This is a genomic window from Streptomyces sp. NPDC086023, assembly GCF_044540325.1.
Taxonomy (GTDB): Bacteria; Actinomycetota; Actinomycetes; order Streptomycetales; family Streptomycetaceae; genus Streptomyces.
Genome location: NZ_JBITRX010000001.1, coordinates 622,095 through 721,555, shown reverse-complemented (window position 1 = coordinate 721,555; position 99,461 = coordinate 622,095). Strand labels below are relative to the sequence as shown.

At 73.1% G+C, this 99,461-nt stretch carries 97 protein-coding genes and 1 riboswitch (1 of these 98 only partly in view); of the genes, 41 read left to right on the top strand and 56 right to left on the bottom strand.

Annotated elements, in window-relative coordinates; genetic code table 11:
- Window positions 1–158: 158 nt before the first annotated feature.
- The gene (locus ACIF6F_RS03255; RefSeq protein ID WP_399940433.1) at window positions 159–275 is read right to left on the bottom strand and encodes an SGM_5486 family transporter-associated protein; all 117 of its coding nucleotides are present in this window, start codon (window positions 273–275) and stop codon (window positions 159–161) included.
- A 4-nt stretch (window positions 276–279) separates the two neighbouring features.
- A complete protein-coding gene (locus ACIF6F_RS03250) occupies window positions 280–1,611 on the bottom strand; it encodes a CynX/NimT family MFS transporter (protein WP_399940431.1) in 1,332 nt (443 codons plus the stop codon).
- A gap of 103 nt (window positions 1,612–1,714) precedes the next feature.
- Between ACIF6F_RS03250 and ACIF6F_RS03245 the strand changes: the two genes are divergently transcribed.
- On the top strand, window positions 1,715–2,404 hold the full coding sequence (locus tag ACIF6F_RS03245; protein ID WP_399940428.1) for a FadR/GntR family transcriptional regulator: 690 nt from the start codon (window positions 1,715–1,717) through the stop codon (window positions 2,402–2,404).
- Window positions 2,405–2,466: 62 nt separating this feature from the next.
- Here the strand turns inward: ACIF6F_RS03245 and ACIF6F_RS03240 are convergent, their stop codons facing one another.
- The 3 genes from ACIF6F_RS03240 to fabG all read right to left on the bottom strand — a co-directional run bounded on the left by ACIF6F_RS03240 (window position 2,467) and on the right by fabG (window position 4,561).
- The gene (locus tag ACIF6F_RS03240; protein ID WP_399940425.1) at window positions 2,467–2,925 is read right to left on the bottom strand and encodes a hypothetical protein; all 459 of its coding nucleotides are present in this window, start codon (window positions 2,923–2,925) and stop codon (window positions 2,467–2,469) included.
- Window positions 2,926–3,066: 141 nt separating this feature from the next.
- Window positions 3,067–3,837: an enoyl-ACP reductase FabI gene (gene fabI / locus ACIF6F_RS03235; RefSeq protein WP_399940422.1), complete on the bottom strand. Its 771-nt coding sequence runs from the start codon at window positions 3,835–3,837 to the stop codon at window positions 3,067–3,069.
- Between the two features lie 4 nt (window positions 3,838–3,841).
- Window positions 3,842–4,561, bottom strand: coding sequence for a 3-oxoacyl-[acyl-carrier-protein] reductase (gene fabG, locus ACIF6F_RS03230; protein ID WP_399940420.1), 720 nt, complete (start codon window positions 4,559–4,561; stop codon window positions 3,842–3,844).
- A gap of 184 nt (window positions 4,562–4,745) precedes the next feature.
- Between fabG and ACIF6F_RS03225 the strand changes: the two genes are divergently transcribed.
- The 3 genes from ACIF6F_RS03225 (at window position 4,746) to tyrS (ending at window position 8,987) form a co-directional block, all read left to right on the top strand.
- Complete coding sequence (locus ACIF6F_RS03225; RefSeq protein ID WP_399940418.1) at window positions 4,746–6,269, top strand: TldD/PmbA family protein; 1,524 nt, start codon at window positions 4,746–4,748, stop codon at window positions 6,267–6,269.
- Window positions 6,266–7,657, top strand: a complete 1,392-nt coding sequence (locus tag ACIF6F_RS03220; RefSeq protein WP_399940415.1) for a metallopeptidase TldD-related protein — start codon at window positions 6,266–6,268, stop codon at window positions 7,655–7,657. Before ACIF6F_RS03225 ends, ACIF6F_RS03220 begins: the two co-directional genes overlap by 4 nt.
- A gap of 64 nt (window positions 7,658–7,721) precedes the next feature.
- Entirely contained in the window at window positions 7,722–8,987 is a 1,266-nt protein-coding gene (gene tyrS, locus ACIF6F_RS03215; protein ID WP_399940412.1) for a tyrosine--tRNA ligase, read from the top strand.
- 87 nt (window positions 8,988–9,074) lie between these two features.
- Here tyrS and ACIF6F_RS03210 read toward each other — a convergent pair whose 3' ends face one another.
- Window positions 9,075–9,350, bottom strand: a complete 276-nt coding sequence (locus tag ACIF6F_RS03210; protein WP_399940573.1) for a GlsB/YeaQ/YmgE family stress response membrane protein — start codon at window positions 9,348–9,350, stop codon at window positions 9,075–9,077.
- A 210-nt stretch (window positions 9,351–9,560) separates the two neighbouring features.
- On the opposite strand from ACIF6F_RS03210, the gene ACIF6F_RS03205 reads away from it, so the two are divergent.
- Both ACIF6F_RS03205 and ACIF6F_RS03200 read left to right on the top strand, forming a co-directional pair.
- Window positions 9,561–9,887: a DUF3099 domain-containing protein gene (locus ACIF6F_RS03205; RefSeq protein ID WP_399940410.1), complete on the top strand. Its 327-nt coding sequence runs from the start codon at window positions 9,561–9,563 to the stop codon at window positions 9,885–9,887.
- A 141-nt stretch (window positions 9,888–10,028) separates the two neighbouring features.
- Window positions 10,029–10,271, top strand: coding sequence for a hypothetical protein (locus ACIF6F_RS03200; RefSeq protein ID WP_399940408.1), 243 nt, complete (start codon window positions 10,029–10,031; stop codon window positions 10,269–10,271).
- On the opposite strand, the gene moaA is transcribed toward ACIF6F_RS03200, so the two are convergent.
- The 3 genes from moaA to ACIF6F_RS03185 form a co-directional block, all read right to left on the bottom strand.
- Window positions 10,254–11,243, bottom strand: coding sequence for a GTP 3',8-cyclase MoaA (gene moaA, locus ACIF6F_RS03195; RefSeq protein ID WP_399940405.1), 990 nt, complete (start codon window positions 11,241–11,243; stop codon window positions 10,254–10,256). The two genes, ACIF6F_RS03200 and moaA, sit on opposite strands and share 18 nt — an antisense overlap.
- A gap of 156 nt (window positions 11,244–11,399) precedes the next feature.
- Window positions 11,400–13,037: a cation acetate symporter gene (locus tag ACIF6F_RS03190; protein WP_399940402.1), complete on the bottom strand. Its 1,638-nt coding sequence runs from the start codon at window positions 13,035–13,037 to the stop codon at window positions 11,400–11,402.
- Window positions 13,034–13,399 carry a DUF485 domain-containing protein gene (locus tag ACIF6F_RS03185; RefSeq protein ID WP_399940399.1) on the bottom strand — a complete coding sequence of 122 codons (366 nt, stop codon included), beginning with the start codon at window positions 13,397–13,399 and terminating at the stop codon, window positions 13,034–13,036. Before ACIF6F_RS03185 ends, ACIF6F_RS03190 begins: the two co-directional genes overlap by 4 nt.
- Window positions 13,400–13,636: 237 nt before the next feature.
- Between ACIF6F_RS03185 and ACIF6F_RS03180 the strand changes: the two genes are divergently transcribed.
- The gene (locus ACIF6F_RS03180) at window positions 13,637–15,172 is read left to right on the top strand and encodes a S8 family peptidase (RefSeq protein WP_399940396.1); all 1,536 of its coding nucleotides are present in this window, start codon (window positions 13,637–13,639) and stop codon (window positions 15,170–15,172) included.
- 171 nt (window positions 15,173–15,343) lie between these two features.
- Here ACIF6F_RS03180 and ACIF6F_RS03175 read toward each other — a convergent pair whose 3' ends face one another.
- From ACIF6F_RS03175 to ACIF6F_RS03165, 3 genes are read right to left on the bottom strand one after another with little or no spacing between them, the layout of a single operon-like run.
- Window positions 15,344–16,387: a zinc-dependent alcohol dehydrogenase family protein gene (locus tag ACIF6F_RS03175; protein ID WP_399940393.1), complete on the bottom strand. Its 1,044-nt coding sequence runs from the start codon at window positions 16,385–16,387 to the stop codon at window positions 15,344–15,346.
- Between the two features lie 47 nt (window positions 16,388–16,434).
- Window positions 16,435–17,148, bottom strand: a complete 714-nt coding sequence (locus ACIF6F_RS03170; RefSeq protein ID WP_399940390.1) for a lysoplasmalogenase — start codon at window positions 17,146–17,148, stop codon at window positions 16,435–16,437.
- Window positions 17,145–18,038: a sterol desaturase family protein gene (locus ACIF6F_RS03165; protein ID WP_399940387.1), complete on the bottom strand. Its 894-nt coding sequence runs from the start codon at window positions 18,036–18,038 to the stop codon at window positions 17,145–17,147. The genes ACIF6F_RS03170 and ACIF6F_RS03165 overlap by 4 nt, the downstream gene beginning before the upstream one ends.
- Before the next feature lie 122 nt (window positions 18,039–18,160).
- Here ACIF6F_RS03165 and ACIF6F_RS03160 point away from each other — a divergent pair, with 122 nt between their 5' ends.
- Complete coding sequence (locus ACIF6F_RS03160; RefSeq protein WP_399940384.1) at window positions 18,161–21,238, top strand: NACHT domain-containing protein; 3,078 nt, start codon at window positions 18,161–18,163, stop codon at window positions 21,236–21,238.
- Between the two features lie 19 nt (window positions 21,239–21,257).
- Here the strand turns inward: ACIF6F_RS03160 and ACIF6F_RS03155 are convergent, their stop codons facing one another.
- The 4 genes from ACIF6F_RS03155 to ACIF6F_RS03140 are packed head-to-tail and all read right to left on the bottom strand — an operon-like array spanning window position 21,258 to window position 25,508.
- On the bottom strand, window positions 21,258–22,511 hold the full coding sequence (locus ACIF6F_RS03155; RefSeq protein WP_399940382.1) for an amidohydrolase family protein: 1,254 nt from the start codon (window positions 22,509–22,511) through the stop codon (window positions 21,258–21,260).
- Complete coding sequence (locus ACIF6F_RS03150) at window positions 22,508–23,815, bottom strand: amidohydrolase family protein (protein WP_399940379.1); 1,308 nt, start codon at window positions 23,813–23,815, stop codon at window positions 22,508–22,510. Before ACIF6F_RS03150 ends, ACIF6F_RS03155 begins: the two co-directional genes overlap by 4 nt.
- Window positions 23,816–23,824: 9 nt before the next feature.
- On the bottom strand, window positions 23,825–24,709 hold the full coding sequence (locus ACIF6F_RS03145; protein ID WP_399940376.1) for an SDR family NAD(P)-dependent oxidoreductase: 885 nt from the start codon (window positions 24,707–24,709) through the stop codon (window positions 23,825–23,827).
- Between the two features lies 1 nt (window position 24,710).
- Window positions 24,711–25,508, bottom strand: coding sequence for an acetoacetate decarboxylase family protein (locus ACIF6F_RS03140; RefSeq protein ID WP_399940373.1), 798 nt, complete (start codon window positions 25,506–25,508; stop codon window positions 24,711–24,713).
- 139 nt (window positions 25,509–25,647) lie between these two features.
- Between ACIF6F_RS03140 and ACIF6F_RS03135 the strand changes: the two genes are divergently transcribed.
- The 5 genes from ACIF6F_RS03135 to ACIF6F_RS03115 all read left to right on the top strand — a co-directional run bounded on the left by ACIF6F_RS03135 (window position 25,648) and on the right by ACIF6F_RS03115 (window position 29,559).
- Entirely contained in the window at window positions 25,648–26,274 is a 627-nt protein-coding gene (locus ACIF6F_RS03135) for a TetR/AcrR family transcriptional regulator (protein WP_399940370.1), read from the top strand.
- A gap of 142 nt (window positions 26,275–26,416) precedes the next feature.
- Window positions 26,417–27,394 (top strand): DEDDh family exonuclease, encoded by a 978-nt coding sequence (locus ACIF6F_RS03130; RefSeq protein ID WP_399940367.1) that lies wholly within the window; start codon window positions 26,417–26,419, stop codon window positions 27,392–27,394.
- A gap of 63 nt (window positions 27,395–27,457) precedes the next feature.
- Window positions 27,458–27,691, top strand: a complete 234-nt coding sequence (locus ACIF6F_RS03125; protein WP_399940366.1) for a hypothetical protein — start codon at window positions 27,458–27,460, stop codon at window positions 27,689–27,691.
- Between the two features lie 134 nt (window positions 27,692–27,825).
- Window positions 27,826–28,731, top strand: coding sequence for an SURF1 family protein (locus ACIF6F_RS03120; RefSeq protein WP_399940363.1), 906 nt, complete (start codon window positions 27,826–27,828; stop codon window positions 28,729–28,731).
- Window positions 28,732–28,800: 69 nt separating this feature from the next.
- The gene (locus ACIF6F_RS03115; protein ID WP_399940360.1) at window positions 28,801–29,559 is read left to right on the top strand and encodes an SDR family oxidoreductase; all 759 of its coding nucleotides are present in this window, start codon (window positions 28,801–28,803) and stop codon (window positions 29,557–29,559) included.
- A gap of 29 nt (window positions 29,560–29,588) precedes the next feature.
- Here the strand turns inward: ACIF6F_RS03115 and amaP are convergent, their stop codons facing one another.
- The 9 genes from amaP to ACIF6F_RS03070 all read right to left on the bottom strand — a co-directional run bounded on the left by amaP (window position 29,589) and on the right by ACIF6F_RS03070 (window position 35,935).
- Window positions 29,589–30,149 carry an alkaline shock response membrane anchor protein AmaP gene (amaP, locus tag ACIF6F_RS03110; protein ID WP_399940357.1) on the bottom strand — a complete coding sequence of 187 codons (561 nt, stop codon included), beginning with the start codon at window positions 30,147–30,149 and terminating at the stop codon, window positions 29,589–29,591.
- Between the two features lie 4 nt (window positions 30,150–30,153).
- Window positions 30,154–30,750, bottom strand: a complete 597-nt coding sequence (locus ACIF6F_RS03105; protein ID WP_399940354.1) for a DUF6286 domain-containing protein — start codon at window positions 30,748–30,750, stop codon at window positions 30,154–30,156.
- An 8-nt stretch (window positions 30,751–30,758) separates the two neighbouring features.
- Window positions 30,759–31,136, bottom strand: a complete 378-nt coding sequence (locus ACIF6F_RS03100) for an Asp23/Gls24 family envelope stress response protein (RefSeq protein ID WP_399940351.1) — start codon at window positions 31,134–31,136, stop codon at window positions 30,759–30,761.
- A 4-nt stretch (window positions 31,137–31,140) separates the two neighbouring features.
- A complete protein-coding gene (locus ACIF6F_RS03095) occupies window positions 31,141–31,326 on the bottom strand; it encodes a hypothetical protein (RefSeq protein WP_399940348.1) in 186 nt (61 codons plus the stop codon).
- A gap of 105 nt (window positions 31,327–31,431) precedes the next feature.
- Complete coding sequence (locus ACIF6F_RS03090) at window positions 31,432–31,854, bottom strand: Asp23/Gls24 family envelope stress response protein (protein ID WP_399940345.1); 423 nt, start codon at window positions 31,852–31,854, stop codon at window positions 31,432–31,434.
- A 196-nt stretch (window positions 31,855–32,050) separates the two neighbouring features.
- On the bottom strand, window positions 32,051–32,830 hold the full coding sequence (locus ACIF6F_RS03085; protein ID WP_399940570.1) for an enoyl-CoA hydratase/isomerase family protein: 780 nt from the start codon (window positions 32,828–32,830) through the stop codon (window positions 32,051–32,053).
- A gap of 155 nt (window positions 32,831–32,985) precedes the next feature.
- Window positions 32,986–33,207, bottom strand: a complete 222-nt coding sequence (locus tag ACIF6F_RS03080) for a helix-turn-helix domain-containing protein (protein WP_018518904.1) — start codon at window positions 33,205–33,207, stop codon at window positions 32,986–32,988.
- Window positions 33,208–33,552: 345 nt separating this feature from the next.
- Window positions 33,553–35,151, bottom strand: coding sequence for an ABC-F family ATP-binding cassette domain-containing protein (locus ACIF6F_RS03075; protein WP_399940342.1), 1,599 nt, complete (start codon window positions 35,149–35,151; stop codon window positions 33,553–33,555).
- Between the two features lie 55 nt (window positions 35,152–35,206).
- A complete protein-coding gene (locus ACIF6F_RS03070) occupies window positions 35,207–35,935 on the bottom strand; it encodes a hypothetical protein (protein ID WP_399940340.1) in 729 nt (242 codons plus the stop codon).
- A 164-nt stretch (window positions 35,936–36,099) separates the two neighbouring features.
- Here ACIF6F_RS03070 and ACIF6F_RS03065 point away from each other — a divergent pair, with 164 nt between their 5' ends.
- Both ACIF6F_RS03065 and ACIF6F_RS03060 read left to right on the top strand, forming a co-directional pair.
- The gene (locus ACIF6F_RS03065; protein WP_399940337.1) at window positions 36,100–36,987 is read left to right on the top strand and encodes a neutral zinc metallopeptidase; all 888 of its coding nucleotides are present in this window, start codon (window positions 36,100–36,102) and stop codon (window positions 36,985–36,987) included.
- Between the two features lie 59 nt (window positions 36,988–37,046).
- Window positions 37,047–37,442 (top strand): VOC family protein, encoded by a 396-nt coding sequence (locus ACIF6F_RS03060; protein WP_399940335.1) that lies wholly within the window; start codon window positions 37,047–37,049, stop codon window positions 37,440–37,442.
- A 100-nt stretch (window positions 37,443–37,542) separates the two neighbouring features.
- Here the strand turns inward: ACIF6F_RS03060 and ACIF6F_RS03055 are convergent, their stop codons facing one another.
- Together ACIF6F_RS03055 and ACIF6F_RS03050 are read right to left on the bottom strand one after the other, a co-directional pair.
- Window positions 37,543–38,865 carry a hypothetical protein gene (locus tag ACIF6F_RS03055; protein WP_399940567.1) on the bottom strand — a complete coding sequence of 441 codons (1,323 nt, stop codon included), beginning with the start codon at window positions 38,863–38,865 and terminating at the stop codon, window positions 37,543–37,545.
- A gap of 179 nt (window positions 38,866–39,044) precedes the next feature.
- Complete coding sequence (locus ACIF6F_RS03050) at window positions 39,045–40,172, bottom strand: alpha/beta hydrolase (RefSeq protein ID WP_399940332.1); 1,128 nt, start codon at window positions 40,170–40,172, stop codon at window positions 39,045–39,047.
- A gap of 401 nt (window positions 40,173–40,573) precedes the next feature.
- On the opposite strand from ACIF6F_RS03050, the gene ACIF6F_RS03045 reads away from it, so the two are divergent.
- The 7 genes from ACIF6F_RS03045 (at window position 40,574) to ACIF6F_RS03015 (ending at window position 49,076) form a co-directional block, all read left to right on the top strand.
- Entirely contained in the window at window positions 40,574–41,830 is a 1,257-nt protein-coding gene (locus ACIF6F_RS03045; RefSeq protein WP_399940330.1) for an anion permease, read from the top strand.
- 19 nt (window positions 41,831–41,849) lie between these two features.
- The gene (locus ACIF6F_RS03040) at window positions 41,850–42,101 is read left to right on the top strand and encodes a hypothetical protein (protein WP_399940328.1); all 252 of its coding nucleotides are present in this window, start codon (window positions 41,850–41,852) and stop codon (window positions 42,099–42,101) included.
- Window positions 42,102–42,230: 129 nt separating this feature from the next.
- Window positions 42,231–42,376, top strand: a riboswitch (cobalamin riboswitch).
- Between the two features lie 35 nt (window positions 42,377–42,411).
- Window positions 42,412–43,380, top strand: a complete 969-nt coding sequence (locus ACIF6F_RS03035; protein WP_399940326.1) for a cobalamin biosynthesis protein — start codon at window positions 42,412–42,414, stop codon at window positions 43,378–43,380.
- The gene (locus tag ACIF6F_RS03030; RefSeq protein WP_399940323.1) at window positions 43,377–44,903 is read left to right on the top strand and encodes a cobyric acid synthase; all 1,527 of its coding nucleotides are present in this window, start codon (window positions 43,377–43,379) and stop codon (window positions 44,901–44,903) included. Before ACIF6F_RS03035 ends, ACIF6F_RS03030 begins: the two co-directional genes overlap by 4 nt.
- Window positions 44,903–47,044: a putative cobaltochelatase gene (locus ACIF6F_RS03025; RefSeq protein ID WP_399940321.1), complete on the top strand. Its 2,142-nt coding sequence runs from the start codon at window positions 44,903–44,905 to the stop codon at window positions 47,042–47,044. The genes ACIF6F_RS03030 and ACIF6F_RS03025 overlap by 1 nt, the downstream gene beginning before the upstream one ends.
- Entirely contained in the window at window positions 47,044–47,643 is a 600-nt protein-coding gene (gene cobO, locus ACIF6F_RS03020; RefSeq protein ID WP_399940319.1) for a cob(I)yrinic acid a,c-diamide adenosyltransferase, read from the top strand. Before ACIF6F_RS03025 ends, cobO begins: the two co-directional genes overlap by 1 nt.
- Entirely contained in the window at window positions 47,637–49,076 is a 1,440-nt protein-coding gene (locus ACIF6F_RS03015) for a cobyrinate a,c-diamide synthase (RefSeq protein WP_399940316.1), read from the top strand. The genes cobO and ACIF6F_RS03015 overlap by 7 nt, the downstream gene beginning before the upstream one ends.
- Before the next feature lie 149 nt (window positions 49,077–49,225).
- Here ACIF6F_RS03015 and ACIF6F_RS03010 read toward each other — a convergent pair whose 3' ends face one another.
- Window positions 49,226–49,987 carry a ZIP family metal transporter gene (locus ACIF6F_RS03010; RefSeq protein ID WP_399940313.1) on the bottom strand — a complete coding sequence of 254 codons (762 nt, stop codon included), beginning with the start codon at window positions 49,985–49,987 and terminating at the stop codon, window positions 49,226–49,228.
- Between the two features lie 139 nt (window positions 49,988–50,126).
- On the opposite strand from ACIF6F_RS03010, the gene cobC reads away from it, so the two are divergent.
- Window positions 50,127–51,578 (top strand): Rv2231c family pyridoxal phosphate-dependent protein CobC, encoded by a 1,452-nt coding sequence (gene cobC / locus ACIF6F_RS03005; RefSeq protein WP_399940310.1) that lies wholly within the window; start codon window positions 50,127–50,129, stop codon window positions 51,576–51,578.
- Window positions 51,579–51,774: 196 nt separating this feature from the next.
- On the opposite strand, the gene ACIF6F_RS03000 is transcribed toward cobC, so the two are convergent.
- The gene (locus ACIF6F_RS03000; RefSeq protein WP_399940307.1) at window positions 51,775–52,713 is read right to left on the bottom strand and encodes an SCO1860 family LAETG-anchored protein; all 939 of its coding nucleotides are present in this window, start codon (window positions 52,711–52,713) and stop codon (window positions 51,775–51,777) included.
- Window positions 52,714–53,057: 344 nt separating this feature from the next.
- Window positions 53,058–54,149: an amidohydrolase family protein gene (locus ACIF6F_RS02995; protein ID WP_399940304.1), complete on the bottom strand. Its 1,092-nt coding sequence runs from the start codon at window positions 54,147–54,149 to the stop codon at window positions 53,058–53,060.
- 63 nt (window positions 54,150–54,212) lie between these two features.
- On the opposite strand from ACIF6F_RS02995, the gene ACIF6F_RS02990 reads away from it, so the two are divergent.
- Window positions 54,213–55,307, top strand: coding sequence for a pyridoxal-phosphate-dependent aminotransferase family protein (locus tag ACIF6F_RS02990; RefSeq protein ID WP_399940302.1), 1,095 nt, complete (start codon window positions 54,213–54,215; stop codon window positions 55,305–55,307).
- Between the two features lie 46 nt (window positions 55,308–55,353).
- On the opposite strand, the gene ACIF6F_RS02985 is transcribed toward ACIF6F_RS02990, so the two are convergent.
- The 7 genes from ACIF6F_RS02985 to ACIF6F_RS02955 form a co-directional block, all read right to left on the bottom strand.
- Entirely contained in the window at window positions 55,354–56,418 is a 1,065-nt protein-coding gene (locus ACIF6F_RS02985) for an aminotransferase class V-fold PLP-dependent enzyme (RefSeq protein ID WP_399940299.1), read from the bottom strand.
- A gap of 69 nt (window positions 56,419–56,487) precedes the next feature.
- Entirely contained in the window at window positions 56,488–57,195 is a 708-nt protein-coding gene (locus tag ACIF6F_RS02980) for a DsbA family oxidoreductase (RefSeq protein WP_399940297.1), read from the bottom strand.
- Between the two features lie 77 nt (window positions 57,196–57,272).
- Entirely contained in the window at window positions 57,273–57,758 is a 486-nt protein-coding gene (locus ACIF6F_RS02975) for a GNAT family N-acetyltransferase (protein ID WP_399940294.1), read from the bottom strand.
- Between the two features lie 103 nt (window positions 57,759–57,861).
- Window positions 57,862–59,310 carry a peptidoglycan D,D-transpeptidase FtsI family protein gene (locus ACIF6F_RS02970; RefSeq protein ID WP_399940291.1) on the bottom strand — a complete coding sequence of 483 codons (1,449 nt, stop codon included), beginning with the start codon at window positions 59,308–59,310 and terminating at the stop codon, window positions 57,862–57,864.
- 100 nt (window positions 59,311–59,410) lie between these two features.
- Complete coding sequence (locus ACIF6F_RS02965; protein WP_399940564.1) at window positions 59,411–60,055, bottom strand: response regulator; 645 nt, start codon at window positions 60,053–60,055, stop codon at window positions 59,411–59,413.
- Window positions 60,056–60,135: 80 nt separating this feature from the next.
- The gene (locus ACIF6F_RS02960; RefSeq protein ID WP_399940288.1) at window positions 60,136–61,404 is read right to left on the bottom strand and encodes a sensor histidine kinase; all 1,269 of its coding nucleotides are present in this window, start codon (window positions 61,402–61,404) and stop codon (window positions 60,136–60,138) included.
- Window positions 61,401–62,444, bottom strand: a complete 1,044-nt coding sequence (locus ACIF6F_RS02955) for a hypothetical protein (RefSeq protein WP_399940286.1) — start codon at window positions 62,442–62,444, stop codon at window positions 61,401–61,403. Before ACIF6F_RS02955 ends, ACIF6F_RS02960 begins: the two co-directional genes overlap by 4 nt.
- Before the next feature lie 267 nt (window positions 62,445–62,711).
- Between ACIF6F_RS02955 and ACIF6F_RS02950 the strand changes: the two genes are divergently transcribed.
- On the top strand, window positions 62,712–63,119 hold the full coding sequence (locus ACIF6F_RS02950) for a hypothetical protein (protein WP_399940283.1): 408 nt from the start codon (window positions 62,712–62,714) through the stop codon (window positions 63,117–63,119).
- Between the two features lie 132 nt (window positions 63,120–63,251).
- Here ACIF6F_RS02950 and ACIF6F_RS02945 read toward each other — a convergent pair whose 3' ends face one another.
- A complete protein-coding gene (locus tag ACIF6F_RS02945; RefSeq protein WP_399940280.1) occupies window positions 63,252–64,022 on the bottom strand; it encodes an IclR family transcriptional regulator in 771 nt (256 codons plus the stop codon).
- Between the two features lie 139 nt (window positions 64,023–64,161).
- On the opposite strand from ACIF6F_RS02945, the gene ACIF6F_RS02940 reads away from it, so the two are divergent.
- The 4 genes from ACIF6F_RS02940 to ACIF6F_RS02925 all read left to right on the top strand — a co-directional run bounded on the left by ACIF6F_RS02940 (window position 64,162) and on the right by ACIF6F_RS02925 (window position 67,750).
- Window positions 64,162–65,697 carry an aldehyde dehydrogenase (NADP(+)) gene (locus ACIF6F_RS02940; protein WP_399940277.1) on the top strand — a complete coding sequence of 512 codons (1,536 nt, stop codon included), beginning with the start codon at window positions 64,162–64,164 and terminating at the stop codon, window positions 65,695–65,697.
- Between the two features lie 206 nt (window positions 65,698–65,903).
- Window positions 65,904–66,125 carry a hypothetical protein gene (locus ACIF6F_RS02935; protein ID WP_399940275.1) on the top strand — a complete coding sequence of 74 codons (222 nt, stop codon included), beginning with the start codon at window positions 65,904–65,906 and terminating at the stop codon, window positions 66,123–66,125.
- 115 nt (window positions 66,126–66,240) lie between these two features.
- Window positions 66,241–67,479, top strand: a complete 1,239-nt coding sequence (locus tag ACIF6F_RS02930; protein ID WP_399940272.1) for a TerD family protein — start codon at window positions 66,241–66,243, stop codon at window positions 67,477–67,479.
- A gap of 79 nt (window positions 67,480–67,558) precedes the next feature.
- Window positions 67,559–67,750 (top strand): hypothetical protein, encoded by a 192-nt coding sequence (locus tag ACIF6F_RS02925; protein WP_399940270.1) that lies wholly within the window; start codon window positions 67,559–67,561, stop codon window positions 67,748–67,750.
- Here ACIF6F_RS02925 and ACIF6F_RS02920 read toward each other — a convergent pair.
- The gene (locus ACIF6F_RS02920; protein WP_399940267.1) at window positions 67,710–69,128 is read right to left on the bottom strand and encodes an alkaline phosphatase PhoX; all 1,419 of its coding nucleotides are present in this window, start codon (window positions 69,126–69,128) and stop codon (window positions 67,710–67,712) included. The genes ACIF6F_RS02925 and ACIF6F_RS02920 overlap by 41 nt on opposite strands.
- Before the next feature lie 557 nt (window positions 69,129–69,685).
- Complete coding sequence (locus ACIF6F_RS02915) at window positions 69,686–71,230, bottom strand: hypothetical protein (protein WP_399940265.1); 1,545 nt, start codon at window positions 71,228–71,230, stop codon at window positions 69,686–69,688.
- 245 nt (window positions 71,231–71,475) lie between these two features.
- On the opposite strand from ACIF6F_RS02915, the gene ACIF6F_RS02910 reads away from it, so the two are divergent.
- Both ACIF6F_RS02910 and ACIF6F_RS02905 read left to right on the top strand, forming a co-directional pair.
- The gene (locus tag ACIF6F_RS02910; RefSeq protein ID WP_399940263.1) at window positions 71,476–73,341 is read left to right on the top strand and encodes an endonuclease/exonuclease/phosphatase family protein; all 1,866 of its coding nucleotides are present in this window, start codon (window positions 71,476–71,478) and stop codon (window positions 73,339–73,341) included.
- A gap of 303 nt (window positions 73,342–73,644) precedes the next feature.
- Window positions 73,645–73,899: a hypothetical protein gene (locus ACIF6F_RS02905; RefSeq protein ID WP_399940260.1), complete on the top strand. Its 255-nt coding sequence runs from the start codon at window positions 73,645–73,647 to the stop codon at window positions 73,897–73,899.
- Window positions 73,900–73,992: 93 nt separating this feature from the next.
- Here ACIF6F_RS02905 and dapD read toward each other — a convergent pair whose 3' ends face one another.
- Together dapD and ACIF6F_RS02895 are read right to left on the bottom strand one after the other, a co-directional pair.
- Window positions 73,993–74,970, bottom strand: coding sequence for a 2,3,4,5-tetrahydropyridine-2,6-dicarboxylate N-succinyltransferase (gene dapD, locus ACIF6F_RS02900; protein ID WP_399940257.1), 978 nt, complete (start codon window positions 74,968–74,970; stop codon window positions 73,993–73,995).
- 9 nt (window positions 74,971–74,979) lie between these two features.
- Window positions 74,980–76,209, bottom strand: a complete 1,230-nt coding sequence (locus ACIF6F_RS02895; RefSeq protein ID WP_399940254.1) for an MFS transporter — start codon at window positions 76,207–76,209, stop codon at window positions 74,980–74,982.
- Between the two features lie 152 nt (window positions 76,210–76,361).
- Between ACIF6F_RS02895 and ACIF6F_RS02890 the strand changes: the two genes are divergently transcribed.
- Window positions 76,362–77,234 (top strand): winged helix-turn-helix transcriptional regulator, encoded by an 873-nt coding sequence (locus tag ACIF6F_RS02890; protein WP_399940251.1) that lies wholly within the window; start codon window positions 76,362–76,364, stop codon window positions 77,232–77,234.
- Window positions 77,235–77,338: 104 nt separating this feature from the next.
- Here the strand turns inward: ACIF6F_RS02890 and ACIF6F_RS02885 are convergent, their stop codons facing one another.
- Window positions 77,339–77,881 carry a TetR/AcrR family transcriptional regulator gene (locus ACIF6F_RS02885; RefSeq protein ID WP_399940248.1) on the bottom strand — a complete coding sequence of 181 codons (543 nt, stop codon included), beginning with the start codon at window positions 77,879–77,881 and terminating at the stop codon, window positions 77,339–77,341.
- Between the two features lie 16 nt (window positions 77,882–77,897).
- On the bottom strand, window positions 77,898–78,218 hold the full coding sequence (locus tag ACIF6F_RS02880; RefSeq protein WP_399940246.1) for a DMT family transporter: 321 nt from the start codon (window positions 78,216–78,218) through the stop codon (window positions 77,898–77,900).
- Between the two features lie 286 nt (window positions 78,219–78,504).
- On the opposite strand from ACIF6F_RS02880, the gene ACIF6F_RS02875 reads away from it, so the two are divergent.
- Window positions 78,505–79,536: a hypothetical protein gene (locus ACIF6F_RS02875; RefSeq protein ID WP_399940243.1), complete on the top strand. Its 1,032-nt coding sequence runs from the start codon at window positions 78,505–78,507 to the stop codon at window positions 79,534–79,536.
- A gap of 198 nt (window positions 79,537–79,734) precedes the next feature.
- Here ACIF6F_RS02875 and ACIF6F_RS02870 read toward each other — a convergent pair whose 3' ends face one another.
- The 9 genes from ACIF6F_RS02870 to ACIF6F_RS02830 all read right to left on the bottom strand — a co-directional run bounded on the left by ACIF6F_RS02870 (window position 79,735) and on the right by ACIF6F_RS02830 (window position 87,290).
- Entirely contained in the window at window positions 79,735–80,121 is a 387-nt protein-coding gene (locus tag ACIF6F_RS02870; RefSeq protein ID WP_399940240.1) for a metal-sulfur cluster assembly factor, read from the bottom strand.
- Complete coding sequence (gene sufU / locus ACIF6F_RS02865; RefSeq protein WP_399940238.1) at window positions 80,118–80,582, bottom strand: Fe-S cluster assembly sulfur transfer protein SufU; 465 nt, start codon at window positions 80,580–80,582, stop codon at window positions 80,118–80,120. Before sufU ends, ACIF6F_RS02870 begins: the two co-directional genes overlap by 4 nt.
- A 37-nt stretch (window positions 80,583–80,619) precedes the next feature.
- On the bottom strand, window positions 80,620–81,876 hold the full coding sequence (locus tag ACIF6F_RS02860; RefSeq protein ID WP_399940235.1) for a cysteine desulfurase: 1,257 nt from the start codon (window positions 81,874–81,876) through the stop codon (window positions 80,620–80,622).
- The gene (sufC, locus tag ACIF6F_RS02855; RefSeq protein WP_399940232.1) at window positions 81,873–82,637 is read right to left on the bottom strand and encodes a Fe-S cluster assembly ATPase SufC; all 765 of its coding nucleotides are present in this window, start codon (window positions 82,635–82,637) and stop codon (window positions 81,873–81,875) included. Before sufC ends, ACIF6F_RS02860 begins: the two co-directional genes overlap by 4 nt.
- A 7-nt stretch (window positions 82,638–82,644) precedes the next feature.
- Window positions 82,645–82,962 carry a non-heme iron oxygenase ferredoxin subunit gene (locus ACIF6F_RS02850; RefSeq protein ID WP_399940229.1) on the bottom strand — a complete coding sequence of 106 codons (318 nt, stop codon included), beginning with the start codon at window positions 82,960–82,962 and terminating at the stop codon, window positions 82,645–82,647.
- Window positions 82,962–84,140, bottom strand: a complete 1,179-nt coding sequence (gene sufD, locus ACIF6F_RS02845; protein ID WP_399940226.1) for a Fe-S cluster assembly protein SufD — start codon at window positions 84,138–84,140, stop codon at window positions 82,962–82,964. The genes ACIF6F_RS02850 and sufD overlap by 1 nt, the downstream gene beginning before the upstream one ends.
- Window positions 84,141–84,226: 86 nt before the next feature.
- Complete coding sequence (gene sufB, locus ACIF6F_RS02840; RefSeq protein WP_399940223.1) at window positions 84,227–85,642, bottom strand: Fe-S cluster assembly protein SufB; 1,416 nt, start codon at window positions 85,640–85,642, stop codon at window positions 84,227–84,229.
- Window positions 85,639–86,430 carry a helix-turn-helix transcriptional regulator gene (locus ACIF6F_RS02835; protein WP_399940561.1) on the bottom strand — a complete coding sequence of 264 codons (792 nt, stop codon included), beginning with the start codon at window positions 86,428–86,430 and terminating at the stop codon, window positions 85,639–85,641. Before ACIF6F_RS02835 ends, sufB begins: the two co-directional genes overlap by 4 nt.
- Window positions 86,431–86,495: 65 nt before the next feature.
- Entirely contained in the window at window positions 86,496–87,290 is a 795-nt protein-coding gene (locus ACIF6F_RS02830) for a formate/nitrite transporter family protein (protein ID WP_399940220.1), read from the bottom strand.
- A gap of 116 nt (window positions 87,291–87,406) precedes the next feature.
- On the opposite strand from ACIF6F_RS02830, the gene ACIF6F_RS02825 reads away from it, so the two are divergent.
- The 4 genes from ACIF6F_RS02825 to ACIF6F_RS02810 are packed head-to-tail and all read left to right on the top strand — an operon-like array spanning window position 87,407 to window position 91,285.
- Window positions 87,407–88,339: an ABC transporter ATP-binding protein gene (locus ACIF6F_RS02825; RefSeq protein WP_399940217.1), complete on the top strand. Its 933-nt coding sequence runs from the start codon at window positions 87,407–87,409 to the stop codon at window positions 88,337–88,339.
- A complete protein-coding gene (locus ACIF6F_RS02820) occupies window positions 88,336–89,103 on the top strand; it encodes an ABC transporter permease (RefSeq protein ID WP_399940214.1) in 768 nt (255 codons plus the stop codon). Before ACIF6F_RS02825 ends, ACIF6F_RS02820 begins: the two co-directional genes overlap by 4 nt.
- Before the next feature lie 51 nt (window positions 89,104–89,154).
- On the top strand, window positions 89,155–90,288 hold the full coding sequence (locus ACIF6F_RS02815; protein WP_399940212.1) for a hypothetical protein: 1,134 nt from the start codon (window positions 89,155–89,157) through the stop codon (window positions 90,286–90,288).
- A 4-nt stretch (window positions 90,289–90,292) separates the two neighbouring features.
- Window positions 90,293–91,285: a heme A synthase gene (locus ACIF6F_RS02810; RefSeq protein ID WP_399940209.1), complete on the top strand. Its 993-nt coding sequence runs from the start codon at window positions 90,293–90,295 to the stop codon at window positions 91,283–91,285.
- Window positions 91,286–91,328: 43 nt separating this feature from the next.
- Here the strand turns inward: ACIF6F_RS02810 and ACIF6F_RS02805 are convergent, their stop codons facing one another.
- The 3 genes from ACIF6F_RS02805 to ACIF6F_RS02795 all read right to left on the bottom strand — a co-directional run bounded on the left by ACIF6F_RS02805 (window position 91,329) and on the right by ACIF6F_RS02795 (window position 93,973).
- Window positions 91,329–92,486 (bottom strand): amidohydrolase family protein, encoded by a 1,158-nt coding sequence (locus ACIF6F_RS02805; protein ID WP_399940206.1) that lies wholly within the window; start codon window positions 92,484–92,486, stop codon window positions 91,329–91,331.
- A gap of 144 nt (window positions 92,487–92,630) precedes the next feature.
- Window positions 92,631–92,945 (bottom strand): hypothetical protein, encoded by a 315-nt coding sequence (locus ACIF6F_RS02800; protein WP_399940204.1) that lies wholly within the window; start codon window positions 92,943–92,945, stop codon window positions 92,631–92,633.
- A gap of 86 nt (window positions 92,946–93,031) precedes the next feature.
- The gene (locus tag ACIF6F_RS02795) at window positions 93,032–93,973 is read right to left on the bottom strand and encodes a heme o synthase (protein ID WP_399940201.1); all 942 of its coding nucleotides are present in this window, start codon (window positions 93,971–93,973) and stop codon (window positions 93,032–93,034) included.
- 310 nt (window positions 93,974–94,283) lie between these two features.
- Here ACIF6F_RS02795 and tkt point away from each other — a divergent pair, with 310 nt between their 5' ends.
- The 4 genes in view from tkt to opcA are tightly spaced (at most 35 nt apart) and all read left to right on the top strand, a layout consistent with a single transcriptional unit that may run on beyond the window.
- On the top strand, window positions 94,284–96,368 hold the full coding sequence (gene tkt / locus ACIF6F_RS02790; protein WP_399940198.1) for a transketolase: 2,085 nt from the start codon (window positions 94,284–94,286) through the stop codon (window positions 96,366–96,368).
- Between the two features lie 35 nt (window positions 96,369–96,403).
- The gene (gene tal / locus ACIF6F_RS02785; RefSeq protein WP_399940196.1) at window positions 96,404–97,522 is read left to right on the top strand and encodes a transaldolase; all 1,119 of its coding nucleotides are present in this window, start codon (window positions 96,404–96,406) and stop codon (window positions 97,520–97,522) included.
- A 5-nt stretch (window positions 97,523–97,527) separates the two neighbouring features.
- On the top strand, window positions 97,528–99,054 hold the full coding sequence (zwf, locus tag ACIF6F_RS02780; RefSeq protein ID WP_399940193.1) for a glucose-6-phosphate dehydrogenase: 1,527 nt from the start codon (window positions 97,528–97,530) through the stop codon (window positions 99,052–99,054).
- Window positions 99,051–99,461, top strand: partial view of a glucose-6-phosphate dehydrogenase assembly protein OpcA gene (opcA, locus tag ACIF6F_RS02775; RefSeq protein WP_399940190.1) — the start only. It continues 690 nt past the right edge of the window; 411 of the gene's 1,101 nt are visible here — the first part of the coding sequence; the start codon lies at window positions 99,051–99,053; its stop codon lies off the right edge, out of view. The genes zwf and opcA overlap by 4 nt, the downstream gene beginning before the upstream one ends.

Here is a 99,461-nt window from a genome sequence, read left to right as displayed (position 1 = left end):
GGGGGCGCGGCGGCGCGGGCCGGGGGGGGGGGGGGGCGGCGGCGCCGGCGCGGCCCCCCCCGCCCCCCCCCCCCCCCCCCCCCCCCCCCCCCCCCCCCCCCCCCCCCCCCCCCCCCCACCCCAGCATTACAGCGCCCGGAGGCGAAGGAGCCCAAAAATCACGGCGCGGCGATGGTGGCGATGATCGCCACGATCACGGTGACGCCGAACATGGCGCCGAGGACGAGGGCCAGCTTCTTGCGGCCGTTCTGGGGGTTCGGTTCGAGCACGGGCATGGGGTCAGTCTCCCATGCGGCATTCGTCCTCGATCGTGCGGTCCCGGCCGGCCAGGACGCCGACGGCGATCTGGGGCACCATCAGCCCGGCCATGAGGGCGAGGGGCAGGTCCCAGCCGCCGCTGTGCTGGTAGAGCACGCCGATGACCAGGGGGCCCGGGATGGAGATCAGATAGCCGGTGCTCTGGGCGAAGGCGGACAGCTTGGCGACGCCCGCGGCGGACCGGGCGCGCAGCCCGATCATGGTGATGGCCAGGGGGAAGGCGCAGTTCGAGACGCCGAGGAGGACGGCCCAGACCCAGGCTCCGGCGGCGGGGGCGAAGTAGAGGCCCGCGTATCCGGTGAGGCCGAAGAGGCCGAGGGCGAGGGCGATGACGCCCTGGTTGCGGACGGCGCCGGCGAGTCGCGGGATGACGAAGGCCAGGGGCACGCCCATGACCATGGTGACGGCGAGGAGCACGCCTGCGGTGCCCGCGGAGACGCCGGCGTCGCGGAAGATCTGCGGGAGCCAGCCCATGGTCACGTAGGCGCCGGTGGCCTGGAGGCCGAAGTAGCCGGCGAGGGCCCAGGCGGTGCGGCTGCGGATGACGCGGGGGCCGGCCGCCTCGGGGTGCGCACCGGCGGTACGGGCGGACCCCGCGCCCCCGGGTGCCCCGCCGGCGTGGGCCGCCGCGGCGGCGCGCTCGCGGCGGGCCTCCCGGGCCACGGGCAGCCAGGGCAGCACGGCGGCGACGGCGAGGACGGCCCAGATCAGCAGCCCGGTGCGCCAACTGCCGCCCAGGGCCTGGGTCATGGGCACGGTGGCCGCGGCGGCCAGGGAGGTCCCGACGGCCAGGGCCATGGAGTACAGGCCGGTCATGGTGCCGACGCGGTCGGGGAACCAGCGCTTGACGATCACCGGCAGCAGCACGTTGGTGAGCGCGATGCCCGCGAGGGAGAGGGCGCTGGCGGCGAGGAAGCCGGCGGTGCCGCCGGCAAAGGGGCGGACGACCATGCCCGCGGCGATGGCTGCCATGCCGGCGCAGACCACGGCGCCGGGGCCGAAGCGGCGGGAGAGCCGGGGCGCGGTGACGCCGAAGACGGCGAAGCAGAGGGCCGGCATGGAGGTGAGGAGGCCGGCGACGGTGCCGCTCATGCCGAGGCCCTCGCGGGTCTCCTCCAGCAGGGCGCCGAGGCTGGTGATCGCCGGGCGCAGGTTGAGGGCGGCCAGGACGATGGCGACGACGAGGACGGGGCCGAGCCAGGAGGGGGTCTCCCGGTCGGTCGCGGGGGCCTCGGCAGGGGTGGTGCGGGCCGCCGTGGGGCGGTCGAGGGTGCGGGTCTCTTCGTCGTGCATGCCCCACTATAAATTCATGGGATGATTGGTTGTCCAGTCTGCTGTTGAGGATTCAACCTCCGGCTGTTTCTGGAAGAAGGCGTTTTCGAGGAGGATGGGGTCCATGCCGCTGACCACGCCCCGGCGCTCCGCGCTCGTCGACCAAGTGATCGCCCAGCTCAGGAACCAGATCACCTCGGGCGAGTGGCCGGTGGGCTCGCGCATCCCGACGGAACCGGAGCTGGTGGAGCTGCTGGGCGTGGCCCGCAACACCGTCCGCGAGGCCGTACGGGCCCTCGCGCACAACGGACTGCTGGACATCCGGCAGGGATCGGGCACGTACGTGATCGCGACCAGCGAGCTGGCGGGGGTGATGCACCGGCGGTTCGCGGACGCGGACCCGCGGCACATCGCGGAGCTGCGGGCGACGCTGGAGTCCTCGGCGGCCCGGCTGGCGGCGGAGCGGCGCACCGAGCGGGACGTCGCCCAGCTCGGCGCGCTGCTGGCGCGGCGGGAAGAGGCCTGGGACTCGGGCGACGCCGAGCTGTTCGTCGCCGCGGACATCAGCCTGCACATGGCGGTGGTGGCGGCCTCGCACAACGACGTGCTGATCGGTCTCTACTCCGACCTCGGCGACCTGCTGCGGGACTGGCTGCGCGACGACGTGGGCACCGAGCTGACCCCGGCCACGCACATGGACCACGCGCGGCTGGTCGAGGCGATCCGGCGCGGGGACGCGGACGCGGCGGCCTCGGAGGCCGCCGGCTACCCCTTCGAGTGGCTGCGGCACGCGCCCGGCCGCGACCGGGACTGACGGTCCGGGGACGGGCCCGGGCCAGGCCCGGAGCCATGCCCGGAGACGGGTCCGGGGACGGCCTAACCCCGCTGGTGGCTCACCCAGGCCGAGCGGATCTCCTTCCAGCACCGGCTGGTGAGCTGGACGTGGTCCGCGGGGGCCACGGCCACGGCCACGCTGTCGCTGTCCACGTCCCACCAGCGCTCGCACTCGACGTGCAGCCGGACCAGATCGGTCCGCGGGTAGCGGTTGTGGCAGTACGCGGTGACGCGCGACCCGGTGACCTCGGTGTCGCAGTCGGCGCCGAAGAGGTCCCTGCCGCGCGGGCTCCGCGGCGGGTCCGGCCGGCTCGGGGGCTCCTCGGGCAGCTCGCGCACGTCCACCGCGGCCGGCGCTCCCCCGTCCCCCGCCGCGGGGGCGGCGTCAGGGCCGGCGTACGGGCCGTCGTACGGGCGGGCGGCGGCCGTCGGCGCCAGGAAGCCGGTGAGCACCGCGGAGGTGACCAGCAGCGACGCGAAACGGCTCGGCCTCGGACGCACCCCGTACCTCCCTCCCGCAGTACGCCGGGCCCCTCCCGGCGTGATCAGTCTGCGCGAAACGCGAGGGCCGCGCCTCCCGGAGGAGGCGCGGCCCGGTGCGTACGCGGACCCTGCTGGGCCGTACGGGGGAGCCGTGCGGGATCAGGCACCCATGGCGTGGACGCCGCCGTCGACGTGCACGATCTCGCCGGTGGTCTTCGGGAACCAGTCCGACAGCAGGGCGACGATGGCCTTGCCGGCCGGCTCCGGGTCGGCCATGTCCCACTCCAGCGGGGAGCGGTCGTTCCAGACGTCGGCCAGGCCGGAGAAGCCCGGGATGGACTTGGCGGCCATCGAGCCGATCGGGCCGGCGGAGACCAGGTTGCAGCGGATCCCCTCCTTGCCCAGGTCGCGCGCCAGGTAGCGGCTGGTGGCCTCCAGCGCGGCCTTGGCCGGGCCCATCCAGTCGTACTGCGGCCAGGCGAACTGCGCGTCGAAGGTGAGGCCGACGACCGCGCCGCCCTCGGCGGGGAACAGCGGCTTGCAGGCCATGGTCAGCGACTTCAGCGAGAACGCCGAGACGTGCATGGCGGTGGCGACCGACTCGAACGGGGTGTTCAGGAAGTTGCCGCCGAGCGCGTCCTGCGGGGCGAAGCCGATGGAGTGCAGGACGCCGTCGAGGCCGCCGAGCTCGTCGCGGACGAGCTGCTCCAGGCGGCCGAGGTGCTCGTCGTTGGTGACGTCCAGCTCGATGACCTTGGCGGGCTTGGGGAGCTTCCGGGCGATGCGCTCGGTCAGCGTGGGCCGGGGGAAAGCGGTCAGGATGACCTCGGCGCCCTGCTCCTGGGCCAGCTTGGCGGCGTGGAAGGCGATGGAGGACTCCATCAGCACACCCGTGATGAGGATGCGCTTGCCGTCGAGAATTCCGCTCATGTGATCAGTGACCCATGCCCAATCCGCCGTCAACGGGAATGACGGCTCCGGTGATGTAAGAGGCTTCGTCGGAGGCCAGGAAGCTTACGGCCGCGGCGATCTCCTCGGGCTGCGCGTAGCGGCCCAGCGGGACCTGGGAGACGATCCCGGCGCGCTGCTCGTCGGTGAGCACCTTCGTCATGTCGGTGTCGACGAAGCCGGGCGCGACGACGTTGAAGGTGATGTTGCGGGAGCCCAGCTCGCGGGCGAGGGAGCGGGCGAAGCCGACGAGGCCGGCCTTGGAGGCGGCGTAGTTCGCCTGCCCGGCGGAGCCCAGCAGGCCCACGACCGAGGAGATCAGGACGACGCGGCCCTTCTTGGCGCGCAGCATGCCGCGGTTGGCGCGCTTGACGACCCGGAAGGTGCCGGTGAGGTTGGTGTCGAGGACGGAGGTGAAGTCGTCCTCGGACATGCGCATCAGGAGCTGGTCCTTGGTGATGCCGGCGTTGGCCACCAGCACCTCGACCGCTCCGTGCTTCTCCTCGATCTCCTTGTAGGCCTGCTCCACCTGCTCGGGATCGGTGATGTCGCACCGCACCGCCAGGACACCGAGACCGGTGAGCTCCTGCGGGGGCTCGCCCGAGCGGTACGTGATCGCGACCTTGTCGCCGGACTCGGCGAAGGCGCGGGCGATGGCGAGGCCGATGCCCCGGTTTCCTCCGGTGACGAGAACCGAGCGGCTCAACGGATCACCCTTTCCCTAGCTGTCTGGATACCGGAAACCTATCGGTCCGGTCGTGCGTACGAGGAATCGGGCCTCGACAGGGCATCGTGACGGGCTCTGTCGAGTCCCTACAGAAAGCGGTAGGCAAGCGGGCCGCGAAAGCGACATGATCGGGGCGACCGGTCCCGACCACAGGAGGACATCCGTGCCTCATTCCATCGACGCGTCGTTCACAGCGCTGCCGCTGCGCGCGCTCGCCGACGCGGCGCTCGCGCGCGCCCGTGCCCTGGGCGCCGAGCACGCCGACTTCCGGCTGGAGCGGATCCGCAGCGCCTCGTGGCGGCTGCGGGACGCGAAGCCGTCCGGCTCCTCGGACACCACCGACCTCGGATACGCCGTACGGGTGGTGCACGGCGGCAGCTGGGGCTTCGCCTCGGGCGTGGACCTGACCATGGACGGCGCGGCCCGGGTGGCCTCGCAGGCCGTCGCCATGGCGCAGCTGTCCGCGAAGGTGATCAAGGCGGCGGGGTCCGACGAGAGGGTGGAGCTGGCGGACGAGCCGGTGCACGCCGACCGGACCTGGGTGTCCGCGTACGACGTCGACCCCTTCTCCGTGCCGGACGAGGAGAAGTCGGCGCTGCTGGCCGACTGGAGCTCCCGGCTGCTGCGGGCGGACGGGGTGGCGCACGTGGACGCCGCGCTGCTCGCCGTGCACGAGAACAAGTTCTACGCGGACACCGCGGGCACCGTCACGACGCAGCAGCGCGTGCGGGTGCACCCCTCGATCACCGCGGTGGCGGTGGACGACAAGAGCGGCGAGTTCGACTCGATGCGGACGCTGGCGCCGCCGGCCGGCCGCGGCTGGGAGTACCTGACCGGCACCGGCTGGGACTGGGACGACGAGCTGGAGCGCATCCCGTCGCTGCTGGCGGAGAAGATGCGCGCGCCGAGCGTGGAGGCCGGCCGGTACGACCTGGTGGTCGACCCGTCGAACCTGTGGCTGACCATCCACGAGTCCATCGGGCACGCCACCGAGCTGGACCGCGCGCTGGGCTACGAGGCAGCGTACGCGGGCACCTCCTTCGCCACCTTCGACCAGCTGGGCAAGCTGGTCTACGGTTCGCCGATCATGAACGTGACGGGCGACCGGACGGCCGAGCACGGCCTGGCGACCATCGGGTACGACGACGAGGGCGTCGAGGCGCAGTCCTGGGACCTGGTGAAGGACGGCACGCTGGTCGGCTACCAGCTGGACCGGCGCATCGCGAAGCTGACCGGCCTGGGCCGGTCGAACGGCTGCGCGTACGCGGACTCCCCCGGGCACGTCCCGGTACAGCGGATGGCCAACGTCTCGCTGGCGCCGGACCCGGGCGGGCTGTCCACGGAGGACCTGATCGGCGGGGTCGAGCGGGGCATCTACGTGGTCGGCGACCGGTCCTGGTCGATCGACATGCAGCGGTACAACTTCCAGTTCACCGGCCAGCGGTTCTTCAGGATCGAGAACGGGCGGCTGGCGGGCCAGCTGCGGGACGTGGCGTACCAGGCGACGACCACCGACTTCTGGGGCTCCATGGAGGCTGTCGGCGGCCCGCAGACGTACGTGCTGGGCGGTGCCTTCAACTGCGGCAAGGCCCAGCCGGGGCAGGTCGCGGCCGTGTCGCACGGCTGCCCGTCCGCGCTGTTCCGCGGCGTCAACATCTTGAACACCACGCAGGAGGCCGGTCGATGACCCGGAGCACGAAGCCCCACGAGATCGTCGAGCGGGCCCTGGAGCTGTCCACGGCAGACGGCTGCGTGGTGATCGCCGACGAGGAGTCGACGGCCAACCTGCGCTGGGCGGGGAACGCGCTGACCACCAACGGCGTCACCCGCGGCCGTACGCTCACGGTGATCGCGACGGTGGACGGCAAGGAGGGCACCGCCTCGGGCGTGGTCTCCCGGTCCGCGGTCACGGAGGCCGACCTGGAGCCGCTGGTACGGGCGGCCGAGGCGGCCGCCCGGGGCGCGGGCGCCGCCGAGGACGCCCAGCCGCTGGTGACCGGCGTGCCGGTGTCGGCGGACTTCACGGAGGCGCCGGCCGAGACCTCGTCCGCGGTGTTCGGGGACTTCGCCCCGGCGCTGGGCGAGGCCTTCGCCCGGGCCCGGGCGGGCGGCCGTGAGCTGTACGGCTTCGCCAACCACGAGCTGGTCTCCACGTACGTGGGGACGTCGACGGGGCTGCGGCTGCGCCACGACCAGCCCAACGGCACGCTGGAGCTGAACGCCAAGTCGCCGGACCGGCAGCGGTCGGCCTGGGCCGGGCGCGCCACGCGGGACTTCAAGGACGTGGACCCGGCGGCGCTGGACGCGGAGCTGGCCGTACGGCTGGGCTGGGCGGAGCGGCGGATCGAGCTGCCGGCCGGGCGGTACGAGACGCTGCTGCCGCCGACGGCGGTGGCGGACCTGCTGATCTACCAGATGTGGTCGGCGTCGGCGCGGGACGCGGTGGAGGGCCGGACGGTGTTCTCGAAGCCGGGCGGCGGCACCCGGCTCGGCGAGCGGCTGACCGAGCTGCCGCTGACGCTGCGCAGCGACCCGTCGGAGCCGGGCCTGGAGTCGGCGCCGTTCGTGATCGCGCACAGCTCCGGGGACGACGCGTCGGTGTTCGACAACGGTCTGCCGGTGCCGGAGGTGGAGTGGGTGCGGCGCGGCGAGCTGTCCCACCTCACCACCACCCGGCACACCGCGGCGCTGACGGGCCTCCCGCAGGCGCCGGGCTTCGGGAACCTGATCCTGGACGGGGGCGGCGAGAAGTCCCTGGACGAGATGGTGGCCGCCACCGAGCGGGGTCTGCTGCTGACCTGTCTCTGGTACATCCGCGAGGTCGACCCGGCGACGCTGCTGCTGACCGGCCTGACCCGGGACGGCGTGTACCTGGTGGAGAACGGCGCGGTCGTGGGCGAGGTCAACAACTTCCGCTTCAACGAGTCGCCGGTGGACCTGCTGTCACGGGCCACGGAGGCCGGGCGGACGGAGCGGACCCTGCCGCGCGAGTGGAGCGACTGGTTCACCAGGGCCGCGATGCCCGCGCTGCGCATTCCGGACTTCAACATGAGCTCGGTCAGCAAGGGCGTGTGACGCCCATAGACTGATCCGGGCGCGATTTTGTAGTTTTCCCAGCTGATCGAGGAGTCGAGAGATCGTGACGGACATCGTCGACGAACTGAAGTGGCGCGGACTGTTCTCCCAGTCCACCGACGAGGACGCGCTGCGCAAGGCGTTCGCGGACGGCCCGGTCACGTTCTATTGCGGCTTCGACCCGACCGCGGCCTCGCTCCACGTCGGCCACCTGGTGCAGGTGCTGACCGTCCGGCGGCTCCAGCAGGCCGGTCACCGGCCGCTGGCGCTGGTCGGCGGGGCCACCGGGCAGATCGGTGACCCGCGGCCGACCGCCGAGCGCACGCTGAACGACCCGGAGACGGTCGCGAACTGGGTGAACCGGCTGCGCGGCCAGATCGAGCCGTACCTGTCCTTCGAGGGCGAGAACGCGGCGGTCATGGTGAACAACCTCGACTGGACGGCCGGGCTGTCCGCGATCGAGTTCCTGCGGGACATCGGCAAGCACTTCCGGGTCAACAAGATGCTCACCAAGGACTCGGTCGCGCGCCGGCTGGAGTCGCAGGAGGGCATCAGCTACACGGAGTTCAGCTACCAGCTGCTCCAGGGCATGGACTTCCTGGAGCTGTACCGCCGGTACGGCTGCACCCTCCAGCAGGGCGGGTCCGACCAGTGGGGCAACCTGGTGGCCGGCCTCGATCTGATCCACAAGCTGGAGCCGGAGGCGCAGGTCCACGCGCTGGCGACGCCGCTGATGGTCAAGGCGGACGGCACCAAGTTCGGCAAGACCGAGAGCGGCGCCGTCTGGCTGGACCCGGAGATGACCACGCCGTACGCGTTCTACCAGTTCTGGCTGAACGTGGACGACCGGGACATCTCGACGTACATGCGCATCCTGTCCTTCAAGAGCCGCGAGGAGCTGGAGGCGCTGGAGGCGCAGACCGCCGAGCGGCCGCAGGCGCGCGCCGCGCAGCGGGCGCTCGCCGAGGAGCTGACGGCGCTGGTGCACGGCGCGGACCAGTGCGCGGCCGTGATCGCGGCGTCGAGGGCGCTGTTCGGCCAGGGCGACCTGGCGGAGCTGGACGAGGCGACGCTGGCCGCCGCCCTGTCGGAGCTGCCGCACGCCAAGGTGGCGGAGCCCGGCCTGGTCGTCGACCTGTTCGCGGAGACCGGCCTGGTCGCGAGCAAGTCGGCCGCGCGGCGGACGGTCAAGGAGGGCGGCGCGTACGTGAACAACGCCAAGGTCGCCTCCGAGGAGGCCGCCGTCGCCAAGGGGGACCTGCTGCACGGCCGCTGGCTGGTGCTGCGCCGGGGCAAGAAGAGCCTGGCCGCGGTGGAGGTCACCGGCTGATCGGGCCGCAGGACCATCGGAGTACGACGAGGGGGCCGGCCCGGACGTGAATGTCCGGGCCGGCCCCCTCGCCGCGCCCGCGCCGGGCTAGGCGGTCCGGCGTTTGCCGCGGAGCTGCAGGTAGAGCATGTCGCCGAGTCCCACGACCGCGACGGCCCCGGCCAGCTGGAGCAGGTGGCGTGTCCAGTCGATGCCCCGGGTCTCGGCGACCCCGATCCAGCCGGCGACCGCGTTGCCGAGGACACCGCCCAGGATGCCGAACACCGTGGTCAGCCAGAGCGGCTGGTGCTGCTTGCCGGGCAGGACGGCCCTGGCAATCAGACCCAGCACGAATCCGACGATGATCGCCCACAACCAGCTCATCTCGCCCTCCTCGCGTGCGCTGATGCGCATGTGCGGCCAGTCTCGTCCCGTCCGCCGGGCGCCGCATGTCGGGCGCGCCCGGCCGGGGGACCCGGGAGGGGGCCTGCGCCGTTGGCGGTACCCCCCTCTCCTCGCTCCGGCGGGCCCGGCGTACCGTGGAGGGGTGTCCGGCCAAGGGAGTGTCCGGCGTGCGGAACGGGTGGTGGAACGATGCGGAAGCGGAACGGAGCCGAGGTCTTCCGGATCACCGGGGCCCGGCAGGGACTGGCCGAGGACGTGCGCGGCCGCCAGCGCCGTTACGTCATCTCCATGGGCATCCGGACCATTTCGGTGATCCTCACGGTGGTGCTCTGGAACGTGGAGCGGCACATCGCGGTCGTGACGCTGGTCGCGGGCGCGCTGCTCCCCTACGTGGCGGTGGTCATCGCCAACGCGGGCCGCGAACGGGCGCCTTCGCTGCCCTCCCACTTCGTCCCGGCGCCGGTGCGTCCGGCGCTGGAGGCGGGAAACCTCAAGAAAAGCTCAGATCAATCATGAAGTTCCGGTGCACCGCACCGGGTCCTGCGTGACATACTGCCTACGCGCTCCGCATCCCCCGTCGGAGCGACAGACCGACGCCGGGCAGCTCCCCCCGTGGCTGCTCGGCGTCGTCGTTTCCGGATCTTCTAGGGTTGAGGCGTGAACCTCTTCGCCGATCAGGGCCCCGACGAGAACTCCGCCCCCGTCTGCTCCGCCAAGGGCTGCCGCGCGCCCGCCGTCTGGGTGCTCGCCTGGAACAACCCGAAGCTGCACACGCCGGACCGCCGCAAGACGTGGCTGGCGTGTGAGGAGCACCGCGAACACCTCTCGCAGTTCCTGGGCGTGCGGGGGTTCCTCAAGGACGTGGTGTCCCTGGCGGAGTGGTCAGCCGCCGATCGCTGACATCGGCCGCTCGGGCTGGAGGAAGGACGGGTCGTCGAGTCCGGAGCCGGCCTTCTTCCCCCACATCGCCACCTTCCACAGGCGGGCGATCTCCTCGTCCGGGGCGCCCGAGCGCAGCGCGCCGCGCAGGTCCGACTCCTCGGTGGCGAACAGGCAGGTGCGCACCTGGCCGTCCGCAGTGAGCCGGGTCCGGTCGCAGGCCCCGCAGAAGGGCCGGGTGACGGAGGCGATGACACCCACGGTCGCCGGGCCGTCGTCGACAATCCAGCGCTCGGCGGGGGCGGAGCCGCGCTCGTCGGCGCCTTCCTCGGTGAGGGTGAAGCGGGTGCGCAGCGAGGCGAGGATGTCCCCCGCGGTGATCATGCCGTCGCGCTTCCAGCCGTGCTGGGCGTCCAGCGGCATCTGCTCGATGAAGCGCAGTTCGTAGCCCTCCGCGACGGCCCAGGCCAGCAGGTCGGGGGCCTCGTCGGCGTTGAGGCCGGGCATCAGGACGGCATTGACCTTGACCGGGGTGAGGCCGGCATCGCGGGCGGCGGCCATGCCGTCGATCACGTCGTGGTGGCGGTCGCGGCGGGTGAGGGTCTTGAAGACCTCGGGGCGCAGGGTGTCGAGCGACACGTTCACGCGGTCGAGGCCGGCGGCCTTGAGGGCCGCGGCGGTGCGCTTGAGGCCGATGCCGTTGGTGGTGAGGGACATCCTGGGGCGCGGCTCCAGGGCGGCGCACTGCTCCACGATGCCGACCAGGCCGGGGCGGAGCAGGGGCTCGCCGCCGGTGAAGCGGACCTCGGTGATGCCGAGGTGGGTGACGGCGATCCGGACCAGGCGGACGATCTCGTCGTCGCTCAGCAGGTCGGACTTGCCCAGCCACTGCAGGCCTTCTTCCGGCATGCAGTACGTGCAGCGCAGGTTGCACCGGTCGGTGAGCGAGACACGCAGGTCAGTGGCCACTCGGCCGAAGGTGTCGATGAGCACTGTGGGCCCCCTCCCGTGTCCGGAATCTGTAGAGGATCACTACATGTTCGAGCCTACGCGACGCGTGTTACAGGGAGAGGTGCCCAAAGGAACGAGACGTGGCGCGACCGCGTCGTAGAGAAGTACGACGCGGTCACGCTGGGTGTACGGGCGGTGTCAGTGGGCTCCGGTGCCGGTGAGGGAGCGGACCTCCAGCTCGGCGTACTTCTGCGGGTCGGCCGGCTCCTTGGAGAGCACGGTGCCGAGCCAGCCGAGCAGGAAGCCCAGGGGGATGGAGATGATGCCGGGGTTCTCCAGGGGGAACCAGGCGAAGTCGGCGTCCTTGAACATCGAGGTGGGCTTGCCGGAGACGACCGGCGAGAAGAGCACCAGGACGACCGACGAGATCAGGCCGCCGTAAATCGACCAGAGGGCGCCCTGGGTCGTGAAGCGCTTCCAGAAGAGGCTGTAGAGGATCGTCGGCAGGTTGGCGGAGGCGGCCACGGCGAAGGCGAGTGCGACGAGGCCGGCGACGTTGAGGTCGCGGGCGAGTGCGCCGAGGCCGATGGCGACGGCGCCGATGCCGACGGTGGCCCAACGGGCGGCCCGTACCTCTTCCTTCTCGGTGGCGTTGCCCTTGCGAATCACGTTGGCGTAGAGGTCGTGGGCGAAGGACGAGGAGGAGGCCAGGGTGAGGCCGGCGACCACGGCGAGGATGGTCGCGAAGGCCACGGCGGAGATGACGGCCAGCAGGACGGCGCCGCCGGTGGAACCGGCCCCGCCGCCGACCGCCTCGGCGAGCATGGGCGCCGCGGTGTTGCCCGCCTTGTTGGAGGCGATGATCGCGTCCCGGTCGAGCAGGGCGGCGGCGCCGAAGCCGAGGGCGATGGTCATCAGGTAGAAGGCGCCGATGATGCCGATGGCCCAGTTCACCGACTTCCGGGCGGCCTTGGCCGTGGGGACGGTGTAGAAGCGGATCAGGATGTGCGGCAGGCCGGCGGTGCCGAGGACGAGGGCGATGCCGAGGGAGATGAAGTCGAGCTTGGAGAGCGCGGTGGCGCCGTACTTCAGGCCGGGCTCCAGGAAGGCGGAGCCCTTGCCGCTGTTCTCCGCGGCCCTGCCGAGCAGCTCGGAGACGCTGAAGTCGAACTTGAGGAGCACCAGGAAGGTGATGAGCAGGGCCCCGGCGATCAGCAGGACGGCCTTGACCATCTGGACCCAGGTGGTGCCCTTCATGCCGCCGATCGTCACGTAGACGATCATGAGTACGCCGACCAGGGCGACGATCGCGACCTTCCCGCCGTCGCTGGTGATGCCCAGCAGCAGGGAGACGAGCACGCCGGCACCGGCCATCTGCGCGAGCAAATAGAAGATGGAGACGACGATGGTCGACACGCCGGCGGCGGTGCGTACGGGCCGCTGGCGCATCCGGTACGCGAGGACGTCGCCCATCGTGTAGCGGCCGGAGTTGCGCAGGGGCTCGGCGACCAGCAGCAGGGCGACGAGCCAGGCCACCAGGAAGCCGATGGAGTAGAGGAAGCCGTCGTAGCCGAAGAGCGCGATGGCTCCGGCGATGCCGAGGAACGAGGCGGCGGACATGTAGTCGCCGGAGATGGCGAGGCCGTTCTGGAAGCCGGTGAACTGCCGGCCGCCCGCGTAGAAGTCGGCGGCGTCGCGGGTCTGGCGGCCGGCCCAGACGGTGATGATCAGGGTGGCGACGACGAAGAGCCCGAAGAGCGTGATGATCAGGGGGCGGTGCTCGGTCGCCGATCCGGTCGCGAGCGGGACGGCCGGGGCGAGGAGGGGGTGGCTCATTCCGTGCCTTCCATGCGGGCCTTGATGGCCTCGGACTTGGGGTCCAGGGCGGTCGCGGCGTGCCGGGAGTACCACCAGGCGATGAGGAAGGTGGTCGCGAACTGGGCGAGGCCGAGGACCAGGGCGACGTTCACGTTGCCGTAGAGCTTGACGCCCATGAAGCCGCCCGCGTAGTTGGACAGCAGCACGTACAGCAGGTACCAGGCGATGAACGCCACGGTCAGGGGGAAGGCGAAGGACCGGTACGAGCGGCGCAGCTCGGCGAACTCCGGGCTGTCCTGGACGGCCGCGAACTCCTCGGGGGACGGGCCGGGCGGGCGGCCGTCCACGGTGCTGCGGGGCGGGGGCGCTTCGGTGCTCACGGGTTCTCCCTGCGGGGCGGGTGCGGTGGGGACGGACAAAACGACCTCCGAGGGGGGACGGAATGGCGCCCTCCCCCTGTCAACGGCACGGCTGACGGGGCAGGACGGTTCAACGCCCGATTTTTCTTTCGGAATTCATTGCTTGTGCGGGAAGATCGGCGCTAGCTTCACTCGTCATGTACCCGTCCAACGCGACCTGCGTGAGGACGGCTTTTTCACGGATGATGTGGAGAACCCATGGCTCATCTGGGATCCAGACGACGGCGCGCCCTCGCGCTGCCGGTCGGCCTGGCGCTCACGGCCTCGCTCGGTTTCCTGCCCTCGGTGTCGGCCTCCGCCGCCACCCTGGACGAGGTCACCGCGGCCGCCTCCGACACCACCGGCCCCAAGCTCTCGTACGTGGTGAACGTCGACCGCTACGGCCCCGGCACGTCGAAGCACGTGCAGCGCGCGATCGAACTGGCCGGCGGCACCGTGGTGACGGCCTATGAGCAGATCGGCGTCATCGTCGCGCACTCCCAGAACCCCGACTTCGCCCAGCAGATCCGCGCCGTCAAGGGCGTGAGCTCCGCGGGCGCCACCCGTACGGCCCCGCTGTCGGTCGTGCAGACCACGGACGAGGGCGCCACCCAGGTGCTGAGCGCGGAGGACGCCGCCAAGGCGGCCGCCGAGGCCGCCCCGGGCGAGGAGCCGCTGGAGCCCAACCAGTGGGACCTGCGGACGATCAAGGCCGACGAGGCGCACAAGATCAACGATGGCAGCCAGTCGGTCACGGTCGGCGTCATCGACACGGGTGTCGACGACACCCACCCCGATCTGGCCCCGAACTTCTCCAAGGAGCAGTCGGCCAACTGTGTCGGCGGCGTCGCGGACACCACGGACGGCGCCTGGCGCCCGTACGCGGACGGCAGCGACCACGGCACGCACGTGGCGGGCACCATCGCCGCCGCGCGCAACGGCATCGGCATCAGCGGTGTCGCGCCGGGCGTGAAGGTCGCGGGCATCAAGGTCTCCGAGCCCGCCACCAGCCTGTTCTACACCGAGGCGGTCGTCTGCGGCTTCGTCTTCGCCGCGGACCACGGCATCGAGGTCACGAACAACAGCTACTACGTCGACCCGTGGTACTTCAACTGCAAGGACGACGCGGACCAGAAGGCCCTGGTCGAGGCCATCGGCCGCGCCACGAAGTACGCCGAGCGCAAGGGCACGCTGAACGTGGCCTCCGCCGGCAACTCGAACTGGGACCTGGCGGCGGACTCGATCGAGGACACCACCAGCCCGAACGACACCACCCCGGTGCCCCGCACGATCGACCCGAGCAAGTGCCTGGACCTGCCCACGCAGCTCCCGGGCGTCGTCTCGGTCTCGGCCACGGGTGTCCAGGGCCTGCGCTCGTACTACTCGAGCTACGGCCTCGGTGTCATCGACGTCGCCGGCCCCGGCGGCGACAAGTGGCAGATCCCGGACACCCCGGACAAGAACGGCCGCGTGCTGTCGACCATCCCGGGCGGCGGCTACGGCTACAAGCAGGGCACCTCGATGGCCGGTCCGCACGTGGCCGCCGTCGCCGCGCTCATCAAGAGCAAGCGCCCCTGGCTGACGCCGGGTCAGGTGCAGGGTCTGATGAAGGCGCAGGCCGACCAGGCCGAGTGCCCGGAGAAGATCTACAACGCCGCCGGTGCGCTGATCGACGCGACCACCTGCGAGTCGTACGGCACCCAGACGGGCTACTACGGCGCGGGCATCGTCAACGCGCTGCGCGCCGTCGAGTAGCAGTCGGGCAACGGCCCCGGGAACGGGACCGGGACCGGGCTGACGGGACCACGGCTCTCTGGAGGGACGGCGCCGGCACACCGCCGGCGCCGGCAGGAGCCGGATGACGGAACACGAAGGGCCCGGGCGGGATCCGATCCCGCCCGGGCCCTTCGCCGTGTCCGGGACCGGTCAGGGCTTGATGAGGACCTTCAGGGCGCTGCGGTCGTCCATCGCGCGGTAGCCGTCCGGCACCTCGTCGAGGGAGACGGCGCGGTCGAAGACCGGGGACGGGTCGATGGTGCCGTCGAGGACGTCCTTCAGCAGCTCGGGCAGGTACGCGCGGACCGGTGCCACGCCACCGCGCAGGGTGATGTTGCGGTCGAACATCACGCCGAGGTCCAGGCCGGTGCCGCTGCCGTGCGGGACGCCGACGTAGCCGACGGCCCCGCCGTCGCGGGTGATGTTCACGGCGGTCCGCATGGACTGCTCGGTGCCGACGGCCTCGATGACGCAGTGCGCGCCCTGACCGCCCGTCAGCTCGCGCACGGCGGCCTCGGCGGCCTCGCCGCGCTCGGCGACGACGTCGGTCGCGCCGAACAGCTTGGCGATGTCGGTACGGGCGGCGTGCCGGCCCATGGCGATGATGCGGCCGGCGCCCAGTCGCCGGGCGGCGAGCACACCGCACAGCCCGACCGCGCCGTCGCCGACCACGGCGACGGTGGCGCCCTCGCGGACCCCGGCGCCCAGTGCCGCGTGGTGGCCGGTGCCCATGACGTCCGAGAGGGCGAGCAGGGCGGTGAGCAGGTGGTCGTCGGAGGCCGCGTCGGCGGGCAGCTTCACGAGCGTGCCGTCGGCGTGCGGGACGCGGACGGCCTCGCCCTGGCCGCCGTCGTAGCCGACCGAGCCCCAGAAGCCGCCGTGCACGCAGGAGGTGTGCAGGCCCTCGGTGCAGTAGTCGCAGACGCCGTCGGACCACATGAAGGGCGCGACGACCAGGTCGCCGGCGCGGAAGCCCGAGACCTCGGAGCCGGTCTCCTCGACGATGCCGAGGAACTCGTGGCCGATGCGCTGCCCGGGCCGGCGCTGTGCCTCGCCGCGGTAGGCCCACAGGTCACTGCCGCAGATGCAGGCGCGCAGGACGCGGACGACGGCGTCCTTCGGCTCGCGTACGGCGGCGTCCGGCACCTCCTCCACGCGGATGTCGTGCGGGGCGTGGATGACGGTGGCGCGCATGTTCGGCGTTCCTCGGGGTGGGTCGGGGGTGTCGGGGTGTGACCTCCCTACCGTACGCCCCGCTGCGCGGAGAGGGCTCCGGTGGCCAGCAGGTACTGGGCCGCCAGGTACGTGGCCATGATCCAGAAGTCGGGGCCGGGCGGCTGGGGCCACTCGGCGACACCGGTCGCGATCAGGGTGTCGGAGAGCAGGAAGAGTGCTCCGCCCGCGGCGGCGGTGCGGCCCAGGGCGCCGGACCGGCAGGCCATCGCGGTGAGCAGCAGGCTGTACCCGGCGACGGGGCCGCGCAGCCCGGCCGGGAGGTCGGACCAGAGCAGGGCGACGGTGGTGACGAGCGCGACGGCGTACCCGGTGCAGACGAGCGGGTGGACGCGGTCCCTGCCGGGGCCCGTGCCGAAGAGGAGGAGGTAGCAGACGTGGCCGAGGGCGAAGGAGGCCATGCCGACGAGGAAGGCGAGGTCGGCGTCGAAGAGCAGGGCCACGTCGCCGCCCCAGCCGAACGCGAGGGCCGCGACCAGCAGGCGGGGGGCGCGCCGGGTGAGTACGTACGCCACGAGCAGCGGCATCAGCAGGGGCTTGGCGACCAGGTGTCCGGGGTGCCAGCCGGCCAGCAGCGCGACCAGGTCGAGGGCGCTCGCGGCGCCGAAGGCGTACAGCAGGGCGCGGCCGACGCTCTCGCGCCGCCCGGCGAGCCGGGGCTGGGCCCAGGAGGGGATCCGGGGGCCGGCGGGGCGCGGGGCGGAGGGGGCTGGGGCGGTCATGCGGGGGACTCCGTGGGGGCGGCAGGGGCGGGGGCGGTTTCGGCGGCGGCGGTGGGGGCCGGCCGCGGCTGCCAGCCGGGGCCGGCGAGGAGGCGGCCGGCGCGCTCGCGCCAGGAGGCGGCGGCCCGTACGTCGCGGGCGATGGCGGCGTACTCGTGGGTGGCGACGCGCAGCGGGTTGTAGGTGGTGATGTTCTTGGTCAGGCCGTAGACGGGCCTGACCGTCTCGCCCGTCCAGGAGCCGAAGAGGCGGTCCCAGAGGATGAGGATCCCGCCGAAGTTCCGGTCCAGGTAGCCGCCCTGGGAGGCGTGGTGGACGCGGTGGTGGGAGGGGGTGTTGAAGAGGTACTCGACGGGGCGGGGCAGCTTCCCGATCCGCTCGGTGTGGATCCAGAACTGGTAGACGAGGTTGACCGAGTAGCAGAAGGCCAGGGCCGCCGGGTGCATGCCGAGGGCGACCAGCGGGAGGTAGAAGGGCCAGGAGGTGGCGCCGGTCCAGGGCTGCCGCAGGGCGGTGGAGAGGTTGAACTTCCGGCTGCTGTGGTGGACCACGTGGGAGGCCCACAGGAGGCGGACGACGTGGTGGCCGCGGTGCTGCCAGTAGTAGCAGAAGTCCTGCGCGAGGAGCATGAGGGGGACGGTCCACCAGAGGAACGGCACGCGCAGCGGGGTCAGTTCGTACACCGCGCCGTAGACGGCGACGACGGGGACCTTCCAGAGGAGGTCGAAGCCGAGGCTGCCCAGACCCATGGTGATGCTGGTGGCGGCGTCCTTGGCCTCGTAGCCGGCGGCCTCGTCGTCGGGACGGATCCGGTAGCTCACCACCTCGATGACCGTGAGCAGCACGAAGGCGGGTATGGACCACAGCACCACGTCGGGCAGGTTCGGCATGAGCGAAAGATAGAGCCGGCCGTACGGGGGCGCCAGGGGTTGTTACCGATCGGTATCCGGCGGGGTTACCGGGGGTTCGGTGGGTAGGTTCCGGGCGGCGACGTCAAGGGGGGCGACAGGGGATGACGGGGATCGAGACGGCCGTCCTGCGGACGGCGAGTACGGCTGCGGGCTGGTTGTACCGCTCGCGGCTGGGGCAGGTGCCGGGGGCCGGCATCGCGGACCGGGCGGTCCGGCCGGCGGCACGCTGGCAGCGGCCCGAGAAGCTGGGCGAGCCGGAGCTGCGGCGGCTGGCCGAGGGGCTGGCGGCGCGACTGGGCCCGGCGGTGGCGCGGCTGCCGGAGCACGAGCGGCTCGCGGCCCTGGACGCAGTGGCCGACGCGTTCGCCGGGCTGGGGCCGCTGGACGCCGACGCGCTGTTCGCCGCGGACCTGGACCCGGCATCGCTGGCGGCGAAAACGCCCGTACCGGCGGCCGCCGGCCTGAGCCCGGAGGCCGAGGCCGTGTGCCGGGACCTGATCCGGCTGGCGTGCGCGCACACCATGGAGTACCTGACCACGCTGCCGTCGTTCGGGGCCCGCGCTGATGTGGAACTGGTTCGCCGCACGGGCGAGTTGCAGCGCACGGTCGACCGGCTGGCGGACCACGGGGACGGGGCTGCCCACGCGTTCGAAGAGCGGTACGCGGCCTACGTCGCCGAGGCGTACGGCCGGCTCCGGCTCTTCGGGCTGACGACCGGCCGGCGGCGGGAGGAATGGCCGTTGGACCTCGCGTACATCAGCCTGGCGGTGAGCGGCGAGCAGCAGCCGGTGCTGCCCCGCGAACCGGGCACGCACCGGGCCACGGTCAAGGCCGAGCAGGCGCTGGGCGCGGCGGACCGGGTGCTGCTGCGCGGCGCGGCGGGCTCGGGGAAGAGCACGCTGATGCAGTGGCTGGCCGTCAACGCGGCAGGGCAGTGGGGCGGTCCGTGGAGTACGTGCGTGCCGTTCGTGCTGCGGCTGCGCTCCTTCACCACGGCGGATCACCTGCCGCTGCCGGAGGAGTTTCTGAAGGCGTCCGGCGTGCCGCTGTCGGCTCCGTCCGGCTGGGCCCAGGACCTGATGCTCAGTGGCAGGGCCCTGGTACTGGTGGACGGCGTCGACGAGGTGCCGCAGCGGCTGCGCGCCCGCACGGAAACCTGGCTGCGGTCGCTGGTGACGGCTTTCCCAAAGGCGCGGTACGTGGTGACCACGCGACCGTCCGCGGTGCCCGAGGACTGGCTGGCCGGCCAAGGGTTCGTGCCGCACACGCTGCTGCCGATGGAGCGGGGGGACGTGGCGGCGTTCATCTCGCACTGGCACCGCGCCGCCGGGACCGACTGCCCGGGGGAGGACCTCGGCGTGTACGAGGCCTCGCTGCTGGAGGCGGTCTCCGCCCGCCGTGACCTCTCCCGGCTGGCGACCAACCCGCTGATGTGCGCCCTGCTGTGCGCGCTGAACCGGGACCGGCGCATGCAGCTCCCGCGGGCGCGCAAGGAGCTGTACGACGCCGCGCTGGACATGCTGCTGGTCCGGCGGGACACCGAGCGGGAGATCAGCGGGGTGGAGGGGGTCTACCTCACGCGGGACGAGCAGATCCTGCTGCTCCAGCGGTTCGCGTACTGGCTGATCCGCAACGGCCAGATGGAGGCGGGCCGGGACGAGGCGATCGAGATGGTGGCGGAATGGCTGGAGGCGATGCCGCAGGTCCGCGAACAGGGCGACGCGGATCAGGTGTTCACACACCTGCTGATCCGCAGCGGGCTGCTGCGCGAACCGGTGCCGGGGGCGGTGGACTTCGTCCACCGCACCTTCCAGGACTACCTGGGTGCCAAGGCGGCGGTGGAGTCCCGGGACTTCGGCGTGCTGGTGAAGAACGCCCAGGACGACACGTGGGACGACGTGGTCCGCATGGCGGTGGGCCACGCCCGCCCGGACGAACGGGCCCGCATCCTGCGGGGGCTGCTGAAGCGGGCGGACAAGGTCAAAGGCGCACGCAACCGGCTGGTGCTGCTGGCCGCGGCCTGCCTGGAGCACGCGCCGGAGCTCGAGCCGGCCCTCCGCCGGGAGATCGAGTCCCGGACGGCGGAGCTCCTGCCGCCGCGTACACCGGAGCAGGCCGAGGAGCTGGCGAAGGCGGGGGAGCTGGTGCTGGACCTGCTGCCGGGCCCCGCGGGGCTGTCGGAGGACGAGGCCGCCGCATGCGTGCGGACGGCCGCACTCGTGGGCGGAGAGCGGGCGATGGGGGTGATCGCCAGGTTCCGGGATGACGAACGGCGTGCCGTGCGCTGGGGGCTCGCCAACAGCTGGCAGATGTTCGACCCCGGTGAGTACGCCGCCCGGGTGCTCGCCGGCGTGGCCCTGGGCAGGACCATGCTCATGGTCCGGGGGCCCGAGCAGCAGGCCGCCGTCGCCGGTCTACCGGAAGTGGAGAGCGTGCACGTCAGCGATGCGGAGGGGATTCCGGACTGGCTGACCAGCCGGCGGCTGACGGCCCTGGTCGTCTACCGGAACGGCCTGTCGGACCTCACCGCCCTTGCCGCGCACCCGGAACTTGAGTACCTGGGCCTGTACGGCTGTCCCGAGCTGTCCGACCTGACACCGCTCACCGCCCTCAGCAACCTGTCGGCCCTGCTGCTGACCGACCTGCACCCCGGCCTGGACCTCTCGCCGCTGGCCGGGATGTCCGCACTCGCGGCGCTGACGCTGGGCACGGCATCCGGGGCGGAACGGCTGTCGCAGGTGCCAGCTCCACGCTCCCTCACGGGACTCGGCCTGACCCGCCCCGGATACCGGCTCGACTCCTTCGAACCATGGCCCGAACTCGCGCGGCTGACCATCGAGGGGCCCGTCTACCTGACCGAGCTGGCCGGACTTCCACCGCTGGCCAGGCTCCGCACTCTGCTCCTCTTCCGGCAGCCGGACTTGGACGCCGGGTTGCTGCTCGGCCAGCCCCAGCTCACGGAGCTGTTCCTGGGCAACTCGTGTTCTCCCCGCGGGCTGGCGGCGCTCGGTGAACTGCCCGGCCTCGAACGCCTGGTCCTGACCGGCCCCGGCAGCCGGCACAACCTGAGTCCCCTCGCCGCTCTCGACCGGCTGACGATCGAGGTCGACGCGAACGTCCACATCGAGGGGATCGACCGGATCCCGCCGGAGCGGATCAAGCGCCTGAGCGCGTTCTGATCCGCCCCGACGGGGACCCTCACCAGACCCGGACCGAGCCCCCCGCTGCGAAGGCCGGGCTGGTGGCTTCGGGTGGGGGCGCCTTCAGGGGCTCGGCGATCTCCGCGACCGTCGGGCCGTGTTCGGCGGCCAGGGCGTCCAGCAGCGCGAGGTCGAAGCCGTAGACGCGGGCCGCGTTGCCGCCGGCCATGGCTGCGACCTCCTCCCGCGGCAGGCCCGCGTAGGCGATGCGGAGGCCTTCGCGGGAGTACGGCGTCGTGCCCTCGTCGTGCGGGTAGTCGCTGCCCCACATGATCTTGTCCAGGCCGATCCGCTCCCGCAGCGGCACCTCGTGCGGGCGCATGAAGCTCGCCCCCACGAAGCAGTTGTCCCGCCAGACCTCGCTCGGGCCCTTGCCCATCGCGTCCGCCAGGCCCGCGCCGAACTTGGACTCCGCCGTGGCGGCCCGGGTCGCGGCGGAGACGAGGCGGCCGTGGTAGTAGTCCAGCATGTCGAGCACGCCCGGGATCCACCCGGAGCCCTGCTCGGTCAGCACCAGCCTGAGGTTCGGGTGGCGCCGGAAGGCACCGCCGAAGACCAGGTGCCACAGCGCGCGGTGCGAGAACCAGGTGGTCTCCACCATGAACACCGCGCGGGCCGCGGGTTCCGGGCCGAGCGGCGGCGAGGCGGATCCGCCGTGGTGGTTGACGGGGACGTCCAGTTCGTCGCAGACCGCCCAGATCGGGTCGTAGACCTCGGAGTACAGCTCGGGGACGGCCGAGCCGGGCGGGACTCCCGGCAGCAGGATGCCGCCGGTCAGGCCGGCCTCGCGGGTGCGGCGGATCTCCGCCACGGCCGCGTCCACGTCGTTGAGGAGGATCTGGACGACGCCGGCGCGCCGGCCCGGCGCCTGCGCGCAGAAGTCGGCGAGCCAGCGGTTGTGGGCCTGCAGCCCGGCCCAGCGCTGCTCGTACTCGGCGCGGGTGGGCGGCTGCGCCATCAGGGAGGCGTTGGGGAAGAAGGGCGGGATGGTGTTGGGGAACACGACCTCCGCGACGATGCCGTCCGCCTCCAGCTCGGCGAGGCGGCGGTCGGAGTTCCAGTTGCGGTCGGCGGTGTCGGCGAGGAGGTCCTCGTACGGGTTGACGTACGTGGCCGCCCAGGCGTCGAAGTCGTCGTGGTGCTTCTTCTCCAGGTACGGCCGGTAGTCGAGGAGGTCGGCGCCGGCGTGGCAGTCCGCCGAGATGACCGTGTAGCGGTCGTGCCCGGTGCCGTCCGGGCGGGCAGCCGTCATCCGCTCACCCCCAGGACCGGGAAGTCGCCGCCGGTCAGCCAGTGGCGGCCGGTCTCGCGGGAGCGGGCCCAGGAGGCCTCGACGGCCGCCTGGTCGGGCGACTGGCCGAGGTCGGCCGGGGTGGGGCCGATGCGGCGGGCGAGGGGCGCGAGCTTCCCGGTGTCGAAGCCGAAGACCTCGGCGGCGGCGAGGCCGAGCATCCGGCGGGTCTCGGCGACGGGGATGTCGTGGAAGGTGTTGCGCAGCCACTGGCGGGTGTTGGGCCAGGTGCCCTCCGGGTGCGGGAAGTCCGAGCCCCAGAGGATGTTGTCGACGCCGATCTCGTAGCGCTGGGCGAGTTCGCGGCGCTTGGTGTTGGTGGCGCAGACGAACACCTGGCGGTCGAGGTACTCGCTCGGGGGCCGCTTCAGTTCGGCGAAGGGGGAGAGCTTCTTGCCGCCGTGGGCGCCGAGGTAGAGCCGGTCCATGAACCACAGCTGGTTGGGCAGCCACCAGCAGCCGGACTCGGCCACGCCGAACTTCAGGCCGGGGTGCCGCTCGAAGACGCCCGACCAGAGCAGGAACCACAGCGGGCGGGCGGGCCACCAGGTGACCTCGGAGACGTAGATGCCGAGGTGGTCGCCGTACTCGTGGCGGGGCGCGGCGCCGGAGTGGGTGACCACCGGCATGGCGGTCTCGGCGGCGGCGGCCCAGATCCGGTCGTAGCGGCGGTCGTGGTACGGGGCCTTGTCCACCCACATCGACGGGATCATCAGGGCGCCGAGACCGGACTCCTTGGCGCGGTGGATCTCGGCGACGACCTTGTCGGGGTCGCCGGTGACGGGCAGCAGCGCGACGCCGCAGTGGCGCTCGGGGTTCTCGGAGACGAACTCGGCCAGCCAGCGGTTGTGCGCCTGCGCGCCGGCCATGCCGAGGTCGGGGTCCTGGTCGCCGGAGAGGCCGAGGCCGACGCCGAAGGGGGCGGCGGTCTGGCTGTCGACGGCGTCCGCGTCGGGGAAGACGACCTCGCCGGCCACGCCGTCGCCGTCGAGCTCCTTCAGGCGCTGCGCGGTGTCCCAGCCGCCCCTGAGGCCCTCCTCGTTGTCCTGGAACCACTTCTCGGCGAAGGCCTCGTTGCGGATGCCGAGCCGGGTGGCCTCCTCGCGGCGGGCGTCGCGCTCGCCGAGGAAGTCGTCGAACTGCGGGTGGAAGCGGGAGTCGAGGTAGGGGCGGTACTGCTCGGTGGGCAGGCCCGCGTGGCAGTCGGAGGAGATGATCAGGTAGGGGTCTTCGTACGTGCTGTCGTGCGCGGTCTCGTCGTTCACGGGGGCCTCTCAGTCGAGGATGAAGCTCTCCAGGTACGCGGGGTTGGCGCGGTCGAGCATCGACTGCGACCGGGCGCGGATCTGCCTGTCGCTGTGTTCACTGGCCGGGAGCATCCAGAAGCGGTCGGCGCGGATGCCGTCGACGACGTGCTCGGCGACCTCCTCGACCGGGGTGAACCGGACCTCCTGGCCGGCCGCGCGCATGGCGGCCTCGTACTGGTCGAGGCTGCGGTACGGGGTCTTGCGCGGGCGCTGCTTCGCGTACCGCTCGGGGCGGTTGCGGTGCGACTCCCACAGGCCGGTACGCAGCATGTGGGGCCCGGGGAAGAGGACGGAGGCGCCGACGGCCGCGCCCTCGGCCTTGAGGTGGGCGTAGAGCGACTCGGTCATGGTCACGACGGCGGCCTTCGTGACGGCGTAGACGGAGGCGGTGGGCAGCGGGGCGATGCCGCCGTCGCCGGAGGAGGTGTTGACGACGTGCCCGGGGGCGCCGCCGGCGAGCATGCGGGGGACGAAGGCCTGGATGCCGTGGAAGACGCCCCAGACGTTGACGGAGAAGGCCCATTTCCAGTCGTTGGGCTCGTGCTCCCACATGCGGCCCTCGGCGCCGGAGCCGACGCCGGCGTTGTTGCACAGGACGTGGACGGCGCCGAAGGCCTCGTACGCGGCGTCGGCGAGCGACACGACGGAGTCGCGGTCGCTGACGTCGACCACCCTGGCGAGCACCTCGGCTCCGTCGGCCGCGAGTTCCTCCGCGGCCTTGGCGAGCGCGCCCTCCTCGACGTCTCCGAGGACGACCCGGAGGCCCTCGGCGGCGAAGCGGCGGGCCATGGCGAGTCCGATGCCGCCGGCGGCGCCGGTGACGACGGCGGTCTGGCCTGCTTCGAGGCGCATGTCACACGCTCCCTTCCGGCGGGCCGTCAAAGGCCTGCTGCGGGTCGTCGTAGCGCTGGTGGAGGTACGGCAGGAGGGCCTGGGCGCTGACCCGCTCGACCACGCGGCCCTGCTGGTCGGTGGTCTTCTCGCCGATGGTGATCTCGACGAGGCGGCGGACCGGCAGGTCGGCGACGGGGTCGTACATCGACTCGCGGAGCACCACGTCACCGGTGACGCTCTCCAGCCTGCGGACCTTCTCGTTGCGCGTGCAGTGCACGAGCACGGGGTCGGCGTCGAAGCCGGAGCCGTCGACGGCGGGCAGGAACTTGAAGTAGAAGTCGGTCTTCCGGACGGGCTCGGGGAGCGGCAGGGCGCCGCCCACGGCGCCGCGCACCTCCACGAAGGCGATGCCGTGCCGGGCCAGTGCGGCCCGTACGACGAGGCCGTCGCGCTCGACGGTGACCTCGCCCAGCTTCTTCGGCTCGCCGAACACCTCGCGCCCGCCGGTCAGCGCCCGCTCGTGGGTCATCGGCATGACCAGCGGGTACCAGCCCTCGACGCCTCCGTGCCGGGCGGCGACGGCCACCGATCCGGCGCCGAGGGGGTAGCCGGGGAGGTCGACCTTGCTGATGTTGGCCCGCACCAAGGGGCGCTCGGCGGGCTTGAGGGGCGGTGGCAGGACGGCCGCCACCACGTCGGGGTCGGTCTCCCAGACGGCCACCACGCCGGTGGACCAGATGTCGGGGAGCTGGGAACTCTTGGCGCGTGACGCGGCGATCTCGGCCTCGGTGCGCGCTCCGTACCGTACGCGTGCCATGGGTGTACCACCCCTTCGTCGTCGGTTCTGTAACACAGTTACACCGGCACCGATGAAGGGTAAAGACCGCTGCACGCGCCAAACTGACGGACCACCAGATCCGGCTGCCGTCCCGGGCCGGAGCCACCAGGGAGGCACGATGGCCAGAAGCTCGCTGACCCGCGACGAGGTCCTGGAGGCCGCCGCCGCGCTGGTCAAACAGCACGGGCCGGCCGCCCTGACGATGCGCAAGCTGGCCGCGGAACTGGGCACGGCCGTCACCTCGATCTACTGGCACGTGGGCAACCGCGAGTCGCTGCTCGACGCCCTGGTGGAACGCACGGTCCAGGACATGGGCGCCATCTCCCCCACCGGCCGCACCCCCGCCGAGCGCGTGGTCTCGGTGGCCCGGCGGCTGCGCCGCGAGCTGCGCGCGCGGCCGCACCTGATCGCGATGGTCCACGAACGCGGCCTGACGGAGCGGATGTTCCTGCCGGCCCAGCAGGCCCTGGTCCACGAGGTGCGGGCGGCGGGCCTGCACGGCACCCGCGCCGCGGACGCCGTACGGGCCATCCAGTTCCAGATCGTCGGCTTCGTCCTGGTGGAGCGCAACCGCGAGCGCTCCCCCGTCCAGTCCCCCGCCGAGACGGACCTGTGGGAACCGGGCGCCCTCCCCGGCGACCCGTCCCTCTCCCGCGCCCTCTCCCGCCCACCCGACCCCGAACGCCTCTTCCTCCTCTCGGTGCGGACCCTGGCGACGGCGCTGCTCGGCCCGCCGCCCCGATGACCCCGTTCGGCGACCGCCCGGCCGTGTGACGTGATGCCGTTCGGGCGGGGCCGGTTCACCCTCCGGTGCGCGCCGGCGGCGGGTCGCGGAACTCGGCTGACCCATGCGGGCAGCGGGGTGTCGGTGGGGGCCCGTATCCTCTGTGACCATGCTCGACGACCGTACGACCGCAGAGACGACGTGGCCGGCCGCGTACCCGCAGGGGTACGCGGTCGTCGACGTGGAGACCACCGGGCTCGCTCGCGACGACCGGATAGTGTCCGCCGCCGTCTACCGGCTCGACGCGCAGGGCAACGTGGAGGACCACTGGTACACGCTGGTCAATCCCGAGCGGGACCCGGGGCCGGTGTGGATCCACGGGCTGACCAGCGAGGTGCTGGAGGGCGCGCCGCTCTTCAGGGACATCGCCGAGGAGTTCGCCGAGCGGCTGGCCGACCGGGTGCTCGTCGCGCACAACGCCATGTTCGACTGGCAGATGATCGCCCGCGAGTACGCGCGGACCTCCGGGGCGGCTCCGGTGCGGCAGCGGCTGTGCACCATCGCCCTGTCCAAGGAGCTGCGGCTGCCGCTGCCCAACCACAAGCTGGAGTCGCTGGCCGCCCACTTCGGCGTGGTCCAGCAGCGCGCGCACCACGCGCTGGACGACGCCCGGGTGCTGGCCGAGGCGTTCCGGCCGTCGCTGCACGCGGCCGCCCGGGACGGCGTACGCCTGCCGCTGCTGGAGTGCCGGCCGCTGACGGAGTGGTCGGACACCCCGGTCACGCCCCGCGTCGGGCACCAGGCCTCCTACCGGCCCGTCAGCTGGCGGCCCTCGCGCAAGCGGCCGCCGTGCCCGCACCCGAACCCGGGGCGGTACGAAGACGGCAAACCACTCAAGCAGGGCATGCGGATCGCCTTCTCGGGTGACACCTCCGTCGACCGGGAGCTGCTGGAGGACCGGACCGCCGAGGCCGGGCTGCACGTGGCGACGAGTGTGTCGCGGCTCACCAGCCTGCTGGTGACGAACGACCCCGACTCCGCCACCTCCAAGACCCTCAAGGCCAGGTCCTTCGGCACGCCGGTCGTCGACGAAGCCGCCTACACCCAGCTGCTGCGGGACGTGGCTCCGGCAGACGGGTGACGGTCGGGCGACTCGCCGCCGCGCGGCGGGCGGCCGCGACCGGCTGGTCCCACCCTGTGGCGCATGGCACGTTGTGAGGTCTGCGGAAACGATTACGGCATGTCCTTCGAGGTGCACGCGCAGGGCGCGGTGCACGTCTTCGACTGCTTCTCCTGCGCCATCCACCGCATGGCGCCCATCTGCGAGCACTGCCGGGTCCAGATCATCGGGCAGGGCGTCGAGGTCGAGGGCCACTGGTACTGCGGCGGGCACTGCGCCCGCGCGGAGGGGAAGGTGGGCATCGTCGACCACGTGTGACGGCACCCGGCCGCCGCACGAGCACCCGATCGCGACCCCGGAGAACCGTCTCCCGCCCCACCGCCCCACCGCCCCGCGGGCGCGGGTGGGGGCCGCTCGCCGGGGTCTTCCGCGCTGCGGGTACCGTCGGTGGCGTGTACCGCTTTGTACTGACCCGGCAGTGGGTGTGCCTCACCCTCCTCGCCCTCCTCCTCGTCCCGGTGATGATCGAGCTGGGCTTCTGGCAGTTCCACCGCCACGAGAACCGGGTCGCGCAGAACGGGCTGATCGCGCGGAACCTCGCCGCGCCGCCCGTGCCGGTCACCTCCCTCACCTCCCCCGGCCACACCGTGCCGCGCGCCGACTACTGGCGCCGGGTCACCGCCACCGGCACGTACGACACCGCGCACGAGGTCGTCGTACGCCGCCGCACCTCCTCCGACGACCAGCTCGGCGTGCACGTGCTCACCCCCCTGGTCCTGACGGACGGCCGGGTGCTGCTGGTCAACCGCGGCTGGGTGCCTGCCGCCGCCGACCAGCGCGCGTACCCCGCCGTGCCGCCCGCCCCCAAGGGGCAGGTGACCGTCACCGGACGCCTCAAGGCGGACGAGACCACCGGCGCCAGCGGCATCAAGGACCTCAAGGGCCTGCCCGACCGCCAGGTGATGCTCGTCAACAGCGCCCAGCAGTCCGCGCTGCTGCACCAGCCGGTGCTCGGCGGGTACGTCGAACTCACCGACCCGGTGCCGGCCGCCGGCGGACCCGAGCCCATCGGGGAGCCGGACCACGACTCCATCGGCCCGCACATGGCCTACGCGGTGCAGTGGTGGCTGTTCACGGCGGGCGTGCCGCTGGGCTGGGTGATCCTGGTACGGCGCGAGAAGCGGGACCGCGAGCAGGCGGCCGCCGCTCGGGCCGCGGCCGGTCCGTCCGGCGCGGATCCGTCCGCGGGCGATGCGTCCGGTGCGGACCCGTCCGGTGCGGATCCGTCCGGCGTCGATCCGGCCGACCCGTCCGGGCCGGAAGCGGCGGGCGCCGGGGAGCAGCCCGCCCCGGCCTGACGCCGCCCCGACGTCCCGGGGCTCCCCGCCCCGCTCCCCTCGCGGGGGCGGACACGGCAGGATGGGGCCATGGATCTCGGACTGAAGGACCGTGTGTACGTCGTCACCGGGGCCTCGCGCGGCCTCGGCCTGGCCACCGCCCGCGAGCTGGTGGCGGAGGGCGCGAAGGTGGTCGTCACCGGGCGCGACGCCGAGGGCGTCGCGCAGGCCGCCACCGGCCTCGGCGAGGACGTGGCCGTCGGCGTCGCCGCCGACAACGCCGACCCGGCCGCCGCCGCGCGGCTGATCGCCGCAGCGCGCGAGCGGTTCGGCCGCTTCGACGGGGTGCTCGTCAGCGTGGGCGGGCCGGCCCCGGGCTTCTCCGCCGACAACACCGACGAACAGTGGACGGCGGCCTTCGAGTCCGTCTTCCTGGGCGCGGTACGGCTGGCCCGCGCGGCCGCCGCCGAGCTGGAGGAGGGCGGGGTCATCGGTTTCGTGCTGTCGTCCTCGGTGTACGAGCCGATCCCGGGACTCGCCATCTCCAACGGCCTGCGCCCCGGGCTCGCCGGGTTCGCCAAGTCCCTGGCCGCCGACCTGGGGCCGCGCGGGATCCGGGTGGTGGGCCTGCTGCCCGGGCGGATCTCCACCGACCGGATGCGGGCGCTGGACGAGCTGTCCGGCGACGCCGAGGCCAGCCGCACGCGGAACGAGGCCGGCATCCCGCTGCGCCGGTACGGCACCCCGGAGGAGTTCGGCCGCACCGCCGCCTTCCTGCTGTCCCCCGCCGCCTCGTACGTGACCGGCGTCATGCTGCCGGTGGACGGCGGCGCCCTGCGCAGCTTCTGACGGGGCGACCGGCCACCGCGCCCGCCGGGTCAGGTGACGCGTCGGGCGTGGTGGGACTCCGCGTTGAAACGGGCCTCCGTCGGCAGCTCCGGGAGGCCCGTCGCCTCGCGTGCGTGGGTGAGGGCCTGGTCGGCCAGCACGTCCAGGGCGTCCGCCGGCACGGCGTGCGGGGCGAGCAGCACCCGTACCCGCGCGGAGGGCGCGCTGCGCCGGCCGTGCAGTGTGACGTGTGACCGTGCCACGCCGTCCACCGCGCCCAGCTCCGCCGACACCACCTGTTCCAGGGCCTTCCCCCGCAGCAGGGCGAAGGCCCCGTCGCCGGTGTCGACCAGCAGCGCCGCCAGCCGGGACCGGCGCAGCTGGGACAGGAACCACCACAGGGCCAGCAGGACGCACAGCGCGAGTCCGCCCAGCACCGCCCACCACCACCAGCCCTCGGCCTGGTACCGCTCCCGCTCGGCCTGGCTCAGCACCACGTCGGCGCGGCCGGACCAGGGCCACAGCCCGCCCAGCAGCGCCGCACCGAGGGCCAGCAGGAGCAGGCCCAGCAGTCCGAGCACGATCCGGTTGACCACCCCGAGCCGCCGCATCCGCTCACCTCTTCCCCACGGGACGGGTGACCCGTACGTGCAGCCGCGGTGCGTGCGCCAGCCCGAGCTCCGCCACGCCGACGGCCAGTACGTGGTCCAGGTCCTCCCGTACGTCGTCCAGTTCGCGGAAGTGCGAGGCGGCCCGCACCGTGACCCGCTTCCGGCCCACCGCCACCCGCGCCGACTGCACCCCGGACACCTCCATGGCCCGGTCCCGCAGCACCAGCGAGGCGGCCTTGCGGGTGAGCCCGGCGCGCACGCCCGGCAGCGGCCGCATCGGCAGCAGGCGGCGCAGCCCCGGGGTGAGGGCCATGACCAGCAGCAGCGCGCCGGCCGCGACCAGCACCGCGGCGCCCACGGTCACGGTCGTGTCGTCGAGAGTGTGCCGCTCCAGGGCGTCGGCGAGGGAGTGCCGCCACTCCATGCCGGGCCGGTCGGCGCGCACGGCGGCCACGTCGTAGAGCAAGAGGGCGGAACCGCCGAGGAGCACCAGCGCGGTGAGGGCCGAGGGGATCCGGCGGGCGGACCAGAAGCGCCGGGCGCGGCCCGGGGCCGGGGCCGCCGTCTCCTCCGCCGCCCCGGGCCCGCCGAGGGTCGGCACCGGGCCGGTCACCGGAGCCCGGCCCGCGGGGACGGCTGGGTGTGGACGGAGTGCAGGTGCTCGACGTCGATGTCGACCTCGGGCACCGTCATGCCGGCGAGTTCCTCGACGCGGGCGGCGACGTGCCGGCGCACGGCGGCGCACTGGGCGCCCAGGTCGCCGGGGTACGGCAGTTCGAGGCTGATGCGCACGCGTGCGATGTCGTGGTGCACGGTGACGGTCGCGTGCGGTGCCGTGCCGACGCGCGCCGCCCTGGGCAGCGCCTCGCGCGCGGCCTGGGCGGCGATCTTGGCGACGACGCGGTCGGCGATCCGGGTGGACCCGCGCTCGGCGACCGGGACGGCGGCGGTGCGCGAGGGCCGGGGTGCGGGCGTGGCCGTGGTCACCCCGTCACCTGCGCCGGTCGTCACGCGGGCGGAAGAAGTCACCGGGTTCCAGGTCCCCGTCGAGGAACCGGCCCAGTACGAAACCGACGGCGCCGAGCGCCGCCACCAGCAGGAAGGCACCGAAGCCGCCGAAGTACCCGGCGAACCCCAGCCCCATCCCGGCCAACAGGCCGACCACGGCCATGCTCATCGCGAGAGCTCCTCTCGGCGGGTCACGTCTCGGCGGATCCCGATTCGGCGGGTCACGTCTCGGCGGACGGTGCGCGCCAGGGGCGGGCGCGCACGGTCACGCGCGCTACTGGAGCCGGGACTCCGGCTCCTCGTCTTCCTCGTCGGGCAGCTTGACGTCGGTCACGGCGATGTTGACCTCGACGACCTCCAGGCCGGTCATCCGTTCCACCGACGAGATGACGTTCTCACGGACGGCCCGGGCCACGTCTCTGATCGACACGCCGTAATCGACGACGATCTCCAGGTCGAGTGCGGTCTGCACCTCGCCGACCTCGGCCTTGACACCGCGCGAGACGGATTTCGCCGCCCCGGGGACGCGGTCCCGTACGGCGCCGAAGGTGCGGGACATCCCGCTGCCCATGGCGTGGACGCCGACCACCTCGCGGGCCGCCAGCCCGGCGATCTTCTCGACCACGCCGTCGGCGATGGTGGTGCGCCCGCGGCTGCCGGGCTCGGGGAGGCGCTTGCCCGTGTCGCTTTCGGTCATCGCGATTCCCTCCAGGGTGTTCGGGGCTCCACCCACCGTAAGCGCGGTTGCCCGGACGCGCCTCGCGAAAACCTCCGACGGCGGCACAACGCGCGAGCGCCGGCGGACCGGCCGAACCGGTCCGCCGGCGCTCGCGGCGGTCATGCGCGTGGGCGGCCCCGGACCGCCCACCGGCAGCCGGGGACCGGGTCCGGGGTCAGTCCGAGAGACCCGCCAGGTCGCGCAGGCGGCGGGCCTGCGCGGCCCGCTCGGCGGCGCGCTGGTCCTCGTACGAACGCGTGACGGCACCCCGCAGCAGGTTCTTGGTCTCGATCACCGCGTCCCGCGGGGCGGCGAGCAGCGCTGCGGCCAGGTCCTGGACCGCGGCCCCGAGCTCCTCCCCGGGGACGACCAGGTTGGCGAGGCCGATCCGCTCGGCCTCCTCCGCCTGGACGAAGCGGCCGGTGGCGCAGATCTCCAGGGCGCGGGCGTAGCCCACGAGGGAGACCAGCGGGTGCGTGCCGGTCAGGTCCGGCACGAGGCCCAGGCTCGTCTCGCGCATGGCGAACTGCACGTCATCGGCGACGACGCGCAGATCGCAGGCGAGGGCCAGCTGGAAGCCCGCGCCGACGGCATGCCCCTGTACGGCGGCGATGGTGATGATGTCGTTCCGACGCCACCAGGTGAAAGCCTCCTGGTACTCGGCGATGGTCGCGTCGAGGCGCTCGTCCGAGCCCCGGGCCAGGTCGAGGAAGGACGGCTCTCCCTCGAAGCCCTCGGGCGTGAACCCCTGCCGGTCGAGTCCGGCGGAGAAGGACTTGCCCTCACCACTCAGGACGACGACCCGCACGGTGCCCGGCAGCAGCCGTCCGGCCTCCGTCAACGCCCGCCAGAGCGCGGGAGACTGAGCGTTTCGCTTGGCCGGATTGGTCAGTGTCACCGTGGCGACCGTGTCTTCGACGGTAAGCCGTACGCCGTCCTTGTCGAGCAGAGCCATCAGCGCCTCCGGGAGAGCAGCCACACATATAAGTGACTGCACAGTAACCACCCAGCCGACCATGGGGACGGCCGGGGGTCACCGAAGGTCGTGACGGTGGGGCCCCTCCCAGCGGCAACTGGGGGAGTTGTGATCCGCGACTGGTCGCGGCCCTGTCAGGCCGTGGCAGCCTTCTTGCCGCGCGTGGCGCCACCGCGACCGCGCAGCGTGACTCCGGACTCGCTGAGCATCCGGTGGACGAAGCCGTAGGAACGGCCGGTCTCCTCGGCCAGCGCCCGGATGCTCGCACCGGAGTCGTACTTCTTCTTCAGGTCTGCCGCGAGCTTGTCGCGCGCGGCGCCGGTCACCCGGCTGCCCTTCTTCAGAGTCTCGGCCACCCGTGCCTCCTCATGGGAAGTGCGCTCTGGACTTCTCATGATCACCCCTCGTGGCCTTCCTGGCCACCCATTCGACAAGGTCCGTCGGGGGGCTTTTTCCGCGGGTGCTGCGGCCGTCACGAGCGGAATTAACCGCTCCGGATCTTTGACGGCCCTGACCTGGTGATTCTTTACCCGGCCGGGAGGCGGGGCGCGACGCCGTGCACGCAGAGGTACCAGACGGTCTCACTCAGATGATGGATCACGCATGAGCCGAATGATCCAGAACGTTCTGGATCATTCGGCAGGGAGGCGGCACGGGCCGCCGGGACCCGAGGCGCCGGGACCCGGGGCCGCCGCCGGGACTCAGGCGAGGGCGACCAGGTCCTTGTAGTCCGGACCCCACAGGTCCTCCACGCCGTCCGGCAGCAGGATGATCCGCTCCGGCTCCAGCGCGTCCACGGCGCCCTCGTCGTGCGTGACGAGGATGACGGCGCCCTTGTACGTGCGCAGCGCGCCGAGGATCTCCTCGCGGCTGGCCGGGTCGAGGTTGTTGGTGGGCTCGTCGAGCAGCAGCACGTTGGCGGAGGAGACCACCAGCGTGGCCAGGGCCAGCCGGGTCTTCTCGCCGCCGGAGAGCACGCCGGCCGGCTTGTCCACGTCGTCGCCGGAGAACAGGAACGAGCCCAGCACCTTGCGGACCTCGACCAGGTCGAGGTCGGGCGCGGAGGAGCGCATGTTCTCCAGGACGCTGCGCTCGGGGTCGAGGGTCTCGTGCTCCTGGGCGTAGTACCCGAGCTTGAGGCCGTGACCGGGGGTGACCTGGCCGGTGTCCGGCTCCTCCACGCCTCCCAGGAGGCGCAGCAAAGTGGTCTTGCCGGCGCCGTTGAGGCCGAGGATGACGACGCGGGAGCCCTTGTCGATGGCCAGGTCGACGTCGGTGAAGATCTCCAGGGAGCCGTAGGACTTCGACAGGCCCTCCGCAGTCAGCGGGGTCTTGCCGCAGGGCGCCGGCTCGGGGAAACGCAGCTTGGCGACCTTGTCGGACACGCGTACGGCGTCCAGGCCGGCCAGCAGGCGGTCGGCGCGCTTGGCCATGTTCTGGGCGGCCACGGTCTTGGTGGCCTTGGCTCGCATCTTGTCGGCCTGGGCGTTGAGGGCCGCGGCCTTCTTCTCGGCGTTCTGGCGCTCCCGCTTGCGGCGCTTCTCGTCGGCCTCGCGCTGCTGCTGGTAGAGCTTCCAGCCCATGTTGTAGACGTCGATCACGGAGCGGTTGGCGTCGAGGTAGAAGACCTTGTTGACCACCGTCTCGACCAGCTCGACGTCGTGGGAGATCACGATGAAGCCGCCGCGGTAGGTCTTGAGGTAGTCCCGCAGCCAGATGATCGAGTCGGCGTCGAGGTGGTTGGTCGGCTCGTCGAGGAGCAGGGTGTCGGCGTCCGAGAACAGGATCCGGGCCAGCTCCACGCGGCGGCGCTGACCGCCGGAGAGGGTGTGCAGCGGCTGGCCGAGCACGCGGTCGGGCAGGCCGAGGGCGGCCGAGATGGTCGCGGCCTCGGACTCGGCCGCGTAGCCGCCCTTGGTGAGGAACTCGGTCTCCTGGCGCTCGTACTGCTTGAGGGCCTTGTCGCGGGTGGCGCCGGTGCCGTTGGCGATGCGGTCCTCGTTGGCGCGCATCTTCTTGATCAGCACGTCGAGGCCGCGCGCGGACAGGATCCGGTCGCGGGCGAGGACGTCGAGGTCGCCGGTGCGCGGGTCCTGCGGGAGGTAGCCGACCTCACCGGAGCGGGCGATGGTGCCGCCCGCGGGCTGGCCCTCGCCGGCCAGGCACTTGGTGAGGGTGGTCTTGCCGGCCCCGTTGCGGCCGACCAGGCCGATGCGGTCGCCCTTGGCGACGCGGAACGAGGCGTTCTCGATGAGGATGCGGGCGCCGGCGCGCAGCTCGATGCCGGAAGCGGTGATCACGGAAATACTCCAGTGCGGACGGGACGGAAGGGGGCGGGGGCGAGCTTCGACGCCGCTAATCCGCGAGGAGATTTGCCATGGGGTTAAGTCTAACGGCGGTGCGCAACTGCTTTTCGGGGCTGTGAGTGGCCTCACGCGGGCGCTCGTTGCCGAGCGGGCGGCGGGTGGGGCTGACGCGGCCCAGCGCGTCGATGGCCACCAGGCCCTCGTTCCAGGGGCGGGCGGGGTCCTCGCAGGGGCGCGGGACGAGCAGCACGCGGCCCAGGCGGAGCAGCCCGCGGGGCCGGAAGGCGCAGTCTGCGGGGGCGGGGAAGGTCCACCGCAGGTCGCCGTCGTCGGTGCGGTACGCGGAGACGCGGCCGGGCGTGACCACCGCCAGCATCCGCGCGCCGGGGTCGAGGGCCCACAGGGCGCCCTCGGCGGCGCCGGGCATGACCCGGTGCCAGCGGACCGCCCCGCGGGGATCGGTGTCGGTGACCATGCCGTCGTCCCAGAGGGCGAGGGCGTGGCCGGGGGCGGCGAGTACGGCCACCGGCGCCCTGCCCTCGCGCCGGTACGTCCACAGGGGCACGCGGCCGGGGCCCGGCCCGTAGGCGCGTACGGCCGGGCCCTCGATGCGCAGGACGGGCGGCCCCACGGCGGCGACGGGGGCGGGGTGCCGGGTGAGCCGGTCCCCGTAGGGGGTGGCAGCGGAACGGTGGACGGCGCCGGCCACGGGGAGCGCGAGCAGCAGCGCGAGGAGCGCCGGGAACGCGGCCCTGACGCCTCGGGGAAGGGCGGACACGGGCGCCGAGCCTAGTCGCGCCGGCGGGGCCGGACCGTGCCGCGGCCGGGCCGGCAGGCGCCCCGGCGGGCCCGGCGTCCCCCGTTCGGGTGCCCGCCCGGGGCCGTACGGCCCCGCGCGGCACAGGATGAGGGGGTCGGTTACCCGAGCGAGGGCGGTGCGGGATGCAGTTCGACGACGACGCCGACCTGGACACGTCGGAGGTCCAGGATGTGCGCGGCAGCCGTATCCCCGGCGGGAAGGCGACGATCGGCGGCGGCATCGGCGCCCTCATCGCGCTGGTCCTGGGGCTGCTCTTCGGGGTGGGCCCGGAGCAGCTGGGCCTGTCGTCCGGGGACTCCGAGCCGCAGGCCTCGGCGTCCACGGTCTCCGAGGTGCAGCAGGCCTGCCTGAAGGGGCGGGACGCGAACGCGCGGGAGGACTGCCGGATGGTCGCGGTGGTCAACAGCGCGCAGGACTTCTGGCGGCAGGAGTTCACCCGGCGCGGCGGGCAGTACAGCCCGGCGCGGACGGTGTTCTTCGCGAACCGGGTCGGCACCGCGTGCGGCACGGCCACCTCGGCGGTGGGCCCCTTCTACTGCCCGGCGGACCGGAAGGTGTACCTCGACCTCGGGTTCTTCGAGGAGCTGCGGACCAAGTTCGGGGCGTCGGGCGGGCCGTTCGCGCAGGCGTACGTGGTGGCGCACGAGTACGGCCACCACATCCAGAACCTGACGGGCACGCTGGCCAGGGCGCAGGACGGCCGGCAGGGAGCGGACAGCAACGCGGTGCGGGTCGAGCTGCAGGCCGACTGCTACGCCGGGGTGTGGGCGCACCACGCGACGCAGACGCCGGACGAGAAGGGCCGGACCCTGATCACCAGGCTGACGGACGAGGACATCCAGGACGGGCTGAGCGCGGCTGCGGCGGTGGGCGACGACCGGATCCAGGAGAAGTTCCAGGGCCGGGTCATGCCGGAGGCCTGGACGCACGGCTCGGCCGAGCAGCGTCAGCGCTGGTTCTACCAGGGGTACCGAACGGGCGACATGGCCCAGTGCAACACCTTCCGCTGACTGTCACACCCGGCTGGCAGACTGTGCCGTGGGTCACATTCACGAGAGGAAGTGACGTCATGGCAGGCAGTCCCTCCATCTGTCCGACGCTGCTGTACGCGGACGCCAAGGCCGCCCTCCAGCTGCTGACCGAGGCCTTCGGCTTCACCCGGGTCGCGGTGTACGAGGGTGACGACGGCGCGGTGGCGCACGCGGAACTGTCGTACGGGAACGGCGTGGTGATGCTCGGCAGCAGAGGCACGGGCAGCGCCTTCGACAAGGCCATGGCCGGGGCCGGCCCGACGGGCGTGTACGTCGTCGTGGAGGACGTCGACGCACACCACCGCCGGGCCGTGGAACACGGCGTGGAGATCCTGATGGAGCCCACCGACCAGGACTACGGCTCGCGGGACTACATGGCCCGCGACAAGGAGGGCAACGTCTGGAGCTTCGGCACCTACGTGCCTTCCTCCTAGGGCTCTTTCAGCTCCGGGTGCTTCACTGCCGGCGCGCCCTTCGGCTCACGCGCCGGGTGGCTTCGACGAAGGACACTGGAACGACCGCAGCGCGGCGGTCTCAGATTCCTCCGGTGTGGACCTGGAAGGCCGCGCGGCGGACCGCCTTGGCCAGGGCCGGGTCGGGGTGGGCGGCGGCGAGGGCGACCAGGACCTGCACGGTGCGGGGGTGGCCAACGGCCCGTACCTCGTCGAGCAGGTGGGGCACGGTGGTGCGGACCGCCGAGTCCAGGTGGCGGACCAGGAGTTCGTTCTCGCCGTGGTCGGCGACGGCCGCGGCGGTGTCCACCCAGAGCCAGGTCTGCTCCTCGCGCGTGAGCACGTCCTGCGCGTCCTCGGGGTCGGCGCCCTCGTGCTCGGCGAGCCAGAGCAGTGCGTACGGGCGGAGCGCCGGCTCCCCCACCGCGGCCCGCACCTCGGGCTCGGCGGGGGCGCCGACCACGCGCAGGGCCTCGAAGGCCAGGCCTCGGAGCAGGGCGTCCTCGCCGCGGGCGGCCTGGAGGAGTTCCGCGATGGCGCTCCCGACCGGCCGGGCGGCGAGCCAGGCGCGGTACTCGGCACGGGCCGGGCCGGGGGTGAGCCGGGCGCAGCCCAGGAGCATGTTGGCCGCGGGCTGTTCGATGTTCCCGGCCGGGCTCTGGGCGGCGACGCAGATCTGCTCCAGCTTGACCCAGACCGCCCAGCTGCCGAGCGGCGTGAGGGTGGCGCGGGCGGGCCCGAGGGTGAGCGCGTCCACGGCGGCGAGGGCTCCGAGGGCCCAGCGCAGCAGGCGGGAGAGGGTGGCGGTGTCGGGGGCGGGCCCGGCGGCCTCGTCCTCCGGGCCCTCGTACGGGACCTCGCAGCGCTCGTCGTGGAGTTCGGCGACGCGCTGGCCGAGGAGGTCCAGGAGCGCGGGGACGGTGACCGGCCCGGCGGAGAGCTGGAGGAGGGAGAGCAGCTGGGGCATCGCCTCGACGACCTCGGCGACCGCCGCGGGGGCGACGCCGTCGGGCGCGGGGTGGATGAGGGACCAGGCGTCGAACAGCGCGACCCAGCCGCGCAGCACGGCGGCGTCGTCGCTGTCCCAGGCGCGCAGTCGCCAGCCGGGGCGGGCGCTGGTGCCGTGGACCTCGACGAGTCCGGCGAGGCGGGCGCGGTCCCAGGCGGCGCGGATCTGGCCAGGGGTCAGGTGCAGCTCTCCGGCGGCGCGTTCGACGGCGTCGGCGGGGAGGGTGCCCGTGGTGCCGGGGTGGGGTGCGCCGGTGCCGCCGCCGAGGTGCTCGGCCGCCCAGCGGGTGAGGCGCACCTCGTCCGCGAGTGAGGCTCTGGCGCGGTTGGCGAGTTCGGCCGGGCCGGGGGTGCCCGCGGGCGGGCGGGGGGCCGGCCGGGTGCGCCGGTTCGTCACCGCCTTGCGGGCGGTGGCCACCGAGCGCGGGGAGACGAGTCGGAGTCTGGAGTCGCGCGCCAACTGCTCATCAGGCTTTCGGGACGTCACGGGGAGCAGTCTCGCCCTTCACCCGCCGAAAGCCCAAACGGAACCGGCCGTTACCACGGGCGTGTTCACGCCAACCGTGGCGGGCGGGGTCACATGAGGGGCGTGAGGAAGCGACGCAGGGCCTCTTCGTACCCGGCGGGAGCCGCGTTCCACATCGCTCCATGGGGTGCGTCCCGGACGGTGTGGAGGGTGACGAGTGCGGGTCGCCGGTCGGCCAGGTTCCGCGACAGCTCGTAGGGGGCGAGGGTGTCGTCGGGGCCGTGCAGCACGAGGACGGGGACGCGCAGCCCTGCGGGGTCGGCGGCCTCGGGCAGCCGGTCGCCGCGCAGCCCGGTGCGGCCCTCGGCGGCGCGTACCGCGAGGGGGATCAGCGGCCCGGGGGTCCCGCGGGCGGCGGCGAGGTTGCGCAGGGTGAGGTGCCAGTCGAGCACGGGCGAGTCGAGGACCAGCCCGGCGATGCGGTCGCGGAGCGCGGAGCGGGCGGCGGCGTGCAGGGCCATGGAGGCTCCGGTGGACCAGCCGTAGAGGACCACGCGCTCGGCGCCGAAGCGGACGGCGTAGCGGATGGCCGCGTCGAGGTCCCGCCACTCGGACTCGCCGAGGTGGCCGAGACCGTCGGGGGAGGCGGGGGCGCCGAGGTCGTTGCGGTAGGCGAGGTCGAGCACCGGGAGCCGGGCGGCGTTCAGGAACGGCATCAGGTTCATGGGGTGCTCGCGGGTGGCGCCGAGGCCGTGCACCGTGATCACCCAGGTGCGGCGGGGGGCGGGCACGAACCAGGCGGGCAGCGCGCCGAGCTCCCCGGGCACGTCGACGTCGGCGTACTCCAGGCCGAGGGCGGAGCCGGGGTCGCCGACGTGGAGCGCGGGGGTGAAGCGGACCCGGGTGCCGGTGGCGAGGGTGCCGTGGGTGACGCGTTCGAGGCGGCGGACGACCGTGTCGGGGTCGCGCGGGGCCTCCGCGAGCACCGGGCCGACGACGGCGTGCACGCCGGGCGCGACCAGTCCGTACCGGCCGGGGCGCAGGGCGGCCAGGGAGCGGGTCAGGGACACCTGCCCGTCCGCCGCGCCGTGGACGCTGAGCCTGGGACCGCCGGGGAGGGGTCGGCCGGGGGCGGGGCGGAGGGCCGCGTCGCCGACGTACCTGCCGACGGCGACCGCGGCCGCTCCGGCACCTATGAGCGTGGTGACGGCCGCTGCCGTCGCTGTAGCGGTGCGCACGGCTCCAGTGTCGGCGGACGCGGGCCGGGCGGCCAGCGGAGCGGCGCGGGCGGGTGGCGCGAAGGGAGGCACGGAAGGGAGGCGCGGAAGGGGAGCGTCGCATTCCGGTCACTGGCCGGAGCCGTCCGGTTACGGGTGGTCGGAAGGGTGTCGAGGGCCGCGTGATCTGCGTCTCTCGCGGGCCTCACGGCGACCCGCCGACGGTTCCGTTTCCATCACGGGAGCGGGCTGTTCACCTCGTCCTGACGTGCATATTTACGGACATCACCCGGACAATCGGCACAAAATGCCCCGTGGGGCGCCGATCCGGTACACCGCTCCGCCCGCCCCAGTTCATCTTCCGTTCACTCAGGTTGCCTACGTTCAACGAAGCCACTGACCTCAAACAGAAGCCTGGGTAAATGGAGCACATAACGCTTCTCCTCGGGATCGTGATCGTTACCGCTCTCGTCTTCGACTTCACGAACGGTTTCCACGACACCGCCAACGCGATGGCGACCACCATCTCGACTGGCGCTCTCAAGCCCAAGACGGCGGTGGCCATGTCCGCCGTGCTCAACCTCGTCGGCGCGTTCATGTCCGTGGAGGTCGCCAAGACGATCTCCAAGGGCCTGGTCAACGAGGAGGGCATCCAGCCCGAAGTGATCTTCGCCGCCCTGGTCGGCGCGATCCTCTGGAACCTGCTGACCTGGCTGGTCGGACTGCCGTCCAGCTCCTCCCACGCCCTGATGGGCGGTCTGATCGGTGCCGCGGTCGCCTCCGCGGGCATCGGCGCCGTCAACGGCGGCGTCGTCGTCACCAAGGTCCTCATCCCCGCCGTCGCCGCCCCGATCGTGGCCGGCGTGGCCGCGATGCTGGCCACCAAGGTCACGTACAAGCTGGGCGACAAGGTCGGCGAGAAGACCTCCGCCAAGGGCTACCGCGCCGGGCAGATCGCCTCCGCGGGCCTGGTCTCCCTGGCGCACGGCACCAACGACGCGCAGAAGACGATGGGCATCATCACCCTGGCCCTGATCGCCGGCGGCGCCATCGCGCCCGACGCGAACCCGCCGGTCTGGGTCATCGTCTCCGCCGGTATGGCCATCGCCCTCGGCACCTACCTCGGCGGCTGGCGCATCATCCGCACCATGGGCAAGGGCCTGACCGACCTCCAGCCGCAGCAGGGCTTCGCCGCCCAGACCTCGGCCGCGAGCGTCATCCTGGCCTCCTCCAACCTGGGCTTCTCCCTCTCCACCACCCACTCGTGCTCCGGCGCGGTCATGGGTGCCGGCCTCGGCCGGAAGGGCGGCGTGGTCCGCTGGTCCACCGCCACCCGCATGTTCGTCGCGTGGGGCCTGACCCTGCCGGCCGCCGCGCTGGTCAGCGCCGGCGCCGAGCTGGTCACCCGCCAGGGCGACTGGGGCGTCGCCGCCGTCGCGGTCTTCCTCGTCGGCTCCTGCCTCGCCATCTGGCTGATCTCCCGCCGCCAGGTCGTCGACCACAACAACGTCAACGACGTGGACGTTGAGGAGCCCGGTGTGGTCACCACCGCCATCGCGGCCGTGACCCCGCCGCCGGCCGGTACCACCGCCGCCGTCGCGGACGAGGACCTCAAGGCCACCATCCCGGCCCCCTCCCAGCACCCCGAGTCCCCGGCGGCCCCGGCCGCCGCGGTCTGACCACAGAGGATCAAGCGGTATGGACATCGACTGGGCAGCCCTCGGCTCCGTCTTCGGCGTGAGCCTGTCGGCCACCGTGCTCCTGGTGACGCTGTTCACCCTCGGCATCGTCGGCCTCTCCAAGCACGAGGCGGCCACCGAGCAGGGCGATGGGGGTACCTCCCAGGCCGAAGGCCGAGGGGGAGCTACCCTGGCCCGCACGGGCGCGTACGCCTCCTTCGCGCTCTGCGCGGCGGCCGTGGCGTACGGCATCTACCTGATCGTCAGCTGACCTGACGGCTCGAACTCCCCCGCGGGACACCCGCGGGGGAGTTCTTTTGCGTGTTCCGCCGCGTTGTCCCCGTCGTGGCCCGCACTCCCCCGGGCGTTCCCTTAAGGGCAGGTCAACGGCAAGTTGACGGGCTGTCGCGGTGCGTGGTGGACTGCCCGAGCCATCACGGCGGCAGGAGAGGAAGTCCGGTGCGAATCCGGCGCGGTCCCGCCACTGTCACCGGGGAGCACACGAGCCCCGGGAGCCAGGAACTCTCACCGCCGGTTTACGTCGAACCAGGGCGCGGACCCTGAGTGAGGACATACCTGCCATGCGTGCCGACCGCGTGTTCGCGTACGGCGCGGCGGCGGGCCTGATCGGCGACCGGATCCTCGGTGATCCGCGCCGCGGGCACCCCGTCGCCGCCTTCGGACGCGCCGCCGCCGCCGTGGAACGCGCCCTCTGGCGCGACCACCGGGGCCGCGGCGCACTCCACACACTCCTCTGCGCCGGTGGTGCGGCGGCCCTGGGCGCGCTCGGCGCCCGCGCCGTGCGCTCCCGGCCCGCCCCGCTCCGTATCGCGCTGACCGCCACCGCCACCTGGGCCGTGGTCGGCGGCACGTCGCTGGCCCGCGAGGCGCGGGCCATCGGCGGGGCGCTGGCCGCCGGCGACACCGACGTGGCCCGCGAGCGCCTGCCCCACCTGTGCGGGCGCGACCCGCACTCCCTGGACGAGCAGCAGATCGCGCGGGCGGTCGTGGAGTCGGTCGCCGAGAACACCTCAGACGCCGTGGTCGGGGCCCTGGTCTGGGGCGCGGTCGCGGGCGTCCCGGGACTGGCCGCCTTCCGCGCCGTGAACACCCTGGACGCCATGGTGGGCCACAAGTCGCCCCGTTACCTGCGCTACGGCTGGGCCTCGGCCCGGCTGGACGACCTCGCGGGCTGGCCGGGAGCCCGGCTCACGGCCGCCGCGGCGGTGCTGGCGGGCCCGGATCGTCGGGGGGCGGTCCGGGCCTGGCGGCAGGACGCGGCCAAGCACCCCAGCCCCAACGCCGGGCCGGTCGAGTCCGCCTTCGCGGGGGCGCTCGGCGTACGGATGGGCGGCACCCTCGCGTACGGCGGACGCGTCGAGCACCGGCCGGTGCTGAACGGCGCGGCCGGCCGCCCGGTCGCCGTGCCGGACATCGAACGGGCGGTACGGCTCTCCCGGCGGGTCACCTGGCTGGCGCTGGGCGCCTGCGTGGCCGGCCGGACCCTCGCGGCGCGCGTCGCGCGCACCTCCAAGGAAGGCAGGGCATGAGCGGTTCCTCGGCACGGCTCGGCAGCGGTCTGCTGGTCGCCGGCACCACCTCGGACGCGGGGAAGAGCGTCGTCACCGCCGGCATCTGCCGCTGGCTCGCCCGGCAGGGCGTGAAGGTCGCGCCCTTCAAAGCGCAGAACATGTCCCTCAACTCCTTCGTCACGCGCGAGGGCGCCGAGATCGGCCGCGCCCAGGCCATGCAGGCCCAGGCGGCCCGGGTGGAGCCGACCGCGCTGATGAACCCGGTGCTGCTCAAGCCCGGCAGCGACCGCTCCAGCCAGGTGGTGCTGCTGGGCCGGCCGGTGGGCGAGATGAGCGCCCGCGGCTACCACGGCGGCCGCCAGGAGCAGCTGCTCGGCGTGGTGACGGACTGCCTGGAGCAGCTGCGGGGCACGTATGACGCCGTGATCTGCGAGGGGGCCGGCAGCCCGGCCGAGATCAACCTGCGGCGCACCGACATCGTGAACATGGGCATCGCGCGGGCCGCCCGGTTCCCGGTGGTCGTGGTCGGCGACATCGACCGGGGCGGGGTGTTCGCGTCCTTCTTCGGCACCACCGCCCTGCTCGGCGCCGAGGACCAGGAGCTGGTGGCCGGCTACCTGGTCAACAAGTTCCGGGGCGACGTCTCGCTGCTGGAGCCCGGCCTGGAGATGCTGCGCGGGCTCACCGGCCGGGCGACGTACGGCGTGCTGCCGTTCCGGCACGGGCTGGGCATCGACGAGGAGGACGGGCTGCGGGTGTCGCTGCGCGGCGCGGTCCGCGAGTCGGTGGTGGCGCCGCCGGTCGGTGAGGACGTGCTGCGGGTCGCGGTGTGCGCGGTGCCGCTGATGTCGAACTTCACGGACGTGGACGCGCTGGCCGCCGAGCCGGGCGTGGTGGTGCGGTTCGTGGACCGTCCCGAGGAGTTGGCCGACGCCGACCTGGCCGTCGTGCCGGGCACCCGCGGGACGGTGCGGGCGCTCCAGTGGCTGCGCGAGCGCGGACTGGCCGACGCCCTGCTGCGGCGGGCCGCCGAGGGCCGGCCTGTGCTCGGGATCTGCGGCGGCTTCCAGGCGCTGGGCGAGCACATCGAGGACGAGGTGGAGTCCCGGGCCGGCTCGGTGGAGGGGCTCGGGCTGCTGCCCGTACGGGTGCGCTTCGAACGGGAGAAGACCCTGGCGCGGCCGGTCGGCGAGGCGCTGGGCGAGGCCGTCGAGGGGTACGAGATCCACCACGGCGTGGCCGACGTGCGGGGCGGCGAGCCGTTCCTCGACGGCTGCCGGGTGGGTGCCGTGTGGGGCACGCACTGGCACGGCTCACTGGAGTCGGACGGCTTCCGCCGGGCGTTCCTGCGGGAGGTCGCGGCCCAGGCCGGGCGGCGCTTCGTACCGTCCCCCGACACGTCCTTCGGGGCGCTGCGCGAAGAGCAGCTCGACCTCCTCGGCGACCTGGTCGAGGAGCACGCCGACACCGCCGCGCTGCTGCGGCTCATCGAGACCGGCGCTCCGGCCGGTCTCCCGTTCATCGCTCCGGGGGCGCCCTGATGACCGTCCAGACCCACTACCCCTTCACCGCGGTCGTCGGGATGGACGACCTGCGGCTGGCGCTGCTGCTGAACGCCGTCAGCCCGGCGGTCGGCGGCGTGCTCGTCCGGGGCGAGAAGGGCACCGCCAAGTCCACCGCCGTGCGCGCGCTGTCGGCGCTGCTCCCCGAGGTGGCCGTGGTCGGCGGCTGCCGGTTCAGCTGCGACCCCGCGGCGCCCGACCCGGCCTGCCCGGACGGACCGCACGGCGACGCGGCCGGCGAGGCGCGCCCCGCCCGGATGGTCGAACTGCCCGTCGGCGCCTCCGAGGACCGCCTGGTCGGCGCCCTCGACATCGAGCGCGCGCTGGCCGACGGCGTGAAGTCCTTCGAGCCGGGCCTGCTGGCCGACGCGCACCGCGGGATCCTCTACGTCGACGAGGTCAACCTGCTCCACGACCACCTGATCGACCTGCTGCTCGACGCGGCGGCCATGGGTGCCTCGTACGTGGAGCGCGAGGGCGTGTCCGTGCGGCACGCGGCCCGCTTCCTGCTGGTCGGCACGATGAACCCGGAGGAGGGCGAGCTGCGTCCGCAGCTGCTCGACCGGTTCGGGCTGACCGTGGAGGTGGCCGCCTCCCGCGAACCGGAGCAGCGCGTCGAGGTGGTGCGCCGCCGGCTCGCGTACGACGAGGACCCGGCCGGCTTCGCGGTGCGCTGGGCGGGCGCGGAGGCGGAGCTGCGCGCCCGGGTGGTGGCCGCGCGGGCGCTCGTACCGCGGGTGCGGCTGGGCGACGGGGCGCTGCTGATGATCGCGGCGACCTGTGCGGGCTTCGAGGTGGACGGCATGCGCGCCGACATCGTGATGGCGCGGACGGCTACGGCGCTGGCCGCGTGGGCCGGGCGGACCGACGTGCGCAAGGAGGACGTGCGGCAGGCCGCGCTGCTGGCGCTGCCGCACCGGCGCCGCCGCAACCCCTTCGACGCGCCGGGCCTGGACGAGGAGAAGCTCGACCGGATCCTGGACGGCTTCCCCGACGACGAGCCGGAGCCCGAGCCGGAGCCGGAAGGCCCGGGCGACGGCGGCGGCGACGGCGACGGCCCGCACGGCGGCCCGGACAGCGGTCCGGACGGTCCCGGTGACGGCGGCCCGGACGGCGGCGGCGTGCCGCCGCAGGGCGGCGGTCCCGAGGAGACGGGCGCCGACGGTGCGCCGGAGCCCCCCGCGACCGGCGAGCCGGCTCCGGGCGAGGCCGCCCCCGCCCCTGCGGCGGCCGGCGCGCCCGAGCAGGCGGCCGTGGGGGCCGCCGAGCCCTTCCGCACCCGGATGCTGAGCGTGCCGGGGCTCGGGGAGGGTGCGGCCGGGCGGCGGTCCAGGGCGCGTACGGCGCACGGGCGGACCACCGGGTCACAGCGTCCCCGGGGCCAGCTGACGAAGCTCCACCTGGCGGCGACCGTACGGGCCGCGGCCCCGCACCAGCTGGCCCGCGGGCGCTCCGGCCCCGGCCTGGTGGTGCGCCGGGACGACCTGCGGCAGGCGACGCGGGAGGGCCGTGAGGGCAACCTGGTGCTGTTCGCGGTCGACGCGTCGGGGTCGATGGCGGCCCGGCAGCGGATGGGCGCGGTCAAGGGCGCGGTGCTGTCGCTGCTGCTGGACGCGTACCAGCGGCGCGACAAGGTCGGACTGATCACGTTCCGGGGCGCCGGGGCCGAACTGGCCCTGCCGCCCACCTCGTCGGTGGACGCGGCGGCGGCCCGGCTCGAACTGCTGCCGACGGGCGGGCGCACCCCGCTCGCCGCGGGGCTGCTGAAGGCGCACGAGACGCTGCGGATCGAGCGGCTGCGTGACCCGTCCCGGCGCCCGCTGCTGGTGGTGGTCACCGACGGGCGGGCCACCGCCGGCCCGGACGCGGTGGCCCTGGCGGCGCGCGCCGCCCGGCTGCTGGCCGGCGAGGGGACCGCCTCGGTGGTCGTGGACTGCGAGACGGGCCCGGTACGGCTGGGCCTGGCCGGGCGGCTGGCCGCCGACCTGGGCGGCACGGCCGTGACCCTGGAGGGGCTGCGGGCCGACGCGCTCGCGGGCCTGGTGAAGGACATGCGTACGGACGGGCGCGCCGACAGGCGGGCGCCCGGTTTCCACCACACGGACAGGAGGGCCGCGTAATGCCCCAGGGACAGCCGACCGTCATCCCGGACGACGGTCTGACCACGCGTCAGCGCCGCAACCGCCCGCTGGTCTTCGTGCACACCGGCCCCGGCAAGGGCAAGTCCACCGCGGCCTTCGGGCTGGCGCTGCGGGCCTGGAACCAGGGCTGGCCCATCGGGGTGTTCCAGTTCGTCAAGTCCGCCAAGTGGAAGGTCGGCGAGGAGAACGCCCTCAAGGCCCTCGGCGAGACGGGCAAGGGCGGCACCGTCGTGTGGCACAAGATGGGCGAGGGCTGGTCCTGGGTGCAGCGCGACGCGCAGCTCGACAACGAGCAGGCGGCGCGGGAGGGCTGGGAGCAGGTCAAGCGCGACCTGGCCGCGGAGACCCACCGGCTGTACGTGCTGGACGAGTTCGCGTACCCGCTGCACTGGGGCTGGATCGACGTGGACGAGGTCATCGAGGTGCTGCGGGAGCGGCCCGGCACGCAGCACGTGGTGATCACTGGCCGCAACGCGCCAGAGAAGCTGGTGGAGTTCGCGGACCTGGTCACCGAGATGACCAAGGTCAAGCACCCGATGGACACCGGCCAGAAGGGCCAGAAGGGCATCGAGTGGTGAGGATCCCGCGTCTGGTCGTCGCCGCTCCCTCGTCGGGGAGCGGCAAGACCACCGTCGCCACGGGGCTGATGGCGGCCTTCGCGGAGCGGGGGCTGGCCGTCTCCCCGCACAAGGTGGGCCCGGACTACATCGACCCCGGCTACCACGCACTGGCCACCGGCCGGCCGGGCCGGAACCTGGACGCCTTCATGTGCGGGACCGGCATGGTCGGCCCGCTGTTCGCGCACGGGGCGGCCGGCTGCGACCTGGCCGTGGTCGAGGGCGTGATGGGCCTGTACGACGGTGCCGCCGGGCAGGGTGAGCTGGCGTCCACGGCGCAGGTGGCGAAGCTGCTGCGGGCGCCGGTGGTGCTGGTCGTGGACGCGTCGTCGCAGTCCCGGTCGGTGGCGGCGCTGGTGCACGGCTTCGCGTCCTTCGACCCGCAGGTGCGGCTCGGGGGCGTGATCCTGAACAAGGTCGGTTCCGACCGGCACGAGGCGATGCTGCGGGAGGCCCTGGAGGAGGCCGGCGCCACGGTGCTGGGCGTGCTGCGGCGCGCCCCGCAGGTGGCGGCGCCGTCCCGGCACCTGGGTCTGGTGCCGGTGGCCGAGCGCCGTACGGACGCGCTGGACTCCGTACGCGCCCTGGCGGACCAGGTGCGGGCGGGCTGCGACCTGGAGGCGCTGCTGGCGCTGGCCAGGTCGGCGCCGCCGCTCGCGGAGGAGGCGTGGTCGGCCGGGGAGGCCGTGGCCTCCGTCACGGACGCTTCGGATGTTCCGGGCACTGCGGATGTTCCCGGCAGGCCCGTCGGGCGGCCGGTCGTCGCCGTGGCGGGCGGTCCCGCGTTCACGTTCTCCTACACCGAGCACACGGAGTTGCTGCGGGCCGCCGGGGCGGAGGTGGTGACCTTCGATCCCCTGCACGACGAAGCCCTCCCGGACGGCACGAGCGGTCTGGTCATAGGCGGCGGCTTCCCCGAGGTGTACGCCCCCGGGCTGGCCGCCAACGAGCCCCTGCGGAAGGCCGTGGCCGAACTGGCGGCCTCCGGTGCCCCGGTGGCCGCGGAGTGCGCCGGCCTGCTGTACCTGGCCCGTTCCCTGGACGGGAAGCCGATGTGCGGGGTCCTGGACGCGGACGCCCGGATGTCGGAGCGCCTCACGCTGGGCTACCGCGAGGCCGTGGCCCTCACCGACAACGCCCTCGCCGCGGCCGGCACCCGGCTGCGCGGGCACGAGTTCCACCGGACGGTGGTCGAGCCCGGCGCGGGCGCCGAGCCGGCGTGGGGGTTCACGCACCCGGAGCGGCGCGTCGAGGGCTTCGTGCGGGGCGGGGTGCACGCCAGCTACCTGCACACGCACTGGGCCGCCGCGCCCTCGGTGGCGGCGCGCCTGGCCGCGGCGGCGGGCCGCGCCGCAGCGGACGGGCCCGGCCGGGCGAGACCGGCGGGGTCCTGATGTCCGGTCGGGGGCCGGCCGCCGGCGGGGGGCCGCCGGCCCCCGGGGCGGGCCGGTCCCGATCCGGTCCGCCCGCCGGCGGTGCGCGCCGGGCCGGCGCCGGGCGGGCCGTCGGCGGGCCGCGCCGGGCCGTCGGCGGGCCGGCCGGGTCATTCCGCGATGCCGACCACCAGCCAGATGACGCCCACTCCCCCGGTCGTGCACAGCAGGGTGGAGAGCGCGGGGTGTTCGTGGTGCGCCTCGGGCAGGATCTCGGCCGCCGCGAGGTAGAGCAGGGCGCCGCCGAAGAAGCCGAGGTACGCGCCCAGCGGTTCCTCCGGGAGGGTGAACAGCAGGGTGGACGCGGCGCCGACGACCGGCGCCAGCGCGTCCGCCACCAGCATGGCCGTGGCCTTGCGGCGGTCGTTCCCGTACAGGCTGGCCAGCGTGTACGTGTTGAAGCCGTCGGCGAAGTCGTGGGTGATGACGGCCAGCGCCACGGCCACGCCCATGCCGCCGCCGACCTGGAAGGCCGCGCCGAGCGCGACGCCGTCCATGAGGCTGTGGCCGACCATCGCGGCGGCGGCCGTGAGGCCGACCTGCGGTGCCCGGCCTCCCCTGCCGGTCCCGCCCTCGGCGCCGCCCCCGATCCCGTCCTGGGCGCCGTGCGCGGCCTGGCGCACCGCCAGCAGCCGCTCCACGACGTGCGTCGCCAGGAAGCCCGCCACGAAGAGCAGCAGGGCGGCCGGTACGCCGAACACCTCGGTCCCGGCGGCTTCGAGCGCCTCGGGCAGCAGGTCGAGGCCGACCACGCCCAGCATCAGCCCGCCCGCGAGGCCGAGCACGAGGTGGCGGCGGTCGGTGACGCGCTGCGCCGTCCACCCGCCCGCCAGCGTCATCAGGAACGCGCCCAGCGCGACGATCACCGCCATGGACCCCTGCTTACCGATCCGCGGCGATTCGCGCACCTCCGGGCGGCGACACGGCGGGGCACCCCGTTGACCGGCGGGTTGACGCCGGTGAATCATCGCTGAACCCGATCCCCCCCACAGTTTCGAGAGGACCACTCGATTGATCGGTCTCATATCCCGCGCGGGCGCCGCGCGGGTCGTCGTCGGTGTCGGTGCCCGCGAGGGCGTGTCCGTGGACGAGGTCTGCGGTGTGGTCGAGGAGGCCCTGCGCGGGGTCGGGCTCACGCCCGCCGCCGTGACGGCGCTGGCCACGGTCGAGGGGAAGGCGGGCGAGGCGGGGATCGTCGGTGCGGCCGCCCGGTTCGGGGTGCCCGTGGTCGCGTACGACGCGCGCACCCTGGCCGGGGTGCCGGTGCCGCATCCTTCGGCCGAGGTGGAGGCGGCCGCGGGCACCCCGTCGGTGGCGGAGGCCGCCGCGCTGGCCGCCGGGGGCGAACTCCTCGTACCGAAGCAGCGGTCGGAGCGGGCCACCTGCGCGGTGGCGACCGCAGCGGGGTCAGACGGGGGCGGCGGGCCCGACCTGCGCCACCACGGGGACGCGGAGGTGCGCGGGATCGCGGGCCTGGTGGACCTGGCCGTGAACGTGCGGTCGGACACGCCGCCGGAATGGCTGAGACGTCACATCGCCCTGTCGCTCGACACGCTGGCCGCGTACCCCGACGGGCGCGAGGCGCGGGCCGCGGTGGCCGAGCGGCACGGGCTGCCGGTGGAACGGGTGCTGCTGACGGCGGGCGCCGCGGAGGCGTTCGTGCTGCTGGCGCGGGCGCTGCGGGTGCGGCGGCCGGTGGTGGTGCACCCGCAGTTCACCGAGCCCGAGGCGGCGCTGCTGGACGCCGGGCACCGGGTGGAGCGGGTGTTGCTGCGCGAGGAGGACGGCTTCCGGCTGGACCCGGCGGACGTGCCGGAGGACGCCGATCTGGTGGTGGTCGGCAACCCGACCAACCCGACGTCGGTGCTGCACCCGGCCGCCACGCTGGTGAAGCTGGCGCGGCCGGGCCGGGTGCTGGTGGTGGACGAGGCGTTCATGGACGCGGTGCCGGGCGAGCGGGAGGCCCTGGCGGGCCGGACGGACGTGCCGGGTCTCGTGGTGCTGCGGAGTCTGACGAAGACCTGGGGGCTCGCGGGGCTGAGGATCGGCTACGTGCTGGCGGAGCCGGAGACGATCGCCCTGCTGGAGCGGGCGCAGCCGCTGTGGCCGGTCTCGACGCCGGCGCTGGCGGCGGCCGAGGCGTGCGTGTCGGAGCGGGCGCTCGCGGAGGCGGAGCAGGCGGCCCGGCAGATCGTGGTGGACCGTGACCACCTGCTGGCGGGGCTGGCGGAGTTCGAGGAGATCAGGGCGGTGCGGCCGGCCGAGGGCCCGTTCGTACTGATCCGGGTGGACCGGGCGGACGAGGTGCGGGCGCGGCTGCGGACGCTGGGCTTCGCCGCCCGGCGCGGCGACACCTTCCCGGGGCTGGGTCCCGACTGGCTGCGGCTGGCGGTGCGGGACCGGGCGACGACCGGGCGGTTCCTCCAGGCGCTGGACCAGGCGCTGACGCTGACGACGCGGTGACGCGGTGACACTGACGGCGCGGTGACGCAGACGGCGCGGTGACGCAGACGGCGCGGTGACGCAGACGGCGCGGTGACGCTGACGGCGCGGTGACGCTGACGGCGCGGTGAACGTGCCGAGGGGGAGGGCGCCCTGTACCGGTGCCCTCCCCCTCAGCTCCCCTGCGATCCCGTCACGGGATCCCCCCTCGGGCCGGTCAGGCGCCGCTGTTCCCCCGGCCGCGGCTCATGACCAGCGTCCCCGCGCCGACCCCGAGCAGGATGAGGGCGCCCCCGGCGACGTACGGCGTGACGGAACTGCCGCCGGTCTCGGCCAGGTTGGCCTTGCCGGGGCCGGTCTGCGGCTTCACGTCGGGCTTGGGCGCGGTGTGGGTCACGGTCGGGGTGGGCGAGGGGCTCGCCCCGCCGGTCGGGGTGGCACAGGTGGCCTCGGCCAGCACGAGTTCGCCCTCCACCTCGGCGACGTTGAGCTTGAGCGGGTTCACGGAGACCTTCAGCTTCAGGGCGGTCGCGGCGGCCGTGCGGGACGTGGTCTCGGTGCTGGACAGGTCGAGGCGCACCTCGCCGACCGCGGGGACCTCGACCTTGGTGGTCCCGCCCGCGGAGAGCGTGACCTTCTTGCCGAGCACGGTGACGGCGCCGAGCACGTTGGACTCTGCCGTGGGCTTCCTGCCCTTCACGCAGACGGCCTCGGCGGTGACCTTCTCGACCTGGATCACCGAGAGCAGCGGCAGGCCGGGGACGTGCACCCGGGCATTGGCGAGGGTGACGGAGCCCTCCGCGCGGTGCTTGTCCGCCGTCGCCTCGGCGCTGGCCACGTCGGCGCGCAGCACGCTGACGGGGCGGCCCTGGTCGACGCCGTCGAGGGTGACGGTGAGCGCGGTCTTCTCGGCGCGGGCCGGGGCGGTGACCTCGTTCAGGGTGGCCTTGAGGGGCACGTGGACGGTCTTGTTGAGCAGTCCGACGTCGAGCCCGGTGCGCAGTACGACGGCGCTCGCCCGGCCGCTCTGTCCGGCCCCTCCGGTGGCGTGCGCGGGTGCGGCGGCCAGCAGCGCGGTGGGACCCGCGACGAGGGCCGCGGCGGCCAGTGCGGCGGAGGAACGGCGTGCGGGCACGCGGAAGGTGTTGCTGTTCAAGGTGGTGGAACCCCCAACGAGATATGGAGCCCTCGGCGGCGCCAATGGGGGACATTGCGCGCGCCGACGGCCTCGACCCCCGGAATCCTTACGCACTGAGAGTGAACGAGTGGCAACCTGGCGTGAGTTCACTCCAAAGAGGGGTTTCCGTGCGGGCTTTCGAATCTCGGGGTCCGTGGTTCCCCGTACGCCCCGTCCGTCACGCGGAACGGGCGCGTGCGCGGGGCCGCGCGCGGCCCCGCCGGGCGAGCACAACGACCGCGCGCGGCCGGTGGTAACGGTTCGTCAACCGGGCCCGTACCGCGCGCACGGGCCCGTGACCTGCGCTCGTTGGGCGGTGCGCGTCAGGCGACGACCCGGCCGTCGAGCACGATCCGCCGGGGCGCGGCGAGCACCCGGACGTCCGCCCGCGGGTCGGTCCCGTAGACGACGAGGTCGGCCGGGGCGCCCTCGTCGAGACCGGGGCGGCCCAGCCAGCGGCGCGCTCCCCAGGCGGTGGCCGAGAGGGCGTCGAGTGCGGGGATGCCGGCCTTGACGAGTTCGGCGACCTCCTCGGCGACGAGGCCGTGCGGGAGGGAGCCGCCGGCGTCGGTGCCGACGTAGACCGGGACGCCGGCGTCGTAGGCCGCGCGCACGGTGTCGTAGCGGCGCTCGTGGAGCCGGCGCATGTGGGCGGACCAGCGCGGGAACTTGGCCTCGCCGCCGTCCGCCAGCTTGGGGAAGGTGGCGATGTTGACGAGGGTGGGGACGATCGCCACTCCGCGTTCCGCGAAGAGCGGGATGGTCTCCTCGGTCAGGCCGGTGGCGTGCTCGATGCAGTCGATGCCCGCCTCGACGAGGTCGCGCAGGGAGTCCTCGGCGAAGCAGTGGGCGGTGACGCGGGCCCCGAGGCGGTGGGCCTCGGCGATGGCCGCCTCGACCTCGGCGCGGGGCCAGCAGGCGGTGAGGTCGCCCGCGTCCCGGTCGATCCAGTCGCCCACGAGCTTGACCCAGCCGTCGCCGCGCCGCGCCTCCCGGGCGACGTGCGCGACCAGGTCCTCGGGCTCGATCTCGTGGGCGTAGTTGCGGATGTAGCGGCGGGTGCGGGCGATGTGGCGGCCGGCCCTGATGATCTTGGGGAGGTCGTCGCGGGCGTCGATCCAGCGGGTGTCGGAGGGCGATCCGGCGTCGCGGATCAGCAGGGTGCCCGCGGCACGGTCGGTGAGGGCCTGCTCCTCGCTGGTGGCGTCGTCGACGGGGCCGTGGCGGTCGAGGCCGACGTGGCAGTGGGCGTCGACCAGGCCGGGCAGCGCCCAGCCCTCGACCGTGGTGACCTCGCGGGCGGCGCGCGGGGGTTCGTACGAGACCCGGCCGCCGACCACCCACAGCTCGTCGCGGACGTCGTCGGGCCCGACGAGCACCCGCCCCTTCACGTGCAGTACGGCGTGATCGCTCATGGCCGCACTTTACGCACGCGCGGGCTAGGGTCGACCGGGTAGTCCCCGACGAAGAGAGCAGCCGTGAGCCACCCCCTCCTTGACCTGGCACCGCTGACCGCGGAGCGTTTCGCGTCGATCGAGAGGGGGGTCGCCGCACTGCTGGGCACCGGGCAGGACGTGGTGGTGACCCAGGGGGAGGCGCTGCTGCCGCTGGAGGGGTGCATCCGGTCCGGGGCACGGGCCGGGTCGACGGCGCTGAACGTGGTGACGGGTCCGTACGGGACCACGTTCGGGAACTGGCTGCGGGACTGCGGGGCGCGGGTGGTGGACCTGGCCGTGCCGTTCGACACCGCGGTGACGGCGGAGCAGGTGGACGCGGCGCTGACCGCGCACCCGGAGATCGACTTCGTGTCGCTGGTGCACGCGGAGGCGGCGACGGGCAACACCAACCCGGCCGCCGCGATCGGTGAGGTCGTACGGGCGCACGGCGCCCTGTTCATGCTGGACGCCGTCGCGTCGGTGGGCGCCGAGCCGCTGCTGCCGGACGCGTGGGGCGTGGACCTGTGCGTGATCGGCGCGCAGAAGGCGATGGGCGGGCCGGCGGGCGTCTCGGCGGTGTCGGTCTCGGAGCGGGCCTGGGAGCGTTTCGCGGCCAACCCGGCGGCCCCGCGCCGCTCCTACCTGTCGCTGCTGGACTGGAAGGAGCGCTGGATCGACGGGGGCCGCAGGGCGCTGCTGCACGCGCCGGCGCAGCTGGAGATGCTGGCCCTGGAGGCCTGCCTGGACCGGATCGCGGCGGAGGGGCTCCCGGTGGTGATGCGGCGGCACGCGGCGGCCGCGGCGGCGACGCGGGCGGGCGCGGAGGCCCTGCCGGGGCTGGCCCCGTACGTGGGCGCGGCGGAGGCTGCGGCACCGGTGGCCACGACGCTGCGTACCGCGCCGGGCCTGGACGCCTCGGCCGTGGTGACGAAGGCGCTGGCCGCCGCCCCGGCCGTCCCGCTGGCGGCGGGCGGCGGGGCGCTGGCCGCGGAGATGCTGCGGGTGAACCACTACGGGCGGGATGCGGACCTGGCGGTGGTCACGGACTCCCTGACCGCACTGGCGGCGGCCCTGGAGGTGCCCGCGGAGGACGCGGTGGCCGCGGCGGCCGACGCCTGGTCGGCGCTGCAGGCCTGACGGGCGGCCGGCGGCGGGCGGGCGAACCGGCCCGCCGCCGGGCCCGCTACGCGGAGAGGGCGTCCAGCAGGCGGTCCACCTCGGCCTCCGTGTTGTACAGGTGGAACGAGGCCCTCAGGTGGCCGGCCCGGGCGGCCGTGAGGACACCGGCGGCCGCCAGGTCCGCCTGGCGGTGCCCCAGTCCGGGCACCGAGACGATCGCCGAGCCGGGCGCGGGTACGGGTGCGTGCCCGAGCGATTCGAGTCCGGCCCGGTAGCGCGCGGCGAGCCGGGTGTTGTGGGCGTGCACGGCCTCGACGCCGACGGACGCGAGCAGCGCCAGCGAGCGCTCGGCCGCGTGGTAGGCGAGGAACGCGGGCGACTCGTCGAACCGCCGGGCGTCATGGGCGAGTTCCTGCATCGGACCGTAGGTGGCGTCCCACATGGACTCCGCGGCCACCCAGCCGGCGTGCAGCGGGACGAGGGCCGCCTGGGCCTCTTCGGTCACCGTGAGGTACGAGGCGCCGCGCGCGCCCAGCAGCCACTTGTAGCCGGCGGTGACGGTGTAGTCGTACCCGCTCGCGTCGAAGGGCAGCCAGCCGGCCGCCTGGGTCGCGTCGACCAGGGTGCGCGCGCCGTGGGCGGCGGCGGCCTCGCGGACGGCGTCGAGGTCGGCGATGCGGCCGTCGGCCGACTGGACGGCGCTCAGGGCCACCAGCGCGGTGCTCGGCCGCACGGCCTCGGCCAGGTTCTCCAGGGGCGCGAAGCGGGTCTTGAGGTCGCCGCGCAGGTGGAAGGGATTGATGACGGAGGCGAAGTCCCCTTCCGCGAAGAGGACTTCGGCTCCGGCCGGCAGGGCGGCGGCGATCAGGCCGGTGTGCGTGGCGACGGCGGAGCCGACGGCCACGCGTGCGGCGGGGACGCCGACGAGCCGGGCGAAGGCGGTGCGGGCGGCGGTGACGGAGTCGAAGCTGCCGAAGCCCTCGGGCCGGCCGGCGGCGGCCGCACCGGCGAGCTCCCGTACGGCCGCCAGGGCCTGCTGCGGCAGCACGCCGCAGGTGGCGGTGTTGAGGTAGGTGGTCTGGTGCGCGAACTCCGCGCGGGTCACGTCGGCAAGGGGAAGTCGCTCCATGGCGCCAGCCTGCGCCAGGAGCGACTAAAAGTCTATTGACGAGTTTTACATGCTACCAATAAGGAAGTCTTATGACTGCGGGACGGCGCACGTGCCGTCCGGCTCGCAGACCTCGCCCTCCGGCGCCGCCGGGGCGAGCACCTGGCGGCCCTGCCAGGCCTGCTCCAGGGCCTGGGTGAACACCTCGGCCGGCTGGCCGCCGGAGATCCCGTACCGCCGGTCCAGGACGAAGAACGGCACCGCGTTCGCGCCGAGTTCGGCCGCCTCGCGCTCGTCGGCGCGCACCTCCGCGGCGTACGCCTCGCCGTCGGCCAGCACCGCGCGGGCGGCGGCCTCGTCGAGTCCGGCCTCGACGGCCAGGGCGACCAGCGTGTCGTCGTCGAAGACGGAGCGCTCCTCGGCGAAGTTGGCCCGGTAGGCGAGGTCGAGCAGGGCGTCGCGGCGGCCGTGCGCGGCGGCGAAGTGGAGCATCCGGTGGATGTCGAAGGTGCTGCCGTTGACCCGGCCCTCGGTGCGGTACTCCAGGCCCTCCGCGCGGGCCGTGCCGGCGACGTGCTCCTGCATCGCGCGGGCCTCTTCGAGGGTGCGGCCGAACTTCCTGGCCAGCATCTCCAGGGTGGGCACGGCCTCCTTGGGGGCGTTCGGGTCGAGCTCGAAGGACCGGTGGACGATCTCCACCTCCTCGCGGTGGGCGAAGGCCGCGAGCCCCTGCTCGAAGCGGGCCTTGCCGATGTAGCACCACGGGCAGGTGATGTCGCTCCAGATCTCGACGCGCATGTTCCTTCTCGTCTCCCGGTCGTCGGACGCGGAGGGATCGCCTCCGTCACTGTTGGGCAACCTCCCGGGCGGGCCGCTCATTCCGTGGCGCGCGTCACGTCCAGCCAGAGCGTCAGGTGCGATCCGGGGCGCGGGGCGGGGTCCGGGCCGGGGCGCCAGCCCTGGGCGGCGTAGAAGGCCCGGGCGCGCAGGTTGTGCTCGTAGACCTCCAGCCGGGCGAGGTCCACGCCGGTGTCGCGCCAGGCGGCGACGCAGGCGGCGTGGAGGGCTCCGCCGATGCCGAGCCGCCAGTGGACGGGGTCGACGTGCAGCTGGGTGAGGGTGGTGGCGCCGTCGACGGTGCGGAAGGCGGCGACGCCTGCTATCCCGCCGTCGCGTTCCGCGCAGAGCACCCCGCCGTCGCCTCGCTCGATGGCGCGGGCCCAGCCCTCGCGGGTGCGGGCCTGTTCGGCGTCGCCCCGGTACGCCTCTTCCGGGATGCGGCCGGTGTAGTAGGTGGCGCGGGCCCGGGTGTGGAGGGCGGCGATGAGGTCGAGGTCTGCGGGGTGCGCGGTCCTGATCACGGGGAGTGGAACGCGCCGGGCACCTGTGCGGTTCCCGGCGCGCTCCCCGCCCGCCGCCCGCCGCTCCGCGCCCGCCGCCCCGCGAGGGCGGACGGCGGCGGGCCTACTTGCCGAGCGCGGCGGCGATCATCTTCTGGGCGACCGGGGCGGCCAGCCTGCCGCCGCCGATCTCGGAGCGGTCGGTGTCCGAGTTCTCGATGATCACGGCGACGGCGACGGACTTGCCGCCCGCCTTGCCGTAGGCGGTGAACCAGGCGTACGGGTTCTTGCTGTTGTTCACGCCGTGCTGGGCGGTGCCGGTCTTGCCGCCGACCTCCGCGCCGTCGACCCGGGCGGGCTTGCCGCCGCCCTCCTCGACGACGGTCTTCATGGTCTCCCGGAGCAGCTCGGCGGTCCGCTCGCTGACCACCTGCTTCGACGGGGCGTCCTGGTGGCTCTCCAGCACGTTGCCGTCGGCGTCGGTGACCTCGGAGACCATGTGCGGGGCGACGAGCTTGCCGCCGTTCTCCAGGGCGGCCGCGACCATCGCCATCTGGAGCGGGGTGGCGGTCACGTCGAACTGGCCGATGCCGGTCTGCGCGACCAGGTCGGGCGAGGCCTTCTTCTCGGGGTACACGCTCGGGTAGGCGCGGACCGGGGTGTCCTGCTTCGGGTCGTTGAACCCGAACTTCTCCGCCATCTCGCGCATCTTGTCCTGGCCCAGCCGGTAGGCGATGTTCGCGAAGACGTTGTTGCACGAGTAGCGCATGGCGGTGCGCAGGGTGGCGTTCTCGCAGGGCGCGGACCTGTTCTCGTTCTGGAGGACCGTGCGGGTGCCGGGGAGGGTGTAGGGGTTGGGGCTGTCGGTCGGGGTGTCGACCGAGTCGTACAGGCCGTTCTCCAGGGCGGCCGCGGCGGTGACCAGCTTGAACGTGGAGCCGGGTGACAGCGGCTGGCGCAGGGCGCGGTTGGTCATGGCCGCGCCCTCGTTGGCGGAGAGCTCGGCCCAGGCGTCCTTGTCGTTGCTGCCGGAGATCCGGCCGGGGTCGTACGAGGGGTTGCTGACGACGCCGAGGATCTCGCCGGTGGCGGGGTCGATGGCGACGGCTGCTCCGGTCTTGCCCCTGAGGGCCGCGTACCCGGCCTTCTGGACCTCGGGGTCGATGGTGGTCAGGACGTTGCCGGGGTCGGCCCGCTTGCCGGTGAGGGCGTCGAGCGGGTTCTTCAGCCGGTTGTCCGAGCCGTTCAGGACGTCCTGGTAGAGGTTCTCCAGCTGGGTCGCCCCGTAGACCTGCGAGCTGTATCCGGTGACGGGCGCGTACAGCGGCCCGTCCGAGTAGGTGCGTTTGTAGGCGAAGTCTCCTGCGTCCACCTTCTTCGATCCGGTGATGGCCTTTCCGCCCACGATGATGTTCCCGAGCGGGTTCGCGTACTGCGCGATCTTCGTCCGGCGGTTGTTCTTGTTCTCTGCGAGGGCCTTGCCTTCGTACGCCTGCACCCAGGTGACCCGCACCAGCAGGGCCAGCACCAGCAGCAGACAGAAGACCGAGGCACGCCTGATCGTCTTGTTCATCCCTATGGGGGACGCGTCGGGCGGGCCCGGCGTTCCGTTCTGCACCGGTTGTGGCCGAGTTCTCAGGTTTTCTTCATCCGGGCGGGCCGGGCCCTCCGCCTCACCCCGGGGTGATGAAGCCCGTCTCGTAGGCGGCGATGACCGCCTGGGTGCGGTCACGTGCCCCTGTCTTGGCCAGGACCGCCGCCACGTGCGACTTGACCGTGGCCGGCCCCACGCCGAGCCGGGTGCTCATCTCCGAGTTGGTCAGGCCCTGGGCGATCAGGCGCAGGACGTCCGCCTCGCGCTCGGTGAGCCGGGCCGCCCAGGGCGGGGCGGCCGGCGAGCGGCGCGCGTGCGCGGCGGCCAGGCCGCGCACGGCGGCGGGGTAGAGCAGCGAGTCGCTCCGGGCGACCAGGCGGACCGCGGCGATCAGCTCCTCGGGCTCCGCACGCTTGAGGAGGAACCCGGCCGCACCCACGCGCAGCGCGTCGTAGACGTAGGCGTCGTTCTCGAAGGTGGTGACGACCACGACCCGGGGCGGGTCCACCATCGAACCGAGGATCCGCTCGGTGGCGCGGATGCCGTCGACCTCGGGCATCCGGACGTCCATCAGGACCACGTCGGGGCGGTGCGCGCGGACCACGGTGACGGCCTCCGCACCGGTGGCGGCCTCGGCGACGACCTCCAGGCCCGGTTCGGCGTCGAGGATCATCCGCAGGGCGGTGCGGACCATGCGCTCGTCGTCGGCCAGCACGATGCGCACGGGCGCGGCGGGTGCGGGGGCGCCCTGGGCCGGGGTGCCCTGGGCGGGGGTGCCCTGGGCGGGGGTGCCGGGGGGCGTGGTCATCGGGCGTCCCCCGACGGTGTGCCGAGGGGCAGGGCGGCGCGCAGGCGCCAGCCGCTTTCGTGCTCGCCGGCCTCGGCGCGGCCGCCGAGCAGCGCGGCCCGCTCGGCTATGCCGCGCAGCCCGCGCCCGCCGCCCGCGCGGGGCCGGCCGGGTGCCGGGGCGGGCAGGGGGTTGGTCATCGTGATCTCCAGTTCCGTGCCGGCCGCGGCGATCCGCAGGCGCACCGGTCCGCTTCCGTGTTTCAGCACGTTGCTCAGTCCCTCCTGGACGATGCGGTAGGCCTCGCGGGAGGCGATGGCGGGCAGCCGCCCCCAGTCGCCCACGGGGCCGGGGTCCTCTTCCGCCGCCACCTCGACCCCGCCGGCCCGGGTGCGGCCCAGCAGCCCGTCGAGGTCGGCGGCGAGGGTGGGCGCGGGCGCCCCCGGTCCGGCCTGCTCGTCCCCGTCGCGCAGCAGTCCCAGGACCGCGTCCAGCTCGCCGACCGTGCGCCGGGTGGTGTCCTCGATCGCGGCCAGGGCCTCCCGTACGAACCGCGGGTCCGAATCCAGCACCCGGCGGGCCGCCGCGGCCTGGAGGGTGACGGCACTGAGCGCGTGACCGACGGAGTCGTGCAGTTCCCGGGCGAGCCGGTTGCGCACGGCAAGGTCCGCCGCCCGCTCCTCGGCCGCGGCCAGCCGGTCGGCGGGGGTGGGCCCGAGCAGCACCGGCGCGAGCCGGGCCAGCAGGGCGCCGGCCGCCGCCGCGCACAGGGCGAGCACCACCAGTGCCGCCGCCCCGAGGAGCGGGGCGATCAGCCGGCCGGGCAGGGCCGAGAGCCAGGGGTACAGCTCGTACTCCGACTCCCGCACCGCCGCGAAGAACGGCGTGCCCAGCAGCACCAGCGCCATCGGCGGCACCGCCAGGGTCATGCCGCTCAGCACGGCGCCGACCCCCAGGTGGGTCGTCCACCAGGCGGCGGTCCTGGCCCGCGCGGCCCAGGTCCCGGCGGGCCCCTCGGCCAGCAGCTCGCCGGGCACCGCGCACAGCATCCGCACCGCCGCCACCGACATCGGCCGGGCCGGCGGGAAGAGGGCGCTGACCGCGGCCAGCGGCAGGGCCATCGCGTACGCGCTCAGCATCGCCGGGAGCGAGGAGAACGCGTCCGCCCCGTCGTTGACGGCGCCCACCACTACCGACGCCAGCAGGAAGTACGGCATCAGCAGCGCCCCGCCGAGGATCAGGTGGACCCAGCGCAGCCGGGCCCGGGGCCCGAAGAACGGCCTCACTCCGGCTGCCGGGCCGTCAGGCAGCGGGCCAGCACCCCCGCGACGAGCAGTCCAGTGATCATCTGGCCAGCGTAGGTCAGGTACATCTCAAAGGTGCTCTGCTTGGCCGGATCCGTGACCGACAGCGAGGCCAGCGTCAGCCAGGCGCCCCAGGTCAGCGAACCGCCCGCGCCGATCCAGGCGAGCGCCAGCGGCCCCCGCGCCCGGCGCAGGCCGAGCCGCGCCCCGTACGCCAGCAGCACCCCGCCGACGGCCGCCGACAGCGCCAGCAGCCCGTACGTGCCGCACAGCACCGCGGTGTTCCAGTCGTACCGGGCCCGCATCGCCGCGTCGAGCCCCGCGGAACCGCCCAGCGCCCAGTAGCCCTGGACCCCGGTGACCGCCAGGCCGGTCAGCGCGGCGAGCACGGCCGCCGGCCGCGTCGCCCGGCCCCCGGGTATCGCCGGCCGCCCCTGCCACCGCCGGCCCCACCGCCGCCGGGCGTACGGCAGGAACAGCCCGGCCAGCGCCAGGGCCTGGAGCCCGAACCCGGTGTAGACGACGTCGTACACCCAGGAGTCCAGGAAGGGTTCCCTGGCTGCGGCGGCGGCCTCCGACTCCCCGCCCCCGACCAGACCGCCCAGCAGCTGCGCGGGGAAGGCGATGACGATCGGGGCGAGCAGGCCCGCGGCGACGAACACCAGCACCGTCAGCAGCCAGGCCCGTATCCTCATCCCCCACGCCTGGGTCAGCAGCAGCACGAGCAGCACGAGGGTGGCGTCCATGACCAGCGTCACCGCGTTGGCGACGGTGAAGAACAGGCCGGGCTCCCGCAGCACGCTGCCCTCGGGTATGCCGACGTGACTGCCCGTCAGCCAGGCGGTCTTGAGCACGAGGTACGGAACGGTGGCGGCCACCGCGACGGCACGCAGGGCCCGCAGCCCCCGGCCGGGCACCCAGCCGTCACCGGAACCACCGTCGCCGGAGCGGGAGTCGAAGGAGTTGTCGTCGAGGTCCGGGGCCGCGGCGCCGGGCCGGTCGTGAACGGTTCGCGTCGTCATGGCTCCACGATCCCGCCGGCCCCCGCCCCGCCACCTCCCCCGCCACGGGGAACCCTCTCCCCCGTCCGGGGGAGACGCCCGTCATCCCCGCGTCGGCACGCCCCCCCGCCCCTCGCCCGGCCGCGACAGGGAGTGACCCCTTCCGCTTCTCCCGGACCCGCGCTAGGGTCCCGCACGGGCCTCCCCCGGCCGGCCCGGCGCGACGCGTCGGGCCCGGTGTCCGGGTCGGCCCGGTCCATCCCGTCGTCACGCGGAAAGGTGCGTGTGATGGAGCTGTTCCCGCCGCTCGCGGCCCGGGTCGCCCACTCCAGCATCGGCGCCGCGCTCGCCGCCGGAGGCGCCGCGTACGCGGCCCAGGCCGAGGGCCGGGCCCTGGCCGTCGCCCTCTGCGTGGTCCTCGCCTGTCTGGGCCTGGCGCTGCGCGGCTACCGGGTGGGCGTTCAGTGCGGCCCGCACCAGGTCACGGTGCGGGGTCTGTTCCGTACCCGGGTGATCGACCGCGCGGCGGTCACCGCCGTCACCGACTTCCCCGCCATCCGCTGGACCGGCCGCTCCGGCCGGGCCCGCTGGACCCCGCTGACCGCCTTCCAGGCCGGTCCCGGCGAACTCGCCCGGATCACGGCGGCCAAGCGCCACCAGGTGGCCAGGATCCGCCGCTGGGCCGCCCGCGGCTGACGCCCCCGCGCCGGCCCTGCCCGCCGCGGGCCGCCCCGCCGACCGCGTACGGCCGCCCGTCGCCCGTCACCGGTCACCGGTCACCCACCATCCCCCCACCCGCCCGCGGACCGGCCCGAGGACGAAGCCCCCTCAAAGCCTCCGCGTCGCCATCAGCAGCCGGTCGCGCGCATCGAACAGCGCTGCCCTGATGGCCTGTTCGTGGCCGCCCGTCAGCCGCGCCACCGGCACCGAGCAGCTGATCGCGTCCCGCGCCGGGGTCCGGTACGGGATCGCCACACCGAAGCAGCGCAGCCCCAGCGTGTTCTCCTCGCGGTCCACCGCGTACCCCTGCTCCCGCACCAGCGCCAGCTCCGCGATCAGCACCTCCCGGTCGGTGATCGTGTGCTCGGTCACCGGCTCCAGCCGCTCCGGCAGCAGGGCCCGCACCTCGTCGTCCGTGTGCGTGGCCAGCAGCGCCTTGCCGAGCGCGGTGGAGTAGGCCGGCAGCCGCCGCCCCACCCGCGTGAACGGCCGCAGGAAGTGCTGGGACTGACGGGTGGCCAGGTAGACCACACTCGTGCCGTCGAGCCGGGCCAGGTGGATGGTCTCGGTGGTGTCGTCCGAGAGCCGGTCCAGCGTGGGGCGCGCCGCGGCCACGACCTCGTCGCCCTCGATGTACGAGTTGCCGACGAGCAGCGCCCGTACGCCGATGCCGTAACGCGTGCCGGTCGCGTCCGTCTCCACCCAGCCCAGGTCGACCAGGGTGCGCAGCAGCATGTAGAGGCTGGACTTGGGGTAGCCGAGCCCCTCCTGCACCTCGGCCAGGCTGTGCAGCCCGGGCCGGGACGCGAACCACTCCAGCAACACCACCGTACGCACGGCGGACTTCACCGGCGCCGCACCGGACTCGGCAGTCGTCATGCGCCCTTGCCCCTCTTGTCAATCTCGATCGCGCGGAAATAGAGTCCGCAGCATATTCAACTGATTCACCTATCGGAACGGCGTTCAGAATACTGAACGACGCTCCCCGGGTCAGCGACGATCCAGGAGGCAGCTCGCAATGGCAGCAACACCAGTCTGGAGTGTGGACCCCCGCACCGGGAAGCAACGCGAACAGGTTGCGGTGGAGGCCACATCCCAGGAGGTGGACGCCGCCGTGCGCGCCGCCCACGACGCCCGCGCCGCCCTGGCGGACCGCACCGTCCGCGTGACCTTCCTGCGCGCCGCCGCGGACCTCCTCGACGAGACCGCCGGGCAGGTCGTGGAGGCCGCCGACGCCGAGACCGCCCTCGGCCCCGTCCGGCTGACCGGCGAACTCGCCCGCACCACCTACCAGCTGCGCGCCTTCGCCGACGCCGTCGAGGAGGGCTCCTACCTCGACGTCCGCATCGACCGCCCGGACCCCGCGCTCACCCCGCCGCGTCCCGAGCTGCGCCGCTACAAGGTCCCGCTGGGCGTGGTCGCCGTCTACGCGGCCTCCAACTTCCCTCTCGCCTTCTCCGTGCCCGGCGGCGACACCGCCAGCGCCCTGGCCGCCGGCTGCCCGGTGGTGGTCAAGGCCCACCCGGACCACCCCGCGACCTCCGAGCTGTGCGCCGCGCTGCTGCGGCGCGCGGCCGCCACGACGGGGCTGCCCGAGGACGTGGTGGCGGTGGTCCACGGGTTCGACGCGGGCCTGGAGCTGATCCGCCACCCGCTCGTCGCCGCCGCCGGGTTCACCGGCTCCGTCCGCGGCGGGCGGGCCCTGTTCGACGCCGCCGCCGCGCGGCCGGTGCCGATCCCCTTCCACGGCGAACTCGGCTCCCTGAACCCCGTCCTCGTCACCCCCGCGGCCGCCGAGGAGCGCGCCGAGGAGATCGGCGCGGGGCTGGCCGGCGCGATGACGCTCGGCGTGGGCCAGTTCTGCGTGAAGCCTGGCCTGGTCCTCGTACCCGAGGGCGAGCACGGCGACCGGCTGGCCGCCGCGCTGGCCAAGGCGGTCAGCGAGACGGAGGCGGGCGTGCTGCTCGACCACCGGATGCGGGACAACTTCATCAGCGGCGTACGCGAGCGGGGTGCCCTCCCCGAGGTGACCTCGCCGGTCACGCCCGGCGCGGGCGGCGAGCACACGGTCGGCGCCGGCTTCCTCTCCGTGCCGGCCCGGCGGCTGGCCGAGGGCGACGGGCACGAGCTGCTCCTGGAGGAGTGCTTCGGGCCGGTCACGGTCCTCGCACGGTACGCCGACCAGGCCGAGGCCGGAGCGGTCCTGTCCCGGCTGCCCGGCAACCTCAGCGCCACCCTGCAGCTGTCGGCGGCCGAGGCCGAGGGCCGGGAGGGCACGGCCGCGGACCTGCTGGCGCACCTGACCTCGCTGGCCGGCCGGGTGCTGGTGAACGGCTGGCCGACCGGTGTCGCCGTGGCCCCCGCGCAGCACCACGGCGGCCCGTACCCCGCAGCGACCTCCCACTCCACCTCCGTGGGCGGCACGGCGATCGAGCGGTGGCTGCGCCCGGTGGCGTACCAGTCCGTGCCGGACCCGCTGCTCCCGCCGGAGCTGCGCGAGGCCAACCCGCTCGGCCTCCCGCGCCGCGTCGACGGGCGCCCCGAAGCGGTCTGACCGTCCCCGAGGGCGCAGCGAGCCGCACCCGGGACCGCCGGGGGCGTCACGGGCCCCCGGCGGACGGAGGCCGACCGGACCGGCCGTGCGGGGCCCGGTCCGGTCACCGCCCGCCCCCGGCGCCTTGCGCACCCGTCCCAGGCGCGCCCGTCCCCCGCCCGGAATTCCGTTGCCCGCCCCGGGCCGTTGCCGCCAGGCTGGGCAGCATGTCACGAGCCTCCGGATTCACGTACGAGCAGCGCGGCGACGGAACCGTCGTCATCACCCACCGCGGGCGCGCCGCGGGCACCCTGCGCGGCGCGCGGGCGGAGAAGTTCCTCGCCGAGGTCGAGGCGGGCGACGGCCAGACGGTGATGGCCCGCTGGACCGGCGCGTACAAGTTCGGCAACGAGCGCCAGGCCCGCAACCACCCGCGCAACCGCCGCTGAGCACCGCAGCGGCGCGCCCGCGACGCCGCTTCACGACCGCTCGAGAATTCACCTGGGCGGCCTCAAGACGGGGGAACGGGGGCGACCACTCGGTCGTTGACCTGGCATGACCGCTATGACCCCTGGCTCGAACCTGCCGCTGAACTCCGTCCGCGTGACGGTGGACGTGGCCGCTCCGGTACGACTGGACGTGTCGGCACTCCTGCTCACCGCAGACGGCAAGGTGCGCTCGGACGCCGACTTCATCTTCTACAACCAGCCGTCCGGCCCCGGAGTCGGCTACCGGTCCGGCGGCGGGGCCACGCCCGACGCGATCACGGTGGACACCTCGGCCGTCCCCGCGGGCATCGAGAAGATCGTGGTCACCGCCAGCCCGGACGCGGCGGGCCAGACGTTCCAGGGCATCGAGCCCACCGCCACGGTGCGCAACGCCGACGACAACAGCGTGATCGCCACGTTCACCCCGCCGCAGCTCGGCACCGAGACCGCCCTCGTGGTCGTGGAGGTCTACCTGCGCGGCGGCGTGTGGAAGGTCCGCGCCGTCGGCCAGGGGTACGCCAACGGGCTCGCCGGCATCGCGACCGACTTCGGCGTCTCGGTGGACGAGGAGCCCGCGGCGGCCACCCCCGCCCCGGCGGCACCCCAGGCACCCCAAGCACCCCAGGCACCCCCGGCTGCCCCGCCCGCCGCGACCCCGACCTGGGGAACCCCCGCCACGGCCGGCACTCCCGCCCCACCGGCACCGCCGGCCGCGCCCACCGCCGCCGGCACCGGAGGCAAGATCAACCTCGACAAGGGCCGGGTCAACCTCCAGAAGAACCAGACGGTCTCCCTGGTCAAGGGCGGCCGCCCGCTGCTCTCCCAGGTCAAGATGGGCCTGGGCTGGGAGCCCGCGTTCCGGGGCCGCGACATCGACCTCGACGCCTCCGTCATCGCCTACGGACCCCAGCGCAACCACCTCGACAGCTGCTACTTCGGCCGGCTCTCCATCCTCAGCGGTGCCGTCAAGCACTCCGGCGACAACCTCACCGGCGAGGGTGCGGGCGACGACGAGGTGATCGTGGTCGACCTGGGCCGGCTGCCCGCCGAGGTGACCGGCCTCGTCTTCACCGTCAACTCCTTCTCCGGGCAGAAGTTCACCGAGGTCGCCAAGGCCTACTGCCGGCTCATCGACGCCGCCAGCGGCGAGGAGCTGGTCCGCTTCGACCTGACCACGGCCGAGCCGCAGACCGGCGTGATGATGGCCAAGCTGATCCGGCAGTTCTCGGGCGAATGGGAGATGACGGCCATGGGCGAGTTTGTGAAGTCCCGCACAGTGCGGGGCATGGTCAAGCCCGCGGCGCAGGCACTTTGACCCGGGGCGGGCCGCCAGGTGACACATTCCACCCACCAGCCGGAGGTCACTGTCAGTGCCCGCCCGTAGCCTTGTAGGCATGTACGAGACTCCCCCGCCCACGGGTCCCGCCCGTCCGTCCGTCGCCGAGGCGAACGAGGCGATACGGCTGCTCGTGGCGACCCGTGAGGAGGGGGAGGAGTGGCCGGCGGAGGCGTACGCGTTCCTGCTGGCCGAGTGGGCCGAGGGCGTCAGCGCGGAAGCCGCGCCCGTCGCCGCCACGGACCGGTGATCGCCAGCAGGATCCCCGGGGACTGGAGGTTGGCGAAGAGCGTGCGGCCGTCGGGCGAGAAGCAGACCCCGGCGAACTCGGAGAACTCCGGCTCCTCGGGGGTGCCGATATTCAGCTCGTTCCGCGCCAGCGGGTAGGTGCGGCCGCTCTCCGTCGCCCCGAAGAGGTGCTGCACGCCCTCGCCGTCCTCGGCGATGACCAGCCCGCCGTGCGGCGAGACGGTGATGTTGTCCGGCCCGTCGTACGCACCGTCCGTCCCCGGGTCGGCATTGACGCCGAGCAGCACGGTCAGCCGGACGGTCCGCCGCTTCGGGTCGTAGAACCACACCTGCCCGTCGTGCGCGGCGCCCGGGCTCTCCTCACGGGCGTACGAGGAGACGAAGTACGCTCCCCCGTCCGCCCACCACATGCCCTCCAGCTTCCGGCCCCGGGTGATCGCCCCGTCCGCGAACTGCTTGCGCACGGGCACGCCGCGCGCGTCCCGGTCCGGCACGTCCACCCAGTCCACCCCGTACACGGTGCCGATCCGGGTGGCACGCGACAGGTCGTCCACCAATCTCCCCGACCTGTCGTAGCACTTGGGCGCCTGGAGCCGCCCCGCGTCGTCCGCGAGCGTACGCAGCCGCCCCCGCCCGTGCCGGAAGCCCTCCGGCGGCACCCACCGGTAGAGGAGCCCGTTGGGCCCCGAGGCGTCCTCGGTCAGGTAGGCATGGCCGGTGCGCGGGTCGATGACCACCGCCTCGTGCGCGTACCGCCCGAAGGCCTTGACGGGCTGCGGGTCACGATTGGCGCGCCGGTCGGCGGGGTCGACCTCGAACACGTACCCGTGGTCCTTGGTCATGCCGTTCTTCCCCGCAAGGTCCTCGGTCTCCTCACAGGTCAGCCACGTCCCCCACGGAGTGCTGCCACCGGCGCAGTTGGTGGAGGTGCCGGCGATCCCGACCCACTCCGCGACCTCACCCCCACGCCGCACCTCGACGACCGTGCAGCCGCCCGCGGCGGCCGGGTCGTACACCAGCCCCTCAGCGAGCGGCACAGGCCGCTCCCACCGCGACCTCTCCCCCCTCAGCTCATGGTTGTTGACCAGCAGCGTGACACCACGCGCCCCTTCGAAAGCAGCCGTCCCGTCATGATTGGAGGGCGTCGGCTCCCCGCTCTCCAACCGAGTCACTCCACTGTGCGTGAGCACGCGGTACGAGAACCCCGCAGGCAGCGCGAGGATCCCCGCAGGATCAGGCAGCAGCGGCCCGTACCCGAGCTCGCACCCCGTCCCGTCCTCCTCGGCGGCCAGCGCCCCCGGAGCACTGGCAAGCGCGCCCACGGCACCGGTGAGTGCCAGGGCGGATCCGGCGGTGAATTCCCTGCGGCTGAGCGGCATCGGTCCTCCTCGGAAACGTGAGTGGGAAGGCTCCCGCCCACACCTGAACGGAAGCCGAACACCCACGGAAGCACCACCGACCGCTCCGCGGAACCGCTCCCCCAGCCACCACGAGACCGGTCCACCCCACACCCCAAAGCCCCACCCCGTGCTATGCAACACCGCCAGGCGTGCGTCACCTCCCCCCGCGTGACACCCCGCACCGTGGTGCGTGGGGGGGGGTGCTTGACGGGGCATGGCAGGCTGGTCTCCCCCAGCTACCGCTGGGAGGTACCCCCAGTGGCAGGCCCGGGCCTGGGGTGGCCGAAGGCCAGGGCGAAGCCCCTTGCCCCAGGGGTGGGCCTGCCGCTGGGCCTGCAGGCCATGCCCCGTCAAGCACCGAGGGGACCCACGCACCACGGGGCGCGCTCCCGCAGCGGGCGCTCACCGCGGAACGCAAGCGCCCCCACGTGGCGCCCTCCCCCGCACCCCACGTGGCGCCTTTCCCAGCGCCCCGTCCCAGAGCTCAGACCCTCCCCACGCCCCAGCCCAAACCCGGCGGCCCCAAAACGCGGCCCCTACCCCCTGGACCGCGCCTTGAAGGCAGCCTTCCGCGCCTCCTTGGCCGCCTTCCGATCCGGGTGCAGCCGCCCCATCGCCTCCAGCACGTCCGCCGCGGCCGGGTGGTCCACCCGCCAGGCGGCCTCGAAGAAGCCGCTGTGGCCCCCGGTCAGCCCGGACATCAGATCGACCAGCTCCGCCGCCTCCCCGCCGGCGGCCAACTGCGCGGCGAGCGTGTCGAACGCGAGCCAGAAGACCAGCTCCTCGCCCGGCGGCGGCACATCCACCGCGCCCCGCTCGGCCAGCCACACCCGCGCGAGACCGCCCAGCTCGGGGTCGTCCAGCACCGCCCGTACGGCGGGCTCCGCGGCCGGCCCGGCCAGCGCGAGGGCCTGCTGGCAGGAGAGCCGCCGCAGCGGGCCACCCGCGTCGCCGCCCCGGGCCGCGGCCAGCAGCTCCGCCGTCGCCGCCCCCGTTTCGCGTCCGGCCAGCCAGCACTCGACCTCGGCACGGGCGGCGGCCTCGGGGAAGCCCGGGAGCGCGTCCAACAGCACGTCGGCCCCCTTGCCGGCGAGGTCGCCCACGGCGGGTACGGCGACCCCCGCCTCCAGCAGCCGGGCGCGCACGCCGAACAGTCCGAGCGGAGTGAGCCGGACCATGCCGTAGCGGGCCACGTCCTCGGGGTTCCCGGCATCGATGCCGCCGGCGAACTCGTCATCCGCCTCGGCCATCAGCTCCTCGTCGACGGGCCGGAACTCCACGAGTCCCACGGGCTCCAGCATCCGGAACTGGTCGTCGAGCCGCATCATCACCTCGGAGACCCGCTCCAGCACCTCGTCGGTGGGCTCGCCCATGTCCTCCGGCACGACCATCGAGGCGGCGAGCACCGGCAGCGGCACGGCACCCGCACCCACGCCCCCACCCGCACCCAGGCCCCCACCCTCGGCAACGGTCAGCAAGTACAGGTTGGCCAGCACCCCGTCGAGGAACTCGGCCTCGCGGCCCGGGTCCCAGTCCAGCCGCTCGAAGTCGATCTCGCCGCCCTCGTCCAGCGCGTCCACCAGGTCGTCCAGGTCCGGAACGGCAGCATCCGCAAGCACGGCCTCCAGAACACCCAGCCACAGGTTCAGCACGTCGGCCGGCGAGCCTCCGGTGACGAGGGCGAGTTCCTCGCCCGCACGAGCGGTGCCGCCCTCGGCCTCGCGGCCGGGCTCTGGATCGGTCAGCTCGACCAGACCGGTGTCAACGGCCACCCGCCAAGCCTCACTCGCATACGCGGCGCCCTCACCAGCACCCGCACCCGCACCAGCACCAGCACCAGCACCAGCACCAGCACCCAACCCCAGCACCCGAGCCGCAACAGACAACTGCCCGTCGTCGAGCTCACCCCCGACCCCCACCCCCACCCACGTCTCGTCCCCCACCCACCGCGCAACGCGCACCGCCCGCGTCAGCAGCGGGGCCGCCAGGGCGTCACGGGCCAGCTCCGCCTGTGAAGGCAGCCGTACCGGCGACAGCACTCGTGGCAGCACTCGCGGCAGCGTGGGGCGCTCTGCGGACATGGCTGGTTCTCCTCGGATCACACGGGTGGGAGTGAAGTCGGCGCGCCCAGCGTAGACGCAATTCGCCCCATCCCGTCCGGTTCATGCAGACGTCAACCCCCGTCCACCCGCCAGGCCTTGACAACCGGCCAGTAGACACAAGACATTGACGCGCGTAGATCTCAACAGCGGATCCCCACACCGGATCCGGCGGATCCACAGACCACCTCCACTCCGCCCCCTCATCCCATACCGGAGTCCTGCCCATGCGTTCCCGTCCCATCGTGACTGGATCCCACTCCCGTTCCGCCGCCGTGGCCTCCGTGGTGGCCGCCGCCCTGGCCGCCGGCCTGCTCGCCGGCAGCGCTTCCGCCGCCGAGCTGTCCGAAGAGGGCACCGCCGCTGCGATACGCGTCCACGACATCCAGGGCGCCACCCGGATATCCCCGCTCGCCGGCCAGCAGGTCACCGGCGTCGAGGGCATCGTCACCGGCGTCCGCACGTACGGCTCCCGCGGCTTCTGGATCCAGGACCCGCAGGCCGACGACAGCGACGCCACGAGCGAGGGCGTCTTCGTCTTTACCAGCTCCGTCCCGACCGTCGCCGTCGGCGACGCGGTCTCCGTCTCCGGCCTGGTCGGCGAGTACGTGCCCGGCGGCCTGAACTCGGGCAACCAGTCGGTCACCCAGATCTCCAAGCCCAAGGTGACCGTGCTCTCCTCGGGCAACGCGCTGCCCGAGGCCACGCTCGTCAACGAGTACTCCGTCCCCGCCGAGTACGCGCCCCAGGGCGACCCGGCCAACGGCGGCAGCATCAACGGCCTGACCCTGGACCCGGCCACCTACGCGCTCGACTACTACGAGTCGCTGGAGGGCATGAACGTCCGCATCGGCGACTCCCGCGTCGTCGGCGCCACCGACCCGTACGCCGAGCTGTGGGTCACCGTGAAGGGCTGGGAGCACCGCGCCCCCCGCGGCGGCACGATCTACGGCTCGTACGAGTCGCAGAACACCGGCCGCCTCCAGATCCAGCAGCTCGCGCCGCTGGCCCAGCAGCCGTTCCCGAAGGCGGACGTCGGCGACAAGCTGACCGGCACCACCGAGGGCCCGCTGGACTTCAACCAGTTCGGCGGCTACACCCTCGTGGCCCGCACCCTCGGCACGGTCGAGTCCAAGGGCCTCCAGCGCGAGAAGACCAAGGCGCAGAAGCCGGGCGAGCTGGCGGTCGCGACGTACAACGTCGAGAACCTCGACCCGTCCGACCCGCAGGAGAAGTTCGACGCGCTCGCCAAGGCGGTCGTGGAGAACCTGGCCTCCCCCGACATCGTGGCCCTGGAGGAGATCCAGGACGACAACGGCGCGAAGAACGACGGCACGGTCGCCGCGGGCGAGACGCTGCGGAAGTTCACCGAGGCCATCGTGGCCGCGGGCGGCCCGGCGTACCAGTGGCGCTCGGTGGACCCGGAGAACAACAAGGACGGCGGCGAGCCCGGCGGCAACATCCGCCAGGTCTTCCTGTTCAACCCGGAGCGCGTCTCGTTCACCGACCGCGACGCGGGCGGCGCCACCACGGCCACCGGTGTCGTGACCGAGAACGGCCACGCCGCGCTGACCCACTCCCCCGGCCGCATCGACCCGGCCAACGCCGCCTGGGAGAACAGCCGCAAGCCGCTGGCCGGCGAGTTCGTCTTCCGCGGCCGTAAGGTCATCGTGATCGCCAACCACTTCGGCTCGAAGGGCGGCGACGAGGGCCTGACCTCCCACCACCAGCCGCCGGTCCGCTCCTCGGAGGCCAAGCGGCTGCTCCAGGCGCAGTCCGTGAACTCCTTCGTGAAGGAGATCACGGCGGCGCAGCACAACGCCAACGTCGTGGTGCTGGGCGACATCAACGACTTCGAGTTCTCGGCGACCGCGCAGGCGCTGGAGGACGGCGGCGCGCTGTACTCGGCGATCAAGTCGCTGCCGCGCGCGGAGCGGTACTCGTACGTCTACCAGGGCAACGCCCAGGTCCTGGACCAGATCCTGGTGAGCCCGGGCATCAAGAAGTTCCAGTACGACAGCGTCCACATCAACGCGGAGTTCGCGGACCAGAACAGCGACCACGACCCGCAGGTGCTGCGCTTCATCCCGTAGCGCATCCCGTAGCCGCCGGGCGGAACGTTCCGCCGGCTCGCAGCCAGGGGCCCCGGTCGCCGTCCCGACCGGGGCCCCTGCCACGGAGGAGGACGAGGCGGACCCGTCGGACACCGACGGAAATACCCCCGAAACACACTGAAAGAAGATGAAAGGCCCTGAAAGGGGCCCTCAGGGCGCGAAGTCGGGACTTTGGACCCTGGCGTGATCTGCGCCACATTGCTCAAGCAATCACGTGATGTTGGTGTTGAGTGTCCTGAACGTCCGACCCGTTCCGCCCCCATCACCCCGTTGGAGGACCGCGTGTTCACCTCCATGTCGCTCGTTCAGGAGATCGGCCTGGCCGTCCTGGTGGTCGCCGCCCTCGTCTGGGTCGTCGGCCTCGGCCACATGCTGTGGGACAGCCGGTTCCACCACCCGGAGCCGGGCGCCTTCGAGGGGCTCGCCTTCATCCCGGCGCAGCGCAGCACCGCCTCGCACCCGCTGGAGAGCGTGGAACTGACGGAGGAGGAGGAGCGGGCGTTCGCGGGCCTGGTCCGCTCGATCCCGCTGCGCTGAACCCGCCTCGGCACACGCTGCACGAAGCCCCTGCCCCGGGAGTCCCGGGGCAGGGGCTTCGTGCGTACCGCGGAAGACTCGCGGCGCCGTGGATCAGTTGTGGCTGTGCAGGACCTCGTTGAGGCCGCCCCAGACCGCGTTGTTCGGGCGGGCCTCGACGGCGCCGGTGACCGAGTTGCGGCGGAAGAGGATGTTGCTCGCGCCGGACAGGGTGAGCGCCTTGACGACTTCGCCGTCCGGCAGGGTGACGCGGGTGCCCGCGGTGAGGTACAGGCCGGCCTCGACGACGCATTCGTCGCCCAGCGCGATGCCGATGCCCGCCTCGGCGCCGATCAGGCAGCGCTCGCCGACCGAGATGATCTGCTTGCCGCCGCCCGACAGGGTGCCCATGGTGGAGGCGCCGCCGCCGATGTCGGAGCCGTCGCCGATGACGACGCCCGCGGAGATGCGGCCCTCGACCATCGAGGTGCCGAGGGTACCGGCGTTGAAGTTGACGAAGCCCTCGTGCATGACGGTGGTGCCCTCGGCGAGGTGCGCACCGAGGCGGACGCGGTCGGCGTCGGCGATGCGCACGCCCTTGGGGGCGACGTAGTCGGTCATCCGCGGGAACTTGTCGACCGAGGTGACCTGGAGGTGCAGGCCCTCGGCGCGGGCGTTCAGGCGCACGGTCTCCAGCCGGTCCACGGCGACCGGGCCGAGCGAGGTCCAGGCGACGTTGGTGAGGAGGCCGAAGACGCCGTCCAGGTTCTGGCCGTGCGGCTTGACCAGGCGGTGGCTGAGCAGGTGCAGGCGCAGGTAGGCGTCGTGCGCGTCGAGCGGCTTGTCGTCCAGGGAGGAGATGACGGTACGGACGGCGACGACCTCGACGCCGCGGACGGCGTCCGTGCGGACGGCCTTGGCCGCGGCCGGGCCGAGCAGCTCGGCGGCCTGCTCGGCGGTCAGGCGCTCGGTCCCGGCCGGGCCGGCCTCCTCGGCCAGCGCGGGCGCGGGGAACCAGGTGTCGAGGACGGTGCCGTCGGCGGTGATGGTGGCAAGTCCGGCGGCGACGGCGCCGGTGGTACGCGTAGTCATGCAGGCACGCTAACCAACGACGGCCGCCGCGGGCGAACCGGTCTCATGTGCCGGTCGCGCGGCGCGTCGTACGGTACGGGCGCCGAGCGCCAGCACGGTGGCGCCGGCCGCGACCCCGAGCAGGGCGCAGAGGGGCCAGAGCAGGCCCGGGGCGGCCCCGTAGAGGAGTCCGCCGAGGGGTGCGGAGAGCACGACGCCACTGACGGAGACCCCGGCGTACAGGCTCTGGAAGCGGCCCACGGCGTGGGCGGGGGCGACGTCGGCGACGTATGCCGTGGCGGTGGTCTTGTAGAGGATCTCGCCCAGGCTGACCAGCACCATCATCGCGACGGTGGTGGCGGTGGCGGCGCCGAGGAGCAGGGCCGCGTAGCCGCTGCCGACGAGGACGAGGCCGGTGCCGATGATGTGCAGCGGTGAGCGTTCGCGCAGGGCGAGGGCGGCGGGGATCTCCAGGAGCAGGATGACGCCGCCGTTGACGGCGATCAGGAGGCCGTAGACCCGGGTGTCCATGCCGTGGTCGGCGAGGAAGACCGGGAAGGTCGAGTACTGCTGCCGGTAGACGACGTCGATGACGAGGATGGCGCCGAGGAGTACGAGCAGGGCGGGCCGGGCGCGCAGTTCGTGGCGGATGCCGCGGCCCCGACCCCCGTCCGGGGCCGCGGCGGTTCGGGCGGCGCCGCGCGCGGGGACGACGCGGGCGGTCCAGACGGCGAAGAAGAGGGTGCCGATGCCGTCGGCGACGAACAGCCAGTCGTACGAGAGGCCGGTCGCGACCAGGGCACCGAGGGGCGGGCCGACGGTGAACCCGCCGTTGGAGACCGCGCGGATGAGGGCGAAGGCCTGGCGTCGGGCGCCTTCGGGCACGGTGACGGCAACCAGGGCGGAGTTGGCGGCACGGATGACGCCGGCGGCGTACTGGGCCGCGGGCAGGGCCGCGCAGAGCAGGGGCAGGGGCAGGGCGGGGAGGGTGACCAGGACGGCTCCGCCGAGGGCCGAGGCGGTGAGCAGGGCGCGGCGGTGGCCGTGGCGGTCGCCGAACCAGCCGCCGGTGAAGTTGCCGGCGATCAGCCCGGCGCCGCCGAGGCCGACGATCAGGCCGGCCTGCGTGGCGCCGAGGCCGCGCGGGCCGGTCAGGTACACGAACACGAAGACGAAGGTGAAGCTGACGACGGCGTTGACGAAGACGCCTCCCGCCAGCAGCCAGACCGGCCTCGGCACCTCCTTGAGCCCCCTCAGCATGCGCTCTCCCCCCACGTGTCGTTTCCGGGTCGGTTCGGGGTCGGCCCCAAGAGCCGGTTCCGAGTCAGTTCCTTTTGGGAACTGACTCTGCCAGCATGAAACCCTCGGGTCAACGCCCGCGCGGCACCGGGGCGATCTTGTGGGGAGTGGTCATGGCGCAGCGGACACGGCTCGACGGCGCGGACTGCGCGATCGCGCAGGCCCTCGACGTGGTCGGGGACTGGTGGACGCTGCTGATCGTGCGGGACGCGGCGCGCGGGCTCGCGCGGTTCGAGGAGTTCCAGCGGGAGCTCGGAGTCTCCCGGAAGGTCCTCACGGAGCGGCTGCGGCTGTTGGAGGACGCGGACGTGCTCGTGCGGGAGCCGTACCAGGAGCGCCCGGTGCGGCACGCCTACCGGCTGACCGTGCGGGGGCGGGCCCTGCTGCCGGTGCTGGTGGCCCTCCAGGACTGGGGCGACACCTGGGTGCTGGGCGAGGGGGAGCTGACGGCCACGGCCGGAGAGTCCTCGCGCGAGGCGGAGCGGGTGCACGCGCTGGTGGGCACGCGGGTGCCGGAGTTGCTGCTGCCGGACCAGGACGGGGAGGTGCGGGACCCGCTCGGGCCCGAGGGCGCCTGGACGGTGCTGTACTGCTTCCCGGGGGCGTACGCGCGGGTGGAGTCGTACCCGCCGGGCTGGGGCGGCATCCCGGGGGCGCGGGGCTGCACGCTGGAGTCGCGGAGTTACCGGGACCGGCTGGCGGAGTTCACGGCGGCGGGCGCGGCGGTACGCGGCGTCTCCACCCAGCGCCCGGACGAGCAGCGGGAGTTCGCCGAGTCGGAGGCCCTGGCCTTCCCGCTCCTGTCGGACGCGGACCTGGCGCTGGTGGCCGCCCTGCGCCTGCCGACCTTCCGGGCGGCCGGTGTGAGCCGGCTCAAGCGGCTGACCCTGGTCGTGGACCCGGCCCGCACGGTGCGCGAGGTGCTCTACCCGGTCCAGGACATCGAGGCGAGCGTCGGCGCGGCGCTGGCGGCGGTACGGGCGTAGGCCGGCTCCCCGAGGGACGCGCCCGCGGCCGCCCCCGGCCCACCCGGCCCTTCCCCGGTCCTTCCCCGGTCCCGGGCCGTCGTCCGCCGCCCGGACGGCACCGGCTAGCCCAGCACCCTGCGGAGCATCTCGGCGGCGTAGGCCCGGTCGTACGGGGTGTCCGTGAGCAGCGCCTGGAGCGAGAGGCCGTCCATCATCGCCACCAGCGCCCGTGCCGTGGCCGGGTCGGTGCGCGGGGCCAGCAGCGCCGCCACCGCCTCGCACCACTCCGCCGCCACCGGCCGGAGCGCGGGGCGGCGCAGGGCGGCGAGGTAGAGCTCGTACTCCAGCTCCACACCGGTCCGTTCGCCCGCGAGCCACTCCCCCAGCAGCCGCGCCAGCTCGTCCGCGAGGTCCACGTGGGGGTCGTCCAGCGCCGTGCTGGCCGCCACCCGCTCCGCGAAGCCCTCGTTGATCTGGCGCAGCGCAGCGACCAACAGCTCGTCCAGGGTGGCGAAGTGGTACGTGGTCGAGCCCAGCGGCACGTCCGCCTCCGCCGCCACCGAGCGGTGGCTCAGCCCCGCGATGCCCTTCGCGCCCACCACGCGGATCGCCGCGTCGATGATCCGGGACCGCCGGTCGGGGTCGTACCGCCGTGCGGCGGCCATCAGCGCACGCCCCTCATCAGTGCGCACCGCCCAGGTTCAGCAGCACCACGCCCGCGATGACCAGCGCGATGCCCGCCAGCCTGGCGGCGGTGGCGGCCTCGCCCAGGAAGATCATGCCGATCGCGGCGATCGCGGCCGTGCCGACGCCCGCCCAGATCGCGTACGCCGTGCCCACCGACATGGACTTCAGGGTCTGCGCGAGCAGGGTGAAGGCGATGGCGTACCCGAGCAGCGTGCCCAGCGAGGGCCACAGCCTGCTGAAGCCGTCGCTGTACTTCATCGCGGTGGTCCCGGCGACCTCTGCCGCTATGGCCGCGGCCAGCAGAACGTAAGGCATGCGTACGAGCGTACACAACGGTGTGTACGCCCGTACGCACAGACCTGGCGCACCACCCCTCCACGGCGGCGACCACGGCATATACGGTGCTTGCATGACGCAGAACCAGGGGTGGGGTCCGCCGGAACCGAACGGCGGAGTACCGCATGGCGGAGTACCGCACGGCAACCCTCCGGGGACACCCCCGCCACACGGACAACAGCAGCCACCCCCGTACGGGTCCCCCTACGGGTACCCCGGAGCCTGGGGCGGCGGCTGGGCACCGCCCCCGCCCCCGCAGCCCGGCGTGATACCCCTGCGCCCGCTCGGCGTCGGCGAGGTGCTCGGCGGCTCCTTCACCACCTTCGGCCGCTACTGGAAGCAGCTGGTCGGCGTCATGCTGACCGTCCAGGGCGTCGGCATCCTGGTCGTGACCCTCGCAGTCGGCATCGGGGTCGCGGTGGTCCACCCGCACCTGCCCGGCGTCTTCGACCTCCCGGCCGGCGAGAGCCCCGCGCCCGAGGACCTCGACCCCGTGCTGTTCGCGCTCATCCCCGTGGGCGTGCTGCTCTTCGCCGTGCTGCTGCTCGGCTGGGCCATGATCAGCGCGCTGACGCCGGCCGTCCTCCAGGAGGCCGTGCTGGGCCGGCGCACCACGTACCGCGCGATGTTCCGCCGCGCCTGGTCCCGGATGCCCTCGATGCTCGGCACCCTGCTGCTCACCGGCCTGGTGGCCGGCGGCCCGGTGCTGCTGGCGTTGGGCATATCCGTCGCCCTGGTCATCACGGCCGCGGCGAACTCGACGCACGGCGACCCGGGCGCCATCGTCCTGCTGATGCCGCTGGCCCTGCTGCTCGCGATGCCGGTCAGCGTCTGGCTGGGCGTCAGGCTCAGCTTCGCCCCGGCCGCCGTGGTATGCGAGCACCTCGGCCCGGTCGCCGCGCTCCGCCGGTCCTCGCAGCTGGTCAAGGGCGCCTGGTGGCGGGTCTTCGGCATCACCCTGCTGACCGCCCTGATCGCCACGGTCATCGGGTACATGATCCAGCTGCCGTTCACCTTCGTGGGGATGTTCGCGTTCTTCCCCACGATGCTGGTCGGCGCCGGCGACCCGGAGCCCGACGTGGCCGCCATGGTCGGCGGCATGGTCGTCTACTTCGCCTGCATCATGCTCGGCGGCGTGGTGAGCCAGCTGTTCCAGGTGGGCTTCCCCCAGCTGACCAGCGGCCTGCTCTACATCGACCAGCGCATCCGGCGCGAGGACCTGGCCCCCGCGCTCATGGCCGCCGCGGCGGCACCGCCCGCACCTCCGGGCGGCCCCGCCCCGGCGGGACCGTTCTAGCCGAGGGTGAACCACGCGCGGCCCGGGACTTCGTCCACTCCGAGCGGGCGAGGTCCTCGGCCGCGGTCCCGACGAGCAGACCCGCCCCCACCCGGCTCACGGCACCCGTCACCCCGTACGACGGGCGAACTCCGCGCGCCGGAAAGGCCGAAGACCCCGGCACACGGGGTGCCGGGGCCTTCGTGCGGACGGGTCCGCTCAGACGTTGAAGCCGAGCGCGCGGAGCTGCTCGCGGCCGTCGTCGGTGATCTTGTCGGGACCCCACGGCGGCATCCAGACCCAGTTGATCCGGAGCTCGTTGACGATGCCGTCGGTGGCCGACTTCGCCTGGTCCTCGATCACGTCGGTCAGCGGGCAGGCCGCGGACGTCAGGGTCATGTCGAGGGTCGCGATGTTGGCGTCGTCGATGTGGATGCCGTAGATCAGCCCCAGGTTGACGACGTCGATGCCGAGCTCGGGGTCGACCACGTCGTAGAGGGCCTCGCGGACCTCCTCCTCGGTGGCCGGCTTCGTCGTGACGACGCCCTCGGTGGCCGGCTTCGTCGTGACGACGCCCTCGGTCTGGTCGTTCGTGGTCTCGCTCATGCCGTCTTCCTCTCGGCGCCGTCGCCCAGCGCCTGGGCGGTCGCGTCCTTCCACGCCATCCAGCTCAGCAGGGCGCACTTCACCCGTGCCGGGTACTTCGAGACGCCGGCGAACGCGACCGCGTCCTCCAGCACCTCCTCCATCGCGTCGTCGGGCTCGATCCGGCCCTTCGACTGCATCAGCTCCAGGAAGGTGGCCTGGATCTTCTGCGCCTCGGCCAGCTCCTTGCCGACCAGCAGCTCGTTCAGCACCGACGCGCTGGCCTGGCTGATGGAGCAGCCCTGGCCCTCGTACGAGACGTCGGTGAGCGTCTCGCCGTCGTACTTCACGCGCAGGGTGATCTCGTCGCCGCACGTCGGGTTGACGTGGTGCACCTCGGCGTCACCGTCGCGCAGGCCACGCCCGTGCGGGTGCTTGTAGTGGTCCAGGATCAGTTCCTGGTACATCGAATCCAGCTTCACAGCGGCCTCGTCGCCTCGTCGCCCTCGTGGTCGTCCGTCATCCGAAGAAGTTCCGTACGTGCTCCAGGCCGTCGATCAGCGCGTCGACGTCCGCCGGAGAGGAGTACAGGTAGAACGACGCCCGCGTGGTCGCAGGAATTCCGTACCGCAGGCAGACGGGCCGCGCGCAGTGGTGTCCCACGCGGACCGCGATGCCCTGCTCGTCCAGCACCTGGCCGACGTCGTGCGGGTGGATGTCCCCGAGCGTGAAGGAGATCGCGGCACCGCGGTCCTCGGCCGTGGCCGGGCCGATGATCCGCAGGTCGGGCACCTCGGAGAGGCGCTTGACCGCGTACTCGGTGATCGCGTGCTCGTGCGCGGCGATCTTGTCCATGCCGATCGAGGTGAGGTAGTCCACGGCCGCGCCGAGGCCGACGGCCTGCGCGATCGGGGGCGTGCCCGCCTCGAACTTGTGCGGCGCCGGGGCGTACGTGGAGGAGTGCATCGAGACGGTCTCGATCATCTCGCCGCCACCGAGGAACGGGGGCAGGTCCTCCAGCAGCTCCTGGCGGCCCCACAGGACGCCGATGCCGGTCGGGCCGCACATCTTGTGGCCGGTGAAGGCCACGAAGTCGGCGCCGAGCGCCTGCACGTCGAGCGGCATGTGGGGGGCGGCCTGGGAGGCGTCGATCAGGACGAGCGCGCCGACCTCCTGGGCGCGGCGCACGATCGCCTCGACCGGGTTGACCGTGCCCAGGATGTTGGAGACCAGCGTGAAGGAGACGATCTTCGTCTTCTCCGTGATGATCTCTTCGATGTTCGACAGGTCGAGGCGGCCGTCGTCGGTGAGGCCGAACCACTTCAGCTTCGCGCCCGTGCGCTGCCCCAGCAGCTGCCACGGCACGATGTTGGAGTGGTGCTCCATCTCCGTGATGACGATCTCGGTCTCGCGGTCGACCCGGTAGGGCTCGTCGGCCCAGCCGAGCATGTTCGCGACCAGGTTGAGCGACTCCGAGGCGTTCTTCGTGAAGATCACCTCGTCGCGGCTCGGCGCGTTGACGAAGGCGGCGACCTTGTCGCGGGCGCCCTCGTACAGTGCCGTGGCCTCCTCGGCGAGCACGTGGACGCCACGGTGGACGTTGGCGTTGTGACGCTCGTAGTAGGCGTTCAGCGCGTCGAGCACCTGGCGCGGCTTCTGCGAGGTCGCCGCGTTGTCCAGGTAAACGATCTTCTTCCCGTCGTGGACCACACGATCCAGCAGGGGGAAGTCCTTGCGGATCGCCTCGATGTCGAGGAGGCCAGGCAGCTGTGTCACGCGGTCGTGCCACCCTTCACGTACTTGTCGTAGCCCTCGGCCTCCAGCTGGTCGGCGAGCTCGGCGCCGCCGGACTCGGCGATGCGGCCGTTCGCGAACACGTGCACGAAGTCGGGCTTGATGTAGCGCAGGATGCGCGTGTAGTGCGTGATCAGCAGGGTGCCGACCTCGCCGGTCTCGCGGACGCGGTTGACGCCCTCGGACACGATGCGGAGCGCGTCGACGTCGAGGCCGGAGTCGGTCTCGTCGAGGATCGCGATCTTCGGCTTGAGGAGCTCCAGCTGGAGGATCTCGTGGCGCTTCTTCTCACCACCGGAGAAGCCCTCGTTGACGTTGCGCTCGGCGAAGGCGGGGTCCATGGAGAGACGCTCCATGGCCTCCTTGACCTCCTTGACCCAGGTGCGCAGCTTGGGGGCCTCGCCGCGGACGGCCGTGGCCGAGGTCCGCAGGAAGTTGGAGACGGAGACACCGGGGACCTCGACCGGGTACTGCATGGCGAGGAAGACGCCGGCGCGGGCGCGCTCGTCGACGGACATCTCCAGGACGTCCTCGCCGTCGAGGGTCACGGTGCCACCGGTGACGGTGTACTTCGGGTGACCCGCGAGGGAGTACGCCAGGGTGGACTTGCCGGAGCCGTTCGGGCCCATGATGGCGTGCGTCTCGCCCTGCTTGACGGTCAGGTCGACGCCCTTGAGGATCTCGCGGGAGCCGTTCTCCGTCTCGACGGAGACGCGCAGGTCGTTGATTTCAAGCGTAGCCATGGGTGCCTCAGGACTCCTGGGTGAGGGAGACGAGCACGTCGTCCCCTTCGATCTTTACGGGGTAAACGGGGACGGGGCGCGTCGCGGGGAGCCCGGACGGCTTGCCGGTGCGCAGGTCGAAGGCCGATCCGTGCAGCCAGCACTCGATCTGGCAGTCGTCGACCTCGCCCTCCGACAGCGAGACGTTCGCGTGCGAGCAGACGTCGTGGATCGCGAACACCTCCCCCTCGGTGGACACGATGGACAGGGGCGTACCGTCGAGTTCCACCCGCTTGGGGGTGTTCTCCTCGAGCTCGCTCAGCGCGCAGGCCTTGACGTAGGTCATCAGACGGACGCCTCGAGCTCTGCCTCGATCTTGGCGATCAGGCGCTCCTCGACGTCCTCGACACCGATCTGCTGGACCAGCTCGGCGAAGAAGCCGCGGACCACCAGGCGGCGGGCCTCGTCGGCCGGGATGCCGCGGGCCTGGAGGTAGAAGAGCTGCTCGTCGTCGAAGCGGCCGGTGGCGGAGGCGTGGCCGGCGCCGACGATCTCGCCGGTCTCGATCTCCAGGTTCGGGACCGAGTCGACCCGCGCGCCGTCGGTGAGGACGAGGTTGCGGTTGAGCTCGTAGGTGTCGGTGCCCTCGGCGGTCTTCTCGATCAGGACGTCGCCGATCCAGACCGCGTGCGCGCCCTCGCCCTGCAGCGCGCCCTTGTAGGTCACGTTGGAGGTGCAGTGCGGCACGTCGTGGTCGACCAGGAGGCGGTGCTCCTGGTGCTGGCCGGCGTCCGTGAAGTACAGGCCGAGCAGTTCGGCCTCGCCGCCGGTGCCCGCGTAGTTCACCCGGGGGTGGATGCGGACCAGGTCGCCGCCGAAGGTGACGACCACGGACTTGAAGGAGGCGTCGCGGCCGATCAGCGCGTTGTGCTGGGAGGTGTGGACGGCGGTGTCGTCCCAGTCCTGCACCGACACGAAGGTGACCTTGGCGCCGTCGCCGACCAGGATGTCGACGTTGGCGGCGCGCACGCCGTCACCGGTGTGGTCGATGACGATGACCGCTTCGGCGAAGGGCTTGATGTCGAAGACCGTGTGGCCGAAGGTCGTGCCGCCCTCGCCGTGCAGGGCGACGCGGATCGGGTCGGCGAGTACGGTCTCCTTGGGCACGGTGACGACCGTGGCCTTGGCGAACGAGGAGAAGGCCTGGGCGGCGACCCGGTCCACCGGGGTGCCGACCTTGCCGACGCGCTCGTCGTCACGGTCGACGGACTCGACGGTGACGCCCTCGGGCGCGTCGATCTGGGCCTTCATCGTGCCGTTGGCGACCGCGGTGCCGTCGTGGAGGCCGCGCAGGCGCTCCAGCGGGGTGAAGCGCCACTCCTCCTCGCGCCCGTGGGGCACGGGGAAGTCCGCCACGTCGAAGGACGGGGGGGCGCTCATCCGGGTGGCGACGGTGGACTCTGCGGCCACCGCGATCGCGCCGGCCGTGGTCGAACCGGCCGGAATGTTCTGAGCCTCAGCCATGGCTGTCGTTCTGCTCTCTTCCTACGTCGTTGTGATCCGCGGCCCGCGAGGAACGGACCGCAGAGCTGGTGATGGGGCGGCGGCGATCAGCCGACCGCGCCCTCCATCTGCAGCTCGATCAGCCGGTTGAGCTCCAGCGCGTACTCCATCGGCAGCTCCTTCGCGATGGGCTCGACGAAGCCGCGCACGATCATGGCCATGGCCTCGAACTCGGTCATGCCGCGCTGCATGAGGTAGAAGAGCTGGTCGTCGGAGACCTTGGAGACGGTCGCCTCGTGGCCCATGGTCACGTCGTCCTCGCGGACGTCGACGTACGGGTACGTGTCCGAGCGGGAGATCTGGTCGACCAGCAGGGCGTCGCAGAGCACGTTGGACTTGGAGCCCGGCGCGCCTTCGCCGATCTCGACCAGGCCGCGGTAGGAGGTGCGGCCGCCGCCTCGCGCCACCGACTTGGAGACGATGTTGGAGGAGGTGTTCGGCGCCATGTGGACCATCTTGGAGCCGGCGTCCTGGTGCTGGCCCTCGCCCGCGAAGGCGATGGACAGGGTCTCGCCCTTGGCGTGCTCGCCCATCAGGTAGACGGCCGGGTACTTCATGGTGACCTTGGAGCCGATGTTGCCGTCGATCCACTCCATGGTCGCGCCCTCGTACGCCACGGCGCGCTTGGTGACCAGGTTGTAGACGTTGTTCGACCAGTTCTGGATGGTCGTGTAGCGGCAGCGGCCGCCCTTCTTCACGATGATCTCGACCACGGCGCTGTGCAGCGAGTCCGAGGAGTAGATGGGGGCGGTGCAGCCCTCGACGTAGTGGACGTAGGCGTCCTCGTCGACGATGATCAGCGTCCGCTCGAACTGGCCCATGTTCTCCGTGTTGATGCGGAAGTAGGCCTGCAGCGGGATCTCGACGTGCACGCCCTTCGGCACGTAGATGAAGGAGCCGCCGGACCACACGGCGGTGTTCAGCGAGGCGAACTTGTTGTCGCCGACCGGGATGACGGTGCCGAAGTACTCCTTGAAGAGTTCCTCGTGCTCCTTCAGCGCGGTGTCGGTGTCGACGAAGATGACACCCTGCTCCTCCAGGTCCTCGCGGATCTGGTGGTAGACGACCTCGGACTCGTACTGGGCCGCGACACCGGCGACGAGGCGCTGCTTCTCCGCCTCCGGGATGCCGAGCTTGTCGTACGTGTTCTTGATGTCCTCGGGCAGTTCCTCCCAGGAAGCGGCCTGCTTCTCGGTGGAACGCACGAAGTACTTGATGTTGTCGAAGTCGATGCCCGACAGGTCGGAGCCCCAGGTCGGCATGGGCTTCTTGTCGAAGAGCCGCAGGCCCTTGAGGCGGAGCTTCAGCATCCACTCGGGCTCGTTCTTCTTCGCCGAGATGTCGCGGACGACGTCCTCGTTCAGACCCCGCTTGGCCGCGGCACCGGCCGCGTCGGAGTCGGCCCAGCCGTACTCGTACTTGCCCAGGCCCTCGAGCTCAGGGTGAGCAATCTCCGTGGTCATGCGGGGTTCCTCCCGGCCGTGCTTGCAGATGCTGATGTGGTTGCCTGTGCGGCGCTTCGCGGAATGAAGGTGGTGCACACCCCATCGCCGTGGGCGATCGTGGCGAGTCGCTGCACGTGCGTCCCGAGCAGTCGGGAGAAGACCTCGGTCTCCGCCTCACAGAGCTGCGGGAACTGCTCGGCGACATGGGCGACCGGGCAGTGGTGCTGACAGAGCTGTTCACCGCTGTGCGGACCGGGCGCGCTCTTCGCCGTAGCAGCGTACCCGTCCACGGTCAACGCCTTGGCCAGGGCCTCGGTGCGCTCCGCGGGGCCCGCCGCGTCGACGGCCTCCCGGTAGGTCTCGGCCTGTGCGGCCAGCCGTGCCTTGGCGAATTCGGCCACCGCCGCCTCGCCGCGCTCCCCGCCGCCCGCGGCCTGCGCGATCCAGCGCAGGGCGTCGACGGCGAGCTTGTCGTACGACTGGTCGAAGGCGTCGCGGCCGCAGTCGGTCAGCGCGAACACCTTGGCGGGCCGCCCGCGGGTCCGCGCGCCGTACACGCGCTGCTCCCGGGCCTCGACCACGTCGTCGGCGACGAGCGTGTCGAGGTGGCGGCGCACCGCGGCCTGGGTGAGGCCGAGCCGCTGTGCGAGGTCGGCGACCGTGGACGGACCGTGGTCCAGGATCGAGCGCGCGACCCGGTTGCGGGTTGACCGCTCCCCGGTCGCGAGGTCCCCCTGAGGGGTCTCGATCGTCCGTGCACCGTTTTTCACAACGCCATTGTTGCTTAATTCGGCGAGCCCGGACAAGCCGTGACGGAGACCACTCCTGGTGGCCTCCATCACTAAGGGTTACCTAATCTGTCGACGCAGAGTTATTCGGAATGCATTCCTCCGCGCACCCTCCGGGACCCTCCGGCGAACCAGTAAACGGCTCCGACCAGCAATCCTCCGCCCACCACATTGCCCGGCACGGTGAAGGCCAGATTGCGCAGAAGGTCACCGAATCCGGCGCTCCCGTCGAGGATCGCGAGGCTGAAGAGGGCCATGTTCGCCACGCAGTGCTCGAAACCCACGGCCACGAAGACCGCCACCGGCAGCCACAGGACGAAGATCTTGGCGGCGTCGCCCCGCGCCCGGGTGAACATCCAGATCGCCAGGCAGACGAGCATGTTGCAGAGCACCGCCCGCCAGAAGAGCTGCCCGCCCGACAGCGCCGCCTTGCCGTGCACCATCTCCGCCAGCATCGCCCGGGCCGGGCCGCCCGAGACCACGCCCGAGGCGTGCACCATCGCGCCGAAGAGGAAGGCGCCGGCGAGGTTGCCCACGAGCGAGAGGGACCAGCCCGCCGCCAGGTCCCGCAGCCCGGTGCGCCCCGACAGCGCGCCCACCAGCATCACCATCACGTTGCTGGTGAACAGCTGGGCCCCGGCGAACATCACGATGGTCAGCGCGACCGGGAAGACCGCGCCCTCCAGCAGCTTCACCGCCGCCGAGCCCCGGGCCGCGAACGGCGAGATCGCCACGAGCAGCAGCACCTCGCCGATGCCGATGTACGCGCCCGCCAGCATGGCGGAGACGAAATAGCGCGGCCGGTGCGCGAGGTCGTGCGCCTTGTGTTCGGCCTGGCCAGAGGTCTCGTCCACGTTCTGCGCAATGCTGTTCACCATTCGACACTAGGTTTCGGCGAAGAGCCGGCCCGCGTGAAAAGGTCACCATTTCCGGGTCCCGGGACCCCGCGCCCCCGGGACCTAGGACCCCCTCCGGGCTCCGTAGACTCGCCCCCATGAGTGAATCCCCGGCCGCCGCCGTCCGCGTACGCGGCCTGGTCCAGCGTTACGGCGACAAGACCGCGGTGGACGGACTGGACCTGGACGTCCTGACCGGCACCGTGACCGCCGTCCTCGGCCCCAACGGCGCCGGCAAGACCACCACCGTCGAGACCTGCGAGGGCTACCGCCCCCCGGCCTCCGGCACCGTCCGCGTCCTGGGCCTCGACCCGTACGCCGACGCCGAGGCCCTGCGGCCGCGCGTCGGCGTGATGCTCCAGTCCGGCGGCGTCTACTCGGGCGCCCGGGCCGTGGAGATGCTCCGCCACATGGCGAAGCTGTACGCCAACCCCCTCGACGTCGGGCCTCTGGTCGAGCGCCTCGGGCTGGGCGGCTGCGGCCGCACCCCCTACCGCAGGCTCTCCGGCGGCCAGCAGCAGCGGCTGGGCCTCGCCATGGCCGTCGTGGGCCGCCCGGAGCTGGTCTTCCTGGACGAGCCCACCGCCGGCCTCGACCCGCAGGCCCGCCGGGCGACCTGGGACCTGGTGCGGGAGCTGCGCGCCGACGGCGTGACCGTGGTCCTCACCACCCACCACATGGACGAGGCCGAGCAGCTGGCCGACGACGTGGCGATCATCGACGCCGGCCGGGTCATCGCCCAGGGCAGCCCCGAGGAGCTGTGCCGCGGCGGCGCCGAGAACACCCTCCGCTTCACCGGCCGGCCCTCCCTGGACCTCGCCGCCCTGCTCAAGGCCCTGCCCGACGGCACCGCGGCCGCCGAGCTCACCCCCGGCGCCTACCGGATCACCGGCAGCGTCGGCCCCCAGCTGCTGGCCACCGTCACCTCCTGGTGCGCCCAGCACGGCGTGATGCCGGACAGCATCTCCGTCGAGCGCCACACCCTGGAGGACGTCTTCTTGGAACTCACTGGCAGGGAGCTGCGCGGATGAGCGCCGGCACGTTCACCCCGAAGCCCGGGGCCGCCCCCCTGGCCCGCATGATCGGTGCCCAGGCGGCGCTGGAGACGCGGATGCTGCTGCGCAACGGCGAGCAGCTGCTGCTGACCGTGATCATCCCGGCCCTGCTGCTGGTGCTGTTCGCCTCCGTCGACATCGTCGACACGGGCGCGGGCCGCAGTGTGGACTTCCTGGCCCCCGGCGTGCTGGCCCTCGCGGTGATGTCCACCGCCTTCACCGGCCAGGCGATCGCCACCGGCTTCGACCGCCGCTACGGCGTCCTCAAGCGGCTGGGCGCCTCGCCGCTGCCCCGCTGGGGCCTGATGGCGGCCAAGACCCTGTCCGTCCTGGTCACCGAGGTGCTCCAGGTGGCGCTGCTGACCGCCATCGCGTTCGGCCTGGGCTGGTCCCCGCAGGGCAGCCCGGTCGCCGTGGCGGCCCTGCTGCTGCTGGGCACCGCCGCCTTCTCGGGCCTGGGCCTGCTGATGGCCGGCACCCTCAAGGCCGAGGTCACGCTCGCCGCGGCGAACCTGGTCTTCCTGCTGCTGCTGGTGGCCGGCGGGGTGATCGTGCCGCTGGAGAAGTTCCCGGCCGGGGTCCGCTCCGTACTGGAGCTGCTGCCGATCTCCGCGCTCTCCGACGGGCTCCGCGACGTGCTCCAGCACGGTGCCGGGGTGCCCTGGCAGCAGCTCGGGCTGCTGGCCGGCTGGTCCGTGCTCGGTCTGGGCCTGGCGGCGCGCCACTTCCGTTGGGAGTGACCTTCCCGCCAGGATGGACCGGACCACAGACCACGGTTCCGGGGGGCGGACATGGTGCAGCGAGAGGCCGTACTACGGCTGGACGAGGAATGGACACGGATCAGGTCGGGGGCGGCGCCGGCGGATCCCGCCGAGCGTGAGGCGCTGCTGGCGGAGCTGATAGCGGCTCTGCGCGAGCCGGCCCGCAGTGACCCGGAGTGCGCGGCCCGGCTGGGCCTGCGGCTGAGCGACCTGGCCGCCGCGCGGTTCTCGGCGGGGGACCGCCCGGGCGCCCTGGGCGCGATCGAGGAGGCGCTGCGGTACGCCGAGCAGGCGGCCCCGCACTCCCCCGAGTACGCGCGCTGGTACGCCCGGGGGCTGATCAACCACGGGGTGTGGCTGGCCTGGCCGCTGAGTGACGGCAACCGGCTGCCGCGCTTCCCGCTGGGCCCGGCCGCAGAGGCGGTGCCGGGCCCGATGGAGCGCGTGGCCGGCGAGCGGGCCCGCGATCTGACCCGGGCCGCGGTGGACGTCTGGCTGGGCCTGGACCAGCAGGATCCGGTCAACCGGCGGGGCCTGGCCCAGGCGAAGGTGTTCCTGGGCGACCGGCTCGCCGAACTCGGGCTGACCGAGGACGCGGTGGCCTGGGCGGTCGACGCCGAGAACGACTTCCGGCAGGCGGCGCAGGCGCCCGGCCCCGGCCAGGCGGAGGCTCAGGAGGCCGTCGGCCACCTCGGGCGCCAGCTCGAACTGCGGCTGCGCTTCCTGACCTTCGAGTCGCTGGTGGCCCTCCGGGCCGAGGGCCTGCTGCCGGGGCGGCTGCTGCCGCACGCGGTGGTGGCCGCGCGGATCCAGGGCGTGGACCCGGCCGCGGTCGCCGCGGGGCTCGCGGTCGACGAGGGGGCGGTACGGGCCACCCTCAGCGCGCGTCCCTGGCGGGCGGCATGGCGCTTCGAGGTGCGCAACCCTGACGGATTGTGGGACGTAATAGGACATCCCTGGCGGGGCACCACCGACGTGACGGATCGCACGGCGGAGGAGGTCGGCACCGGCCTCGTCCGGCAGTTCCTCGCGTCTCCCGAGGGGCCCGAGGAGGCAACTCACTGGCGGATCCTGGTGTGGTGGCACGAGGAGGGCGATCCGGCCGGCGCCCGCTTCCGGCTGACGTCGGCCGCCGTGGCGGGGCCGGGCGCCACCCCCTCGTGAAAGTTTGCACAAGTGGCGCCCTACGATAGGGCCCGTGTTGAACCCCCTCGCATACATCGCGCAGCGCTGGACGCCCACACCCAGGACGCTCCGGCGGGCCGCGCTCGCCGCCGTCGTCATGAGCGTGGTCATCGTCGTCACGGGTGGCGCGGTGCGGCTGACCGGATCCGGTCTCGGCTGCGACACCTGGCCCAAGTGCACGGACGACAGCCTGTTCGCGACGCCCGCCCAGGGTGTCCACGGCGCCATCGAGTTCGGCAACCGGATGCTGACGTACGTGCTGTGCGCGGCGGTGGGCTGGGCCATCATCGCGGCCCGCTCGGCCAAGCCGTGGCGCCGCTCGCTGACCCGGCTGGGCTGGACTCAGTTCTCCATCGTGATGGGCAACGCCGTGCTCGGCGGCATCACGGTGTGGACGGGGCTCAACCCCTACAGCGTGGCGGGGCACTTCCTGCTCGCCACCTCCCTGATCACGGTCACCACCCTGACCTGGCAGCGGACCCGCGAGGGCGACACGGAGCCCCGGCCGCGGGTCCCGCGGCCGGTCCGCAAGCTCGGCTGGGCCATCGCCGGCACGTCCCTCGTGCTGGTCGCCGCGGGCACCGTGGTGACCGGCTCGGGACCGCACGCGGGTGACAGCAGCGAGGTCCCGCGGATGCCGTTCGACTGGGCCACCACGGCCCACGTCCACGCCGTCGCGGCCTGGGTGGTCTGCGCGCTGGCCGTCGCGATGTGGCTGGTGCTGCGCGTGGTGGACGCTCCCGACGACACCCGGGCGCGCGCCCGCGACCTGCTGCTGGTGCTGCTGGCCCAGGGTGCGATCGGGTACGTGCAGTACTTCACGAAGCTGCCGGAGGTCCTGGTGTCCGCGCACATGCTGGGTTCGTGCCTGGTGTGGATCGCGGTGGTGCGCCTGGTGCTGAGCCTGCGGGAGCGGCCGGCGGCCACCCCGGAGATCCCGGCGCAGACCGACCCGGCCCTCTCGACGGCCCGCTAGGCCTTGTCCGCGGGGCTCCTGCCCCGCCCTGCCGCGGGACCCCTCAGGCCCGGTCCAGGCGGTAGACGCGGCGGGCATTGCCCGCCGCGATCATGCCTGCGACGCGTTCGGCGTCGCGCAGGGACCAGGCCCCGTCGCCGACCCAGCCGCCGAGCACCCGCGCCAGCGCCTCGCGGAACACCCGCGCGCCGACCACGTGGAGTTCGGGCAGCTCCCGGCCGCCGCTGGAGAAGAGCAGCTTGCCGAAGGGCGCCAGTTCCAGCAGCTCCGCCAGCACCTCGGCGGCCCGCGCCCCGGTGTGGGCGAGGGCGGGGCCCAGGTCGGCGTACACGTGCGGGAAGGCGCCCGCGAGGTGGGCGGCGTGCCGGTGGTACGGGTAGCCGTGGAGCAGCACGATGTCGGTGCCCAGGCCGGCGGTGGCCCGTACGAAGTCGGTGAGCAGCGTCGGATCGGCGCGGTCGATGCGCTGGCGCGGGTCACCCGCCCCGGCGTGCAGCTGGACCGGCAGGCCCGAGGCCACGGCGCTCCACAGCAGGTGCCGCAGCAGCACGGGGTCCACCCCCGCCCCGGCCACGCCCGCACCGCCGGAGGGGGCTTCGCGCCGGGCGGCCCTGGCCAGGGCCCGGTGCTCCAGCCAGCGCCCGGCGGCGCCCCGCACCTCGCCCGGGCCGGGCGGCTCGGGGGCGAAGGCCAGGGCGCAGCCGGCGCCCGCGACGGAGGTGAAGGCCACCGCGGAGGCGGCGGCCGCGTGGACGGCCTCGGCGAGGTTGGCCAGGAAGGCCTCGACGGTGCCCGAGGTGTCGGCGACCTGGCCGGCCAGCAGCTCCAGCCGGACGATCTCGTGGGCCTCGGCGTCCCCGGCCAGGGCGAGCTCGCGGGGGCCGGTGAGGTCCCCCGGCAGGCCGGTGTCGACCAGGTAGGTGGAGATCCCGGAGCCGCGCAGCAGCCGGCGGCCCGCTTCGAGCACCCCGAGCTCGCGCCGGCGGGCCAGGTAGCGGGCCGGTGGGCAGTGTGGTTCGAGGCCCAGGAGCGGTGGACACCAGCGGCGCACGGCGAAACCGGTCTGGGTGTCGAAGAAGGTGGTGCCGGGCGCGGGCGGGCCCGAGGCACGGCCGAGATGGGCCTCGAAGGTGCCGAGGCCCAGTTCCGTGCGGAGCACCCCGTGGCAGTACTGGTCCACCAGCGACGGCGTGTCGATCATCCGGGCATCCCGTTGCGGACGTCGGGAATCCCTCGGCCGGGCGAGCCCGGGAGGGACGAGCTTCCACACGTCCTAACGGGTGACCGGGGCGTCAGGTGTTGCTGGCGCCGGTGGGCGTACCGCTGTTCGACGGGGTGCCGCGGGTCAGGAGGGGCTGCCGAGCTGGAGGCCGGCCATCCGCTTCCACTCGTACGCGCTGGTGCGGACCTTGGCGGCCAGCTCGCCGTCGAAGTCGTCGTGGAGGGTCAGCCCGGCCTTCTCGGCGGCCTGCTGTGCGACCTCGTACGAGGGGGCGACCAGGTCGCCCCAGCCGCCGTCCTCGCCGACGAGGACGATGCGGGTGCCCATCTGCCCGATGTAGGCGAGCTGCCCCTCGGCGCCGCCGTGCTCCTTGGAGAAGGCGCCGATCTGCTTGGCCAGCCTGGCCGCCTTGCGCTCCTGCTGCTTCGTGTCTGCCATGAACGGCATGCTACCGACGAGTAGGTCGGCGGAGGAAGAGATACCCGTCACCGCCGCCCGGCGTGCGCACGGGCGGCGGACGCGGGTCAGCGCAGGAAGGGGTCCACGGCCACGGCGACGAAGAGCAGCGACACGTAGGTGATGGACCAGTGGAAGAGGCGCATCTCCTTGAGCTTGCCGCCCGTCGCACCGGCCTTGGCGCGCGCCTGGAGCGCGTGCGCCTCCCAGAGCCACCAGCCGCCCGCGGCGAGCGCCACGGCCGTGTAGAACCAGCCGGTGTACCCCAGTGGGGTGAGCGCCAGCGAGACGGCGACCATCACCCAGCTGTAGATGACGATCTGGCGCGCCACGACCTTGTTGGAGGCGACGACGGGGAGCATGGGGACGCCGACCCGCGCGTAGTCCTCCTTGACCTTCATCGACAGCGGCCAGTAGTGCGGCGGCGTCCAGAAGAAGATGACGAGGAAGAGGATGACCGCGGCCCAGGACATCGAGTTGGTCACCGAGGACCAGCCGATGAGCACCGGCATGCAGCCCGCGATGCCGCCCCAGACGATGTTCTGGGCGGTGCGCCGCTTCAGGATCATCGTGTAGACGACCACGTAGAAGAGGAGCGCGCCGAGGGAGAGCGCGGCGGACAGCCAGTTGACGAGGAGTCCGAACCACAGGGTCGACACCACGGCCAGGACCAGTCCGAAGACCAGGCCCTCGCGCGGGCTGACCATGCCGGTCACCAGCGGGCGCTGCGACGTGCGGTCCATCAGCGCGTCGATGTCGCGGTCGATGTACATGTTCAGCGCGTTGGCGCCGCCGGCGGAGAGGTAGCCGCCCAGGCAGGTCGCGAGGACCAGCCAGAGCGAGGGCACCCCCTGCTCGGCCAGGAACATCACCGGCACTGTGGTGATCAGCAGAAGTTCGATGATCCGCGGCTTGGTCAAAGCCACGAAAGCCATGACCCGGGCCCCGAACGGCCGGTCACCGGGGCTCGTCCCGAGCACCCCCGCAGGACGGGATTCGACGGCCGTCACGCACACCCCTGACGAAAGACTCCCAGCAAGTCTTCCTGGTTCGGGCGTGAATGCCCGGTTAAGACTTGCGCGTACCACGCCACTGTAGACGTTGCCCAGAGGTCGCCCGGCGCCGGGGTCCACTCGTGTTGGACCGACCGGCGCAACTGCGAGAAGTGTGATCTCGAAGTGACAGAGCGGAGGCACTCGAATAGCTGCACGTCCCGTCGACGGTAGGCTCGGAAACGCACCCGGTGCGCGGTTCGCCGCCGGGAACCGGTGCGCCCGTCGTCACCGGGATTCGACATGTGGAGAGGAGCCCTGACCCAGGGTGAGCACCAAGCCGACCACCACAGAGCTCGACTGGACCGAGTTGGACCAGCGCGCCGTTGACACCGCTCGTGTCCTCGCCGCGGACGCCGTACAGAAGGTGGGCAACGGCCACCCGGGTACGGCGATGAGCCTCGCGCCCGCCGCGTACGTGCTGTTCCAGAAGGTCATGCGCCACGACCCCGCCGATCCCGAGTGGGTCGGCCGCGACCGGTTCGTGCTGTCCGCCGGCCACTCCTCGCTGACCCTCTACACCCAGCTGTACCTGGCCGGGTTCGGTCTGGAGCTGGACGACCTGAAGGCCTTCCGCACCTGGGGCTCGAAGACCCCGGGCCACCCGGAGTACGGCCACACCAAGGGCGTGGAGACCACCACCGGCCCGCTCGGCCAGGGCGTCGCCAACGCCGTGGGCATGGCCATGGCCGCCCGCTACGAGCGCGGTCTGTTCGACCCGGAGGCCGCGCCCGGCGCGTCGCCGTTCGACCACATGGTCTACGCGATCGCCGGTGACGGCTGCCTCCAGGAGGGCATCGCCGCCGAGGCCTCCTCGCTGGCCGGCCACCAGAAGCTGGGCAACCTCGTCCTGCTCTGGGACGACAACCACATCTCGATCGAGGGCGACACCGAGACGGCCGTCTCCGAGGACACCCTCAAGCGCTACGAGGCGTACGGCTGGCACGTCCAGCGCGTCGAGCAGCAGGCCAACGGCGACCTGGACCCCAAGGCCCTGTACGCCGCCCTGGAGGCCGCCAAGGCCGTGACCGACCGGCCGTCGTTCATCGCGGCCCGCTCGATCATCGCCTGGCCGGCCCCGCACGCGCAGAACACCGAGGCCGCGCACGGCTCGGCCCTGGGCGACGAGGAGGTCGCGGCCACCAAGCGCGTCCTCGGCTTCGACCCGGAGCAGACCTTCGAGGTCGCCGACGAGGTCATCGCGCACACCCGCAAGGCCCTCGACCGCGGCCGCGACGCCAAGGCCGAGTGGGAGAAGGAGCTCGCCGCCTGGCGCACCGCCAACCCGGAGCGCGCCGCCGAGTTCGACCGCATCCAGGCCAACGAGCTGCCCGAGGGCTGGGAGGACAAGCTCCCCGTCTTCGAGGCCGGCACCGGCGTCGCCACCCGCGCGGCCTCCGGCAAGGTCCTCCAGGCGCTCGGCGCGGTCATCCCGGAGCTGTGGGGCGGCTCGGCCGACCTGGCCGGCTCCAACAACACCACCATCGACAAGAACTCCTCGTTCCTGCCGACGGGCAACCCGCTGCCGGAGGCCGACCCGTACGGCCGCACCATCCACTTCGGCATCCGCGAGCACGCCATGGCCGCGGCCATGAACGGCATCGCGCTGCACGGCCACACCCGCATCTACGGCGGCACCTTCCTGGTGTTCTCCGACTACATGCGCAACGCCGTCCGCCTGTCCGCGCTGATGCACCTGCCGGTGACGTACGTGTGGACGCACGACTCGATCGGCCTCGGCGAGGACGGCCCGACCCACCAGCCGGTCGAGCACGTCGCCTCGCTGCGCGCGATCCCGGGCCTGAACGTGGTCCGCCCGGCCGACGCCAACGAGACCGCCATCGCCTGGCGCGAGATCCTCAAGCGCCACACCAAGGTGTTCGGCAAGGGCACCCCGCACGGCCTGGCCCTCACCCGCCAGGGCGTGCCGACGTACGAGGCGAACGAGGACGCGGCCAAGGGCGGCTACGTGCTGTTCGAGGCCGAGGGCGGCGAGCCCCGGGTCGTCCTCATCGGCACCGGCTCCGAGGTCCAGCTCGCCGTCGCGGCGCGCGAGGCGCTGCAGGCCGAGGGGATCCCGGCCCGCGTGGTCTCCATGCCGTCCGTCGAGTGGTTCGAGGAGCAGGACCAGGCGTACAAGGACAGCGTCCTGCCGCCGTCCGTGAAGGCGCGCGTCGCGGTCGAGGCCGGCATCGGCCTGACCTGGCACCGCTACGTGGGCGACGCCGGCCGGATCGTCTCGCTGGAGCACTTCGGTGCCTCGGCGGACGCGAAGGTCCTGTTCCGCGAGTTCGGCTTCACCGCAGAGGCCGTCACCGCCGCCGCCAAGGACTCGATCGCCGCCGCGCGCTGACGCCGGCAGCAACTCAGGTAGGAGATGCAATTCCCATGACAGACGCACTCAAGCGCCTCTCGGACGAGGGTGTGGCGATCTGGCTGGACGACCTGTCGCGCAAGCGCATCACGTCCGGCAACCTCGCCGAGCTGATCGACCAGCAGCACGTGGTGGGCGTGACCACCAACCCGTCGATCTTCCAGAAGGCGATCAGCAGCGGCGACGGCTACGAGCAGCAGCTCAAGGACCTCGCGGCCCGCAAGGTCACCGTCGACGAGGCCATCCGCATGATCACGACGGCGGACGTCCGCGACGCCGCCGACATCCTGCGCCCGGTCTACGACGCCACCGAGGGCCAGGACGGCCGGGTCTCCATCGAGGTCGACCCCCGTCTGGCCCACAACACCGCGGCCACCGTGGCCGAGGCCAAGCAGCTGGCCTGGCTGGTGGACCGGCCGAACACGCTCATCAAGATCCCGGCGACCAAGGCCGGCCTGCCGGCGATCACCGAGGTCATCGGCCTGGGCATCAGCGTCAACGTCACGCTGATCTTCTCGCTGGAGCGCTACCGCGAGGTCATGGACGCGTACCTGGCGGGCCTGGAGAAGGCCAAGGCGCGCGGCCTGGACCTGTCCAAGATCCACTCGGTGGCGTCCTTCTTCGTGTCCCGTGTGGACAGCGAGATCGACAAGCGCCTGGACAAGATCGGCAGCGACGAGGCCAAGGCCCTGAAGGGCAAGGCGGCGCTCGCCAACGCCCGTCTGGCCTACGAGGCCTACGAGCAGGTCTTCTCCTCCGAGCGCTGGGCGGCCCTGGACAAGGCGCACGCCAACAAGCAGCGCCCGCTGTGGGCCTCCACCGGCGTCAAGGACCCCGCGTACAAGGACACCCTGTACGTGGTGGACCTGGTCGCCCCGGGCACCGTGAACACCATGCCCGAGGCCACCCTGGAGGCCACCGCCGACCACGGCGAGGTCGCCGGCGACACCGTCCGCGGGACCTACGAGCAGTCGCGTGCGGAGCTCGCCGCGGTCGCGAAGCTGGGCATCTCGTACGACGATGTGGTTCAGCTGCTCGAGGACGAGGGCGTCGAGAAGTTCGAGGCGTCCTGGAACGACCTGCTCAAGTCGACCGAGGCGGAGCTGTCGAAGCTCGCCCCCACGGAGGCCTGAAAACCTTGTCTGTAAACGGAGCGAACCCGCTTCGTGACGCACAGGACCGGCGGCTCCCGCGGATCGCGGGGCCGTCCGGCCTGGTCATTTTCGGCGTTACGGGCGACCTCTCGCGCAAGAAGCTGATGCCCGCCGTCTACGACCTCGCGAACCGCGGTCTGCTGCCCCCGGGCTTCTCGCTGATCGGCTTCGCCCGGCGCGAGTGGGAGCACGAGGACTTCGCCCAGGAGGTGCACGACGCCGTCAAGGAGCACTCGCGCACCCCCTTCCGCGAGGAGGTCTGGCAGCAGCTGGTCCAGGGCTGCCGGTTCGTCCAGGGCGACTTCGACGACGACCAGGCGTTCGAGACGCTGAAGGCGACGATCGAGGACCTCGACAAGGCGCAGGGCACGGGCGGCAACTTCGCCTTCTACCTGTCCGTACCGCCGAAGTTCTTCCCCAAGGTGGTCCAGCAGCTCAAGAGCCACGGACTCGCCCAGAAGGAGGGCTCCTGGCGGCGTGCCGTCATCGAGAAGCCCTTCGGCCACGACCTGGCCAGCGCCCAGGAGCTCAACAAGATCGTCCACGAGGTCTTCCCCCGGGACGAGGTCTTCCGGATCGACCACTACCTGGGCAAGGAGACCGTCCAGAACATCCTGGCGCTCCGCTTCGCCAACACGATGTTCGAGCCGATCTGGAACCGGTCGTACGTCGACCACGTGCAGATCACCATGGCCGAGGACATCGGCATCGGCGGCCGTGCCGGGTACTACGACGGCATCGGCGCCGCCCGCGACGTCATCCAGAACCACCTGCTCCAGCTGCTCGCGCTGACCGCGATGGAGGAGCCCGGCTCCTTCCACCCCAAGGCGCTGGTGGCGGAGAAGCTCAAGGTGCTCAGCGCCGTCCAGATCCCCGAGGACCTGGGCAAGCACACCGTGCGCGGCCAGTACACCTCCGCGTGGCAGGGCGGCGAGAAGGTCGTCGGCTACCTCGAAGAGGACGGCATCGACCCCGGGTCGAAGACCGACACGTACGCGGCCATCCGGCTGGAGATCAACAACCGCCGCTGGGCGGGCGTGCCGTTCTACCTGCGCACGGGCAAGCGCCTGGGCCGCCGGGTCACCGAGATCGCGGTGGTCTTCAAGCGGGCCCCCTACCTGCCGTTCGAGTCCGGCGCCACGGAGGAGCTGGGGCAGAACGCCCTGGTCATCCGGGTGCAGCCGGACGAGGGCGTGACGGTGCGCTTCGGCTCCAAGGTGCCCGGCACCTCCATGGAGGTCCGGGACGTGACCATGGACTTCGCGTACGGCGAGTCCTTCACGGAGTCGAGCCCCGAGGCGTACGAGCGTCTGATCCTGGACGTCCTGCTCGGTGACGCGAACCTCTTCCCGCGCCACCAGGAGGTCGAGCTGTCCTGGAACATCCTCGACCCGATCGAGCAGTACTGGGACGAGCACGGCAAGCCGGCGCAGTACCCGGCCGGCACGTGGGGTCCCGTCGAGGCGGACGAGATGCTCGCACGAGACGGACGGAGCTGGCGCCGGCCATGAAGATCGATCTCACGGAGACCACCTCCAGCAAGATCAACGCCGCGTTGGTGCAGGCGCGCCGGGACATCGGCACGCCTGCCATCGGCATGGTGCTCACGCTGGTCATCGTCACGGACGAGGAGAACGCGTACGACGCGCTCAAGTCGGCCAACGACGCCTCGCACGAGCACCCCTCGCGGATCATCGTCGTGATCAAGCGGGTCAGCCGGTCGCCGCGCAGCCGGCGGGACGCGCGCCTCGACGCCGAGGTGCGGGTCGGTGCCGACTCGGGCACGGGTGAAACGGTTGTCCTGCGTCTGCACGGCGAGCTGGTCAACCACGCGCAGTCCGTGGTCCTGCCCCTGCTGCTGCCGGACGCGCCGGTGGTCGTGTGGTGGCCCGAGGGCGCGCCCGCGGACGTCGCGGGC

What these genes read in the sequence shown, in the direction of transcription:
- ACIF6F_RS02870 (WP_399940240.1), bottom strand. Translation starts at nt 80,121, where the DNA reads ATGAGCGAGACCACGAACGACCAGACCGAGGGCGTCGTCACGACGAAG.
- ACIF6F_RS03090 (WP_399940345.1), bottom strand. Translation starts at nt 31,854, where the DNA reads ATGACCGAAAGCGACACGGGCAAGCGCCTCCCCGAGCCCGGCAGCCGC.
- ACIF6F_RS03210 (WP_399940573.1), bottom strand. Translation starts at nt 9,350, where the DNA reads ATGAGCTGGTTGTGGGCGATCATCGTCGGATTCGTGCTGGGTCTGATT.
- ACIF6F_RS02815 (WP_399940212.1), top strand. Translation starts at nt 89,155, where the DNA reads ATGGTGCAGCGAGAGGCCGTACTACGGCTGGACGAGGAATGGACACGG.
- ACIF6F_RS03245 (WP_399940428.1), top strand. Translation starts at nt 1,715, where the DNA reads ATGCCGCTGACCACGCCCCGGCGCTCCGCGCTCGTCGACCAAGTGATC.
- ACIF6F_RS03145 (WP_399940376.1), bottom strand. Translation starts at nt 24,709, where the DNA reads ATGCGCCTCGAAGCAGGCCAGACCGCCGTCGTCACCGGCGCCGCCGGC.
- ACIF6F_RS02895 (WP_399940254.1), bottom strand. Translation starts at nt 76,209, where the DNA reads ATGCTGAGGGGGCTCAAGGAGGTGCCGAGGCCGGTCTGGCTGCTGGCG.
- ACIF6F_RS02925 (WP_399940270.1), top strand. Translation starts at nt 67,559, where the DNA reads ATGTACGAGACTCCCCCGCCCACGGGTCCCGCCCGTCCGTCCGTCGCC.
- ACIF6F_RS02930 (WP_399940272.1), top strand. Translation starts at nt 66,241, where the DNA reads ATGACCCCTGGCTCGAACCTGCCGCTGAACTCCGTCCGCGTGACGGTG.
- ACIF6F_RS02995 (WP_399940304.1), bottom strand. Translation starts at nt 54,149, where the DNA reads ATGAGCGATCACGCCGTACTGCACGTGAAGGGGCGGGTGCTCGTCGGG.
- ACIF6F_RS03160 (WP_399940384.1), top strand. Translation starts at nt 18,161, where the DNA reads ATGACGGGGATCGAGACGGCCGTCCTGCGGACGGCGAGTACGGCTGCG.
- ACIF6F_RS02890 (WP_399940251.1), top strand. Translation starts at nt 76,362, where the DNA reads ATGGCGCAGCGGACACGGCTCGACGGCGCGGACTGCGCGATCGCGCAG.
- ACIF6F_RS02800 (WP_399940204.1), bottom strand. Translation starts at nt 92,945, where the DNA reads ATGGCAGACACGAAGCAGCAGGAGCGCAAGGCGGCCAGGCTGGCCAAG.
- cobO (WP_399940319.1), top strand. Translation starts at nt 47,044, where the DNA reads ATGCCCCAGGGACAGCCGACCGTCATCCCGGACGACGGTCTGACCACG.
- ACIF6F_RS02825 (WP_399940217.1), top strand. Translation starts at nt 87,407, where the DNA reads ATGAGTGAATCCCCGGCCGCCGCCGTCCGCGTACGCGGCCTGGTCCAG.
- sufD (WP_399940226.1), bottom strand. Translation starts at nt 84,140, where the DNA reads ATGGCTGAGGCTCAGAACATTCCGGCCGGTTCGACCACGGCCGGCGCG.
- ACIF6F_RS03125 (WP_399940366.1), top strand. Translation starts at nt 27,458, where the DNA reads ATGGCACGTTGTGAGGTCTGCGGAAACGATTACGGCATGTCCTTCGAG.
- ACIF6F_RS03220 (WP_399940415.1), top strand. Translation starts at nt 6,266, where the DNA reads ATGACCCGGAGCACGAAGCCCCACGAGATCGTCGAGCGGGCCCTGGAG.
- ACIF6F_RS03040 (WP_399940328.1), top strand. Translation starts at nt 41,850, where the DNA reads ATGGACATCGACTGGGCAGCCCTCGGCTCCGTCTTCGGCGTGAGCCTG.
- ACIF6F_RS03255 (WP_399940433.1), bottom strand. Translation starts at nt 275, where the DNA reads ATGCCCGTGCTCGAACCGAACCCCCAGAACGGCCGCAAGAAGCTGGCC.
- ACIF6F_RS02935 (WP_399940275.1), top strand. Translation starts at nt 65,904, where the DNA reads ATGTCACGAGCCTCCGGATTCACGTACGAGCAGCGCGGCGACGGAACC.
- ACIF6F_RS03140 (WP_399940373.1), bottom strand. Translation starts at nt 25,508, where the DNA reads ATGGCACGCGTACGGTACGGAGCGCGCACCGAGGCCGAGATCGCCGCG.
- ACIF6F_RS03035 (WP_399940326.1), top strand. Translation starts at nt 42,412, where the DNA reads ATGCGTGCCGACCGCGTGTTCGCGTACGGCGCGGCGGCGGGCCTGATC.
- ACIF6F_RS03250 (WP_399940431.1), bottom strand. Translation starts at nt 1,611, where the DNA reads ATGCACGACGAAGAGACCCGCACCCTCGACCGCCCCACGGCGGCCCGC.
- ACIF6F_RS02920 (WP_399940267.1), bottom strand. Translation starts at nt 69,128, where the DNA reads ATGCCGCTCAGCCGCAGGGAATTCACCGCCGGATCCGCCCTGGCACTC.
- tal (WP_399940196.1), top strand. Translation starts at nt 96,404, where the DNA reads ATGACAGACGCACTCAAGCGCCTCTCGGACGAGGGTGTGGCGATCTGG.
- ACIF6F_RS03085 (WP_399940570.1), bottom strand. Translation starts at nt 32,830, where the DNA reads ATGGCTCTGCTCGACAAGGACGGCGTACGGCTTACCGTCGAAGACACG.
- ACIF6F_RS02955 (WP_399940286.1), bottom strand. Translation starts at nt 62,444, where the DNA reads ATGACGACGCGAACCGTTCACGACCGGCCCGGCGCCGCGGCCCCGGAC.
- ACIF6F_RS02970 (WP_399940291.1), bottom strand. Translation starts at nt 59,310, where the DNA reads ATGAACAAGACGATCAGGCGTGCCTCGGTCTTCTGTCTGCTGCTGGTG.
- ACIF6F_RS02885 (WP_399940248.1), bottom strand. Translation starts at nt 77,881, where the DNA reads ATGGCCGCCGCACGGCGGTACGACCCCGACCGGCGGTCCCGGATCATC.
- ACIF6F_RS02820 (WP_399940214.1), top strand. Translation starts at nt 88,336, where the DNA reads ATGAGCGCCGGCACGTTCACCCCGAAGCCCGGGGCCGCCCCCCTGGCC.
- fabI (WP_399940422.1), bottom strand. Translation starts at nt 3,837, where the DNA reads ATGAGCGGAATTCTCGACGGCAAGCGCATCCTCATCACGGGTGTGCTG.
- ACIF6F_RS03205 (WP_399940410.1), top strand. Translation starts at nt 9,561, where the DNA reads ATGCGGAAGCGGAACGGAGCCGAGGTCTTCCGGATCACCGGGGCCCGG.
- ACIF6F_RS02850 (WP_399940229.1), bottom strand. Translation starts at nt 82,962, where the DNA reads ATGACCTACGTCAAGGCCTGCGCGCTGAGCGAGCTCGAGGAGAACACC.
- ACIF6F_RS02940 (WP_399940277.1), top strand. Translation starts at nt 64,162, where the DNA reads ATGGCAGCAACACCAGTCTGGAGTGTGGACCCCCGCACCGGGAAGCAA.
- ACIF6F_RS03170 (WP_399940390.1), bottom strand. Translation starts at nt 17,148, where the DNA reads ATGACCGCCCCAGCCCCCTCCGCCCCGCGCCCCGCCGGCCCCCGGATC.
- amaP (WP_399940357.1), bottom strand. Translation starts at nt 30,149, where the DNA reads ATGCGGCGGCTCGGGGTGGTCAACCGGATCGTGCTCGGACTGCTGGGC.
- ACIF6F_RS03095 (WP_399940348.1), bottom strand. Translation starts at nt 31,326, where the DNA reads ATGAGCATGGCCGTGGTCGGCCTGTTGGCCGGGATGGGGCTGGGGTTC.
- ACIF6F_RS03025 (WP_399940321.1), top strand. Translation starts at nt 44,903, where the DNA reads ATGACCGTCCAGACCCACTACCCCTTCACCGCGGTCGTCGGGATGGAC.
- ACIF6F_RS02980 (WP_399940297.1), bottom strand. Translation starts at nt 57,195, where the DNA reads ATGCGCGTCGAGATCTGGAGCGACATCACCTGCCCGTGGTGCTACATC.
- ACIF6F_RS03175 (WP_399940393.1), bottom strand. Translation starts at nt 16,387, where the DNA reads ATGCGCGCCACCGTCATCCACGCCCCGCACGACATCCGCGTGGAGGAG.
- ACIF6F_RS02910 (WP_399940263.1), top strand. Translation starts at nt 71,476, where the DNA reads ATGCGTTCCCGTCCCATCGTGACTGGATCCCACTCCCGTTCCGCCGCC.
- ACIF6F_RS03060 (WP_399940335.1), top strand. Translation starts at nt 37,047, where the DNA reads ATGGCAGGCAGTCCCTCCATCTGTCCGACGCTGCTGTACGCGGACGCC.
- ACIF6F_RS03135 (WP_399940370.1), top strand. Translation starts at nt 25,648, where the DNA reads ATGGCCAGAAGCTCGCTGACCCGCGACGAGGTCCTGGAGGCCGCCGCC.
- ACIF6F_RS03190 (WP_399940402.1), bottom strand. Translation starts at nt 13,037, where the DNA reads ATGAGCCACCCCCTCCTCGCCCCGGCCGTCCCGCTCGCGACCGGATCG.
- ACIF6F_RS03180 (WP_399940396.1), top strand. Translation starts at nt 13,637, where the DNA reads ATGGCTCATCTGGGATCCAGACGACGGCGCGCCCTCGCGCTGCCGGTC.
- ACIF6F_RS02830 (WP_399940220.1), bottom strand. Translation starts at nt 87,290, where the DNA reads ATGGTGAACAGCATTGCGCAGAACGTGGACGAGACCTCTGGCCAGGCC.
- dapD (WP_399940257.1), bottom strand. Translation starts at nt 74,970, where the DNA reads ATGACTACGCGTACCACCGGCGCCGTCGCCGCCGGACTTGCCACCATC.
- ACIF6F_RS03165 (WP_399940387.1), bottom strand. Translation starts at nt 18,038, where the DNA reads ATGCCGAACCTGCCCGACGTGGTGCTGTGGTCCATACCCGCCTTCGTG.
- ACIF6F_RS02985 (WP_399940299.1), bottom strand. Translation starts at nt 56,418, where the DNA reads ATGGAGCGACTTCCCCTTGCCGACGTGACCCGCGCGGAGTTCGCGCAC.
- ACIF6F_RS03065 (WP_399940337.1), top strand. Translation starts at nt 36,100, where the DNA reads ATGCAGTTCGACGACGACGCCGACCTGGACACGTCGGAGGTCCAGGAT.
- ACIF6F_RS03115 (WP_399940360.1), top strand. Translation starts at nt 28,801, where the DNA reads ATGGATCTCGGACTGAAGGACCGTGTGTACGTCGTCACCGGGGCCTCG.
- sufC (WP_399940232.1), bottom strand. Translation starts at nt 82,637, where the DNA reads ATGGCTACGCTTGAAATCAACGACCTGCGCGTCTCCGTCGAGACGGAG.
- ACIF6F_RS03030 (WP_399940323.1), top strand. Translation starts at nt 43,377, where the DNA reads ATGAGCGGTTCCTCGGCACGGCTCGGCAGCGGTCTGCTGGTCGCCGGC.
- ACIF6F_RS02915 (WP_399940265.1), bottom strand. Translation starts at nt 71,230, where the DNA reads ATGTCCGCAGAGCGCCCCACGCTGCCGCGAGTGCTGCCACGAGTGCTG.
- ACIF6F_RS02950 (WP_399940283.1), top strand. Translation starts at nt 62,712, where the DNA reads ATGGAGCTGTTCCCGCCGCTCGCGGCCCGGGTCGCCCACTCCAGCATC.
- ACIF6F_RS03010 (WP_399940313.1), bottom strand. Translation starts at nt 49,987, where the DNA reads ATGGCGGTGATCGTCGCGCTGGGCGCGTTCCTGATGACGCTGGCGGGC.
- ACIF6F_RS03155 (WP_399940382.1), bottom strand. Translation starts at nt 22,511, where the DNA reads ATGACGGCTGCCCGCCCGGACGGCACCGGGCACGACCGCTACACGGTC.
- ACIF6F_RS02945 (WP_399940280.1), bottom strand. Translation starts at nt 64,022, where the DNA reads ATGACGACTGCCGAGTCCGGTGCGGCGCCGGTGAAGTCCGCCGTGCGT.
- ACIF6F_RS02805 (WP_399940206.1), bottom strand. Translation starts at nt 92,486, where the DNA reads ATGATCGACACGCCGTCGCTGGTGGACCAGTACTGCCACGGGGTGCTC.
- sufB (WP_399940223.1), bottom strand. Translation starts at nt 85,642, where the DNA reads ATGACCACGGAGATTGCTCACCCTGAGCTCGAGGGCCTGGGCAAGTAC.
- ACIF6F_RS02880 (WP_399940246.1), bottom strand. Translation starts at nt 78,218, where the DNA reads ATGCCTTACGTTCTGCTGGCCGCGGCCATAGCGGCAGAGGTCGCCGGG.
- ACIF6F_RS03045 (WP_399940330.1), top strand. Translation starts at nt 40,574, where the DNA reads ATGGAGCACATAACGCTTCTCCTCGGGATCGTGATCGTTACCGCTCTC.